This is a genomic window from Marinitoga sp. 1197, assembly GCF_001021165.1.
Lineage (GTDB): Bacteria > Thermotogota > Thermotogae > Petrotogales > Petrotogaceae > Marinitoga.
Genome location: NZ_AZAY01000011.1, coordinates 1 through 100,504 on the forward strand (window position 1 = coordinate 1; position 100,504 = coordinate 100,504).

General features: G+C 27.8%; 95 protein-coding genes, 1 tRNA gene and 1 pseudogene. 65 read left to right on the forward strand and 32 right to left on the reverse strand.

The features are described 5' to 3' along the window. Window positions 1-62: 62 nt before the first annotated feature. The 4 genes from X275_RS03160 to alr are packed head-to-tail and all read right to left on the reverse strand — an operon-like array spanning window position 63 to window position 5,337. The gene (locus X275_RS03160) at window positions 63-959 is read right to left on the reverse strand and encodes a D-alanine--D-alanine ligase family protein (protein WP_047267499.1); all 897 of its coding nucleotides are present in this window, start codon (window positions 957-959) and stop codon (window positions 63-65) included. Next, on the reverse strand, window positions 949-3,192 hold the full coding sequence (gene topA, locus X275_RS03165) for a type I DNA topoisomerase (RefSeq protein WP_047267500.1): 2,244 nt from the start codon (window positions 3,190-3,192) through the stop codon (window positions 949-951). Before topA ends, X275_RS03160 begins: the two co-directional genes overlap by 11 nt. After that, window positions 3,192-4,229, reverse strand: coding sequence for a 3'-5' exoribonuclease YhaM family protein (locus X275_RS03170; protein WP_052913579.1), 1,038 nt, complete (start codon window positions 4,227-4,229; stop codon window positions 3,192-3,194). The genes topA and X275_RS03170 overlap by 1 nt, the downstream gene beginning before the upstream one ends. Window position 4,230: 1 nt before the next feature. After that, window positions 4,231-5,337 (reverse strand): alanine racemase, encoded by a 1,107-nt coding sequence (alr, locus tag X275_RS03175; protein ID WP_047267501.1) that lies wholly within the window; start codon window positions 5,335-5,337, stop codon window positions 4,231-4,233. Window positions 5,338-5,556: 219 nt separating this feature from the next. Here alr and X275_RS03180 point away from each other — a divergent pair, with 219 nt between their 5' ends. The 16 genes from X275_RS03180 (at window position 5,557) to fliD (ending at window position 26,282) form a co-directional block, all read left to right on the forward strand. Then, a complete protein-coding gene (locus X275_RS03180) occupies window positions 5,557-6,195 on the forward strand; it encodes a lactate utilization protein (RefSeq protein WP_156168656.1) in 639 nt (212 codons plus the stop codon). After that, entirely contained in the window at window positions 6,192-6,683 is a 492-nt protein-coding gene (locus tag X275_RS03185; RefSeq protein ID WP_047267502.1) for a hypothetical protein, read from the forward strand. Before X275_RS03180 ends, X275_RS03185 begins: the two co-directional genes overlap by 4 nt. Then, the gene (locus tag X275_RS03190; protein WP_047267503.1) at window positions 6,680-7,183 is read left to right on the forward strand and encodes a permease; all 504 of its coding nucleotides are present in this window, start codon (window positions 6,680-6,682) and stop codon (window positions 7,181-7,183) included. The genes X275_RS03185 and X275_RS03190 overlap by 4 nt, the downstream gene beginning before the upstream one ends. A gap of 106 nt (window positions 7,184-7,289) precedes the next feature. Continuing rightward, window positions 7,290-7,715 (forward strand): MarR family winged helix-turn-helix transcriptional regulator, encoded by a 426-nt coding sequence (locus X275_RS03195; RefSeq protein ID WP_084825091.1) that lies wholly within the window; start codon window positions 7,290-7,292, stop codon window positions 7,713-7,715. A 1-nt stretch (window position 7,716) separates the two neighbouring features. Further along, entirely contained in the window at window positions 7,717-9,903 is a 2,187-nt protein-coding gene (locus X275_RS03200) for an ABC transporter ATP-binding protein (protein ID WP_047267505.1), read from the forward strand. Further along, window positions 9,900-11,744, forward strand: a complete 1,845-nt coding sequence (locus X275_RS03205; RefSeq protein WP_047267506.1) for an ABC transporter ATP-binding protein — start codon at window positions 9,900-9,902, stop codon at window positions 11,742-11,744. Before X275_RS03200 ends, X275_RS03205 begins: the two co-directional genes overlap by 4 nt. A gap of 122 nt (window positions 11,745-11,866) precedes the next feature. Continuing rightward, window positions 11,867-12,754 (forward strand): 16S rRNA (cytosine(1402)-N(4))-methyltransferase RsmH, encoded by an 888-nt coding sequence (gene rsmH / locus X275_RS03210; protein ID WP_047267507.1) that lies wholly within the window; start codon window positions 11,867-11,869, stop codon window positions 12,752-12,754. A gap of 14 nt (window positions 12,755-12,768) precedes the next feature. Further along, window positions 12,769-13,044, forward strand: coding sequence for a hypothetical protein (locus X275_RS03215; protein ID WP_047267508.1), 276 nt, complete (start codon window positions 12,769-12,771; stop codon window positions 13,042-13,044). A gap of 4 nt (window positions 13,045-13,048) precedes the next feature. Next, window positions 13,049-14,749: a penicillin-binding transpeptidase domain-containing protein gene (locus tag X275_RS03220; protein WP_052913581.1), complete on the forward strand. Its 1,701-nt coding sequence runs from the start codon at window positions 13,049-13,051 to the stop codon at window positions 14,747-14,749. Then, window positions 14,724-15,686, forward strand: a complete 963-nt coding sequence (locus X275_RS03225; protein WP_047267509.1) for a DNA polymerase III subunit delta — start codon at window positions 14,724-14,726, stop codon at window positions 15,684-15,686. Before X275_RS03220 ends, X275_RS03225 begins: the two co-directional genes overlap by 26 nt. 4 nt (window positions 15,687-15,690) lie before the next feature. Continuing rightward, complete coding sequence (locus X275_RS03230) at window positions 15,691-16,782, forward strand: HD domain-containing protein (protein WP_047267510.1); 1,092 nt, start codon at window positions 15,691-15,693, stop codon at window positions 16,780-16,782. Between the two features lie 57 nt (window positions 16,783-16,839). Next, on the forward strand, window positions 16,840-19,008 hold the full coding sequence (locus X275_RS03235; protein WP_047267511.1) for a sodium-translocating pyrophosphatase: 2,169 nt from the start codon (window positions 16,840-16,842) through the stop codon (window positions 19,006-19,008). A 107-nt stretch (window positions 19,009-19,115) separates the two neighbouring features. Further along, entirely contained in the window at window positions 19,116-23,105 is a 3,990-nt protein-coding gene (locus X275_RS03240; protein ID WP_047267512.1) for a diguanylate cyclase, read from the forward strand. A 3-nt stretch (window positions 23,106-23,108) separates the two neighbouring features. Further along, complete coding sequence (locus X275_RS03245; protein ID WP_047267513.1) at window positions 23,109-23,948, forward strand: PHP domain-containing protein; 840 nt, start codon at window positions 23,109-23,111, stop codon at window positions 23,946-23,948. Between the two features lie 75 nt (window positions 23,949-24,023). Then, window positions 24,024-24,401: a flagellar protein FlaG gene (locus tag X275_RS11005; protein WP_052913582.1), complete on the forward strand. Its 378-nt coding sequence runs from the start codon at window positions 24,024-24,026 to the stop codon at window positions 24,399-24,401. Window positions 24,402-24,416: 15 nt separating this feature from the next. Next, window positions 24,417-26,282: a flagellar filament capping protein FliD gene (gene fliD / locus X275_RS03255; protein ID WP_047267514.1), complete on the forward strand. Its 1,866-nt coding sequence runs from the start codon at window positions 24,417-24,419 to the stop codon at window positions 26,280-26,282. 29 nt (window positions 26,283-26,311) lie between these two features. Here fliD and ribF read toward each other — a convergent pair whose 3' ends face one another. Both ribF and X275_RS03265 read right to left on the reverse strand, forming a co-directional pair. Beyond that, window positions 26,312-27,202, reverse strand: a complete 891-nt coding sequence (gene ribF / locus X275_RS03260; protein WP_047267515.1) for a riboflavin biosynthesis protein RibF — start codon at window positions 27,200-27,202, stop codon at window positions 26,312-26,314. A 29-nt stretch (window positions 27,203-27,231) separates the two neighbouring features. Further along, window positions 27,232-28,254, reverse strand: coding sequence for a 6-phosphofructokinase (locus X275_RS03265; protein ID WP_047267516.1), 1,023 nt, complete (start codon window positions 28,252-28,254; stop codon window positions 27,232-27,234). A 155-nt stretch (window positions 28,255-28,409) separates the two neighbouring features. Between X275_RS03265 and X275_RS03270 the strand changes: the two genes are divergently transcribed. From X275_RS03270 to X275_RS03370, 21 genes are all read left to right on the forward strand, one after another. Next, entirely contained in the window at window positions 28,410-28,880 is a 471-nt protein-coding gene (locus X275_RS03270; RefSeq protein WP_047267517.1) for a chemotaxis protein CheX, read from the forward strand. Next, the gene (locus tag X275_RS03275; RefSeq protein ID WP_047267518.1) at window positions 28,877-29,170 is read left to right on the forward strand and encodes an AtpZ/AtpI family protein; all 294 of its coding nucleotides are present in this window, start codon (window positions 28,877-28,879) and stop codon (window positions 29,168-29,170) included. Before X275_RS03270 ends, X275_RS03275 begins: the two co-directional genes overlap by 4 nt. Then, entirely contained in the window at window positions 29,103-29,441 is a 339-nt protein-coding gene (locus X275_RS03280; protein ID WP_047267519.1) for a hypothetical protein, read from the forward strand. The genes X275_RS03275 and X275_RS03280 overlap by 68 nt, the downstream gene beginning before the upstream one ends. A gap of 15 nt (window positions 29,442-29,456) precedes the next feature. Then, window positions 29,457-30,281 carry a F0F1 ATP synthase subunit A gene (atpB, locus tag X275_RS03285; RefSeq protein ID WP_047267520.1) on the forward strand — a complete coding sequence of 275 codons (825 nt, stop codon included), beginning with the start codon at window positions 29,457-29,459 and terminating at the stop codon, window positions 30,279-30,281. A 49-nt stretch (window positions 30,282-30,330) separates the two neighbouring features. Then, the gene (locus X275_RS03290) at window positions 30,331-30,627 is read left to right on the forward strand and encodes a F0F1 ATP synthase subunit C (RefSeq protein ID WP_047267521.1); all 297 of its coding nucleotides are present in this window, start codon (window positions 30,331-30,333) and stop codon (window positions 30,625-30,627) included. 38 nt (window positions 30,628-30,665) lie between these two features. Continuing rightward, a complete protein-coding gene (gene atpF, locus X275_RS03295; RefSeq protein ID WP_047267522.1) occupies window positions 30,666-31,157 on the forward strand; it encodes a F0F1 ATP synthase subunit B in 492 nt (163 codons plus the stop codon). Beyond that, entirely contained in the window at window positions 31,154-31,708 is a 555-nt protein-coding gene (atpH, locus tag X275_RS03300; RefSeq protein ID WP_047267523.1) for an ATP synthase F1 subunit delta, read from the forward strand. The genes atpF and atpH overlap by 4 nt, the downstream gene beginning before the upstream one ends. Window positions 31,709-31,714: 6 nt before the next feature. Further along, entirely contained in the window at window positions 31,715-33,232 is a 1,518-nt protein-coding gene (atpA, locus tag X275_RS03305) for a F0F1 ATP synthase subunit alpha (protein ID WP_047267524.1), read from the forward strand. Between the two features lie 14 nt (window positions 33,233-33,246). After that, on the forward strand, window positions 33,247-34,083 hold the full coding sequence (gene atpG / locus X275_RS03310) for an ATP synthase F1 subunit gamma (protein WP_047267525.1): 837 nt from the start codon (window positions 33,247-33,249) through the stop codon (window positions 34,081-34,083). 17 nt (window positions 34,084-34,100) lie between these two features. Beyond that, the gene (atpD, locus tag X275_RS03315; protein WP_047267526.1) at window positions 34,101-35,510 is read left to right on the forward strand and encodes a F0F1 ATP synthase subunit beta; all 1,410 of its coding nucleotides are present in this window, start codon (window positions 34,101-34,103) and stop codon (window positions 35,508-35,510) included. 14 nt (window positions 35,511-35,524) lie between these two features. Next, complete coding sequence (atpC, locus tag X275_RS03320; protein ID WP_047267527.1) at window positions 35,525-35,920, forward strand: ATP synthase F1 subunit epsilon; 396 nt, start codon at window positions 35,525-35,527, stop codon at window positions 35,918-35,920. Between the two features lie 147 nt (window positions 35,921-36,067). Next, a complete protein-coding gene (locus X275_RS03325; protein WP_047267528.1) occupies window positions 36,068-36,913 on the forward strand; it encodes a hypothetical protein in 846 nt (281 codons plus the stop codon). Beyond that, on the forward strand, window positions 36,903-38,030 hold the full coding sequence (gene hemW / locus X275_RS03330; protein ID WP_047267529.1) for a radical SAM family heme chaperone HemW: 1,128 nt from the start codon (window positions 36,903-36,905) through the stop codon (window positions 38,028-38,030). Before X275_RS03325 ends, hemW begins: the two co-directional genes overlap by 11 nt. Beyond that, window positions 38,027-38,533, forward strand: coding sequence for a deoxycytidylate deaminase (locus X275_RS03335; RefSeq protein ID WP_047267572.1), 507 nt, complete (start codon window positions 38,027-38,029; stop codon window positions 38,531-38,533). The genes hemW and X275_RS03335 overlap by 4 nt, the downstream gene beginning before the upstream one ends. A 15-nt stretch (window positions 38,534-38,548) precedes the next feature. After that, entirely contained in the window at window positions 38,549-39,376 is an 828-nt protein-coding gene (locus tag X275_RS03340; RefSeq protein WP_047267530.1) for a 2-oxoacid:ferredoxin oxidoreductase subunit beta, read from the forward strand. Further along, entirely contained in the window at window positions 39,373-39,966 is a 594-nt protein-coding gene (locus X275_RS03345; RefSeq protein ID WP_047265440.1) for a 2-oxoacid:acceptor oxidoreductase family protein, read from the forward strand. The genes X275_RS03340 and X275_RS03345 overlap by 4 nt, the downstream gene beginning before the upstream one ends. After that, entirely contained in the window at window positions 39,966-40,409 is a 444-nt protein-coding gene (locus X275_RS03350; protein WP_047265441.1) for a diacylglycerol kinase family protein, read from the forward strand. Before X275_RS03345 ends, X275_RS03350 begins: the two co-directional genes overlap by 1 nt. Beyond that, window positions 40,399-41,448, forward strand: a complete 1,050-nt coding sequence (locus X275_RS03355; RefSeq protein WP_047267531.1) for a protein-glutamate methylesterase/protein-glutamine glutaminase — start codon at window positions 40,399-40,401, stop codon at window positions 41,446-41,448. Before X275_RS03350 ends, X275_RS03355 begins: the two co-directional genes overlap by 11 nt. Further along, window positions 41,448-42,272 (forward strand): M23 family metallopeptidase, encoded by an 825-nt coding sequence (locus X275_RS03360; protein WP_047267532.1) that lies wholly within the window; start codon window positions 41,448-41,450, stop codon window positions 42,270-42,272. Before X275_RS03355 ends, X275_RS03360 begins: the two co-directional genes overlap by 1 nt. Window positions 42,273-42,274: 2 nt before the next feature. Continuing rightward, entirely contained in the window at window positions 42,275-43,633 is a 1,359-nt protein-coding gene (locus X275_RS11010; RefSeq protein ID WP_052913584.1) for an N-acetylmuramoyl-L-alanine amidase family protein, read from the forward strand. A gap of 75 nt (window positions 43,634-43,708) precedes the next feature. Continuing rightward, window positions 43,709-43,783, forward strand: a tRNA-Asn gene (locus X275_RS03370). Window positions 43,784-44,316: 533 nt separating this feature from the next. Here the strand turns inward: X275_RS03370 and X275_RS03375 are convergent. The 4 genes from X275_RS03375 to X275_RS03390 are packed head-to-tail and all read right to left on the reverse strand — an operon-like array spanning window position 44,317 to window position 46,546. Continuing rightward, the gene (locus X275_RS03375) at window positions 44,317-44,643 is read right to left on the reverse strand and encodes a heavy metal-binding domain-containing protein (protein WP_047266291.1); all 327 of its coding nucleotides are present in this window, start codon (window positions 44,641-44,643) and stop codon (window positions 44,317-44,319) included. A gap of 13 nt (window positions 44,644-44,656) precedes the next feature. Continuing rightward, window positions 44,657-45,412, reverse strand: coding sequence for an ABC transporter permease subunit (locus X275_RS03380; RefSeq protein WP_047267533.1), 756 nt, complete (start codon window positions 45,410-45,412; stop codon window positions 44,657-44,659). After that, complete coding sequence (locus tag X275_RS03385) at window positions 45,412-46,182, reverse strand: ABC transporter ATP-binding protein (protein WP_047267534.1); 771 nt, start codon at window positions 46,180-46,182, stop codon at window positions 45,412-45,414. Before X275_RS03385 ends, X275_RS03380 begins: the two co-directional genes overlap by 1 nt. 1 nt (window position 46,183) lies before the next feature. Next, a complete protein-coding gene (locus X275_RS03390) occupies window positions 46,184-46,546 on the reverse strand; it encodes a GntR family transcriptional regulator (RefSeq protein ID WP_047267535.1) in 363 nt (120 codons plus the stop codon). Between the two features lie 208 nt (window positions 46,547-46,754). Here X275_RS03390 and X275_RS03395 point away from each other — a divergent pair, with 208 nt between their 5' ends. The 15 genes from X275_RS03395 to X275_RS03465 all read left to right on the forward strand — a co-directional run bounded on the left by X275_RS03395 (window position 46,755) and on the right by X275_RS03465 (window position 58,550). Then, a complete protein-coding gene (locus X275_RS03395; protein WP_047267536.1) occupies window positions 46,755-49,244 on the forward strand; it encodes a heavy metal translocating P-type ATPase in 2,490 nt (829 codons plus the stop codon). A 16-nt stretch (window positions 49,245-49,260) separates the two neighbouring features. After that, window positions 49,261-49,578 (forward strand): heavy-metal-associated domain-containing protein, encoded by a 318-nt coding sequence (locus X275_RS11330; protein ID WP_084825094.1) that lies wholly within the window; start codon window positions 49,261-49,263, stop codon window positions 49,576-49,578. A 67-nt stretch (window positions 49,579-49,645) separates the two neighbouring features. After that, window positions 49,646-49,921, forward strand: coding sequence for a metal-sensing transcriptional repressor (locus X275_RS03405; RefSeq protein WP_047267537.1), 276 nt, complete (start codon window positions 49,646-49,648; stop codon window positions 49,919-49,921). 20 nt (window positions 49,922-49,941) lie between these two features. Further along, complete coding sequence (locus tag X275_RS03410; RefSeq protein ID WP_047266284.1) at window positions 49,942-50,250, forward strand: ArsR/SmtB family transcription factor; 309 nt, start codon at window positions 49,942-49,944, stop codon at window positions 50,248-50,250. After that, the gene (locus tag X275_RS03415) at window positions 50,247-50,495 is read left to right on the forward strand and encodes a hypothetical protein (RefSeq protein ID WP_197072587.1); all 249 of its coding nucleotides are present in this window, start codon (window positions 50,247-50,249) and stop codon (window positions 50,493-50,495) included. Before X275_RS03410 ends, X275_RS03415 begins: the two co-directional genes overlap by 4 nt. 87 nt (window positions 50,496-50,582) lie before the next feature. Further along, entirely contained in the window at window positions 50,583-50,966 is a 384-nt protein-coding gene (locus X275_RS03420; protein ID WP_047266282.1) for a DUF302 domain-containing protein, read from the forward strand. Between the two features lie 14 nt (window positions 50,967-50,980). Beyond that, entirely contained in the window at window positions 50,981-51,262 is a 282-nt protein-coding gene (locus X275_RS03425; RefSeq protein WP_156166170.1) for an SHOCT domain-containing protein, read from the forward strand. An 11-nt stretch (window positions 51,263-51,273) separates the two neighbouring features. Then, window positions 51,274-51,471 (forward strand): SHOCT domain-containing protein, encoded by a 198-nt coding sequence (locus tag X275_RS03430; protein ID WP_052913248.1) that lies wholly within the window; start codon window positions 51,274-51,276, stop codon window positions 51,469-51,471. A gap of 30 nt (window positions 51,472-51,501) precedes the next feature. After that, window positions 51,502-51,936: a SoxR reducing system RseC family protein gene (locus X275_RS03435; protein WP_047266281.1), complete on the forward strand. Its 435-nt coding sequence runs from the start codon at window positions 51,502-51,504 to the stop codon at window positions 51,934-51,936. 11 nt (window positions 51,937-51,947) lie between these two features. Further along, window positions 51,948-52,184, forward strand: a complete 237-nt coding sequence (locus X275_RS11670; protein WP_047266280.1) for an SHOCT domain-containing protein — start codon at window positions 51,948-51,950, stop codon at window positions 52,182-52,184. A gap of 29 nt (window positions 52,185-52,213) precedes the next feature. Then, window positions 52,214-52,789, forward strand: coding sequence for a hypothetical protein (locus X275_RS03445; RefSeq protein WP_047266279.1), 576 nt, complete (start codon window positions 52,214-52,216; stop codon window positions 52,787-52,789). 16 nt (window positions 52,790-52,805) lie between these two features. Continuing rightward, window positions 52,806-53,057 carry an SHOCT domain-containing protein gene (locus tag X275_RS03450; RefSeq protein ID WP_047266278.1) on the forward strand — a complete coding sequence of 84 codons (252 nt, stop codon included), beginning with the start codon at window positions 52,806-52,808 and terminating at the stop codon, window positions 53,055-53,057. A gap of 12 nt (window positions 53,058-53,069) precedes the next feature. Continuing rightward, window positions 53,070-53,705 carry a hypothetical protein gene (locus X275_RS03455; protein ID WP_047267538.1) on the forward strand — a complete coding sequence of 212 codons (636 nt, stop codon included), beginning with the start codon at window positions 53,070-53,072 and terminating at the stop codon, window positions 53,703-53,705. A gap of 196 nt (window positions 53,706-53,901) precedes the next feature. Further along, window positions 53,902-56,406, forward strand: coding sequence for an efflux RND transporter permease subunit (locus X275_RS03460; protein ID WP_047267539.1), 2,505 nt, complete (start codon window positions 53,902-53,904; stop codon window positions 56,404-56,406). Window positions 56,407-56,510: 104 nt separating this feature from the next. After that, window positions 56,511-58,550 carry a heavy metal translocating P-type ATPase gene (locus X275_RS03465; protein ID WP_231588283.1) on the forward strand — a complete coding sequence of 680 codons (2,040 nt, stop codon included), beginning with the start codon at window positions 56,511-56,513 and terminating at the stop codon, window positions 58,548-58,550. Between the two features lie 88 nt (window positions 58,551-58,638). Here the strand turns inward: X275_RS03465 and X275_RS03470 are convergent, their stop codons facing one another. Then, entirely contained in the window at window positions 58,639-60,729 is a 2,091-nt protein-coding gene (locus X275_RS03470; RefSeq protein ID WP_047267541.1) for a heavy metal translocating P-type ATPase, read from the reverse strand. A 71-nt stretch (window positions 60,730-60,800) separates the two neighbouring features. Continuing rightward, entirely contained in the window at window positions 60,801-61,163 is a 363-nt protein-coding gene (locus tag X275_RS03475; RefSeq protein ID WP_047267577.1) for an ArsR/SmtB family transcription factor, read from the reverse strand. A 193-nt stretch (window positions 61,164-61,356) separates the two neighbouring features. Here X275_RS03475 and X275_RS11675 point away from each other — a divergent pair, with 193 nt between their 5' ends. Beyond that, window positions 61,357-63,120 (forward strand): HD-GYP domain-containing protein, encoded by a 1,764-nt coding sequence (locus tag X275_RS11675; RefSeq protein WP_197072588.1) that lies wholly within the window; start codon window positions 61,357-61,359, stop codon window positions 63,118-63,120. A gap of 340 nt (window positions 63,121-63,460) precedes the next feature. Here X275_RS11675 and gatB read toward each other — a convergent pair whose 3' ends face one another. The 5 genes from gatB to X275_RS03505 are packed head-to-tail and all read right to left on the reverse strand — an operon-like array spanning window position 63,461 to window position 69,466. Further along, window positions 63,461-64,894 (reverse strand): Asp-tRNA(Asn)/Glu-tRNA(Gln) amidotransferase subunit GatB, encoded by a 1,434-nt coding sequence (gatB, locus tag X275_RS03485; protein WP_047267542.1) that lies wholly within the window; start codon window positions 64,892-64,894, stop codon window positions 63,461-63,463. Next, window positions 64,895-66,238 (reverse strand): Asp-tRNA(Asn)/Glu-tRNA(Gln) amidotransferase subunit GatA, encoded by a 1,344-nt coding sequence (gene gatA, locus X275_RS03490; RefSeq protein WP_047267543.1) that lies wholly within the window; start codon window positions 66,236-66,238, stop codon window positions 64,895-64,897. A 14-nt stretch (window positions 66,239-66,252) separates the two neighbouring features. Beyond that, entirely contained in the window at window positions 66,253-67,764 is a 1,512-nt protein-coding gene (locus X275_RS03495) for an HD domain-containing protein (protein WP_047267544.1), read from the reverse strand. A 3-nt stretch (window positions 67,765-67,767) separates the two neighbouring features. Beyond that, window positions 67,768-68,478: a rhomboid family intramembrane serine protease gene (locus X275_RS03500; protein WP_052913586.1), complete on the reverse strand. Its 711-nt coding sequence runs from the start codon at window positions 68,476-68,478 to the stop codon at window positions 67,768-67,770. 43 nt (window positions 68,479-68,521) lie between these two features. Beyond that, entirely contained in the window at window positions 68,522-69,466 is a 945-nt protein-coding gene (locus X275_RS03505; RefSeq protein ID WP_047267545.1) for an ROK family protein, read from the reverse strand. A gap of 88 nt (window positions 69,467-69,554) precedes the next feature. Between X275_RS03505 and ispD the strand changes: the two genes are divergently transcribed. From ispD to tmk, 7 genes are read left to right on the forward strand one after another with little or no spacing between them, the layout of a single operon-like run. Beyond that, window positions 69,555-70,250, forward strand: a complete 696-nt coding sequence (gene ispD / locus X275_RS03510; RefSeq protein WP_047267546.1) for a 2-C-methyl-D-erythritol 4-phosphate cytidylyltransferase — start codon at window positions 69,555-69,557, stop codon at window positions 70,248-70,250. After that, window positions 70,243-71,094: a deoxyribonuclease IV gene (locus tag X275_RS03515; protein ID WP_047267547.1), complete on the forward strand. Its 852-nt coding sequence runs from the start codon at window positions 70,243-70,245 to the stop codon at window positions 71,092-71,094. Before ispD ends, X275_RS03515 begins: the two co-directional genes overlap by 8 nt. Window positions 71,095-71,106: 12 nt before the next feature. Continuing rightward, window positions 71,107-72,090 (forward strand): FtsH protease activity modulator HflK, encoded by a 984-nt coding sequence (gene hflK / locus X275_RS03520; RefSeq protein ID WP_084825095.1) that lies wholly within the window; start codon window positions 71,107-71,109, stop codon window positions 72,088-72,090. Continuing rightward, complete coding sequence (hflC, locus tag X275_RS03525) at window positions 72,087-72,947, forward strand: protease modulator HflC (protein ID WP_047267548.1); 861 nt, start codon at window positions 72,087-72,089, stop codon at window positions 72,945-72,947. The genes hflK and hflC overlap by 4 nt, the downstream gene beginning before the upstream one ends. Then, window positions 72,948-74,720 (forward strand): hypothetical protein, encoded by a 1,773-nt coding sequence (locus X275_RS03530; RefSeq protein ID WP_047267549.1) that lies wholly within the window; start codon window positions 72,948-72,950, stop codon window positions 74,718-74,720. It abuts the gene before it with no gap. Then, window positions 74,717-75,397, forward strand: coding sequence for a tRNA1(Val) (adenine(37)-N6)-methyltransferase (locus X275_RS03535; RefSeq protein ID WP_047267550.1), 681 nt, complete (start codon window positions 74,717-74,719; stop codon window positions 75,395-75,397). The genes X275_RS03530 and X275_RS03535 overlap by 4 nt, the downstream gene beginning before the upstream one ends. Before the next feature lie 11 nt (window positions 75,398-75,408). Then, window positions 75,409-76,005, forward strand: a complete 597-nt coding sequence (gene tmk / locus X275_RS03540; RefSeq protein WP_047267551.1) for a dTMP kinase — start codon at window positions 75,409-75,411, stop codon at window positions 76,003-76,005. 51 nt (window positions 76,006-76,056) lie between these two features. On the opposite strand, the gene X275_RS03545 is transcribed toward tmk, so the two are convergent. Then, complete coding sequence (locus tag X275_RS03545) at window positions 76,057-79,815, reverse strand: glucodextranase DOMON-like domain-containing protein (protein WP_052913588.1); 3,759 nt, start codon at window positions 79,813-79,815, stop codon at window positions 76,057-76,059. A gap of 216 nt (window positions 79,816-80,031) precedes the next feature. Between X275_RS03545 and panC the strand changes: the two genes are divergently transcribed. The 3 genes from panC to X275_RS03560 are packed head-to-tail and all read left to right on the forward strand — an operon-like array spanning window position 80,032 to window position 83,213. Beyond that, entirely contained in the window at window positions 80,032-80,874 is an 843-nt protein-coding gene (gene panC, locus X275_RS03550) for a pantoate--beta-alanine ligase (RefSeq protein ID WP_047267552.1), read from the forward strand. Between the two features lie 10 nt (window positions 80,875-80,884). Then, window positions 80,885-82,765, forward strand: a complete 1,881-nt coding sequence (locus X275_RS03555) for a methyl-accepting chemotaxis protein (RefSeq protein ID WP_047267553.1) — start codon at window positions 80,885-80,887, stop codon at window positions 82,763-82,765. After that, window positions 82,746-83,213: a chemotaxis protein CheW gene (locus X275_RS03560; RefSeq protein ID WP_047267554.1), complete on the forward strand. Its 468-nt coding sequence runs from the start codon at window positions 82,746-82,748 to the stop codon at window positions 83,211-83,213. Before X275_RS03555 ends, X275_RS03560 begins: the two co-directional genes overlap by 20 nt. Window positions 83,214-83,244: 31 nt before the next feature. On the opposite strand, the gene X275_RS03565 is transcribed toward X275_RS03560, so the two are convergent. Together X275_RS03565 and X275_RS03570 are read right to left on the reverse strand one after the other, a co-directional pair. Beyond that, complete coding sequence (locus tag X275_RS03565; protein ID WP_047267555.1) at window positions 83,245-84,438, reverse strand: flagellin N-terminal helical domain-containing protein; 1,194 nt, start codon at window positions 84,436-84,438, stop codon at window positions 83,245-83,247. Window positions 84,439-84,460: 22 nt separating this feature from the next. Continuing rightward, window positions 84,461-86,575 carry a hypothetical protein gene (locus tag X275_RS03570; RefSeq protein ID WP_047267556.1) on the reverse strand — a complete coding sequence of 705 codons (2,115 nt, stop codon included), beginning with the start codon at window positions 86,573-86,575 and terminating at the stop codon, window positions 84,461-84,463. A 244-nt stretch (window positions 86,576-86,819) separates the two neighbouring features. Between X275_RS03570 and X275_RS11015 the strand changes: the two genes are divergently transcribed. Then, the gene (locus X275_RS11015; RefSeq protein ID WP_052913591.1) at window positions 86,820-88,907 is read left to right on the forward strand and encodes a HAMP domain-containing methyl-accepting chemotaxis protein; all 2,088 of its coding nucleotides are present in this window, start codon (window positions 86,820-86,822) and stop codon (window positions 88,905-88,907) included. 52 nt (window positions 88,908-88,959) lie between these two features. Here the strand turns inward: X275_RS11015 and X275_RS03580 are convergent, their stop codons facing one another. The 10 genes from X275_RS03580 to X275_RS11020 all read right to left on the reverse strand — a co-directional run bounded on the left by X275_RS03580 (window position 88,960) and on the right by X275_RS11020 (window position 98,809). Continuing rightward, on the reverse strand, window positions 88,960-89,928 hold the full coding sequence (locus X275_RS03580; RefSeq protein ID WP_047267557.1) for an asparagine synthetase A: 969 nt from the start codon (window positions 89,926-89,928) through the stop codon (window positions 88,960-88,962). Window positions 89,929-90,195: 267 nt separating this feature from the next. Then, complete coding sequence (mutL, locus tag X275_RS03585; protein ID WP_156168662.1) at window positions 90,196-92,097, reverse strand: DNA mismatch repair endonuclease MutL; 1,902 nt, start codon at window positions 92,095-92,097, stop codon at window positions 90,196-90,198. Continuing rightward, window positions 92,087-92,809, reverse strand: coding sequence for a 23S rRNA (guanosine(2251)-2'-O)-methyltransferase RlmB (rlmB, locus tag X275_RS03590; protein ID WP_047267559.1), 723 nt, complete (start codon window positions 92,807-92,809; stop codon window positions 92,087-92,089). The genes mutL and rlmB overlap by 11 nt, the downstream gene beginning before the upstream one ends. After that, window positions 92,809-93,231 (reverse strand): Mini-ribonuclease 3, encoded by a 423-nt coding sequence (locus tag X275_RS03595; RefSeq protein ID WP_047267560.1) that lies wholly within the window; start codon window positions 93,229-93,231, stop codon window positions 92,809-92,811. The genes rlmB and X275_RS03595 overlap by 1 nt, the downstream gene beginning before the upstream one ends. A 16-nt stretch (window positions 93,232-93,247) precedes the next feature. Then, the gene (locus X275_RS03600) at window positions 93,248-93,895 is read right to left on the reverse strand and encodes a response regulator (protein ID WP_047267561.1); all 648 of its coding nucleotides are present in this window, start codon (window positions 93,893-93,895) and stop codon (window positions 93,248-93,250) included. After that, window positions 93,880-95,427 carry an ATP-binding protein gene (locus tag X275_RS03605; RefSeq protein ID WP_047267562.1) on the reverse strand — a complete coding sequence of 516 codons (1,548 nt, stop codon included), beginning with the start codon at window positions 95,425-95,427 and terminating at the stop codon, window positions 93,880-93,882. Before X275_RS03605 ends, X275_RS03600 begins: the two co-directional genes overlap by 16 nt. 28 nt (window positions 95,428-95,455) lie before the next feature. Further along, window positions 95,456-95,836: a DUF1987 domain-containing protein gene (locus tag X275_RS03610; RefSeq protein ID WP_047267563.1), complete on the reverse strand. Its 381-nt coding sequence runs from the start codon at window positions 95,834-95,836 to the stop codon at window positions 95,456-95,458. Window positions 95,837-95,851: 15 nt separating this feature from the next. Beyond that, a complete protein-coding gene (locus X275_RS03615; RefSeq protein WP_047267564.1) occupies window positions 95,852-96,397 on the reverse strand; it encodes a SiaB family protein kinase in 546 nt (181 codons plus the stop codon). Continuing rightward, window positions 96,375-97,007: a GGDEF domain-containing protein gene (locus X275_RS03620; protein ID WP_052913594.1), complete on the reverse strand. Its 633-nt coding sequence runs from the start codon at window positions 97,005-97,007 to the stop codon at window positions 96,375-96,377. The genes X275_RS03615 and X275_RS03620 overlap by 23 nt, the downstream gene beginning before the upstream one ends. Window positions 97,008-97,114: 107 nt before the next feature. After that, window positions 97,115-98,809 carry a cache domain-containing protein gene (locus X275_RS11020; RefSeq protein WP_052913596.1) on the reverse strand — a complete coding sequence of 565 codons (1,695 nt, stop codon included), beginning with the start codon at window positions 98,807-98,809 and terminating at the stop codon, window positions 97,115-97,117. 112 nt (window positions 98,810-98,921) lie between these two features. Between X275_RS11020 and X275_RS03630 the strand changes: the two genes are divergently transcribed. Then, window positions 98,922-99,854, forward strand: coding sequence for an enolase C-terminal domain-like protein (locus X275_RS03630; RefSeq protein ID WP_047267565.1), 933 nt, complete (start codon window positions 98,922-98,924; stop codon window positions 99,852-99,854). A gap of 100 nt (window positions 99,855-99,954) precedes the next feature. Here X275_RS03630 and X275_RS03635 read toward each other — a convergent pair whose 3' ends face one another. After that, window positions 99,955-100,143, reverse strand: a complete 189-nt coding sequence (locus X275_RS03635) for a hypothetical protein (RefSeq protein ID WP_047267566.1) — start codon at window positions 100,141-100,143, stop codon at window positions 99,955-99,957. 176 nt (window positions 100,144-100,319) lie between these two features. Beyond that, window positions 100,320-100,504, reverse strand: a pseudogene (locus tag X275_RS11680) (AAA family ATPase); the annotation flags it as partial.

The window sequence follows — 100,504 nt, forward strand, 5'->3', positions numbered from 1 at the left end:
AAATACCTCTCTGCTTGATTTAGCAAAGAGGTTTGTCTTCAATCTGAAACAATCTGAGATATCTATCTCAGATTGTTTTTTATTAATATGTCTATTAAACTTTCAAAAGATAAACCATAGGCATATGCTGATTGAGGTAAATCACTTAATTTTGTAAGTCCAGGTATAGTATTTACTTCAAGAATATAATAATTTTCACCTTTCACTATTGCATCAATCCTTGCAAAATCCTTTAATTTCATTAATCTAAATATTTTTTGAAAATCTTTTTTTATTTTTTTTTCCAATTCAAATGGTATCTTTGCAGGAATTTCAAATTCGGTCATACCTTCTGTATATTTAGCCTCATAATCGTAAAATTCCTTTTTTGGCTTTATTTCAAGTATTGGTAATACTATAACTTCTTTATTTTTTTCTATTATACTAACAGATATTTCTTTTCCTTTTATAAATTCCTGAATCAACATTTCTTTATATTCCTGTAATTCATGTTCAAGAAATTTTTTATATTCTTTATAATTGTGACAAACATGTATGCCCAAACTGGATCCACTTCTTCTTGGTTTTATAATCAAAGGAAAATCAAAATGCGGTTTAATAAATTTCTTTGTTGATATATAAGCCGGAACAGAAAAATCCTTCTCAATAAATCGCATAAAAGATAATTTATCAAATGTATTTTCAGAAACTTTTGAATTAGAACCTATAAATTTAACCTTTAATTCCTCTAATATCTTTTGCAATGTTCCATCTTCACCTTCATAACCATGAACCACATTAAATACAAGATCTATGTATTTATATTCTTTTAAAAATTTATCAAAATCATATTTTAAATCATATTTTGATACTATATATCCCAGATTTTTTAATGCTTTTTCAACATTTTTAGCGCTTACTATTGAAATCTCTCTTTCATTTGAATTACCGCCATATATTAATCCTATATTATAATTCATTCAACTCACTCTCTTTAAAAAATTTCTTTTCATCGGGACAATATAACATTTCCTCTTTGTTTTTTTTCTTATAAAACAAAGGACCATTACATGAAGGACATCTATAATCCGAAGGTTCGTCCCAGAACATTTCACCACATTCAGAACATTTGAAATATATTTTCCCCTTTTTACTCTTTAATTTATGAACTTTACTGCCACATTTTGGACATTTACCTCTGGCGGGCAATGGAGCTGTATATTTACAATCCGGATAATTTGAGCAGGCTATAAATTTACCAAAACGTCCACTTTTTATTATCAGGTCTCCACCACATTCTGGACATTTATCACCCGTTTTTTCTTCTTTTCCTTTTTCAGGTAGAATATTATCCTCGGATAAATATACATTATTATCAATAGTTACGCCCAATATCCCTTTAGAAAGACCTTTATTTTCACCACATTCTGGACATTTTAAAAATAAACCATATCTTCCAAATTGAAGTTCCATTTCCACATTACACTTAGAACATTTTATATTAGATTTATAATAAAAATCTAAAGATTTTTCTTTCATTTTCTGTTCTGTTGTATTTAAAAATTTTTCGAAATCCTTATAAAATTCACTTAAAATACTTTTCCAGTTTGTTTCTCCAATTTCAATTTTATCCAATTTCTCTTCCATATGAGCTGTAAATTTAGCATCAACAATTTCAGGAAAATTTTTTTCAAGTAAATCTGAAACAATAAAACCAACAAGCGTGGGTATTAAATTACTTTTTTCTTTTATTACATATTTCCTATTTAACAATGTTGTTATTATGGTAGCATAAGTTGAAGGTCTTCCTATTCCTTTTGATTCCATTTCTTTCACTAAAGATGCCTCTGTATACCTTGATGGGGGTTTTGTTTCATCTTTTTCTGTTTTCAATTCTATATTTTTTAATTCTCCGCTTTTAGGTAATTCGTATTCTTTTTCACCTGTAGAAGAAGACCAGAATTTTTCAAATCCATCGAATTTTCTTTTCCTTCCTACAACTTCAAAAGTATATTTTTTCGATGCATCCATAATGGTATATATCTTTTCTGTATATATAGATTGAGACGATTGTGAAGCTATAAATCTATTCCATATTAGTGTATATAATTTTAAATTATCACCTGAAATTAGCTTTTTCGCTTTTGCAGGGTCTATATAAACATCTGTTGGTCTTATTGCTTCATGGGCATCCTGGATTTTTTTCTTTGATTTTTTCACCTTAAAATGCCCCGTATATTCTTTACCATAATTCTCGTTTAAATAATTAAAAGCTTTTTTTTGTGCTTCTTCTGATATTCTTGTTGAATCTGTACGCATGTATGTAATAAATGCAAGTGGGCCATCGCTCGTTTCTATACCTTCATATAATTTCTGTGCTATTTGCATAGTTTTTTTCGAAGACCATCCAAATTTTGATATAGCACTTTGCTGTAACGTACTGGTTATAAATGGCTGCGGAGGATTTCTTTTTGCTTCTTTTTCTTCAACCTTTTCTATATAAAATTTTGTTTCTTTTAGATCTTTTAATATTTCATTTTTTTTCTTCTCATTAATACTTTCTTTTTTATATTTTTTTCCATTTATCTTCACTAAAGGGATATCCTGATCCATATATTTCAAAAAAATTTTATAAAACTCTTTTGGTTTAAATTTAAATATTGCCCTTTCCCTGTCAACCAGAATTTTTAACGCAGCGGACTGAACCCTTCCGGCACTTGTGTTATAATTTTTCAAAATTCTCCATAATATAGGACTTATTTTATACCCGACTATTCTGTCAAGTATCCTTCGGGCCAATTGTGCTCCAACCTTTTTGTCATCTATTTTTTTTGGTGATTTTATAGCTTCCAATATGGTATCTTTTGTAATCTCAGAAAAAACTATTCTATTTTCTTCATCTTCATCTAATCCCAATAAATAACTTAAATGCCAGGCTATAGCTTCACCTTCTCTATCCATATCCGGTGCAAGGTACACTTTTTTCCCTTTTGTAACTTTTTTCAACTCTGCTACAACCTTTTCCTTACCTGGCATCAATTCAAATTCTGGTTCGAAATCTTTTTCTATATCAACTCCAAATTTCTTTTGTGGAAGATCTCTTATATGTCCTTTTGAAGCTACAACTTTATAATCGGATCCAAGATATTTTTCTATGGTTTTTGCTTTCGCAGGAGATTCAACTATAACAACATTTTTTTTCTTTTTTGTCATTATTTTTCCCCCATATTCGTAATTTTAATTTTTCTTCCCAGGTTTTTATGATATTCAGTCCAATGTTCATTATTAGACTCCTCAATATGACTTCTAACCTGCTCAATTTTTGAACTTAAATTATCTGCAAAATGCAAAATAAATGCTTCCAGTGTTTTTGGAACAATTGGACTACCCCATTCCAATTCTCCATGATGAGAGGCTATCATATGAAGAATTTCATCAAGCATTTTCTTTGGAAATTTATTTATTTTTTTTGCATATTCAGAAACCATATTAATCCCTATCGCTATATGTCCAATTAATTCACCTTCATCTGTTTTTTCAATTCCTGTTGGGGTAATCTTATATTCTCTTGTTTTTCCTATATCATGCAATAGTGCTCCTGCTATAAGTATGTCTTTATTTACAATATTTTTGTAATTTTCTGCTATTGAATTACAGAGTTTTGCAACATCTATAGTATGTTCTAATAATCCATGCTTGTATGCATGATGAACATTAATTGCTGCAGGAGCGTATGAAAAATCCTTTTCAAAATTCTTATCTTTAATAAAGATATAAGATAATAATTCTTTTATATGAATATTTTTTATATTATTTATAAAATTAATCAATTCATCCTTTAAATGTTGCACATTTTGAGTAGAAGTTTTTATGAATTTCTCCGAATTTATTTCAGAATCTTTTAAAATATATATACTATAATTTTTCTCCAGATTTAGCTGAAGCCTATTTTCAAAAACTACTATTTTACCTTTTATTCTTATAATATTACCTATATTTATTTTTTCTGAATTTTCTCTTGCATTAAACCAATCAATAGCTCTTAGTCTCCCAGTTTTATCAGTTATTGTAAAAAGCAAAAATTCTTTTCCATCTTTAGTTGTTTGTAGTCTTTTGCTTAAAACTTTACCCTCTATTTCATAAGTTTCACTTGGTTTTAAATCAGATATATATATATCCTTTATTAAATCATCAGATAATTGGCCTTTTTCTCTTAATAAATCTCCAAGATTCATACCACCATTTTTCATATTATTCCTCCTCTATATAAACGCGTGGAACCCTTTTAGTTATTTTTGACGTTATATCATAATTTATTGTTCCAGCTAATCTTGCCAGATCTTCTGCATATAGGAAACTTTTTTCTTGCTCTCCTATTAATACAACCTCTTCACCCAATTTTACTTTTTCAATTTGTGTAGTTTCAACTACAAACTGATCCATACAAACTCTTCCTATTATATTACATTTTTTCCCTTGAATCAATACATAACCTTTATTCGATAATTGTCTAAAATATCCATCGGCATACCCAACAGGTATAGTCGCTATAGGAATATTCTGTTTTGAAAAATATGTTCTGCCATAACTTACACTTTCATTCTTCTTTAAAATCCCCACTCTTGCAACAACACTTTTCCATTGCAAAACAGGCTTTAATTTTTTTTCTTTTTTTATATCTGATGGTTGAAGACCATATGTTGCTATTCCAGGCCTTACATAATCCAGTGTGTATTCTGGGAAAAATAATGCCCCTGCTGAATTACAAATATGCTTTATAGGGATATCGATATTTGAATTTTCAATATGACTAACAATATTTACAAATTTATCATATTGTACTTTAACAAAATCATCCAGATTATCTGCTGTTGCAAAGTGGGAATATGCTCCATGAATATTTATATTATATTCCTTTATTAATGTGATTATATTTTCTATCTCTTCTTCGCTTATCCCCATTCTATTCATTCCTGTATTTATATTTATATGAAACTTTATATTTTTTATTTCTTTTCCAAAATAATCAATAAGTTCTTTTAATTGCTTCAAAGAACCTATTGTATAAATATACCCTTCTATATTTTCTTTTATATATTCAGGTGAAACGTAATTAAAAACAAGTGTTTCTATATCTATACCGCTTTTTTTTATTTCAATTCCTTCTCCTAAAAAAGCTACCGCAATCAATTTAATTCCCATATCATAAACAACTTTTGATAATTTCACAGCGCCATGTCCATAAGCATCAGCCTTTAAAACAGGAATAACGGATGTTTTTGCTTTTTCTTTAATCAGTTCTATATTATGAATATACTTTTTAATATTTATTTCCACAAAAGTTTTTCTATCAAACATACTTGCACCTCCGGTGTTACACGTTTACAGCAATTATTCACGCTGCCGCGAGCTTTTGATTTATATTTTTTAATTATCCCACAATTTATATAAAGCTATATAATAATAATGTATAAATATTAAAAAAAAGTTACAAGGAAAATGCCTACACATTTAATATCTAACAAATGTTATAATTACCCTGGAATATATTTAATTTTATTTTTAAGGAGGTTGACTATGAGAAAAGATTTATATAACTGGAAATATCAAAAAGTAGGTGAAAAGGTTATAGAGAATCTAAAACGCAAAAAACACGATGCTTATCTCGTTGAAAAAAAAGAGGATGTAGTTCCATTATTAAATACAATCATGAAAGAAAACTCTAAAGTTGCTGTTGGTGGAAGTTTAACTTTAAACGAGTGTAACGTTCTTGAATTTCTAAGAAGTGGAAGATTCAATTTTCTGGACAGATATAATGCGTCAAAAGATGAATTAGAAAATATCTATTTTGAAATGTTTAAAGCTGATTACTTTTTATGCAGCGCTAATGCGATTACAGAAGATGGAAAAATTGTACAATTAGATGGAAATGGCACAAGAGTGGCTCCAATGATTTTTGGTCCAAAATATGTAATAATTATAGCAGGAATGAATAAAATAGTTCCAGATTTAGACAGTGCCAACAAGAGAATAGAATACATTTCTCCGATGAATTCAAAAAGATTGAACTTCGATACCCCATGTACATATACCGGAAAATGTGATGATTGTCTTTCACCAGAAAGAATATGTATTCATAAAGTTATAGTTGAAAGTGGAGTAAGACATCCCGGGAGATTTAAAATTATTCTGGTTAAAGAGGATTTAGGATTATGAGTAATCTGATTTTTGGATTTATAATGCTTTTGCTTACTATAATTTTATATATACAATTAAAATTTAAAAAAGGAAATAAAGAGTTTAAAAAAGCATTAAAAAAAGGAAATAAAAATCTTATCCAAAATTCAATTAGAATTTTTTCTATATTTTTAATAATAGGAATTTTGCAGAATTTTCTTTCTACAGAAAAGGTAGGAGATTTTCTTTTAAATTTTTCTGGAATCAAGGGAATAATAACAGGTTTATTTACTGGATCCTTAATGATGGGACCACCTGCTTCAGGATATCCAATAGCTCAATATCTCTTTGCAAATAATGCCAGTGTTTCTCTTGTATCCTCTTTTTTGTTATCTTGGGTAATGCTGGGAATTATATTTATAACATATGAACTTCAAAATTTTGGAAAAAAATTTACTATAATACGTAATATATTAGCTATAGTATCAATAATAATTATTTCTTATTTAATGGAGATGATACTATGAAAAACCTTATAAAAAATTATAAAATAGAAATAGTTATATTTCTTATAGCTATAATTTTAATAGTGTTTAACCCTAATAAGGCAATATCAGGTTTTAAATATGCAATAAAAACGTTTTTTAATTTGTTTCCAATAATAGTAAGTGTAGCCTATTTGACAGGATATATATCAGAAATTATACCGAAAAATGTTATCATTAAAATTATTGGTAAAGAAAGCGGAGTAAAAGGAAAGATTTTAGGAGGTATATTTGGTACATTAATGGTAGGACCATCCTATGCTTTTTATCCTTTTTTTGCTGAATTAATAAATAATGGTGCAAATGTTGGAGTAATAGCTGTAACAATTGCTGCATGGTCTATCAAGATTCAATGGCTACCATTTGCGCTTTCTATACTAAATATAAAATTTATTTTACTTTTAAATATTTTTATAGTAATTTATGCTTTTATTAGTGGTTATATAATGGAATGTTTTTTAGATAGAAATCAATTTGATTAAATATAAACCATAATGCTTTGGTAAATAAAATTTAATACAACAAAATTATAATTATTTCGTATGCGAATATTTCGCATACGAAATAATTATTTATGAGGTGATTCAATTGAATAAAAGTTTTGAGATTATTGTTTTAATAAAAGAGATAAAAGAAAATTTCAAAAAGTTTATGTCTGAACATTTTAACAATATGCAATTTACGCATTCTCAATGGATGTTATTGGGAGTTTTAATGAAGAATGGAAACATGAAAATTAGCGATTTAAGTAAAAAAATGGGATTATCTAATAGTACAGTTTCAGGAATTATAGATAGATTGGAAAATCAGGGATTTGTGAAAAGGGCAAGAGATGAAAAAGATAGAAGGAAAGTTTTTGTTGAGATAACGGAAAAATTTAAAGAAATTGCTGAAAAAAGCCATATCAATGTTGAAAAGCAAATGGAAGAAATGTTGAAAAATGTTCCAGAAGATGATTTAGATAAAGTTATTGAAGGATTAAAAATATTAAATAATATTTTGGAGGAGAGATAAGATGCTAAAGATAATGAAGTATTTAAAGCCATATAGTTTATATTTAATATTAGCGATAGCATTATTATATATTCAAGCGATGACTAATCTTGCATTGCCGGATTATATGTCAGATATAGTAAATGTTGGTATTCAACAAAGCGGTATAGAAGATACCTTACCAAAAGCGCTTTCTAATACAACTATGAAAAGATTATTTATGTTTATGGATAAAGCAGAAAAAGAACTTGTTTTAAAATATTATGCATACATAAAAAAAGGAAGTAATGAATATATATCACAATATCCATTATTAGAAAAAGAGGATATTTATGTAAAGAAAAATTTTTCTAATGATTCAAATCTGGAAAAAATATTTGCTAAATCATTTATTGCAGTAAATGCAATAGAAAGAGGAGAAACAGAAGGTTTAAAAATAAATAAAAATTCAAAATTGGATATATTTAAATTATTGATATTTTTGCCTTTAAATAAAAGAATTGATTTTGCAAATAACATATATGAAAAAATAAATATATTAGGGGATGAGATGGTAAAACAATTCCTTATTCAGTCAGTGAAAACAGAATATGAGAAATTAGGAATAGATTTATATAATTCTCAAAAGAAATATATATTAAAAACAGGGGTATGGATGCTATTAGTGACATTAATTGGTGTCATAAGTGCTATAATTGTTGGATTGCTAGGTTCCAAAACAGCAGCAGGTTTAGCGAAGGATTTAAGAAAGAAAATTTTTTCAAAGGTGGAGAATTTTTCTGGAGAAGAAATGGATAAATTTTCAACAGCTTCATTAATTACAAGAACCACAAATGATATCACTCAAATACAAAATTTAATGGTTATTTTAATTAGAATAGTGTTTTATGCACCAATACTTGCAGTTGGTGGTTTGATTAGAGCACTTGATAAAAGTCCATCTATGTCATGGATAATAGGGGTTGCAGTAATATCTTTATTGGTGTTTATAGGGACAATATTTGCATTTGCATTGCCTAAATTTAAATTAATACAAAAATTAGTTGATAAGCTTAACCTTGTTTCAAGAGAAAGTTTAACAGGAATGATGGTTATAAGAGCATTTAATACCCAAGAGAGAGAAAAAAAGAGATTCGATGAAGTAAATAAAGAGTTGACAAAAACAAATTTATTTGTAAACAGATTGATGGCTTTTTTGATGCCTGCAATGTTATTTGTTATGAATGGAACAATGTTATTGATTGTATGGGTAGGAGCACATAAGATAGATAATTTCAACTTACAGGTTGGAGATATGATGGCATTTATACAATATGCAATGCAAATAATATTTTCATTTTTAATGATGGCAATGATATTCATTTTATTTCCAAGAGCTTCGGTTTCTGCATCGCGTGTTGCGGAGGTTTTAGAAGTAGAACCGACAATAGTGGATCCTGAAAAACCTAAAAATATTAAAAAAACAAATGGTAAAATAGAATTTAAAAATGTATATTTTAAATATCCAGGCGGAGAAGATTATGCATTAAAAAATATAACCTTTACGGCAATGCCAGGTCAAACAACAGCTATTATTGGCTCTACCGGTTCAGGGAAATCAACACTTATTAATTTAATTCCAAGATTTTATGATGTTGATAAGGGACAGGTTTTAATAGATGATATAGATGTAAGAGAATTAACTCAAAATGAGTTAAGAAAATATATAGGGTATGTTCCTCAAAAATCTGTTTTGTTTAGTGGAACTATTGAATCAAACATAAAATATGGAAATGAAAATTTAACAGATGAAGAAATGGAAAAAGTTGCAGATGTATCAGAGTCTCTAGAGTTTATTAATAAGCTACCAAAGCGATTTAAAGAAGAAGTTTCTCAAGAAGGTAAGAATTTTTCTGGTGGTCAAAAACAGAGATTATCTATAGCAAGAGCACTTGCAAAAAAGCCTAAAATTTTAATTTTTGATGATAGTTTTTCTGCGCTTGATTTTAAGACAGATTTATCTGTTAGAAAAAAGATGAAAGAATATACTAAAAATAGCACTATAATAATAGTTGCTCAAAGAATATCTACAATTATGAATGCTGAACAAATTATTGTATTAGATGAAGGTGAAATAGTTGGTAAAGGAACACATGAGGAATTAATGAAAACATGTTCAACATATAGAGAAATAGCTTATTCTCAGTTATCAGAGGAGGAGTTAGCATGAGCAAAGAGCAAAGAGAAAATAGAGGACCAGGTGGAGGTCCAATGATGCGTGGACCTGTTGAAAAGGCAAAGGATTTTAAAGGTACAATGAAAAGATTAATAGCATATTTGAATCAATATAAATGGACATTGTTAATATCAATACTCTTTGCTATGGCCAGTGCAATTTTTTCTATAGTAGGACCTAAAATTCTTGGAAAGGTTACCACGAAAATATTTGAAGGTGTTATGGGAAAAATAATGGGTAAGGCAGGAATAGATTTTTCATATATAGCAAATACAATGATAATACTTCTTGGCATATATGTATTAAGTGCTTTGTTTGGATATATTCAGGGATGGCTTATGTCAGGAATTTCTATGAAAGTAACATATAATTTAAGAAAAGAGATTATGGAAAAAATCCACAAAATGCCTTTGAAATATTTTGATGGTACAAATCATGGTGAAATATTGTCGAAAATTACAAATGATGTAGATACAATAACACAAACATTAAATCAAAGTTTATCTCAAATTATTACTTCAATCACAATGATTATTGGTGTTGTAATAATGATGATAACTATTAGTTGGCAAATGACTTTAATAGCATTAATAGTTTTGCCTATATCTGCTGGGTTAATGATGTTTATTATAAAACATTCTCAAAAATATTTTAAAAAAAGACAAGAATATCTTGGGCATGTTAATGGGCACGTAGAAGAAATGTATGGTGGGCATGTTATTGTAAAAGCTTTTAATGGTGAAGAGAAAAGTATAAAAAAGTTTAATATTATGAATGATGAGTTATATAAGTCCGAATGGAAGTCTCAATTTTTATCAAGTATGATGATGCCTATAATGAATTTTGTAGGAAATCTTGGATATGTAATAGTTGCAGTAATGGGAGGTTGGTTTGTAGTAAAAAGGATAATAGAGGTTGGAGACATACAAGCTTTTATACAATATATGAGGTCATTTACACAGCCAATAGCTCAAGTTGCAAATATTTCTAATATATTCCAGCAAACAGCAGCTTCAGCAGAACGTGTTTTTGAATTTTTGGATAAAGAAGAAGAAATAGAAGATAAAAAAACAACGATAGATTTAAAGAAAATAAAAGGAAAGGTAGAGTTTAGAAATGTGAAATTTGGATACAATCCGAAAAAAATAGTAATAAAGAACTTTTCGGAAATTATTCATCCTGGACAGACTGTGGCAATAGTAGGTCCAACAGGTGCTGGAAAAACAACTTTAGTAAAATTATTAATGCGATTTTATGATGTAAATGATGGAGCAATTTTAATAGATGATTATGATATTCGAGAATTTTCAAGATATGATTTAAGATCATTATTTGGAATGGTGTTACAGGATACATGGTTATTTAATGGAACTATAATGGAAAATATTAGATATGGAAAATTAGATGCAACGGATGAGGAAGTTATAGAAGCTGCAAAAATGGCACATGTAGATAGTTTTGTTCACGCTTTACCTGGGGGATATAATATGGTTATTAATGAAGAAATAAATAATATTTCTCAAGGAGAAAAGCAGTTAATTACTATTGCTAGAGCCTTTTTAGCCAATCCTAAAATTTTAATTTTAGATGAAGCTACAAGTTCTGTTGATACAAGAACAGAATTAAAGGTGCAACAGGCTATGGAGAGGTTAATGAAAAACAGAACAAGTTTTGTTATTGCACACAGATTATCAACAATAAAAAAAGCAGATTTAATTATTGTAATGAATGAAGGAGATGTTATAGAACAAGGAACGCATGAAGAATTACTAAAGAAAAATGGATTTTATGCTAATATGTATAATTCACAATTCGAAATTGTAGGGAATTTTTAAATGAAAAATAAGCTGTTTTACTTTTTAAACACGGTAATTTTATAATTAGTCAATATATTTAAACTTTTGTTTTTTTTGAACATATATGATATAATTTTTTTAAAAAAGATATGGGGTGTATTATGAGAAAATATGATGATTATCATAAAAGTGTAATGGTAGAAGAAGTGTTAAAGTTTTTAATAACAAAGGACGATGGTATATATGTAGATTGTACAGCCGGCGAAGGCGGTCATATTAAAGCTATCTATGAAAAAACAAATGGGAAGGCAAAAATAATAGCAGTGGATGTGGATTATGAAGTTCTTGAAATAGCTGAAGACAGAATAAAAGAAATAACAAATAAAATAGAGTTTTTCAAAGCTTCTTATAAAGACATAGATATTGTTTTACATGGGCTCGGTATAAAGAAAGTAGATGGTTTTTTAATGGATTTAGGTGTTTCAACATTTCAATTAAAAGGGGAAAAGCGCGGATTCACATTTATGAAGGATGAGCCACTCGATATGAGAATGGATCCTGATTCAGATTTTACCGCATGGACAGTTATAAATGAATATCCCGAAGAAGATCTATCAAAAATTATTTTTGAATATGGCGAGGAGTTTAAATTTGCAAGAAGAATAGCAAGATATATAGTTAACTCAAGACCAATTAACACTACTTTCGAACTTGTTGAGGTTATAAAAAAAGCGTTGCCTCCAAAGGAAAGATACCGCCGAAAAAGGCATTTTGCAACTAAAACTTTTCAGGCCATCAGAATAGAAGTTAATAGAGAATTCGATAATATTAGAACTGCTCTTGAAAAATTCCCTGATTTTTTAAATACTGGAGGAAGAATTTGTATCATTTCTTTCCATTCATTGGAAGATAAAATAGTTAAAAATTTTTTTAGAAATAATGAAAAACTTAAACTTTTGACTAAAAAACCTATTTTGCCAACAAACGAAGAAATAGAGTCTAACCCCAGAGCAAGGAGTGCTCGCATTAGGGTGGCCGAACGGATTTGAAAGGGGGCTAAACTATGGAAAAACGCCTAAAGTTTTTTCCAGCAATTAAACAACGAACAGCAGCACAGATAAAAAGTATTTCTGTTTCATTTGTTGTTATTTCATTTTTAGCAATATTAATGGTAGGATTCATTGTCGCTACATTAAATTTCGGTAACAGAATACAAACTTTAAAAAATAATGTATCCAGTTTGAATTCAAGAATTTCGGATTATCATACGAAGATTCAAACTGTAACCACCGAATTAGAATTTTATAAGCAAACGCTTATCATAATGGAGGAAGAATGATTTTGTGCTACGTAACCGTTTAACTTTACTCATTATAGTATTTCTATATATCTTTTTAATTTCCTATGTTTTATTTTTAAAACCTTATAGTTTGAATGAAAATTATAAAATAAATGAAAGTAACAAAAAATTAGCGACCTTATTAGATAAAGAAGGTCGTATTATTGCTGTTGACAAAACTATTTATGAGGTATGGTTGGACTTAAAAACTATAAGAAAAAGAAATAAATTAGAAAAATTAAAACCTCAACTGAAACGTTTTTTAAATGAAAATGACTTTAACAAATCATTTATATTACTTGGAAAATTTGAAGATATATTAGAACTAAAAACCTATATCCCAGGCAACATTTTAAAATATTCAAGAATATATAAAACATATGAAAGAAATTATAATTCTTCATATGATTTGAGAAAAAATATTGGTGAAATAGGGAAAACTGAATATGGCATAGAACCGTATCTATATAAAAAAGGGTTTTTAAGCACACAAAGTATTCAATTATCTTTGGATCTAAAAATGCAAAAAATTGCTTATGAAGAACTTTCAAAAATGATTTCAGAGCAAAATGCCGAAGGTGGAACTGTAATAATAATGGAAACAAGAACAGGAAAAATCAGAGCAGTGGTTTCACATTATCCATGGAATATGGCGTTTATGGGATATATAGAACCAGGTTCCACAATGAAACCTATAATATATTCCATAGCTCTTGAAGAAGGATTGATCTCTCCGTATCAAAAATTCACATTATCTCCATCCATTTCACCTGTAGATGGTATTAATTTTACAATAAGCGAAGTTGAAGGTCATTCTTTTAATAATATTGATGCAAAGGATGCAATTGCTTATTCATCTAATGTTGCGGCTGTAAAAGTAATGAAAAAAATAATGGAAAATTTTTCCAATGAATGGTTATATAACAAACTTGATCAAATGGGCTTTGGAAAAAAAACTGGTATAGAATTCAGCAAAGAAATTAATGGGGTTTTTACCAAACCTGATAATTGGTATAAAATTACACCTTATCAAATTGCAATTGGTCAGGGGATTGGAGTTACACCCATACAATTAGTCTCAATATTTAACATTTTTGCAAATAACGGGAAATATGTAAAACCCACATTTTTAGAAAAAAATAAATCAAAAAGTTTTCAGGTTTTTTCTCCTGAAATTGCAAATTTAATGAAAGATTGGTTAAGATATACTATGCTTAAAGGTACTGCCAGAAAAGCTTATAAACCCGGTGTTTTAATTGCTGGTAAAACAGGAACTGCGCAAAAAGCTATATCTGGAAAAGGTTATTCAGATAGATATTATTCACTATTTGTAGGATTCTTTCCTGCATCAAAACCCAAATATACTATTGTTTCTATTATCGATGATCCTAAAAAGGAATATTACGGTGGTGAAGTTGCTGCCCCTGTAGCAACAAATATTTTTTATAGATTAGAAGATTTTAAATATTCAAACAAATTCCAAATAGTTGAAAATTATCTTCCAAATCTTAAAAACATGACTCTAACAGAAGCTTTGTTTATTTTAAAAACTCTCGGTATCAATGAAAAAAAAGTGATATTATATGGAAATGGCAATTATGTTGTAAGGCAAATTCCTGATATTTCTTATAATATAAAAGATATTGATTTTGTAATATTATACTTAGGAGATGAAAAAAATGAAAAAAATACTGATATTCGGTGATTCTAAGATAAAAAAAGATATAGCATTAAAAAATTTCTATAATATTGAAATTTCAAATATAAGCATTACTCCAGATTCACCTTCTCCTATCGATGAAATAAAAAATAATGTTTTATCTAATTCTTTGTTTGGAGATAAAAAAAATGTTATTATAAAAGATTTTAATAAGTTTAATAAAAAAAATCAAAAAGAAATTTTAGATATTATAAACAACATATATTCTGAAAGTATAGAAAATCTTATTATATTAAATAATACAAAAATAAAAGCAGACTTTGAGGAATTTATAGAATGTTCATTACCAAAACCCTGGGAAGATGAAAAATGGATAAAATATATAAAAGATATTGTCAGTTTTTTTGGAAAAAAAATTGAGGAAAATGCTATTTCATACATTTTAGAAACCTATGGTAATGATGACAATTATTTATTTGAAGAATTAAAGAAAACTGCCATATATTCTGATGAAGTTATAACATTAAATGACATAAAAGAAATCGGCACTACACATATAAATATTAATTTTGAAGAATTTTCATATCTTCTTTCATCAAAAAGAAAAGAAGAAGTATTAAAAATGGCTAAAGATTTTTTATCTTCTCCAGATTTTAATATTATTTCTTTATTAGGTTATTTGTTTAAATACTTTTTTGACCTATATCGTGTTATAATTAATGTAGAACCAAAGAAAAAATTTAACTGGCCAGAAGTACAAAAAATTGCTCAATTAACAAATGTTTCAAAAATGCGCGTGAAAAAATTTTTGGGTGTAAAATTCAAAAATGAAAAGATATTTTATGCCAATCATACTCTTTTTTATAAGAAAAAAGATATTATGGATATTATTATAAAACTTGAAGAATATGATCGCATGGCTAAAATTGGCGAAAAAGGAAATTTGATATTATTAGATTTAATATATTATATTTGTGGGTGATAATATGAGTCTGGGGAAAAGTATATATGAATTAACAAATTTATTTACTATTTATCGCTGGAATAATAGACCTGCGTTGTTGAGATTTACAGAAGCAGATAATGTTTTTCACAGTTTAATTCTGGACTTAATATCCATTGAATATTTAAATAAAAAGGGTTATAATCTGCCTATTTCTTCTAATATTAAAGCAAAAATATTCAAAGAACTACCAAAAATTATTCTGTCTGATGTTTCATTAGATACCAAAAAAAGGATATTAGAAAAAGATGAAAAAATGTGGAAAATGGTTCTGAAAAAAAGTTATGATGAATTGAAAGAAAACAAAATTGTTCAATTTTTCGAATCTGATTATGACATAAAATTCAAAAAATATGCTCAATTCATTGATTTAATGGTTTCATTAAAAGAAATGGAAATTAACAGTAGAATATTCCCAGAATATTTTGAAGGTCCAAAGCAGGAAACTGAAAAGAATTTGAGGAAATTGAGATTAAATTTGGAACATATAAACGAATTGGAAAGTATATTAAATTATGTATTAAAAACCTCAACACGATTAACTACCATGTATAGATGGAATAAAAACCACAGAAATGTAAAAAGTTCTGTTTCATCTCATACTTTCATGGTGGTATCTACCGCAATTATATTTTATTATTTGGATAATAGGAATAATGATAAATTATTAGATGAAATAATTATTGCAAGTATTTTGCACGATTTTCCAGAAGCATTTACTGGTGATGTTATAACTCCAACTAAAAAGAAAGTTAAAGGGCTTGAAAATATTATATCAACAATAGAAGAAGAGATGATAGAAGAATGGCTAAAAAGGGATGAAGATACAATATTAATATTTGAACGATTTAAAAAGTACATGATAAATCCTTTTGATAATGAATATGGCCGATATGTTAGAGCTTCTGATCTTTTTAATGCCATGCTTGAATGTGCCATTGAAATAAAATCCGGAAATTCGCAAATATTATTTCGGGAGGCCTTTTTTAATATGAAAAAGGAATTAAAACAATTTAATTTTGATTTTATATATGAATTGATTGATGAAATTGAAAAGTTGACTTTTTTTAACTAAATCCCCTATAAAATTTTTTAATATAAATATGCATTTCATCAAAAAAGGGGGGGTATTATGTTATATTACATAATCATCGTACCGTTAATTGCTTTAGGCTTTGCTATGTTTAATTATTATTCCGTTTTAAAACTGGATGAAGGTACAGATAAAATGAAAGAGGTCGCCTTGGCTATCAGAGAAGGCGCAAAAACATTTGTAAATCATGAATATAAAACTATTGGTATATATGTAGTGTTTATCTCCATTCTTCTTATGATTGTAACAGACATAAATGTTGGCATTGCTTTTATTCTTGGTGCATTAATGAGCGGAAGTGCTGGATATATTGGTATGAAAATGGCTACATATGCCAATGTAAGAGTTTCAAACACTGCACGAACTACTAAAAATATAGGAAAAACATTGAAAGTTGCTTTTCAGGGCGGTAGCGTAATGGGATTGTCTGTTGCTGGATTTGCATTATTGGGGTTAATATTGGTTTATATAATATTTGGTATCTGGCGTGGACAATTAAATAAGGAAAATATAGTTGTAATAAGAAATTGGTTAGGAATAAGTTATATCCCATTCGCTATGACTGTTTCAGGATATGCTCTTGGCTGTTCCATCATTGCAATGTTTGATAGAGTCGGTGGTGGGATTTATACCAAAGCTGCTGACATGGGAGCTGATTTAGTAGGAAAAACAGAATTAAATTTACCAGAAGATGATCCAAGAAATCCCGCAACAATAGCTGATAATGTGGGAGATAACGTGGGAGATATTGCAGGATTAGGAGCTGATTTACTGGAAAGCTATATTGGAGCAATTATCTCTTCTGTTGTTTTAGTATTGTACGCTAGTTTTTTAATATCAAAAGATATTAAAGAAATTTCATATATTACAACGTATAAATTATCAACTTATCCTGTTTTTTTCACAATATTAGGATTGATTGGGGCGATGATAGGAATATTATATGTAATATTTAAAAAGTGTTCTGATAATCCGCATAAGGAACTTAATATTTCGCTATTTTCCTCTGCGGCAATTACTATAATTTTAACCTTTTTTTTAAGCGTCTATTATTTAAAAGATTTACCTCAAGACGAATTAAAATTAATGAATTTCAGATTTGGTGTTTATTCTCCATGGTTATCTGCAATAGTTGGCATTTTTTCCGGTATTATAATAGGTTTATTAGCTGAGTATTATACGAGTGATAAATATAAGCCTACAAAAGAATTAGCAAAATTTGCCAAAGGCGGACCTGCTATTGTAATATCAAAAGGTATGGCGTTGGGAATGAAAAGTGTTTTATATCCTGTTTTTATGTTAATGTTTGGAATCTTAATTGCAGATTATTTTTCCGGTTTATACGGTGTAGCTATGGCAGCAATGGGAATGCTTTCGTTTGTTGCTGCAACGGTTTCTGTTGATTCGTATGGACCGGTTGCAGATAATGCTGGTGGTATAAGTGAAATGGCAAAATTGGATCCTGAAGTAAGAAAAATTACTGACATGCTCGATTCTGTTGGAAATACAACTGCTGCAATTGGAAAAGGATTTGCTATTGGATCAGCTGCATTTGCGGCTTTATCATTATTTGCATCCTTTGTTTATTCCCAAATAAATCCTTCCATGCAGGTAGATTTAAAAAGTTTTTTAAATATAAATCTTTTAAGTCCAAAGACAATAGCAGGCGCATTGTTTGGAGCTGCTTTACCGTATTTTTTCAGCGCATATTTAATTGATGCTGTGGTAAATGCCGCAGAAAAAATGGTTGAAGAGATCCGCAGACAATTTAAGGAAATTCCAGGATTAATGGAGGGAAAAAGCAAACCAGATTATAATAGATGTATTAAAATAAGTAGTGATGGCGCATTAAAAGAAATGAAAGTTCCATCCTTAATTGCAGTTTTAACTCCTTTAATATCAGGATTCATATTTGGAACAGATTTTGTAGGTGGATTATTGGCAGGAACCACTTTTAGCGGTGTTATGCTGGCAATTTACACAGCAAATTCTGGAGGAGCATGGGATAATGCAAAAAAATATATTGAAAATGGAAATTTAGAAGGTGAAGGGAAAGGTACGGATGCTCATAATGCCTCAGTTGTAGGAGATACTGTTGGCGATCCTTTAAAAGATACTGTAGGTCCTTCCCTTGATATTTTGATAAAAATCATGGCCGTTACTTCATTAATCACAGTTTCCATATTTAAAATATATCATTTATTCTAAATGTTAAATAATTACAAAGTAATTATTTAACAGTTTTTGATTTTGGTTAAAATAAATTCTTTGCATATAGCCCACTGCAAGTGTGCTATCTATTGGGAGCGATTATAGTGGAAAGTTTTAATGGTTTCTTGAGAGAAACATTGTTTGGAAAAGATTATTTAAAAATAATAAATAACAGAATTTTCCGTGTAAGAATCACGGAGAGGTTTCTGTTTAATTATGATTCATATTTAAATATATCAAAAGCTTTAGAATCTTTAAATGAATTCGGTTTGATTTTGCCGGAAAAAATTGTGTATAATGATGAAAAATACTATATTTATACAGAATATTGGAATGAAGTTCCTATTACTGAAATAAAAATAAATGAAGAAATTTATTATAATATTTTATACAGAGTTTATGATATCGTCGATAGACTGACACATTCAATGAACTTTATCATTCCATATATTTACATTGACGATATTTATATTGATGAAACAGATAATATTACTTTAATACCTTCTGTTTTTATCCCTAAAAAAAATACCAAGATTATCCTCAATGAAAAAAACGATGAAAATGGTGTTATAAATGTGTTAAAAATTTTAGCTAAAAAATTGTATAATTTAATGAATGTTAAGAATACAAAAATTGAAAATTTTATAAATACTATAGAAAAAGAATCCTTTGAATGTGTTCATGATTTATATACATTATTATTAAATTTCTTTAAACATAAAAAACAATTTGAAAGAATAAAAATACCTCATTTTATAGATAGAGAACTTGAGAGAAGAAAAATTTTGAGAGCTCTGGGAAAAAAACATATATTTATTTACGGAAATCAACGGATTGGAAAAACTCGTTTAATCAAGTTTATGAACTTCAAGTTTAAAGAGTTAAATTACACCATTATTAATGCCCGAAATATAAAAGATATATTTCCCGGATTAAAAATTCCGGAAAACCTAAATATTTTTTACTTTTTAAATCTTATAGAAAATCTAAGACAAAAAGAAAACAATTTTAAATTGATAATAATAGTGGATGATTACCAGGATATTGATATTAAATTTAAAAATTTCATCGAAGAATTAATAATTAAAAGTTTTGATTTTCCATTTTCTTTTATATTATTATCACATATTCCCCCAAAAGTAAAATTCGAAAATACTGAATATATTGAATTAAAACCTTTTGATAGAAAAAAAACTAAAATATTATTAAAAATAATTCTGTCAACGGATTTTTTAAATAAATATCCGGAAATAATTGATATTATATATAACCTTTCAAAAGGATATCCAGGGAATATTTTTCAGATAGTTAAAGATTTATATACTCTTAAAATAATTGAATTTAAAAATGGTGAATATATTTTTTATCCTGAAAAAATTAAAAATAAAAAAATAATAGATTTAGCAACAGAAAAAATTTCCAAAATACCAAAAAATATAAAAAATGATTTAAAACTTTTATCCACTTTAGGATTTAGATTCAATCAAAAAGATATTGAATATCTGGAAAATTTTTTCCACATGTCTTTTGATAAATCAATATTATATGCTCTTGAAAAAGATATATTATTAAAAGAAAATGATGAATATAGATTTTTTAATTTAATATATCAAAATTTATTTCACGAAAGTTTAAATCAGAATGAAAAAGTAAAAATACATGTATATCTGTCTCAAAAAAATGAATCTCTCAAAAAAAAGATATTTCATCTAAAAAATGCAAATAAAGTAAAAAGTGCTATTGCTTTGATCATAAAAGAAATGAAAAAATCTTTATTTAAATGGCAAAATTTAAATTTTATAGATTATGGATTTAATGAAATAAAAGATATGACAGAAAACATTCCATTTTCTGCAATTGCTATATATCTTTCTAAAAAATATTTTTTTAATGAATATAGCGAAGACATGAAACAATATATTGAAAAGATCAGCAAAAGTAAAGTTTATAATTACATTGCTTATTTATTTTTAAAATTCTCTGATGAAAAAAAATTAAGCGAACTTCTTCTTCAGTGGATAAATGACAAAAAAACATCCGATTATAAAAAAGTATTATACATATATTATTATCTCAGTATAAACTCTTCAAGTTTAAATAACGAAAAATTCTTTGAATATTATATCAAATTTGAAAAAATCTATTATAGATACAAACATTTATCTAAATTCAAAACTATTAAAGGTATGATTTTAAATATGCTTGGAATAAAGACTGAAACTGATTTACCTGAATTATCTTTAAAATATTATAATGAAGCTTTGACAATATCTTTAGAAACAAATTATAAGAGATTAACACAAATAGTATATGTAAATATTGCTATATTGTATGAAGGTCTAAATTCTAATTTATCAGAATATTATAATAAAAAGGTTTTGGAAATATCTAAAGAAATAGGGGATTATCATACATACAATAGAATTCTTATTAATATTGCAAATAATAAATTGTATAAAGGAGATATAAAAGATTTTTTCGAATTGATAAACCGCGCAGAAAATTATTCAAAAATAAATAAAGATCATAACAGTTATATTTTAGCTAATGATATAAAAAATTATTATTTTTTATATGCAAAAGATTATTCAAACTTAAATAGTAATATAAGAAAAATAGAGAACTATGTAAAAAATAAATCATTTGTATCTACGAGTTTAAAACATATAAAAGATAATATTTTTATTTTAAAAGCCTTTTTTGATAAAAATAAAACATTGTTAAGCAATAAAAAATATAAAGACTTAATTTCTAAAAATGAATTTTTTCAGAATTTATACAACCTTATGTTTGAAAAAAATGAAAAGCTCGTTTATAATTCATGGTTATTTTTCAAAAATAATCCTTTAATATATTTAAAAGAAGAAATGGTTAGTTTAACTGCTGAAAAATTAGCCCGTTATTCATTTAACAGTGAATTTGAAAAATGGGTATTAGATTTAATCGCAGAATTCAAGGATAAAAAACTATCTTTAGCCATGTTATATGAAGGGTTAGGACTATTTTACAACGTAAAAAATGAAAAATTTAAATCATTAAAATATTTAAGAAAAGCTCAAAAAATTTATGATAATTTATTGATGAAAAATAAATTTGAAGAAATTAACTATTACTTAATCAATCAATTTAAAATCCCAACATTTACTTATGAAGAAATCTATTCTTTAAACTCTAAAATAGAAAGCTATCATTACAATAATTTAATTTCAAAGATTCATTCATATGAAAAAATAAACAATTTGATTATAGATTTATTAAAATCTGACTCTCCAAAATATCTGGTCGATAAAATAGGCGAATATTTAAGAGACGAATATCCTATAAACGAAATATTAATACGTATATTAACCAAAAATTATGAAGTGGAATATAATTTTAATTTTAAAGATGAAAACGAATTAAAAGAAGATCAATTTAACACAAAACCTTTAAAATTATCATATATTTCAGATTATAAAGATTACAAATATCATATTTATCTATCAAATACAAATATTGAACTTTCTCAAAAAGAAGCTGCTGATATACTGGATAATATAATCATCATTGAAGATGTTCTATATTCAATTCTAGATAAGATTACTCATTACGAACACAGCATCGTTGATCCTTTAACTTCTGCATATACAAGAAGATATATGGAAAATAAATTAAAAGAATTATATGGACTATATGAGAGATATAAATTTGATTTTTCAGTTATTTTAATTGATATAGATGATTTCAAAAAAATCAATGACAAATATGGACATCAAAAAGGTGATGAGATATTAACCGAATTGGTAAATTCCTTAAAGAAAAATTTAAGAGAATTTGATATGGTTTGCCGATACGGTGGAGAAGAATTTTTAATTATTTTACCAAATACCAATATTAACGATGCTGAATTGATTGCAAAAAGACTTATAAAAGATATAAATATTGATTTATTAGAAAAAACCAAACTAAACATCACATGTAGTATAGGGGTTTCATCAATTTCCACTACTATTAAAGAACCAAAATTAAAAAATATAATAAAAAATGCTGATGAGGCTTTATATAAAGCAAAAAATAGCGGTAAAAATAGAGTAGAGGTTATGAGAGGAGATTAATTTATGCTAATAGATTTACATTGTCATAGCACATTTTCAGATGGTACATTATCTCCAAAACAACTTATAAAAAAAGCAAGTAATATTGGAATAAAAATATTTTCCATTACAGATCATGATACTATTGAAGGCCAAAAAGAAGCTATTTATTTTGCAAAAAAAACTAATTTAAGATACATACCTGGCGTTGAAATAAATGCTGAATTCCCAACATTAATGGATATACTCGGATATAATATAGATATAAATGACGATTATTTAAACTCATTACTTAAAACAATTTATAACAAACGAATCGAAAGAAACAGATTAATGATTGAATTATTAAAAAAAGAAGGTTTTAAAATTGATATCGAAGATCTTGAGGGTATATCGCTATATACAATTGGGAGACCTCATATTGCTAGAATTCTTTTAAAAAAGGGATATGGAACCTCTGTAAGTCAAATTATAGAAACATATTTAACCAGGGGAAAGAAATGCTATATTGAAAGATTTAAGTTTTCACCAAAAAGAACCATTAAAGCTATTAAAAAAGCTGGTGGTTTTGCCGTTCTTGCTCATCCAAAAAAATTAAGATTATCAAACATTCAATTAGAATCTCTAATCATTGAATTAAAAGATTATGGACTCGATGGAATTGAATGTTTCCATTACTCAAGTGATCCTCATTATACAAACTTTTTAATTGAATTAGCCAGAAAAAATGGTTTGTTAGTTACGGCAGGAAGTGATTTTCATGGCTCAAATAAACCCTTTGTTTCATTAGGGCTTTATATTGAAAATTTTGTTATACAGGATACTATTAATTATTTTGTTACGAATTATTATAAAAAAAGCTAAACTTTTCTTTCATTATATCCGATAATATAATTAGGAAATTTATAGTCAGGAAAGGATTCCTATGGGGGTGTAATTATGGGAGAAATGAATAGAATAAACAGTGATTTTTCTAGTTTTATAGATTCGCTTACAAAAGATATTGAATTTTCGAAAAAGAATAATAACCAAGGTGAAAGAAAAAATACTCCAAATGTTCAAAAAAACGTTCGTGATTTATCCAATATAAATATAAAAAAACTTTCAAAAACTATTGAAGAAAAACTGAACAAATTAAAGGAAATATTTAAAGGTGAAGTAAAATTTGAGGTAAATGATGACGTAAATATGATTATAGTTAAGATTGTAGATAAAGATTCAAAAAAAGTAATAAGACAAATTCCTCCGGAAACAGCCGTGAAAATGGCAGAAATGCTTGATAAATTAGAAGGAATTTTCTTAGATGAACGCGCGTAACGGAGGTGATTAATAATGAGCGAGAATAGTTATTTGGGTTCTTTCCAATTTGGTGGGATAGCAAGTGGTCTGGACACCTCATCTATAATAGATCAATTAATGTCAGTTGAGAGAAAACCACTGGAAAGATTACAGAATGATTTTGAAAAATTACAACTACAACAAAAAGCATGGAAAGAGGTTGATTCCAAACTTAGTGATTTTTGGGACTTTCTTACTACATTTAAATTAAAAAGTAATCTTATTCCAAAAAGTGTTCAGGTAAGTGATGAAAATGTTTTATCAGCCACTGCATCAACATCAGCAAGCAATACAAATTTTAAAGTTAAAATTAATTCTTTGTCTTCATCTACATCATTTACGCCTACAAATACATTAGGAAACATACCTGACTTAACAACCCAATACTACCAATTAAACGGAAGAACAACTCCAGTTGCTGGTTCATTTACATTAAAGGCTCTTGATTCCTCTGGAAACATAATGGAAAATGTCACAATAAACTTTTCTGGCACAGATACTATAGGAGACATAATAAATCAAATAGACGCAAATTCAACATATTTTACCGCTTCACTTAACAATGGAAAATTAAAAATTGAAGAAAAAGCCGGCCAGGAAGGGACTGTTTCAAGCATATTGTTAGGTGATTCATCTGATACAAGTAATTTTACAGAAGTTTTTAATCTCGAAGGTTCTGATTTTGTACCCGGAGGAGCAACAGCAGGATATATAGAAAGCACCGTTCATGCTGGTGCAATAAATACCTCAAAAATATTATCCGACATAAGTTCAGATGTGTCTTCTGGAATCATAAGAATTAATGGAACAGAAATAACAGTAAGCTCCACAGATACATTAGGCGATTTAATTGCAAGGATAAACGCATCAAATGCTGATGTTATAGCATGGTATGATGAAAATGAAGATAAATTGATGATACGAAATAAAGAAGGTGGTCCTCAGTCAATAACAATTGAAGATGGTGATTCAACAGGTGCAAATAAGACAAATGTATTAGACGATTTATCCTGGATTGATACCAGTGGAAATTATATGGGTACTATTATTCCTGGTACCGCTGCAAATGTTGAAATAGACCTGGATGGTGATGGCACTGCTGATTTAACCAAAACCACATGGGGAAATACCGTAGAATATAATAATGTCACATTGAATTTGAAATCAATTTCCTCAAATTGGATAGATGTTCAGGTTACTCAAGATGTCGATGCTACTTATGATAAAATTAAAGAATTTGTAGACAAATATAATGAAGTTATAGGTTATATTTATGAAAAACTAAATGAAGAGGCTGTAAAGCCAGAGAAAGGTGAAACATTGTCTGAAGATGATAAATTAAAAGGTGTTCTGAAAGGCGATGACAATTTACAGAATATATTTGATTCATTAAGAAATATGGCTTACGGGGTTATTTCATGGTCTTCTGATGTAAATGCTCAATATAGCTCATTATACGAAATTGGAATAAATTCAGGAGACGCGGGTGGAACATATGAAAACACCATGAAAGGGATACTCCAAATTAATGAAGATAAACTTAAATCAGCTATTCAAAATAATTCTGAAGAAGTGTGGAAATTATTTGCATATGAAGATGATAATAATAAAGGCATCGCTATTAAATTCAAAGATTACATATGGAATACTACAAAATTTGGAGGTACAATAGATCAAATATCTGGTACTACCGGGACAATAGGACTTGAAATGAGAGATATTGCAAAAAGAATGACTTCATTAATCGATCAGCTTCAAAGAAAAGAAGCTTATTACTGGCAAAAATTCTCCGCAATGGAACAATCTGTATCCCAAATGCAATCGCAAGGTGCATGGATTACAAGTGCATTTATGAAATAAATAATTAATAAATTAAGGTGGGCAATTGCCTACCTTAATTTATTAATTATTCTTCTTGCATTATCTTCATCTTTTATCATCTGATTTATAAGCTCCTGTCTGCTATTAAATTTTCTTTCCTCTCTAAGAAATTTTAATACCTCAACTTCTATAATTTTATTATATAAATCACCAAAATAATCCAGAAAATATATTTCTACTTTAGGCCTTTTTATGTTTTCATTAAATGTTGGTCTTAATCCAACACTCATAAGTCCATAAAATTTACGTTCTGTATTTTTTACTCCACCTTTTACCAAATATACACCATACTTTGGATATATAACCTCTTCCTTATAACGTATATCTATATTGGCTGTAGGAAATCCTAAACTAAATCCAATATGTCTGTCTTCATATACAGGCCCTTCAACACTCCAATTTCTTCCCAATAAATTATTAGTTTCTTCAATCTTCCCATTAATCAATGTTCGTCGAATAAACGTTGAACTTATCCTTGTTTCTGAGGTTTTAATATCCTTTAAAACTTCTACCAAAAAATTCTTTTTATGTTGTTCAGATAACAAATAAGAAACATTTCCCTTTTTATCTTTTCCAAATGTAAAATCTTCACCACAAACAATAGCCTTCATTCCATTATGTAGCAAAAAATCCAGATATTCACTATGCGTGATATGAATAACATCTAAAAGATCAAAAACTTCTGTTTCAAACCCCATCTTCTCAAGCAACTCCTGACGCTTATATGAAGGCAAGATTACACCGTTAAATTCTCCAAAATACCTAATTGCCGGATATTTCATAATATAAGCTTTTGGTACTAAATTATTCCTTTGTGCAATTTCCAACGTTTTTTTTATAATAACCTGATGACCTTTGTGAACGCCATCAAATGTACCTATAGCTACTGCATAATTCATTATTAAAACTCACCTCTATATAATTTTTATTAATCAAAAAATAATTGTGCCAATTTATAATATTCAAAAGGTACTAATTTTTTTGTCGCTACCCCATATTCAAGTGGGATAGATACTATTTGATTTCCTTTTAAAGCAACCATCCTTCCAAAGTCTCTATTTTTTATAAGATTCATAGCTTCAACTCCATATCTTGTCCCTAAAATTCTATCAAAAGCCGTAGGTGTCCCTCCTCTTAAAAGATGACCTAATACCACAGATCTCGTTTCATAACCTGTTCTTTGTTCAACTATTTCTGCCAAATAATGGGCTATTCCCCCTAGTCTAATATGCCCAAATGCATCAATTGTAGATTTGTCTGCAACAACCTGCTCTAATTCTGTTGGCTTAAATCCTTCTGCTACAGCTATTATCATATATTTTTTTTCTTTCATTCTTTTGTTCACATAGTTTACAATTTCGTTTATTGTCATTGGAAATTCCGGAATTAATATAAGATGTGCTCCAGCCGCCATTCCAGCTTCAATAGTTATCCATCCTGCTTCTCTACCCATTAATTCGACAATCATAACTCTCTGATGTGATTTTGCAGTAGAATGCAATCTATCAATAGCATCAGCCCCGACATTAACAGCAGTATGAAAACCAAATGTATAATCTGTATTTGAAACATCATTATCTATTGTTTTTGGAACTCCCACCACAGGATATCCCAAACTTGACAACTTTGCAGCTACTGATAAAGTATCATCTCCGCCAATAGCTATTAAAGCATCTAAGTGCATTTCTTTAAAATTTTTTTCAAGCAATTCTCTGCTTTCTTCTTCTTTAAAAGGATTTACTCTTGCTGTTCCTAAAATCGTTCCTCCTAATATATGAATTCCTTCAACATCATCATTATCCAATTTAATCATTTCTCCTGTTAACATACCTTTCCATCCATTTAATATACCATACGTTTCAAAACCTTCACCAGCTGCATGAACAATTCCTCTTATAACAGCGTTCAATCCAGGGCAATCCCCACCACCAGTTAATATACCAACTCTCATTTTTCTCCCTCCCTAAAATAAATGATAAAATCATTTAATAAAATAGATATATTTATTATACCAGAAATTTTCCAATTGAGAAAATTATTATAATGTTGTAATTTAGTTAAATTTATAGTATAATTATCTATGAAATAATTAAAGGAGGACTTAGTATGAATGCTAAAGTAATAAACTCGATTCTTGAAGCCTTTTCAAGAACATTTAAAATGGCTACAAATAATATGGATATAGTAATTCAAAAACCTGTCGTCGACAAAGGAGATAATAGATCATATGAAGTTGTTGTTACTATAGGATTCATTGGAGATTTAGACGGCAACATTCACATGGGATTATCAACAGAATCAGCTAAAGTTATTGTTTCTCAGATGATGATGGGAATGCCCGTTGAAAAATTAGATGAAATGAGTTTAAGTGCTCTTGGTGAATTGGGAAATATGATTTCAGGTGCAATTGCAGTAAATTTAGAAAAATTGGGATATAAAATAAATATTACTCCACCTTCAATTATGCATGGAAACAATATTATATTTATAAAAGATGGTATATCTTTAAAATTTCCTATGAATATTGATAATAAATTCTCAGAAGAATTTTTTGTAGTATTAAAAAGTTCAATATGAATGATCATAAGATAGATGTTAAGATTTTTGCAAATCTTAACCTAATTCTTTTTTTTGCTCTAACTGTGTTAGCAAATATATTTATTGGATATTTAATAGGTTATGGCTTATCTTCCTTAACAAATAATAATGTATGGAAGATAGTGTTTTTGTTTTTAGGTATAATCTCTGGACTATATAATGGTATAATGGAATTAATAAAGGAGGCTAAAAAACAGGATAATGAGCGAAGAATTAAAAAAGAAAACAAAAGAGATAATAATAAAAATAATAATTCTTTCAATAATTGAATTTTTAAGTTTGTTATATTTTTATAAAATTACTACATTATTTGTTTTTCTAGGTAGTATCGGAGCGATTGCGGGAATTTTAATGATAACCGAGGAAATTAAAATATTATTAACAAAACCCAAACGTAAAATTTTAAAAGGATATATGATTAGATACGCTTTTTTTGGTATAATCTTATTTGTTGCTGCACTTTTTTCAGGAGAAGGATTATTTTTAACTTTTTTGGGGTTAATGAATATGAAGTTTGCGGCGCTCATTTCACCAAAATAACAGGGAGGAATATATATGACACAAAAGCAGAAAAAGATATTATTAACTCTTTTTTTGATTTATGCAGGATTAGGATTGATTAATTTTATATTTTTTCCTTCAGCAAATTTAGAGGGAGTTGGATTAAGATGGGTATATTCTTTTGGAGGTATACCAACTTTTTGGAATACTATTAATCCAATGACAGTTATTATGTCAGGAGCTATTATTTTAATACTAATAATTTTTGCTGCAGGAGTAAAATTTGAATTAATACCTGATAAGAAACAAGCTTTAGTCGAATCTCTGCTTGGTTATTTTTGGGAATTAGTTGAAGATGCTGTTCCAAATCAAAAATATAGAAAGCCAATATATGTAATTGCAACTACATTATTTTTATACATTTTAATAGCTAACCTTTTGTCAGGTATGCCGGGGATAAATGTTTCTCCAGTTAATGATGGGCTAAAAGTAGCATTATTCACAGACACATGGTATACACCAACTTCTGATTTAAATACAAATGCAACTTTTGCTGTGATGGTTCTTATTATTAGTCATATTTTTGCCGCATCAGCAAAAGGGATAGGTAATTGGTTAAAAATGTTTATTGAGCCAACCCCATTATTGTTGCCCTTAAATTTAATTGGTGAATTGGCAAAACCTGTATCTCATTCGTTGAGGTTATTTGGTAATATTTTTGGCGGTGGAATTTTGGTATTAATTATTAGTTATATGCTTAAATATTTTGTTCTTCCAATATTTTTATGGGGGTTTTTTGGTATTTTTGTTGGTTTGATACAGGCATTCGTTTTTTCTTTGCTAGCAATAGCGTATATGGGTTCTTTACTTGAAGAATAAGTGTAAAATTATAACATACTTAATAAATTTTGTAAGGAGGTAGAATAGAATGGCTGTTGAACAGGTAGCACAGGAAATAGTAAAATCTGGAAGTGAAGCTGCATTAGGTACAGGGTTATATTATTTAGGAAAATTTGTTGGTGCAGGTTTAGCTATGGGTATTGGTGCTATAGGTCCTGGTGTTGGTGAAGGTACTGTAGGTGCTCATGCTATGGACGCTATGGCAAGACAACCAGAAATGGCAGGTACATTAACTACACGTATGTTATTAGCTATGGCTGTTACTGAATCTACAGGTTTATATTCTCTTGTTATTGCATTATTGATGTTAATAGTATTACCATAATTTCGGGGTAAAAATCCCCATAAAAGGGGGTGTAAAGAGTGTTGGATTTTAATTTTACATCAATAATTAATTTAGTAGGATTTTCAGTATTAGCATATTTTTTGTGGGTTATGCTATATAAACCCTTTTTTGAGATGGCAGAAAAAAGGAGACAAATTGTTGAAAGTGAATTAAACCAATCAGAAAAATTACGTAAAGAGGCTGAAGAGAAACTAAATCAGGCTAATTTAGAATTGGAAGAAGTAAGAAACAAAAAAGAGAGTATAATAAAAGAGGCTGAAGATTTAGCCAAAAATATAATTTCTAATGCAAAAGAAGACGCTTTAATCGAAAAAAATAGAATAATTTCTACTGCTGAAAAAGAAGCTAAGGAAATAAAAGAAGAAGCTTATAAAGATATACAAAATAAAGTGGTATCATTATCAATAGCTATAGCTTCAATGATTTTAAAGAAAAACATCGATGAAAAAGCAAATGAAGAAATAGTAAAAAGAGCATTTGAAGCTTTAAGTAAGGGTGAAAAATTATGAAATTTTCCATTTCACTCGCAACTCGATATGTTGAGGCATTTATAGAGTATCTTTCAAAAGAAAGCAAACTGAATAAACTCGATGAATACGTTAAAGCATTAAAAAATGTTGTAGATAAAATTAATAACGACTCTCTTTTCTATGATTTAATTGGAAATCCTTTACTACCAAAGGATTATATCGTTATGCAAATAGTAAAGGTTGCAGATATTGATGATAAGAATTTTAATAGATATATCAAAGTTCTCGTATATAAAAATAGGCAATTAATGATACCCATGGTATATACATTATTAGAACAAAAAAATAATGAATTAAAGAAATTTGCAAAAGTTGATATAACTATACCTTATAATATCAACAAAGATATGATAAACGAATTAAAAAATATTATACATCAAAAAACAGGAAGAAAGGTTATTTTAAATACAAAATTAGATGAAGATTTAATTGGTGGTATTCAACTACAGTTAGAAGATAAAATATTTGATTATTCAATAAAAGGTATTCTGGAAAAAATCGGACGCGAATACGCTTCCAAGCGGGGGTGATTTATTTTGAGAATAAATCCTGATGAACTTGAAAAAGTCATAGAGGAACGCATTAAAGCTTATGAATCAGGTGAAATAAAAGAAGTTGGATGGATAATGCAGGTTGGTGACGGTATTGCCAGGACATATGGTTTAAAGGATGTTATGGCAAGTGAATTGGTTGAAATTCACACCGATACCGGGGAAATAGTAAGTGGAATGGCATTAAATCTTGAAGAAGATAATGTTGGTATAATTATTTTAGGTGATTATAAACTTATCAAAGAAGGAAATAAAGTAGTTAGAACAGGCAAAATTGCTCAGGTCCCTGCAGGCGAAGAACTATTGGGAAGAGTTGTTAACCCATTAGGCGAGCCTTTAGATGGAAAAGGGCCAATAAACACTAAACATACTAGACCTATAGAATATAAAGCTCCTGGTGTTGTTTTAAGAAAACCTGTTGATACACCTTTACAAACCGGTCTAAAGGCTATTGATACAATGATCCCAATTGGCCGAGGACAAAGGGAATTAATAATCGGAGACAGACAAACGGGTAAAACAGCAATTGCTATAGACACAATAATTAACCAAAAGGGTAAAGGAGTCAATTGTATATATGTTGCGATAGGGCAAAAAGCCTCTTCTATTGCAAGAACTGTAGCTAAATTAGAAGAATATGGTGCTATGGAATATACAATAATTGTTGCTGCTAGCGCAAGCGATCCAGCATCATTGTTATACTTAGCACCTTACGCTGGCGCAGCAATGGGTGAATATTTCATGTTCAACGGAAAAGATGCGCTGGTTGTATATGATGATCTTTCAAAACACGCTGCAGCTTATAGGGAATTATCGCTATTATTAAGAAGACCACCAGGGCGTGAAGCATATCCTGGGGATGTATTTTATTTACACTCAAGATTGTTAGAGAGGGCTGCCAGATTAAATGAAAGTTATGGTGGTGGCTCATTAACTGCACTACCTATAATTGAAACGCAGGCAAATGATGTTTCAGCCTATATTCCAACAAATGTTATTTCTATAACAGATGGTCAGATTTATTTAGAACCATCATTATTTTACGCCGGACAAAGACCTGCTGTTAATGTAGGTTTGTCTGTTTCAAGGGTTGGTGGTGCTGCTCAAATAAAAGCTATGAAACAGGTCGCAGGTAGTTTAAGGTTAGACTTAGCTCAATACAGAGAATTGGAAGCTTTTGCACAATTTGCAACAGAGTTGGATGAATCAACAAGAAAACAATTAATCAGAGGAGAAAAACTATCTGAATTATTAAAACAAGGACAATATGTTCCTATGGAAGTTGAAGAACAGGTTGCTATTGTGTTTGCTGGTGTTAATGGATATCTTGATGATATTCCAACTTTAAGCATAAATAAATTTGAAAAAGAATTCTTACAATATTTAAAATCAAATAAACCTTCAATATTAGAATCTATAAAAACCAAAAAAGTCATAGATGAAGAACTGGATAAAGAGCTTAGAAAAGCTATAGATGATTTTAAATCAGCTTTTCAGGCTTAGGGTGGTGACAACTCATGAGTCGAGGAAAACTTAGGGTATTAAAACAACGTAGAGCTTCAACACAATCCACAATGAAAATAACCAAAGCAATGGAAATGGTTGCTGCTGCGAAAGCTAATAAAGTTGTCAAAGAAATTTCTTCATTGAAAGATTATGCTCATTATTCTGAAAAAATAATGAAAAAAATTGCTCCAGTAGAAGATAGCATATACACTTCAAAAAAAGAAGGAACTTTGATTGTGGTTATTACACCAGATATGGGATTATGTGGGGCTTTTCCAATGGAACTTACAAAAGCTGCAAATGATTTAGCTAATAAAACAGATGATTTTATAGGTTTTTATAATATTGGATCAAAAGGTGAAATAGAACTAAAACAAACTGGAAATTTATTGCTTTCAAGAACTAAATTGTATGATGTACCAAAGCAGGAAGATGCTGAATATATACTGGACGATATTATCGATATTATAGAAGATAAAAATATAGGTAAAGTAAAGGTCGTTTATGGTGCATTTAAAAACGCATTAATTCAAAAACCGGAAGTTGTTGAATTATTACCTGTAAATTTTGAAGGTTCAATGGATCCAAGATTCGAATATGAACCTGATTCAAAAGAATTATTTGAAGAAGCTGCTTATTTATACTTATTGTCTAAAATGTATTTAATTATATATGAAAACAAAATAAGTGAATTATATGCTAGAAAAAATGCAATGCGTAATGCTACTGATAATGCAAAAAATTTAATTGAAAAGCTCACCCTTGCATACAACAAAGCAAGGCAGGCTTCTATAACCCAGGAATTAATAGAAATAGTAAATGGCGCTCAGGCATTGCAGGAAGAATAATATTGGGGGTGTAATAAGTGGAAAAAAATGTTGGAAAATTAGTAAGTATAATAGGCCCCGTTGTGGATGTTAAATTTGAAACAGGCAAATTGCCGGAAGTCTATAATGCTCTTGAAGTAATTAATCCATATACAGATAAAAAATTGGTGTTGGAAGTTGAGCAGTTAATCGGTGATAATACAGTAAGATGTGTTGCTCTTGATTCAACCGACGGATTAAAAAGAGGACTTGATGTTGTAGATACCGGAGCTCCTATTAAAGTCCCTGTTGGTGATGTAACTCTTGGAAGAATGTTTAACCTTTTGGGTGATCCCATTGACGAAAGAGGCGATGTTGAAGCTAAAGAGTACTGGTCAATACATAGAGAGCCTCCAACAATTAAGGATCAATCTACAGATATTGAAATACTGGAAACAGGTATAAAAGTTATAGATTTATTAGCTCCATTCCCAAAAGGAGGTAAAATAGGATTCTTTGGCGGCGCTGGTGTTGGTAAAACCGTTCTTGTTATGGAGCTTATAAGAAATATTGCAATTGAGCATAAAGGGCTATCATTATTTGCCGGTGTTGGTGAAAGGACAAGAGAAGGAAATGACCTATGGTTGGAAATGCAGGAATCAGGTGTTTTACCAAATACAGCTCTTGTATTTGGACAGATGAATGAACCGCCAGGAGCAAGATTTAGAATAGCTTTAACAGCATTAACAATGGCAGAATATTTCAGAGATGTTCAGAAAAAAGACGTATTATTATTTATAGATAATATATTCAGATTTGTTCAGGCTGGTTCAGAAGTTTCAGCTCTTTTAGGGCGTATGCCATCTGCTGTTGGATATCAGCCAACATTAGCAACAGATGTTGGTCAATTACAGGAAAGAATAACTTCAACAAAAGATGGTTCTATTACATCAGTTCAAGCAGTTTATGTTCCAGCTGATGATATTACAGACCCAGCTCCGGCAACAACATTTTCACACCTTGAAGCAACTATTGTTCTTTCAAGGCAAATCGCTGAACTCGGGTTATATCCAGCTGTTGATCCATTAGATTCAACATCAAAAGTACTGGATCCTTCTGTTCTAGGGGAAGAACATTACAAAGTTGCCAGGGGAGTTCAACAGGTATTACAGAGATATAAAGACTTACAGGATATAATTGCAATTCTTGGTATAGAAGAATTATCAGAAGAGGATAAATTAACAGTTCAAAGAGCAAGAAAGATTCAGAGATTCCTTACACAACCATTCTTTGTTGCGGAAAAATTCTCCGGAATTAGCGGTCAATACGTAAAAGTCGAAAATACAGTAAAAGGATTCAAAGAAATATTAGAAGGAAAATATGACCATATTCCTGAACAGGCATTTTATATGGTTGGTACAATAGAACAGGCAATAGAAAAGGCAAAGAAAATGGGAATAAAAGTCTAAGGAGGGGGTAAAAAATGTTTGATCTAAAAATAGTAACCCCCAAAGGAATAAAAGCTGAAATAAAAGCTAAATATGCCGAATTCACAACAGTTGAGGGTGGAATGGGAGTTTTAACAAATCGACTTCCTATAGTTGCAAAACTTAAAGTTTCACCTTTAAAAATAAAAACAGAAGATGATAAAGAAGAATTATTTGCAATTCATAGTGGAATAATCGAAATGGATGGAAAAGAAATGATAATACTTACAACTGCTGCGGAAAAGCCTGAAGAAATTGACGTAGAAACTACCATGAAAGCTATTGAATCTGCAAAAGCTAAATTATCTCAAATAGAAAATACCGCTGAAAAGGCTAAAGTTCAGGCAGAAATTGAAAAAAATATGGTAAGAATATCGATAGTAAAAAAATAAGGCGCTTTGCGCCTTATTTTTTTACAGTCTATTAATATTATAAATGAATTGGAATAAACATATAATTAAATAATCCATAATCATTTTCTGTTTTTTTAAAATTAATATGTTATAATTAAATAAAATACTTTCATTGGAGGTGTAGTTATGCTTAAAAAACTATTTACTGCATTATTATTACTATTATCTTTAAGTATTTTTTCAATTAACAATTATTTTTTCAATTTAAATACAATCAATATAAATAATACGAATGTATATATTTCTAAAAATTTATGGAATATATCAGAAAAATCTAAAATTGGTTTGTGGATATCCATGAATAATTTTAATGTATTCCCAAAATTAGGAATCAATTATAATGACAAAATAACATTTTACAAAACTCAACAGATTTTTTTTAAGAAAGTGAAACTAAAAACTGGTGAAAGAGTTTTTAACCTAGATGTTGGATATAATTTAAACAATAACTCCTTTATTTTATCGACAACAATAAAAAAATATAAAAATGATTTGATTTCTAAAAATTTTTCATATACATATACTTCTGTATTTAAAAGTGGGAGTGAAAAAAGAGGTATAGCTTTAAATAAGATATTAATACCTACAATAATAAAAAGTTCCGTCTTTTCAACGGATTATAATGAGTATTATATATCAAATTATTCATTTCAATTACAGAGATATTTTACATTACCCTTTATAATAGGTATATCTGAATTAGGATACTCTTTTTCAATTCCTATTGGTATTTTTGAAAATAGATATTTATCAGGATATTATTCATATGGTATTTTATATAAAGATGAAATTTCACCTTTTTTTAATTTTCAAACACCTATAAAAATAAATAAAAGTGATTATTATTTTGGCATGCAATTAAAAATGAAAGAAAAATCGAATTTTATTGTATTTTTTTCAAGACTGGATATGAATAACACATTTAGTTTAATATTTACAAAAGACGGAGGGAGTTTTTTCTTTGAATTCTGAAATCGGGATATACATACATATACCCTTTTGTAAAAGTAAATGTCTATATTGCGATTACCCTTCGACGACAAATATTAATATACAGCAAAAATACTTTAATTATTTAATGAAAGATATAGAATTGGATAAATATGATGGAAAAATAAAAACAGTTTTTTTAGGTGGCGGAACCCCATCTTATGTTGATATTAAATATATAGAAAATATTTTTAAAAAATTAAATATTACCGATGCTTTCGAAATAACGATAGAATCAAATCCTGAAACATTAACAGAAAAAAAATTATATAATTACAAAATGCTTGGAATAAACAGATTAAGTATGGGTATCCAAACATTTGATAATAATATTTTAAGAGCTATGAATAGACAATATAACAATGAAATAATAGAAAAAAAATATAGTCTAGCCAGAAAATATTTTTTTAATATCAATTTTGATTTTATTCTTGGATTACCTGGTGATAATATGAATATTTTAGAAAAAAATTTAGAATTAATAGAAAAACTACAACCTCAACATGTTTCTTATTACATATTTGATGATGATCATCCTACGCCATTAAAAAGTTTATTGGATAAAGGTAAAATGAAATTACCAGAATATGAATTTATTGAAGATGGTTTTGACTTAATAATAGAAGAATTAGACAGAATGGGATATAAAAGATATGAAATATCCAATTGGTCAAAAAAAGGATTCGAATGTAATCATAATTTAATATATTGGAATAATGAAAATTACTATGGTTATGGAATTTCAGCCGGAGGACATGTAAATAATATAAGATATACAAAAACATCAGAATTAAAAAAGTATTTTAAATATCTTAATGAAAATAAGATACCATATGAATATTATAATGAAAACACCTTATTAGAAGAATTAACGGAAGAATTATTCATGGGTTTAAGATTAATAGATGGAATTAAAGTAAAAAAATTAAAAACAAAATATGGAAAATTATATGAAAAATTTTTCAAAAATTTTGTTCATGTAGGGTCAGACTTAATTAAAGTGGATAATAGAATTAGATTGTCAAAAAAAGGCCAGGATTTATCTAAAATGGTATTTGAAAAAATTCTTGAAGTGAGGGAAAATATAGAATGGATATGAAAGATAAAGTGGAGAAATATATAGCGGATTTAGTTAATAGAAATTTTGAGAAAGAATCTAATCCTAAAGAATGGGATGAATATTTTATGAAAATTGCTTTTCTTGTTAGCGAAAGGTCTTCGTGTACGCATAGAAAAGTAGGTGCAGTAATAGTAAAAAACAAAAGAATACTGGCAACCGGATATAATCAACCACCATCAGGATTCCCTCATTGTGATAAAATAAACTGTATAAGAGATGATCTAAAAATAAAAAGTGGAGAATATCAGGAAATCTGTTACGGACTTCATGCAGAACAAAATGCATTAATGCAAGCTGCAAAATTTGGGATTTCTACTGATGGAGCTTACATATATGTGACACATCAACCATGTTCTATTTGTGCAAGGTTAATAATTAATGCTGGGATAAAGAAAGTGATATATGGAGGTAATTATCCTGATGCATTAACAAAGTTATTTTTTAAACAAACAGGTGTAGAATTTAAAATGATGAAAAAATAATCTTGGAGGTGTATTATGCCTAATCAAAAGTATTTCCAGTATTTAAGAAAGGATAGACTACCAAATGTATGGTGCCCTGGTTGTGGAAATGGAATTGTTATGAAATCTTTCATTGAAGCAGCTGGAAATCTAAATTTAGACAAAAATAAAGTTGCAGTAGTTTCTGGAATAGGATGTTCCTCAAGGGTTACAGGATACCTTGATTTTAATACATTACATACTTTGCATGGAAGAGCTATACCTTTTGCAACAGGAGTTAAATTAGCCAGACCTGATTTAGAAGTTGTTGTTATGGGTGGAGATGGAGATATGCTGGCTATTGGTGGAAACCATTTTATCCATGCCTGCAGAAGAAATATGGATTTAACAGTAATACTTTTTAATAATACTATCTATGGAATGACTGGCGGACAGTATTCACCTACCACACCTCATGATTCTATGGCTTCCACGGCCCCATATGGTAATATTGAAAGCACATTTGATCCTGTTCAAATGGCAGTATCTTCAGGTGCAACATATGTAGCAAGAAGCACAGTATATCATTATACCCAAAGTGTAAAATATATAGAAAATGCAATAAAACATAAAGGTATGTCTGTTGTAGAAATAGTTTCAAATTGTCATACATATTATGGAAGATATAACGGAATGAGTAAACCTTCTCAATTTATGGACTATTTTAAGAAAAATACTATAATGTTAAATAAAGCAAAAAAAATGAGCAGTGAAGAGCTTGAAGGTAAAATTATTATAGGTGAATTTTATAATAACGAAGACAAAAAAACCTATCTTGATTTATATGAAGAATTATCTGAAAAATTAGGTGGTGTTGTGAAGTGAATATAAAAGAACCAAGAAGTATCAGAATTAGTGGAATGGGCGGTCAGGGAAATATACTCATGGGTCTTATTTTAGCAGAATCTCTTGTTAATGAAGGTTATTGGGTAGTTCAATCTCAGCATTATGGAGCTCAGGTTAGAGGTGGCTTATCTTTTTGTGACGTGTTATACTCAGATGAAGTTATTGATTATCCAAAAGCAGAAACATTTGATATATTATACATTATGAATGATATAGCATTTCCACATTTAACTATGATAAAAAACAATGGTATAATTTTTTATGATAGTTCATATATAAAATCACTCCCTCAAACTGTATCAAGAATTACAAAAAAAATAGTTGCTATTCCTGCATCAAAATTGGCATACGAAGAACTTGGAAATACAAATGTTGCAAATATGATAGGACTTGGAGCAATTGCTAAAAATTGTGAAATTGTTAAATTAGAAACATTAATTAAAATTATGAAAAAACGTGTAAATCCAAAATTTTACGAATTAGACGAAAAGGCTCTAAAAATTGGTTATGAATATAGCAACAAAAAATATGAAATAAAAATAAATGATAAAAATGGAAGAGGATTTTAATGAGAAAATTTTCAAAAAGTATTTCTTTTGCAATTAAAGGCTTATTTGAAGTTTTTAAAACTCAAAGAAATTTTAAAATTCAAACTTTTTTCGCTTTAATAGCCTTTACATTATCTTTTATACTCAACCTAAATGAAAGTCAGATTTTATGGATATCATTGGCTATATTTTTTGTTTTAATTTTAGAAACAATAAACACATTAATAGAAAAAATGATGGATTTGATACATCCTCATTACAATCCTATCGTAGGACTAATAAAGGATTTAGGTGCTGCTGCGGTACTAATCGCAGCATCTTTTTCTATTGTAATTGCAGTTGTCATATTCGGTGGTAAAATTTTCAATTGGCCTCCAAAATATGGTATAATAATAGGTATAGCATTTATTGTATTTATAATAACTGGGAGTTTGTTTAAAGGGAGGGAAAAAAATGACCGATAATGTAATAAAAATTCTAATTGTAGATGATTCTGGATTTATGAGAATGGTATTAAAAGACATAATTGAAAAACAAAAAGACATGAAAGTTGTTGGAATAGCAAAAACCGGACTCGAAGGAGTAGAAAAAGCGATAACGCTGAAACCAGATGTAATAACAATGGATGTTGAAATGCCTGAATTAAATGGACTTGAAGCGGTAAAATTAATAATGAAAAAAAATCCAACCCCTATTATTATGGTTAGCAGTTTAACCTCAAAAGATTCTGAAATAACAATAGAAGCTCTGGGAAATGGTGCAGTAGATTTTATACAAAAGCCAGCTGGAAGCGTTTCATGGACATTTAGAGCAGTTGCGGATGATCTATTGATAAAAATAAGAAATGCTGCAAAGATAGACCCAACAAAATTAACGAAAAGATCTACATTCAAAGCAAAAAGACCTAGAATAACCTCCCTTCTAAGAGGACAAAAAATTGTATTAATTGCATCATCAACAGGTGGGCCAAGATCATTGGATACTATAATTCCAAATCTCCCAAAAGGTATAAATGTGCCTGTGGTGGTTGTGCAACATATGCCTGCTGGATTTACAAAATCTCTTGCAAGTAGACTAGATAAAGTTTCAGAGTTAAAAGTAAAAGAGGCTGAAGATAATGAAGAATTAAAACCTGATACGGTATATATTGCACCTGGAAGCTATCATTTGGGATTGAAATCAAAAGGCTCTAAAGTATATACATATCTGGATTCATCGGATAAAATAAACAATGTAAGACCTGCTGCTGATTTTACTTTTGATAAAGCTGCCGAAATATATAAATCAAATATAGTAGCAGCAGTCTTAACAGGTATGGGAAAAGATGGAGCAAAAGGTGCATTTAAAATAAAGCATTATGGAGGGAAAATAATTGCAGAATCTCCAAAAACGTGTGTTGTATACGGTATGCCCAAAGCAGTTGTAGAAGAAAATTATGCTGATTTTGTTTTACCAAATTATGAAATAGCAGAGAAAATAGTTGAGTTATTAGGAGGAAAATGATGAAAAATCGGTTTATTTTAATCTTATTGATTTTATTACCCCTTGTATTATTTTCAGTAAAAACATTTATTTATACAATAAAAAGTGGTGATTCTCTGGAAAAAATAGCAAATAAATTTAATATTCCTTTATCTCTTATTATTGATTATAATCCGGATTATGCATATAAGAAATATATATATCCTGGCGAAAACTTATTAATACCAGAAAAAGCTATAATGATATATCGTGTTAAATCAGGAGACAATTTAAGTTATATAGCAAAAATATTCTTTTCTGATGCAAGTTTAATAGCTGAATATAACAATATAAAAGATCCAGATCTTCTTTATATAGGCCAAAAATTAGAAATTCCATATGAATACATTGGTTTAAGCTTTAATAAGCAGGTTGATGTATCTTGGCCTGTATGGGGAGAAATTACATCGTTGTATGGCTGGCGAATACATCCGATATATAACGAAAAAAGATTTCATTCTGGTGTAGATATAGCTTTAAGCGAAGGTGCGCCAATATTATCTGCAGTTAGTGGAAAGGTTGTTGAAGTAAAAAAAGATAATGGATATGGAATATACGTAAAAATAAAAGCAGAAAAACATTATTATATATTTGCACATATGTCAAAAGCACTTGCTACAGTGGGTGAAATCGTTAAAAAAGGTGAATTAATCGGAAGAGTAGGCTCAACAGGAATATCCACTGGACCTCATGTCCATTTTGAAGTTAGAACATTAGCGGATAAATCCGTAGATCCATTGGGTTTATTACCAGGATTTAAATATGCTCATGTATCAATAGAGAAACATTATATGGGTGGTAATTAGACATGAGAAAATTATTAATATCAATATTTTTACTTATTACATTATCTTTTTTTTCAAAAGAATTATATCTTCAATGGAAAAAAGTGGATAATAATAATTATATTGAGAAAAACAATAATATTTTTCTCAATATTTCTTATTTAGAAAAGCTTGGATATATAATAATGGGAACATCAGAAAATATGTTTATATTAAAATTAGATGATACGTGGTCTGCTGTTGTTTTTCCAAAAGCCGAAGTTGCTATTATAAATTCTTCTGAAAGTATTTCACTTAATTCTGAAGATTTTATGTATATTAATAAAAAATATTTTGTAAAATTGAACATTCTTGCCAAAATAGCTAATCTTGAATATTTTAAGAATTCCAAAGGATATTACTTAAATTATAAACTTGCAAAATTGAAAAGTATAGACGGTTTTTTAATGAAGGATAGATTAAGGATTATAATGGAATTTTCAGCTAAACCAGAAAAATTTGAGATATATCCATTAACAGCTGTTCCTGGTTATTTAATAAAAGTTTTTGGAGTTGAAATTCCTGAAGTTTCCTTTTCAAAAGAATTCAATAATAAATTTTTAAGCCGAATTAAAGCTATGCAGCATTCGCAAAAAGAAATATGGGTGACTATAATACTTGGAGCAGAAGCAAAAAAATACACAAAACTGGAAGAAAATGGTCGAATTATGTTGGATATAGAAATGACTGAAGATTTTACCAAACCTGTAGTTGTCATAGATCCAGGACATGGAGCATTTGATCCGGGAGCACTAGGATATCTTGGAACAAGAGAAAAAGATATGGCATTAAAAGTTGCATTAAAAACAAAAGAAATACTTAAAAACAAAAATATAAGAGTATATCTTACTCGTGATACTGATAAATTTATAGAATTATATAATAGAGCAAAAATTGCAAATGACTTACATGCAGATCTTTTTATAAGTATTCACTTGAATTCATATCTTGAAAATAGAAGTGTTAGGGGATCGGAAGTTTATTATTTTTCTTTTTCCGATGACAAATATGCAAGAAAAATTGCAAGAAAAGAAAATCTTGATATGAATGATAATAAAGATATAATACAATCAAGAGTTATAGAAAAGAAAAACTCTATACCTGAAAGCAAAAAAATGGCGGAGATTTTAAAGAAATATATAGAAAAAAATAAAATACCATTTAGATCTACAAATGCCGCTGAATTTGCTGTTTTAGCATATACAAAATGTCCAGCTGTGTTATTTGAATTAGAATTTTTATCAAATCCAATTGTAGAAGTTAACTTTATTTCAGGGAAATATGTGGATTTATTTGCAAAAATAATAGCCGAATCAATTATGGAATATTTTAATGTGAAGTAAATTTTAACAAATTAGTTGCGAAAAATTTTCTTGATTTATATCATATCTTATGTTATAATATACCTCGGAAGTTGTTCCGGCGTAGCTCAATGGTAGAGCGGGTGGCTGTTAACCACTAGGCTGGGGGTTCGAATCCCTCCGCCGGAGCCATAAACAAAATCCCCTTAGGGGTTAACAAAAACGTCCAGTATAATAACTGGACGTTTTTTTATATAATTTCAAAATCACAACATGAATAACTAATAAAAGCTATATATTTTCTGGATATTTTAATAAACTATAATAAAGTTTACTTTTTTATTGTGTAAATGGTAAAATAAAAAAGAACAAAAAGAGGAAAATAAAAAATGGGCTATGGTTGTGATAACCATAGCCCAAATAATTACTTTATCATCAATAATAATTGATGTGAGCAAGGTTATCACAAATAGGCACACTTATCCCACTAACAAGATTTAATGAAACTAATCTTCTAATAAACATGTGATAACCTCCTCTCGAATTTTAATGATTTTATACAATTTTTATAATAACACATAATCAAAAAATAGAAAATAACAATTAACGAAGATTAAAGATAATTATAAACAAATATCTATGATTACGAACAAAATTCTATCGTTATTCAAATAATATTACTATTTTAAAACAATAAAGTTTAAATATTAAATAAATCAAAAAAATTAATCTTCTATTTTCTTTAATTTTACAGCAGTTCCATAAGCCAACATTTCTGCAGCGCCTTGCATAACAGCAGAGCTTGAAAATCTCATACCAATAATAGCGTCAGCACCAAGTTTTTCTGCTTCATCGATCATTCTTTCATATGCAATATTCCTTGCTTCTGTGAGCATTTCTGTATAACCTTTCAATTCACCACCAGCCAATGTTTTAAATGCAGCAGCAATATCTCTTCCTAAATGTTTTGAATGAACAGTATTACCTATAACTATACCTAAAACTTCTTTGAACTCATATCCGGGAACATAACCAACAGTTGTTACTATCATAAAAACACCTCCCTCAGATTTCTTTGTTTTTAAAAGTGTAATATGCTAAAGAAGCGATAATTTCTCCTAAAACAAAAAGGTATATACTATAAGTCCAATCAATTTTTCCGTATTTTAAAATATTATTACCAAGAATATAGATATAAGTATTTAGAAAGTTTAAAGGTTTTATGAATCCCAATGCTGTTGTAATAGCTAATAAACCTATAGATGAAAGAATGGGTTTAACCTGATCATTAAAGATTATAGAAAAAAATACAGTTACTTCGTACCAAAATAATACACCGAACAAACCATGAATCATATATTTATATGCTATAATTGAATTAAAATTTTTGTTAAATAAATTAGAATATACAATGGGCAATACATTTCCAAAAATAACAAGTAAAAATAATAAAATCAAACCACTATATACTTTTGATAAAAATATATAGTCTCTTGACTTTCTTACCATCAAATATTCCATTGTTCCATTTTCAAATTCTCGTGAAAATAATGGAAATGCTGCTATAATAGCAAAAATCGGTAACATTTGTCCAAAGTTTTTTCCAAACCATTGAGTATAAATATAATAATTCCAATCATTTAAATTTTCAATCATATTTGCTATACCAAATTTTTCTGCATATGTTTTTATAACTGTTATATTCTCTTCAATCATATTTACATATATTTTTTGAAATGGAGCTATAGAAAAAAATAAGATTATTGTTATTATAAATAAGATTAAAAAACGTACTCTCATTTCATAAAACTCTTTTTTCATTACCATTCCCCCTTTACAATAGCTTCGAAGATATCGTCTATAGTTATATGTTCTCCTTTGTTGTTTTTAATAATCCATACATTTTCTTTTTCTAAACTTTTCCATAAATACCCTTTTGTTTTTTCTTCTTTAGGAAGTGATATGGCAGTATATTTATTTTTTATATTATCAAGATAGTCAATTTCTAATATTTTTCCTTTAGACATAATAGCAATTCTATCTGCAATTTTTTCGACTTCAGAAAGGATGTGACTGGTATATAATACACTTTTTCCATTATATGTAAATTCTCTGATTAAATCTAAAACTTTATTTCTCATTAAAGGATCAAGTCCCCATGTTGGTTCATCTAAAATATATAAATCAGCATTTTGTGAAAAAGTTATTATAATATATATTTGTGTAAGCATTCCATGAGATAAATTTGAAATCTTAATTTTTTTATCTATATTAAAATCACTTAATAATTCATATGCTTTTTTTATGGAAAAATCTTTCGTCAAAAAATTATTAATCTCAATCATTTTTTCAACTGTTAAACTTTTATATAATTGTTTTTTTTCTGGCAAATAAGCAATTTTTCCATTAATTTGGATTTGACCTTTATTCTGTTTTCTTAGACCTAATATACATTTTAAAGTTGTAGTTTTTCCAGCACCATTTGGACCTAATAATCCAAATATTTCTCCACGATTTATTTCAAAAGAAATATTGTTTACTGCAATTAAATTTCCATATTTTTTTGTTAAACCTTCAATCTTTAAAATCATGTTATTCACCTCCAAATAAATCTTCTATAATTTCAAATAGATCTTCTTTTTTTATATTTGCACTTTTGCATGAAACAACTGCTTTTTTAAATTCTTCAATTTTATTATTAATAAAATCTTTTTCATTTATTCCTATAACAATATAACCAGAACCGCGTATAGATTTAATAACATTTTCATTTTCTAATTCTCTATAAGCTCTTGCAACGGTATTTAAATTTACACCTAATTCTTTTGCTAATACTCTAATTGAAGGAATAAACATCTCTTTTTTTAATTCGTTATTTAGAATTTTCTCTTTTATTTTATTTTTTATTTGTTTATATACAGGAGTATGCGAATGAAAATCTATAGAAAACCACATTTATATCACCTCTGTAATATTATACTATTACAGTATGAAAATGTCAACAACTATAATAAAAAATAATATTATTAATCTTATTTTTATTTTTAATTAATACAAAAAACATAATAATGTATTGATTTGTAATATTTAAGGGATATACTATAGTTATAACCCACCCCCCAACCATAGGGGTAAAGAAAAAAAAGGAAAAGGAGGAGTTCATATGATAGATAACGAAGTTTTAGAAAAAAATAATAAAGCTGTTGAAAAAGAACTTAATGTAATAGGCATGACGTGTACTTCATGTGCTCGAACAATCGAAAAGAAATTAGGAAAATTAGAGGGTATTGAAAAAGTTAGTGTTAATTTTGCTACGGAAAAACTAACTTTGAAATTTGATCCTGAAAAAATTAACGAAGAAGTAATTAAAGAAGTAGTAAAAGATGTAGGTTATGATGTTGAATCTCCAGTAGATTATAAGACTGTTACAATTCCAATTGAAGGTATGACATGTTCATCTTGTGCAAATGCGATAACAAAAGAAATTAATAAAATTGAAGGAATTGTTTCTGTAAATGTTAATTTTGCTACAGAAAAAGCTATAGTTTCTTATAATCCAACTATTACGAGATTATCAAAAATAAAAAAAGCAATAGAAAATGCAGGATACAAACCACTTGAAGTTGATTCAAAAGATAGTGTGGATTTTGAAAAAGAAAGGCGTCAAAAAGAAATCAAAACATTATGGAGAAAATTTGTAGTTTCAGCTATTTTTTCAATACCGTTATTATATATTTCAATGGGGCACTTGTTAGGTGCAAACTTACCAGAATTTGTAAATCCAGAAGTAAATCCATTTAATTTTGCGCTTATTCAATTATTATTGGTTATCCCAATTGCAATTGCTGGTTATAAATTTTATACAATAGGATTTAGAAATTTATATAAGTTAAGTCCAAATATGGATTCATTAATAGCAATAGGTACTTCAGCAGCAATAATTTATGGATTATTTGGAACTATTCAAATTTATTTTGGTAATACCCAATATGCAAATGATTTGTATTTTGAAACGGCAGGAGTTATTATAACTTTAATTCTTTTAGGTAAATATCTCGAGAGTGTTACAAAAGGAAAAACATCAGAAGCTATAAAAAAACTAATGGGATTACAACCAAAAACAGCATTAATACAACAAGATGGAAAAGAATTGGAAATTCCTGTAGATGAAGTGGAAGTTGGAGATATTGTTATTGTAAAACCTGGAGAAAAGATACCTGTTGATGGTGTTATTATTGAAGGACATACATCAGTTGATGAATCAATGCTAACAGGTGAAAGTATTCCAGTTGAAAAAAATATAGGAGATAAAGTTATAGGTGGATCTATAAATAAAAATGGTAATATAAAATTTAAAGTCACAAAAGTTGGTAAAGATACAGCTTTAGCTCAAATAATTAAATTGGTTGAAGAGGCTCAGGGTTCAAAAGCACCAATAGCAAAATTAGCGGATGTTATTTCAGGTTATTTTGTACCAATAGTTATAGCAATAGCAATATTAGCAGCTATAGCATGGTATTTGGCAGGTGCAGGTGGAATATTTGCTTTAACAATATTTATAGCAGTTTTAGTTATTGCATGTCCATGTGCTTTGGGTTTGGCAACTCCAACAGCAATAATGGTTGGTACTGGTAAAGGCGCTGAATATGGAGTTTTAATAAAAGGTGGAGAACCATTAGAAACAACGCATAAAATAAAAACAATTGTTTTTGATAAAACAGGTACAATAACTGAAGGGAAGCCTAAGGTTACAGATATTTACACAAAAGGAAATTATTCAAAAGATGAATTATTAAGTATAGCAGCTTCAGCAGAAAAAGGATCAGAACATCCGTTAGGAGAGGCTATAGTAAAAGCAGCAGAAGAAAAGAATTTAAAATTAAAGAAAATTAATAAATTTATGGCAATTCCAGGACATGGTATTGAAGTAGAAATTGATAAAATGAATATTTATTTAGGTAATTTAAAACTTATGAAAGATAAAAATATTGAAATTTCATTAAATGAAGAAGCAAATAAGTTGGCACACGAAGGAAAAACTCCAATGTTTATAGCAATAAATGGAATTCTTGAAGGAATAATAGCTGTTGCGGATACAGTTAAACCATCAAGTGCAAGTGCGATAGAGAAATTACATAAAATGGGAATTAAAGTTGCAATGATTACAGGAGATAATAAAAAAACAGCAGAAGCAATAGCAAGACAAGTAGGTATAGATATTGTATTAGCAGAAGTTCTTCCGCAAGATAAAGCTAATGAAGTTAAAAAACTTCAGCAAAACGGAGATATTGTTGCTATGGTTGGAGATGGAATAAATGATGCACCAGCGTTAGCTCAAGCAGATGTTGGTATAGCGATAGGTTCAGGTACAGATGTTGCAATGGAATCAGCAGATATAATTCTTATGAAAAGTGACCTTGAAGATGTAGTTACAGCAATCCAATTAAGTAAAGCTACAATTAGAAATATAAAAGAGAATCTTTTCTGGGCTTTTGGTTACAATACCGCAGGTATTCCTATAGCAGCAGGGTTATTGCATGTATTTGGAGGTCCGTTGCTAAGTCCTATGATTGCTGCAGCTGCTATGTCATTTAGTTCTGTTTCTGTTTTATTAAATGCTTTAAGGTTAAAAACCTTTAAACCTAAAAATTAAAAAAGGAGGAGAAATTATGAAAAAAGTAATTATTATTGAAGGTATGACTTGTGATCATTGTGTTATGCATGTAAAAAAAGAATTAGAAAAGATTTCAGGACTAAAAATTTTAAAAGTTGAAATTGGAAAAGCAATTATAGAAGGAGAAAATTTAGATGATAATTTGATTAAGGAAGCTGTAGATGAAGCGGGTTATGAAGTAAAAGAAATTAAAGAAAATGATGATGAAGAACATCATATGGAACATAAACATCATCAACACGAAAAGCATCATCATGGACATCATATGGAACATAAAGATCATAAAAAACACAAAGGCGGTTGTTGCCACTAAAAATTATAGAAAGACTGGTCTTTTAGGCCGGGCTTTCATAAAAATATAATAATGAAAGAGTGATATTATGCATAAGAATAAAAAGGGATTAAATATTTTGAAAACAGCAAAAGGACAAGTGGAAGCAGTAATTAAAATGGTTGAAGATGAAAGATATTGTATAGATATTTCAAGACAAATTTTAGCTTCAATAGCTTTATTAAAAAAAGCAAATGCACAAATATTGAACTCTCATCTTGAAAGTTGCGTCAAAAATGCTGCATATTCAAATAATTCTGAGGAAGTAAATGTAAAAATTATCGAACTGGAAGAAATTATGAATTATATAAATAAAACAATATAGAATTTTTGGAGTGATGTGATTTGGATAAATATATATTAATTTCTAATATTTTTAAAGCATTATCAAATCCTGTAAGATTGAAAATAATAGACATTATACATAAAAAAAGATGTAATGTATCTAAAATAATAGAGGAATTAAATCTTTCTCAATCTAATATTTCGCAGCATTTAAAAGTTTTAGAAGATGCCGGATTAATAAAAAAAACAAAGAAAGATAATTATGTTTTATGTGAAATTAAATATGAAAGTATTTTAGAAACAATAGATAATGTGGATTATATTATAGAAAGAGAAATAGAATTCTCAAGAGAACTTATGAAAAAATGAAAGGAAAGGATAGTATGTTACTAGAAATAAATGAAAATATGAGCTTAAAAGAAATTATGGATATGGATAATAAATTATTTGATGCATTAAAAAATTTTGGGTTTGATATTTGTTGTGCAAAAATGAGCAGCTTAAAAGACAGCTGCAAAGATAAAGGATTAAATGTAAAAGTTGTAGTGAATAAATTAAATGAAGTAGTTGAAGAAATTAATTATATAGAAAAATTAATAGCAGAAAATGAATAATTTCTAAGGTTTTTTTAAGGTTGATGTGTTATACTACAAGTGTCCCACCCATACAGGGGTGGAAAAAACAAAAAAGGAGGAGTAAATATGAAATATGGAATTTTAAAAGAAACAGAATATGAATTTGAAGAAGCCATTATCAAACTTAATGCTGAACTACAAAAGGAAGGTTTTGGGATTTTAATGAGAATTGATCTTGATGAAAAATTTAAGGCAAAGTTAGGTATTGATTTTAAAAAGTATACTATTTTGGGAGCATGTAACCCTAAAAATGCACACAAAGCTATATTAGCAGAAGAAAATGTGGGTCTTTTTTTACCCTGTAACGTTATTGTTTATGAAAAAGGTGAAAAAACAGTAGTCGCAGCAATAAAACCTACAATTGCAATGAGTTCAACGGAGAATGATGCGGTATATGAAATTGCAAAAGAAATAGAAGAATCATTGAAAAGAGCTATTAATAGCTTATAAAAAGAGGTGAAATTATGATGCATGGTTGGGGTTGGTCTGGTTTCAGACCTTACGGATATGGATATGGAATAATAGGTTCATTTATAAGTTTTATATTTTTAATACTTCTGCTTGTTGTTGCATATTTTATCCTAAAAAAAATTTTTACAAATAATAATTTTACTTTTAAAAATAATATTATAAGAAGAGAAGACGAAGATATATTAAAAATTTTAAATGAAAAATTAGTTAAAGGTGAAATTTCTGAGGAAGAGTATATTAGAAAAAAAGAATTAATATTAAAAAATTTAAAGTGAGGTGAGAAATTATGATGTTTTTTGGATTCCTTTTAATTATATTAATAATATGGTATATAATGAAAAACCCAGATGCAGTAAAAAATTTAACAGAAACACAGAGTAAAAATAGTGCAAAGGAAGATGCTTTAAGAATATTAAATGAAAAATTTGTAAATGGAGAAATAACAGAAGAAGAATATTTAAGAAAAAAGAAACTTATTGAATAAAGTTTTTTGGGAATATCTGAGGTGATTTCTATGAAAGAATTGATGAAAGTTGTAGATATTGGTGATGAATATATTTATGTTCAAGCTTTAGAAGCCGCAAATTGCAGTTCTTGTGTTATAAAAGGTTCATGTAATTTAACAGGTGATCCTAACAGAAAAATTAGAGCTATTAACAAATCAAATTTGAACTTAAATAGAAATGATTTTGTCTACATAAAAAAAGAAGATTCTCTTGAATCACAAGCTGCATTCGTTATGTATGGTATTCCATTACTGATAATGATAGTATTAACAATTGTACTATTTGTTATGGGATTGAATGAAATTATCTCTTTTTTTAGTGGCTTAAGTGGTATGGTTATATCGTATTATTTTATACATATATATGATAAAAATATTGCAAAAACAAAATATATTCCAGAAATTATCGAAAAATTACAAATATATAATAATTTTCAGCTTTAGGAGGTGAAATTATGTCATGCGGAGGTTTTGGGAGAGGTTTTTTTCATAATTCACATCACAATCGAGGATATCATGAACATCATGAACATCATAAAGAACGCCCAATAAACGAATCTAGACAACCAATGTTAGAAGAAACATATAAAGGAAGTAGTAGGGCTTTAGATATTTTGGATGAAAAATTTGTAAATGGGGAAATAACAGAAGAAGAATATTTAAGAAAGAAAAAGATTTTACTTAATAGATAAGATGCTGTTAAATAATGTGAGGTGTTTTTATGAAAAAAATAATATTAATGTTTACCATTTTGAGTGTTGTAATAGTATCGTTTAGTAATATAATAGATTTTTCTATTGAAACCATCAATAAAACATATTTAAATGATGAAACAAAAAGTTATTTTGATATATATGGTAGAATAAATATTTTTTCTTTATATACAAATATTCCTTTAGCTATAGATAACTATTATAAAAAAGATTTTAGTGAAATTTTAATATATCCAAATAAAAATATTAATTTAGATGATATAAAAGTTGGAATTGATATAGTTAATACAGGATTTAAAACAAATAATTTATTTATTTTCCCCATGATGCATATGATGTTTTATAAAAGAATAATTAAAGAAAATAATAAGGAAAATACAATATATATTCCGTTTAGAATAGCAATAGAAAATAAAATAAAAGATATCACAGATTATGAAAAAATAGATGTTGTATTAAGTAGCGGGATAGCTTTTGATAATAAATATATTATAGAAGTTGGAATAAAAGATAATGTCGGAAATATTATAAATAATACTTTTAAATTTGATTGGATAATAGGATTGAGATATAACATATTTTAATTAGGAGGTGAAAATTATGCCTTGTTGGGGTTGGAGTGGCTTTTATGGATATGGTGGCATTATAGGATCATTAATAGGTTTTGGTTTTATGATTCTATTGATAATAATAGTGTATTTTTTATTTAAAAATTTAGTTAAGCCTAACAATTCGAAAAAATCAAATGTAAAAACAAACAATGAAGATTTATTGAGAATTTTGAATGAAAAATTTGTAAATGGAGAAATAACAGAAGAAGAGTATATGAGAAAAAAGAAACTTATCGAATAGGGAGGTGAAACAATGAAAAATAAATTTTTAATGGGAATTGTTTTAATTTTGAGCTTATCATTAATGTTTGCTCATGGTGAAAATTTAGGAACAGTAAATGAAAATAATGAATCAATAATTTCAGTAAATTTGGATTTGAAAGTTGTTGAATTAAACGAACAAATGCCGGTGGCATTAGCTGAAGATAATAAAGGAACCTATTACGTATTAAGATTAGACAATATGTATATGTTTTATAATGATTTGCCAATAGTTGAAGGAAAAGAAATTAAAGTTAAAGCAGTAGTTTTATACAGTTTTTCAAAAATTGAAGAATTAATTGTAACATCAGTAGAAATTGACAATAAAATATATATAATACCGGAGAATTTTGCTTATGGAATGATGGGTGGATATGGTTATCCGGGTATGATGAATATGATGATGAGTGGATATGGACAAATTCCTAATGGATATAATATGATGGGTGGATATGGTTATCCAGGTATGATGAATATGATGATGGGCGAATATGGATATTCAGATATGATGAATGAAAATGAATATGAAAATATGATGAATTACCCAAATAATTATTATCAATATAACGAACAATCAAAAGATGAAGATAATAATAATGATAAAAAAATGGATATGGAAAATAAATAAAATTTTAAAGCACATCCCTTAACGGTTCTGTTAAGGGTGTGCTTTTTTAGCATTATGACGTGGTGTCAAAAAATCAACCTCGTTCAGACAATTCATGCTAAAAATGAAAATTTAAGAGAACCTTGCGATTTTTCATATTATTAATATGAAATTATTTTTTGTATGATGTGTGAAAAACTTAAAAGGAGAGTCAAATATGATAAATAAAAAAATATTTAGATTTATTATAAAATACAGAGTCTGGATAATATTAATATCTATTTTTATAACGATTTTTTTCACATTTTTTGCATCAAAAACAATTATAGATATGGGAACATATACATTATTACCTAAAGATGATCCGGAAATTGTTAAATTTAATAATACCTCAAAAAATTTTGGTGGATTTGATAATATGATTATTTTCATAAAAGGTAATAATAATACATTAATGGAAAATGCAGCAGAAGAAATTGCAAAAACACTGAAAAAATTAAATAAATATGTAAAATACATTGATTATAAGTATCCAGTAGATTTTATAGAAGAGAATATTTTATTATATTTAAATGATGATATGTTTGAAAAAGCAGTTTATTTAATAGAAAATAATATAGATTTATTAAAATTATCTCAAGAAGAAAATAATATTTCTAAAATGTTATTATATTTGAGTACAAAAAAAAATATAACAGAAAAAGAAATAACTATTATAAATGAATTAATAGAAAAAATTAAAGATCCATCTTTTAAAATGTTTAATATGAAATATTATTATAATAGTTCAAAAACAACATTACTTATATTTTTAAGACCAACAAATGCTAATCATGATATGTTGTTTTTTGAAAAAATGGTATCTGAGGTAAGAAAAAATATAGATCCAGTTTTAAAAAAATATTCTGATTTAAATATTGGAATTACAGGTATGCCTGTAATTATGGCAGAACAACAAAAAAATTTAAACGAGAAAATTACGATAATATCAATTTTTGTATTGTTATTTTTGATAATTTTATTTATATTCTCTTTTAAACGTATTTCATCTGCTGTTTATATTGTAGTTCCTATTATAGTTGCTATTATATGGACATTAGGTATAAATTATTTAGTAATAGGGAGATTAAATATTGTTACAAGTATTTTTGCCATATTATTATTAGGACTTGGTGTGGATTTTTCATTACATTTTTTGACAAAATTTTATTATGAAATAAATTTAGGAAAAAATGTAATTGATAGTTTAGAAGAAGTATTTAAACACACATTATCAGGTATTTTTGCTGGAGCAATTACAACGGCAGCTTCATTTTATATTTTGATGTTTTCAAAGTTTAAAGGATTATATGAATTAGGTTTTATAGCAGGAACTGGTATTTTAATGTCTCTTTTATCGATTACATTTCTTTTGCCTTCAATTATCTCTTATTCAAATCCTAAACAATCAATTATATTAAAAGAAGAAATTTTAAGTAAACATTTTGAAAAAATCCTTTTAAAGAACAAATATATTATTATAGTAATAATTTTTTCAATAATATTTATTCCTTTTTTATTTAAAAGTAATATTGAATTTAATTATAACGCTTTTGATTTGCTTCCTGACTTGCCTTCTGTAAGATTAGAAAATTTATTAAAAAAAGATTTTAATACATCTTTTGAATATAATATTTTAATAGCAAAAAATATAAAAGAAAGTAGAGAACAATATAATAAATTGAAAAAAACTAATATATATTCTGAAATTGATTCTTTGACATTATTAATACCAGAAAATCAATCTAAAAAGATTTTAATATTAAAAGAGTTAAATAAAAAGTATTTATCTGAAAAAAAACCAAAAATAGCAAATGTTTCACTTAAATTAATAACAATGTTAGCTTTAAATCAAATAAAAAATGATAAAATTTTTGGAAAAATAAAATCTTTAGAATTTAAAACAATTTTGGAAGATTTAAATAAATTAAACAAAAAAGAGCAACAAGAAATTCAATTAAAAATAAAAAAATACTTTTCTTTTATAATAAAAAGCATAGAAAATGCATCAAAATATGGAGAGATTTCAATAGAAAGACTTCCGAACTATATAAAAGATAAATATCTTGATAAAAATAATAATATTGCAACCTTTGTATTTATAAAAGAAGGTTTTTGGGATGAACAAAATATGAAAAAAGTAGCAAATGTACTTAGAAAAATTAATGAAAATTCTACTGGTACTACATTTGTATGGATAAAATTAATTGATTACATTAGAGATGATTTATATAGAAGTTCTTTTCTTGTTTTTATTTTAATATTTTTTATTGTTTTATTCTATTTTAGAAAATTAAAAATAACGTTATTAACTTTGACTCCAGTAGTACTTGGAACATTATGGCTTATAAATTTTATGTTGTTATTTAATATAAAATTTAATATTGCAAATATAGTTGTAATTCCATTAATATTAGGAATAGGAATAGATGATGGTATACATATGATTCATAGTTATATTGCAAATAGAAGTATAAATAAAATGCTAAAACAATCTGGTAAGGCTGTTATAATTACATCAATAACAAGTATGGTAGGTTTTGGTTCATTATATTTTGTTAAAGATCCTTTAGTATCTCAAATGGGATTTTTATTATTTTTTGGTATATTATTTTGCCTAATTATTTCTTTGACTGTTTTACCGATTTTTATTCAATTATTTAAAAAATCTATTTTTAAATAACTAAATTTATTTGAAAAAATTGGATAAAAATAGTATAATTAAAATAGTGGAAAATATAACTTTTTCTTTCGAAAAAACATCTATTACTAAAGGAGGGGATGGAAATGGATGAAAGAAAACACGAACATCATGAACACTCCGGTCATGACACTATGAAACATGAACATCATGAGCACTCCGGTCATGATCATCACAGTCATCATGAACATATGGTTGCTGATTTTAGAAAACGTTTTTGGATTTCTTTGATTCTAACAATACCAGTTTTAGCATTATCACCATTAGTTCAAAAACTATTTGGACTTTCTGATACTTTGCGTTTTTCAGGGGATTTATATGTTCTTTTTGGAATATCAACAATAATATATTTTTATGGTGGCTATCCATTTTTAAAAGGTTTTTTTGAAGAATTAAAAGCAAAAAGGCCAGGAATGATGACTTTAATAGCTGTAGCTATAAGTACTGCATATATTTATAGTAGTACAGTTGTATTTGGACTAGAAGGAGAAATATTTTTTTGGGAACTTGCAACATTAATAGATATTATGTTACTTGGACATTGGATTGAAATGAAATCGGTAATGGGTGCATCAAGAGCGCTAGAGGAACTTGCAAAATTGATGCCTTCCGATGCTCATAAACTTATGCCAGATGGTTCTTTAATAGATATACCACTTGAAGAATTAAAAACCGGAGATATTGTTGTTGTAAAACCAGGAGAAAAAGTGCCAGCAGATGGTATTATAATTGAAGGAGAAAGTTCTTTAAATGAATCTATGCTTACAGGTGAAAGTAAACCTGTAACTAAAAAGAAAAATGATCTTGTTATTGGTGGTTCTATTAATGGAGAAGGTTCTTTAAAAGTTAAGGTTAAGAATACAGGGAAAGACTCATATCTTTCTCAAGTTATAGAACTGGTAAAAGAAGCTCAAGAAAGTAAGTCGAAAACACAGGATTTAGCTAATCGTGCAGCTGTATGGCTAACAGGTATAGCATTATCTGGAGGAGCTTTAACTTTCTTTATATGGACATGGGTAGTTGGAAAGAGTTTTGTTTTTGCTCTTGAAAGAACAGTTACAGTTATGGTTATTACATGTCCTCATGCACTTGGTCTTGCTGTTCCGCTTGTTGTTGCAGTATCAACAGCAATTTCTGCGAAAAACGGATTACTTATTAGAGATCGTGTAGCCTTTGAAAGAGCACGAAATATTCAAGCAATTGTTTTTGATAAAACAGGAACACTAACAATGGGGAAATTTGGTGTAACTGATATTATTAAACTTTCAAATGATATGACAGAAGAAGATATTTTAAATTATGCAGCTTCGATCGAATTACATTCTGAACATCCAATTGCTAAAGCTATAGCTAATGCAGCGAAAAATCGTATGAAAGTAGATAATTTTAAAGCAATACCTGGAAAAGGTGCTGAAGGAAAGGTTGAAGGAAAACATGTTATGGTTGTTAGTCCAGGGTATTTAAGAGAAAATAATATAAAAGTTGAAAATAAGAAAATTGATGAATTACATTCAGCTGGAAAAACAGTTGTATATGTATTAATCAATTCAGAATTAAAAGGAGCAATTGCACTTGCTGATATAATAAGACCAGAATCCAAAGAAGCGATTGCAAAATTAAAAGAAATGGGAATAAAATGTATGATGCTTACAGGAGATAACAAACAAGTTGCAAAATGGGTTGCTGATGAGTTAGGACTTGATGAATATTTTGCCGAAGTTTTACCTCATGAGAAATCTCAAAAGATAAAGGAAATTCAAGCAAGAAATTTAGTTGTAGCAATGACGGGAGATGGTGTAAATGATGCACCAGCTTTAGTACAAGCTGATGTTGGAATTGCTATAGGAGCTGGAACAGATGTAGCTGTAGAATCAGCTGATATTGTTCTTGTTAGAAGTGATCCTAGAGATGTTGTTGCAATTATTGGCTTAGCAAAAAATACTTACAAAAAGATGATCGAAAATTTATTATGGGCAACAGGATATAATGCCGTTGCTATTCCATTAGCTGCAGGAGTTTTATATAATTGGGGTATTCTTTTAAGTCCAGCACTTGGAGCAGTATTTATGTCATTAAGTACAGTTATTGTTGCAATAAACGCAAAACTTTTAAAATTAGAAAAATAAATTTAAAAATATTTATTATAATTATTTTGAAAACATACAGTCAAAGAATTAATAAAAAAAATATAGCTGGACACTCCAGCTATATTTTTTATCTTTTTTTTAATATTCTCAATGAGTTAAATATGGCAATTAATGTAACCCCAACATCAGCGAATACTGCACCCCACATGTCTGTTAATCCCAATGCTCCAAGAATTAAAAAGAATACCTTTACACCCAATACTATTATTATGTTTTCCCATGTTATTCTTAAAGTTTTTCTTGAAATTTCTATTGAATCTATGAGCTTTGATATATCATCATCCATGATTACAACATCTGCTGCTTCAATTGCTGCATCAGATCCAAGACCACCCATTGCAATTCCAACATCTGCTCTCGTTAAAACAGGTGCATCATTAATTCCGTCGCCAACAAATGCGGTTGAAATACCCTTTTTATATTTTTCAAAGAATTTGACTTTGTCTCCTGGCAATAGTTCAGCATAATATTCATCAATTCCAGTTTCTTTTGCAACTTCTTTTGCAACCCTTTCACTATCCCCAGTAAGCATTACAGTTTTCTTAACGCCTAATTTTTTCAGTTTTTTAATTGTTTCAGGAACTCCTTGTTTTATCCTATCAGAAATGCCAATATATCCAGCAAATACATCATCAACAGCAACAAATACTATAGTTCCATTAAAATTAATATCAGGGACTTTTATGTTAAATTTATCCATTAATTTTTTATTACCAACAAGAACTCTTTTTCCTTTAATTTTTGCATTAATACCATAACCAGAAATTTCCTCATAATTTTCGATTAAATCTTTATTAAAATCTTTTCCATATTTTTTCTTTATTGATTCGGCAATTGGATGATTTGAATGTTCTTCTGCATAAGCAGCAATTTCAAGCATTTCATCTTCGTTTATACCGTTAAATGTTTTTATTTCAACTACTTCAAAAACACCTTCAGTGAGTGTGCCGGTTTTATCGAAAATAATAGTATTTAAATTTTTCAATACCTCAAGATAATTACCGCCCTTAACTAAAACACCATGTTTTGATAAGCCTCCGACACCAGCAAAGTATCCAAGAGGTATTGAAACAACAAGTCCACAAGGGCATGAAATTACGAGAAATATTAGAGCTCTATAAATCCATTCATTAAATGGTGCTCCTGTTAACAGTGGAGGTAATGTTGCTAAAGCAATGGCTAAAAATACAACTACTGGTGTATAATATTTTGCAAATTTGGTAATAAGTTTTTCAGTTTTCGCCTTTTTTGCAGCAGCATTTTCAACCATATCCAATATTTTCGATATAGTAGATTCATCATATTCTTTTTCAACTTTTATTGTAATTAATCCATTAAGATTAATAAATCCACTCATAACTTCATCATTTTCTTTAATGCTTCTTGGAACGGATTCTCCTGTTAATGCAGAAGTATCTGCCATGGAATTTCCTTTAACTATGACGCCATCTAAAGGAATTCTTTCACCAGGTTTTACTATAATTAAATCGCCTTTTTTTACATCTTGAGGAGAAACACGAACCTCTTGACCATTTTTTAACAAGTTCGCATAATCTGGTCGTATGTCAAGAAGGGCTTTAATAGATCTTTTTGAATTATCAACAGCTAAATCTTGTAATAACTCACCAATTTCAAAAAATACCATTACACCAACTGCTTCAGGATATTCACCAATTGCAATTGCTCCGAGAGTTGCAACACTCATTAAAAAATTTTCATCAAAAACATTACCTCTCATTATATTTTTAAAAGAACGAATTAAAACTTTTCCACCTGAAATCAAATAAGCGGCAATATACAGAGCAACTTTTAAATAAAATGGTTCTTTTATTATTAGTGCAGTTATAAAAATTCCAAGAGCAGAAAATAATCTTATAGTTTCTAATTTTCTATTAAATTCTCCATTATGACTGTGGTTATGACTATGATCATGTTGATTGTTTTCTTTTTTGATAACTTCAACTTCTGGTTCGATTTTTTTTACTAATTTTTTTATTTCTTCAATCTTATTTTCATCTTTAACTTCTACAGTTAAAGTTTTGGTAATAAAATTTACAGTAACGCCGTCAACATCTTTTATTTTTTTTACATTTTCCTCAATTTTTGCTGCACAACTGGCGCAATCCAACCCTTCTAAAATAAGTTCTTTTTTTTCCATAAAAACGCTCCTCTCTTTTATCTTTTATGAATATATGAATAAATATTCATATTTTAAAAACAAAGAAAAAATTATTCTTCATTAACATGCGAATAACCAACATCGAGAATTAATTTCACATGTTCATCATTTAAAGAATAATATACAACTTTGCCTTCTTTTCTATATTTTACAAGATTTGCTTGTCGCAAAACACGAAGTTGATGTGAAATAGCAGATTGAGATTTTTCAAGCACTGTAGATAAATCGCATACACACATTTCACCAGCTTGAAGTAATGCATATAAAATTTTAATCCTTGTTCTATCGCCAACTATTTTGAAAAAATCTGCTAATTTGTTTAAATTATCATCATCTGGAGTATTTTTTCTAACCTTTTTTATAATATCGTTATGAATTTCAATAGTTTGACAGATCTCTATTTTGTCTTTCATATTATCACCCTTTATATATGAATATATGTTCATATATAGTATAACATTTTTTATATTCAAAGTCAACTCTAATCATAATATTCACAAAAAATTAATATATTATGATATAATATTATTTGTAAGGTATATTTTAAGCAAATTTTAAGTGTAATTAAGTATAATAATTTTATCATGAATTAGAAAGGGTGATAGAATGAAAAAGAAATTAACAACTTTATATAAATTAATTTCTAAAAATATTATGGGAATTGTGATTAGTGGTGTTTTATTTGTTATATTAATTTTAACTGTTATTAGTTTTTATAATATAAAAGTATTGCATGAAGAATTTGAAGAAAATACTATAGAACTTGTACGGATGACTTTTGACTCTATATATAATTCTTTGTATGATTTTGATGCTAAATATTATAAATCGCTTGATAGATTTATTGAGAAAATAAAAGAGTCTGGAGATACCGATGATTTTGAGAAAAAACTAATAGATTATATGAACACTATGCATTATAATACAAATACAAAAATAGAAAAAATAAATATTGATAGTGTGGATGATAAACTTAAAGAAAAAATATCCACATTAGAAAATTACAATTATATGGTCGAATTTATACTTAAAACAGATAGATTATCAAAAAATATATATATAAGGATAAATAATGATTTTTATTTATTACATCATTCATTGGCTTTTGATAAAATAAAAAAGACTATGGATAATATTATAGAGCTCGAAAAGAAATATAAATTTATAAAAGAAATAAATATCTATAATATGTATTTTGAGGAATTATCCGGAAATATGGGGAGTATAAATGAAACAGATAAAAAATATTTATCTGAGGTATTTAATACAGAAAAGGAAGTATTAATAGAAAAAGGGAATAAAGTAAATTTATATTACTTATGGGAATATGAAGATGAAAATACGATGTTTAGACCTGTTGGAATTGTATTAAAATTTGATCTGGGGATACTAAGAAATATAATGTTGTATAACATATATATTTTTTTAGTAGGTCTTTTAATAATGCTATATTTTATCTCCAAAAAAGCACATAAAGTATCAAAACAGATATCAAAACCATTTGAAATAATGCTTGATAATATGAAAAAATTTCAGAAAACACGTTACCTTGAATTTGATAAAATTATGGAAAAGTGTGAAATTAAAGAAATTAATGAGTTGATGACTGAATACCAAAAAATGGCTGAAGATATTATGACATCATTTGAAGAAATTAATGCTATGAATGAAGAATTAGAATCTTCTTACAAAGAAATTGAAAAGATTAACAATGAATTAGAAGATGCATATCTTAATTTTAGTACCCAATTATCTATCATCGCAGAAGGTTATGATGAAACAACAGGTAATCATGTAAATAGGGTTGGAGAATTATCCGCTTTTATTGCAGAAAAACTTGGATTAAACAATGATTATGTGGAGAAAATAAGATATTATGCTCCTTTACATGATATAGGAAAAATAATGATACCAAAAGAAATATTATTGAAAAAAGGTCCTTTAACAGAAGAAGAATGGAAAGTTATGGAAAAACATACAATATATGGTGGCGTTTTAATTGGAGATTCTCCAAAATTCAAAATAGCAAAAAACATTGCAATATATCATCATGAAAAATATAACGGTGAAGGTTATCCATATGGACTAAAAGGTGATGAAATTCCAATATGTGCAGCAATAGTTTCTGTTGTTGATGTTTATGATGCTCTACGTTCAGAAAGACCATATAAACGTGCATTTTCTCATGAAGAAGCTATAAATATAATATTAAATGGAGATAATAGAACTAACCCTCAGTACTTTAACCCTGAAGTTTTAAATATACTGAAAAAATACGAAAAAGATGTTAAAGAACTCTGGAATATTATTGATAAAAAATCTTCTAAACTATTAGAACTTTTAAAAAATATTGAAAAACAGAAAAAATAGGACATAATCAATAACTATTTACGATGTCCAAAAAGTAAAGTTGCTCAAACCTTGATTGTTAATCCTCAAAAATAGCTCATTCTCGCCGGTCGTATCAGACTCACATCCATGTTCGGCTTCACTCAATTTTGCATCCGTGCAAAATTGACCGGCTTCATTCGCTATTTTTTCGGACAATCTGCGAGTTTTCGCTCGCTTTACTAATTGGACACCATAAATAACTATTCTTAAAATAGAAAAAGGAAAATTTAAATCTTGTATACCAATATTGCGAAATTGAATTAGTAGAATGTCATAATAAATAATTCCCCGTTACGGGGAATTATTTATTATTTAAAAACTACTCATCTAATAATCTTTTTGCAATTTGATTTGCTTTTTGAGGATTTGCCTTTCCCTTTGTTTCTTTCATAATTTGACCAACAAAAAATCCTAAAAGTTTTGTTTTTCCATTTTTATATTGCTGATATTGTTTAGGATTATTTTCTATTACTCTTTTTACTATTTCTTCAATTATATTATCATCATCAATTTGTTCTAATCCCTTTTCATTCACAATTTCTGAAGGCATTTTTCCAGTTTTAAACATTTCTATAAATATTTCTTTTGCTATTTTAGTTGATATTTTTCCGCTATCCAATAATTTTTCAAGTTCTTCGTAATGTTCAGCTTTTATTCTTACATCCTTTAATTCAATATTATTTTTATTCATTTCTCTCATTAAATCTGTAATTATTAAATTACTTACAAATTGTGGATTTTTAACATTTTTTACAGCATTTTCAAAGTATTCAGCCAATTCTCTATCTCCAGCAAGAATATCCGCATCATACTTTTTTATTTTGTATTGCTTTACAAATCTTTCGGATTTTTCATCTATCATTTCTGGCATCATATTTTTAATTTCATCTATTTTTTCTTTTGTGATTATAATAGGTGGAATATCGGGTTCTGGAAAATATCTATAATCCGCTTCTTCTTCTTTTGAACGCATGGAAAATGTTGATCTTGTTGAAAAATTCCAGCCTCTTGTCTCCTGAGGTATTCTTTCACCTTTTTCCATTAATTCTATAATTCTTTTTCTTTCATATTCAAGTGCTTTTTCAACAAATTTAAAAGAGTTTATATTTTTTATTTCAACTCTATTACTCTGTATATTTTTCTCTGTATCAGTTATTGATATATTTGCATCACATCTTAAAGCACCTTTTTCCATATCTCCAGAAGAAATTTCAGCATATCTCAGTATATTTCTCAATTTTTCCATGAATTTTCGCGCCTCTTCTGGAGATTCAATATCAGGTTCTGTAACTATTTCTATTAAAGGTATACCGCTTCTATTATAATCAATATAGCTATAAGATGCATTTTCCAGATTATCTCCTTCATGAAACATTTTCCCAGAATCTTCTTCAAGATGCATACGTCTAATACGTATTTTTTTCCCATCTATTTCTATATACCCATTATTTGCAAGTGGATAAAAGTATTGTGTGATTTGATATCCTTTTGGAAGATCTGGATAAAAATAATTTTTTCTATCAAATCGTGAAAATTTATTTATTTTTGCATTTAATGCTAAAGCGGCTTTTATTCCAAGATTTAAAGCTTCTTCATTAAATATCGGCAATGCGCCAGGTTGCCCGGTACAAACAGGACAGATGTTGGTATTAGGCGAGCTTTCAAAGGCATTAGCAGAACACGAGCAAAATGCTTTTGTTTTAGTTAATAATTGAGTATGTATTTCAAGTCCTATTGTTGTTTTGTATTTCATTTAAAGCACCTCCGGTAAATCAAGTGTACCAAAAATATTTTCAAGCTGTTTTGCCACTCTTAGTAATTTAGCATCTTCAAGAGGTTTTGATATAAGATGAATTCCAAAGGGTAAATTGTCTATTTTTCCTGAAGGAATGCTAATAGCTGGTGCTCCAATCATATTCGCAGGAATTGTAAATAAATCCATTAAATAATATTGCAAAGGTGATTTTAATTCTCCAAATTTTGGAGGTAGTATTGGTGATGTAGGAGTTAATACAGCATCATAGTTTTCAAATATCTTTTCAAAGTCATTATTCAATAAATTTCTTATTTTAGCTGCTTTTGCATAATAGGCATCATAATATGCTGAACTTAATGTAAAAGCTCCCATGAATATTCTTCTTTTTACTTCCATTCCAAACCCATTATCCCTTGTTTTCATATATGTGGTTTTAATGGTTTTTTCTTCCTTTCTTAATCCAAATCTTATTCCATCATACCTTGAAAGGTTAGAACTTGCTTCTGATGGAGCAATAATGTAATATATAGAAACAGTATACTTTAAATGAGGAATAGATACTTCTTCCACTATTATTCCAGCATTTTTTAAAGATTTTATATTATCTTTAAACATATCTAATACTTTTTTATCTATTCCTTCTAATTCAAATATTTCTTTTGGTATTGCAAGTTTTAATCCTTCAATTTCTTTATTCAGATTAGAGGTTAAATCCCATTTTATATCCAATGTAGTTGAATCATTTTCATCTCTGCCGCTCATAATTTCCGCTACAATAGCAGCATTTTCTACATTTCTTGACAATACACCTATCTGATCCAGCGATGATGCAAATGCTGATAATCCATATCTTGAAATAGCTCCATATGTGGGTTTAAATCCAACTATACCACAAAATGAAGCTGGTTGTCTGACAGAACCACCTGTATCAGATCCTAAAGAAAAAGGAACTATTTTTGCTGCTACTGCCGCAGCTGAACCACCGCTGGATCCTCCGGGAATTCTTTTTAAATCCCATGGATTTTTTACTGCACCAAATGCTGATGTTTCATTTGATCCTCCCATTGCAAATTCGTCTAAATTTGTCTTTCCTATAACTGTAAATCCAGCATTTAACAATCTTTCAACAGCTGTTGCTGTATAAGTTGAATTATAGTTTTCAAGTATCTTTGATGCACAGGTGTTTTTTGTTCCTTTTACCTGTATATTATCTTTTACCAAAAATGGTGTAGAATAATATTTTCCGTTTTTGTTCCCGTCTATTCTAGTGAATTCTATAATAGCATTTATTTTATTATTTATCTTTTTCGCTTTTTCTAAATCAAAGTTAAAGTTTTTCATAAAACGCCTCCTTATTACCATCTTGTTGTTATATTAATTCCACCTACTTTAGGAATCAAATCCAACCTTTTTAGAATTTCGCGTTTATCTTCTGTTAAATATATTCTGGATATCTGAATTAAATTGCTCTCCATGAATTTATAAGCAGGATATCTTTCAAATACTTCATCAAAACCTAAAATATCTCCATTGTAATCAAGAATTGAAACATCTGTTGATAAAAATTCTTTCGGGTGCATTAATGCAAGTTTATATGGGGTGTCTATTACAAATAAATTTTCAAAATTATCCATAATATAGGAAAGTTCTAATTTATCTTCTTTATCTATATTGGAATTAATTGCAGCTTCTATATTATTTTTTAATTGTTTTAAAACATTTTCTGCTACACTTACACTAATTACTGAAGGATCTAAACCAGTAGTTGAAAATGGTATCTCTATTAATAATTTCCACAGATCTCTTGATTTTAACCTCTTTACAAGATTATATGCTTTTGCGATTTTATCAGCTTTCTGCATCAATTCGGGATTAATTAAATTGTTTTTGCCTTTTTCATATACCTGTTCATATATAATTTCTATTTCATTAATTATTCTTTGATCAGTTAATGATGTAAATTTATCTAAATCTTTAACCCTTGATTTTAAGTCTAAAATATCATCTGCAAGACGTAATATTTCCTGAATCATTTGATCAGCTGCTCTGGATGTTTTATGAAAATAAACATTTTTATACATCATGAATCTTGCAAACAAAACAGTATATATATTATCTATAATCTTTATATTATAACATAATTTCTCTTTGTTTTTTTCTTTTTTTATAAATGCATTTCGTATTATTCTATCAAGATCACCTGTTCCAAAATCTCTTGTACCAGCGTAGTATGAGTCTCTTAAAACGAAATCCAATCTATCTGCTCCAAGAGGCCCCTGAACTATGTTGAATTCCGGGCTTCCGCCAGTATTTTCGGCTTCAAATAATTCATTTATCATGTTCATAATATGTTTCAAAGCTTCTTTTATATCAGCTTCTTCATCTTTTATTTCCTTTTTTACTGTTAATGACAAATCTTTTAAGAAATCATTTTTTGTTCTTGCATCATTTAATTTTTTATATACATTGTATGTTTGATCAATTAATTTTGTATTGAGTATTTTTTTTCTATATTCATCATGTCCATCTTTTAGTCCCATTCGTTTATAAATCACATCATCAAATTGGTGACTGTATGGCCCGTGTCCCAGATCATGTAATAATCCTGCTAATCTTAGTATTCGTGTTTTTTGATGATTATTTTCAAAAAGTTTTTTTGCGTATAATCCTGCTATATGCATAACGCCCAAAGAATGTGAAAACCTTGTATGTGTAGCGCTTGGATATACATATTCCGCACCAGCCAATTGACTTAAATATCTTAGTCTTTGTACCAGCGGGGTATCCGCTATAACTATTTCCAGAGGATATATAAAGATTTCAGAATAAATAGGATCTCTGGAAACTTTAAAATATAATTTTTCCATAATTTAACCCCCTATTAGAAATTGAATATCAAAAATTAATAACCATATGAATGAAATTAATATTAATATTAAACTGATGTAAGCGGATATTTTCCACTTTTTATATGATGTATATGTATCTGAAACAGATGTGAGCCAGCCAAACGTAAATCCAGTAATTAGTCCTCCAATATGTGCAAAATTATTTATTCCAGATGAGGTAAATCCTAAAAAAAGGTTTATTATAATTACAGGTAATAACGCTGTTCCTGTCATTGGCTTCATCATAGGTGGGGTATCTTCTCTAAAACCTGCCCCAAATAGCAATCCAATTAAACCAAATATTGCACCACTTGCTCCAACAGAAAATGCGTCTGGCATAAATATTTGCGTTAACAACGAGCCGCCAATTCCAGATGCAAGGTATATGGTTATAAATTTATAAGGTCCATATACTCTTTCAACAATATTTCCAAGATAATATAATGCATACATATTAAAGGCTATATGCAGAAATCCTCCATGAACGAACATAGATGTAATAAATCTAAAATATTGATGTGATATGGTAATTAATTTACCATATTGTGCTCCAGCAAAAATTAAGGTATATACATTTGAAAATGCACGAAATCCACCACCAAATACGAACATCATAACAAAGACCAGAATATTTATAGTAAAAATTTTTTGTGTTATGTTATCAAAATTAAAGATTTTTTTAATAAACTCCATTTCTCCACCTCGTTTTAATTATACTTTTGTGACAATTTAATTATTATCTTGAATGGTACATTGCTGCTGCAGACGCTCCTAAAATACCTGCGTCTTCTACAAGAGTAGACAGCATCACTTTAAAGGTATTTTTGAAAGATGGCATTAAATATAAATTAATTTTTTCTCTTATAGGATTAAGTAAGTCTCTTCCTGCTTTGCTCATTCCTCCTCCAATTACAACCATTTCCGGATTGAATATGTGAGCATAATTTGTAATAGCTTTTGCAAGAGCATCAGTAATTTTATCAACAACCATTCTGGCTACAGGATCATTTTCTTTTAAAGCCATAAAAACATGTTTTGATTCTATTTTTTCAATATCGCCAGCCAATTCTACGATTTTATTATTTGGTATTTTTATAGAAAATTCTTTTGCCCACCTTGCAGTATTTTTAGCTGATGCAATCGCCTCAATACAACCTCTTGAACCGCAACCACATAATGGCCCATCTGGATCGATTATAACATGTCCTAATTCAGCCCCAATTCCATCTTTTCCTGTAATCAAAAATCCATGCGAAATAACGCCTCCTCCTATGCCAGTGCCTAAAGTTAATGCGACAAAATGTTTTAATCCCTGTGCAGAACCAAAATACCACTCGCCGAGTGTAAATGCATTTGCGTCATTTTCAACAAATGCTGGTATTTTAAATGTATCAGATATTACTTTTGTTAGGTTGAAATTATGAAATGGTAAATTAGGAGAATATCTGACAATTCCCGCATCTCTGTCGATAGAACCCGGAGACCCTATTCCTATTCCTTCTATTTTATTTATGTTATCTCCTGCAACAATTTCTATACTCTTTAATATATTTTCTACAACTTTTTCAATACCTTTATTTGTTTCAGTTGGAATAGAAACTTTATTTATGATACCTTTAGCTTTTGAAACAAGTCCTGTTTTTATTTCAGTTCCTCCTAAATCAATCCCTATTAAATACATATTTTCTCTCCTTTCTTAATCTATTAATTATAATTTTAACATAAATTTATAGTATAATAAAATAAAATATACAAATTGAGGTGATTTTATGAATATTGGTATTATTGTTGCCGCTGGGAAAGGTAAAAGGACAAAACTTTCTTATCCTAAACAATTTTACCAGATTTTAGATAAAAGTTTGTTAAGAATTACATTAGAAAAATATGAATATTCTAATTTAATCAATAAAATTGTTGTTGTTGCTAATGAGAAATATATGGAAGAGACAAAAAAGGAATGTTATAATATTAACAAATTGTGTGGTATAATAGAGGGGGGGGAGTCGAGACAGAGTTCTGTATACAATGCTTTAAATTTTCTATATAATAATTTTGGATTTAAGGTTTCTATAGTTTCAATTCACGACGCTGCAAGACCTTTTATTTCTATAAATAAAATTGATGAGAGTATAAAGGTAGCAAAAAAGTATGGGTCTGCTGTATTAGCATTATCTGAAAAAAATTCTTTATCTCATGTTGTTGATAATGTAATTGATAAAATATTGGATAGAAATGAGGTATATTTACATCAAACTCCTCAATGTTTCGATTTTCAAAAGTTATATAAAGCATATACAAATTTCGAGAATGAACTTAAAAGTTTTACTGATGATGCCAGTATTTTTCATAAAGCAGGAAATTTTGTGAGAGTAATACCAGGAGAAGAATATAATATAAAAATAACAACGGAATTCGATTTAAAATTTGCAAAATGGTTAATAAAGGAAGGTAAAATAAATGTTTAAAATTGGGGCGCATATGAGTACATCTAAGGGATTTCACAATGTTCCACAGGCAACAAAAAAAATAGATGGTAATACTTTTCAAATATTTTCCCACAGTCCCAGGACATGGAAAGTTAAATATCCTAAAGATGAAGATATACAGGAATTTAAAAAACAAATGAAAAAGTTTAATATATCTTTTGATGATGTGTTAGTTCATTCTGGTTATTTAATTAATCTTGCAACGCCAAATGATGAAAATTGGCAAAAGTCCATAAATTTAATAAAAGAAGAATTGAAAATTACCATATCTCTTGGAATAAAACATTTCAATGTTCATCCGGGTTCGCATCTTGGAAAAGGGGAAGAATTTGGCTTTGATAGAGTTGCAAAAGCTCTGGATATAATATTAGAAGATTTGAATAATACAGATGTGATAATATTACTTGAAAATGTAGCTAAAAAAGGTGGAAATATTGGCTGGAATATAAAACAGCTTGGTGAAATAATAAAAAGGTGTAGTTTCCCACATAAAATAGGAATAACCTATGATACTTGTCACGGCTTTGATTCAAATTATGATATTAGAGATAGAGCGGGTGTGGAAAACTTATTAAATGAAATTGAAAATTATATAGGGTTTGAAAAATTAAAAATGATACACTTAAATGATTCAAAGTTTCCGTTGGGTGCAGGCAAAGATAGACATGAATTTATTGGTAAAGGTGAAATTGGAATAAACGGTTTTAAGACTTTTTTTTCTTTTAATGAAATAATTAAAATACCCATGCACTTAGAAACACCAGGTGATGATAAAATGCATGCAAAAGATATAAAAGTGATAAAAAAGATTTTAAACATATAGGAGGGATGGAGTATGACAGATAATTTCGAAATCTTCGATGTTGAAGAAGAAAAACCTCGAAGAAAAAAGAATTTTTTTAAAAGGATTTTTTGGCTGGTTGTAATATTATTGATTTTGGGTTATTTTAGCACTAGCATTTACCAGGTTGGACCATCAGAAATGGGATTGGTGTTGACTTTTGGAAAATATACCTCGTCAACAGGACCAGGAATACACTGGAGATTGCCATATCCCTTTCAATCGCATAGAATTGTTGATATTAAAACATTAAAGAAAATTGAAATAGGATTCAGAACAGTTAATTACAGAGGAAGAGTTGAATATCAGCCCGTTACTGAAGAATCGCTGATGATTACAGGGGATGAAAACATTGTAAGTCTTGAAGCTGTAGTTCAATATAGAATTGCTGATCCAGTAAAGTTTGCATTTAGAATTTTAAACGGCTTTGATATGGTGAAATTTGCCACAGAAAGCGTATTGAGAGAAATGGTAGCGATTAATCCAATTGATAATGTTTTAACTTCTGAAAGAGACAGAATTGCGATGGAAACAGCAGCAAAAGTGCAAAAAATACTGGATGAATATGGTGCAGGTATTAAGGTTGAAAATGTTTATTTGCAAGAAGTAGCTCCACCCGATGAAGTTGTAAAGGCTTTTGATGATGTAAATAGTGCGAAGCAGGATAAGGAGAAATTTATAAATGAAGCGAATAGATATGCAAATGATGTAATACCAAAAGCACAGGGTCAGGCACAGAAAATATTAAGAGATGCAGAAGCTTATTCATATGAAAGAGTAGCAATAGCAACTGGTGAGGCAAAGAGATTTAAAGCAATGTTAAAAGAATATAAAGCAGCTAAAGACATTACAGAAAAAAGAATTATTCTGGAAGCCATTCAAGATTTGATTCAAAATTCAAAAGAAAAAGTTATTGTGGATAGTTCGGATACTCTTAAATTACTTAACTTACCTGAGATAGGTGGTGGTACAAAATGAAAAAAACAACAAAATCAATCGTTTTGAGTTTAATAACAATTGTTATAATATTATTTATTTATACATCATTATTTATTGTTAATCAGGAACAACAAGCAGTAGTACTCAGATTTGGTGAAATTAAAAAAGTTGTTACAGAACCTGGTATAAGTTTTAAAACACCATTTATAGATAATGTGGTAAAATTTGAAAAAAGGCTTATGTTATATGATATAGACCCCGAAAGAATCATTACAGCTGATAAAAAAACAGTTATAGTCGATACGTACACTATATGGAGAATAAACGATCCCAAAACGTTTATAGAAAGCATGAGATCGGTACAGTTGGCCTTAACAAGAATAGATGATGTTGTTTATTCAAATGTAAGGGATTTAGTAGCTAAATATACATTAAATGAAGTATTATCCAAAAAAAGGGAAGAAATGTTGACAGAAATCACAAAAAGAAGCAGTGAGAATTTAAAACAGTTTGGAATTGAGATTGTTGATGTTAGAGTTAAAAGAACGGATTTGCCTCCAGATATATCCAAATCTGTATATAATAGAATGATGGCTGAAAGGTATTCAATTGCAGCTCAAATAAGAGCTGAAGGACAAAGGGAATCAGAAATTATCAAAGCAGAAGCAGATAAAAAAGTCAAAATAATATTATCAGAAGCACAAAAAAATGCTGAGATAATACGTGGTACAGCTGATGCAAGCGTTATAGCAATTTATGCAGATGCATACAACGCGAGTCCAGAATTTTTTGAATTAAAACGAATAGCAGATATATATAAGGATTCTTTTAAAGATAATATTTTATTATTATCTCCTGATTCACCAATACTAAAATATTTGTATGAGGGGAAATAAATGAAAAATAGCATTTTAATTGTTGTGTTGTTATTATTGCTTTTATTAAGTTCATGTTTTTATCCACAAAAAAGAGTAGAGATAAAAATTGAAGGTGACATTGTGTCACCTTTTTTTCCCGTTAAAATAACTGCAAATATAGATAATTACAAATTAAAATTTTTTGATAATCAAGGAAATGAAATAACTTTTAATAAGAAAGGAAATTTATATTATTTTACCGATTTAAAAAATGGAAAAAATATGGTGACAATAAAATTATTTGTAGATAATAAGGAAATTTATAAAAAATATATAATTTTATATTTTGATAATATTCCTCCAGATATTGTTTTTTTTAATTATTATATTAAAAGTGGAAATTTAAATATAACAGCATCTTCACCAGCTACAGATTTAAAAGAATTTATATTGGAAGGGAACAATAAAAAATATACATTTAATATAAGTTTAAAAATACCATTAGAAAAAAATAGTGGAGTACTTAAATATAAGTTATATGCAGTAGACAAATATAATAATAAGTCAAAAGATAAAATAATTAAAATAAATACAGATATTGATGAAAAACCAAAAATTTTAAATAACAATCTAAAAATATCATTATTTGGAAAAACAAATATAAAGGTTTCAGATGATTGGACACCAGACGAAGATTTGAAAATAATTCTAAAAACAGAAAAAAACATATATTCGTTAATTAATATAGATGAGGTTTTATTGGATAATTCAAAAGAGGCAACATTAATAGTTATTGATAATGGTGGAAATTATAGTAAAAAAAGGATGAATGTTGAATTAGAAAAAAACATTCTACCTATTGCAACAGGTAATCCAAAGTTAATAGATTTTTCTGTTGATACATTTGGTTGGAATTATGAAACGAATGTTGATTCATATATTGTTGAAGTTCCATATAAGTACGGATGGAAACAGGCATTAGATACAAAAGCAGCATATGCCAGATTAACCAATGCTAATATAGCAATGATAAGAAAAAAAAGTAAATACGGAACATTGAGTTTTCCATCTCAACCAACGATAAGATTTTCTGGAACTTTTGTTCATCTCGTAAGAAATATCCTTGATTCTTCTGAAGAGAATTTATATTTACCACAAATAAATTCCGAGTTTTTAATAGGAGGAGAAACTACACTTGGAGAAAAAAGTGTGGTTATGGTTGAATCTGGAAGTGTCCTGAAATTTGTGTCAAATTCAAAATTAATAATAAAAGGTTTATTTTTTATTATGCCAGGAGCTGGAAAATCTCTTATTAGCGGAAATGGAGAAATTATTGTTGATGGAGGAATTTTTATAGCTTCAAAAACAATTTTTGATAATGTTAAAATAATAGGAAATAAAGCTAAATTAATCTATTTAGAAGATTCCGAATTTTTAGATGGTACAGATTTGTTATCTGTAAATGATTTCAGAATTTGTTTATATAACACATTGGGATATAAAAGTAATTTGAAATTTCACAATACAGAAGAAGTGTATATAAAAGACAGCACATTTAACATATTAACATTTGAAAATGTTAATATGTTTCAATCTGATTTATCTTATTTTAATACCTTAAATATAAATGAATTAACAAAAATTCTTTTAAATAAAACAAATATCTCTAATCTAAGACAGAGCAGATTCTCATGGTCAAAGGTCATGAATTCAAACATTGAAAAAATGGAAATTTCGGATTATTCAAGGAGTATATTATTCCAAACAAATATAGCTACACTTACTACAAATACAGGTGTGGTGATTAAATGAAAATAGAGATTGAAACCCTTTTTAAAGAATTAAGTCTTAAATCTCCAAATAAATTTCATTCACCAACACATGGAACAACATTTCTTTTAGAAATAGCAAAATTGTTGAAAACAGAAAAAGTGATATTAGAATTTGGATCAGGAATAGGGAGTATTTCGATTGCATTGGCTAAAATCTATAATAATATAAAAGTAACAGGTTTTGAGATTCAAAAAGAACCATATATTTATTCTGTGGATAATTTAAAGAAAAATTTTTTGGAAAGTAGAGTAAATTTCATAAATGACGATATATACAATATTACAAAATATGTAAAAAGAGAGTCTGTGGATTGTATTATTACAAATCCACCCCATTACTCAGAAAAATCATTAAAAAGCCCATATAATGATAGAAAAACAGCAAGAACTTTTAATGAAAAAAATCTTGAAAAGTTTTTTTATGCAGCATATTATGCTTTGAAAAATAAAAAAAGAATGATTTTTGTATATCATCCCACATATTTTGTAACCTTTTTAAATATGGCTCAAAAATACAGATTTTCATTACAGGAAATATATATTGCATATGGAAATAAAAATAAAACTGCGCAATTAATAGGTGGGGTATTAAGAAAAAATGGGGGAGAAAATTTAAAAATAAATCCACCAGTATTTTTAAAAAATAGCAATGAATAAAGGAGGAAACTATGTTAATAACTTTTGAAGGTATAGAAAGTTCTGGAAAATCTACTTTATCTAAAAAGTTAGCAGAATATTTTAAATTGAAAAAATATAATGTTATATGGAATAGAGAACCAGGTGGAACTGAGCTTGGCGAAAAGATCAGAGAGTTGTTATTGGGAGATTATAATATATGTCATATAAGTGAGGCATTGTTATTTGCAGCAAGTAGAGCACAATTGGTAGAGGAATTAATAAAACCAAATATGGAAAAAATTATTATTTTAGATAGATTCGTGGACTCATCTATAGTATATCAGGGATATGCCCGAGAATTAGGTTGGAAAGAAGTTTTCGAAATAAATAAACATGCATTAGATGGTATTATCCCGGATTTAACAATTGTTGTTGATATATCTGTTGAGACATCTTTTAAAAGAATGAAAAATAAGAAAAAAGATAGAATCGAAAAGGAAAATAAAGCTTTTTTTGAAAAGGTTAGAAATGGATTTTTAAGGTTAAAAAATTGGTTTCCCGAAAGAGATATTGAAATAATTAATGGCGAATTGGATTTGAATAAAGAATTTGATATATTATTGAAAATAATAAAAAAATACATATAAACAAAGAAACAACCCGCAATATTCGGGTTGTTTCTTTTTATAAAAAGCTTTTTAAAAATCAATTTCTACTGGTATTAATGTTGCATATTCTGAGTCAGTATAACTGGATAATATACTATATTGCTCATATCCTTCTGGAACAATTATATCAAGAACATAAGGTCCAAAATCTCCTGCATTTTCTGGATATCCTCCAATTGTCCATTGAGTATTTTCTGGAGTTACAGCTCTATAATGATCTGCTCCATAACCATCCTGAGAACCAACCATAAAATATGCATAAATTCTATTATCTTTTATTTCAAGGAATTTTTTCATTACAATTACAGTTATAATTTTTTCTCCAGTATCAGCTTCCACCTGAACACCTTCTGGAATTTCCTGACCATCAACTGTAGCAAGCAATTGACCATATGATGGCCATCCAGCAACCTTTATAAAATAATCCCATGGATGTTTTTTATCAAATTGGACTCTTGCGCCATCTTTATATGTTTTTGTTAATCCTCCATTTTTCGTATCAAGGTATATATTAATTAGTTGATGTGAAAAACCTTTTGGAGCTCCCCATGGATTTGTCATTTCTCCAAATTTAAATTTGAATACAATTGAATCATCGTTATCGAATACTTTAACCCATTCAATATCCCATAAACCTTTATAAGGTTCAAATGCACCATCTTTTGGATAAGTATAACCACCAGGTCCATCTTCGTCTCCAATAGGGTCTTCAAAGGTTTTTATGAGTTTTCCACCAATTTCTTTTGGTATCATTATGTGAACAGGTCCTGAATTTGGAGCAAAATCAACGTCTTTAGAGTTATTTTTTTCTGTATGAGCCATAACAACTGCAAGATTGATTTCATCGCCGCTTTTTATTCCAATTAAATCAAATGGTATTTTAAATTCTACTATATTTCCATTAACTGCTATTAAATCAGGAACCCTTCCACCTATCATCCAACGCTCTGTTCCGCTTGCATTATAATAATATAAATCGTGAGATTTTGGATATTTTTGCAAATTAAAACTAAATCTTTTTGCGAGTGCAAAACCCAGATCAGTTATCTTTTCTCCAGATTTTGAATAGGCAGTTTTAGTATTTAATTTTTTTGCATTTGGAGCATCGGTATAAATTTCTAATTTATAAGGTTTTCCAGCTAACTCATCAGAAGATTTTTTTAATTCAATAGCTACATATATGTTTGCATTATCCCTTCCTACATAAAAGCCTGAAATCAAATCTCCTTCTTTGTACATTACGCCAGAATCATCATCAGAATAATACGCACTTTTCATCATTTCTTTTTCATCAATAATTCCATCTAAAGTAATTTCTACTTTTCCAATATTTCCTTTTGAAGCAGTAGATGGTTTCTTATTTGCTATGAATAAATATCCAGGAATTTTATCTTCAGGAACTTTAGATATTCTATATAATTGAACTAATAATTTTTTAAAGTGCATGTCAAACAAAACTTCATTATTTCCAGCATCCTGGTCACTCCCATACCACCAGAACCAATCACTACCTTCTGCTGAATATAATATGTCAAGAGCTTTTTTTAATTCTTCTTCTGTTAATTTATTCTTATTTCCCATTAAAACTTTTCTGGCTTGAGCTAATCTTTCCCAAGCTTCATTTTCTTCTTTTTCCCCATACCATGTATCCAGACTTCCGCCAACCCATGAACCTTTTGGTAATTGAGTTAATTTATCTTTAATATCATAACTTTCTATATATTCACCTGGAGTTACCAATTCTATATACGGATCATTTGATAAAGCTTGATAAAATAATTTTCTAAAATCATTTCCATTATTAGGATAATGTTCCCAGGCATTTTCTCCATCAAGAGCAATTGTAACAACCATATCTCCCACATCATTCATCTTTTGAATTTTATGCAAGGCACTCAAAAAGTCTTTAATTGCATTTTCTTTTGACATATTTGAATATTTAAATCCAATTCTATCAGATAAGTCGGTATCTCTAAAAAATACTATAACACTTTTCCCATCCACTGTTACTTTATATGGCTTATATAATTGACGTGGATCACCAGTGTTGATTCCAGCTTTTTGCAAAATCTGTTTATCTGTAATTATCCATTTTACAGTATTATCAGCAAACATAGGAACAAGAGGTGTGCTTACAGCCTGCTCTGAAGGCCACATACCCTCTGGTTTTTTGCCAAATATTTTTGTGAAATATTCTAAACCTCTTTTGATTTGTGCTTTTGCATCTTCAGGCCATCCCATATCAACCAATAAAGGGAGTATTGGATGATAATAAGGTGTTGTTGTTAATTCGATTTTTCCTTCATCCCACAATTTTTTATATTTATCCACTATTTCAGACATAATTTCATATTGTTTTGATATTACATATTCTAAATCTTCTTTTGTATAATTTTTATCTTTTTCAGCTAACTCCCTTAACTTAGCATCACTATTTATATATTCAATGTTTATCCAATATAGATTCCATACCACTTTTAAATCCAACCAATCTTGGGAAGTAAATTCTGCATTTTTATCTCTTTTTTCTCTTAATTCTTTATATCTTGGGTGAGAATCAATAAATTGTGGATTTATATCAAAAAAATGCCACTTTACAAATTCTTTTTCTTTATCTGTTAAATTATCTTTTAAAGAAAGTTCCAAATATTTATCTTTAGCTCCATTATTGACGTAATCCATTAATTGCATTAATAACACTGGTGTAATATTGAATGTTACACTTCCAGAAGTCAAATATTTGTCAACCAAATCTGCCATATATGGATAATCATTTATAACATGTGCTCTAACCCATGGCATTTCAGCATTTAAACTTCCTGGAATTTTATATGATGGTTGATGATGATGCCATACAATAGCAACTTTTAATGGTTCTTTATTCTCATCACCTTTTGGAATTGAAGATAAAAAGTTTTCAATTACTTCATCAGAAATGTTTTTTACTTCAGGTGTTTCTGATGAATTTGAAGTTTCTTGTGGTAGAATATCTCTCCATGAAGCAACCTTATCTATTTGCAATTGTTCAGTATCTGTTACTATTAATACTCTATTTGAAATTTCTTCGCCATTTTCATCTTTTTCAACAGTATCCCAATTGCCTCTTGTATATTTGTATTCCAATCTTTTTCCCACTTCAGTATCCAGTGTATAAACAGCTTTATTCCCTTTTCTTTCCATTTCAAGCTGCCCTGGATCCCAATTGTTGAAATTACCTACAATATATATTGGATCTGAATTAGGTGTGTTCGATGGAAGTGTGACTTCAAATGTGACAACAGCTTCTTCACCAGGTTGTGCTTTTGTTTTAATTTCAGCAGGTATATCTGCCCAACTTGCAACAACATCTTTTATAGTTTTAGTCTCATCAGCAATAACTTTTCTATTTTCAATTTCTTCACCGTTTTCGTCTTTTTCAACAGTTCCCCAATTACCCCGTGTATATTTATATTCAATTTCTGTATCCTTTTCAACATTTAAAACAACTGTTCCAATATTTCCATTTCTTTTTAAAAGATAATTCTCATCACCAGGATTCCAATCATTAAAAGAACCAACGATATATATATTTTCATCTTTTGGAGTATTCTCTGGTAAAGTTACTTCAAAGGTTAATTCAATAAGAGATTCGCTAGTTTTTTCTGCGTTCTCCACATCAGTAGCATTAATTTCAGATTTTATTTCACCTGGTGAAACTTTTTGTTCTGTTTGAGCACTACAACTAATTAAAAATATCGATAAAACTATAAATACAACTACAAAAAAAATCTTAGAGAACTTTTTACTCATAGTAAATGTAACCCCCTTTTAAAATAATATAATTTTTGTGTTTATATATTTATAACAATAACCATTTGAAATTATACACTAATATGATATAAAATTTCAAGTTTTTTATAAATATCATATATAAAAAGCTAAATGAGATTTTTATTTTTGAAAAAATTTCATTATGTGGTAAAATTCTTTTAGTTAGATTTTCTTAAAATGAATGGAGGGAAATTTATGGAAATAATCAATAATATAAATAAAATGAAGAATATTAGAAATGAGTTAATAAAAAAAGGTAAAACTATAGGTTTTGTTCCAACCATGGGATATTTGCATAAGGGTCATTTGTCATTGGTTGAACAAGCAAGAAAAGATAATGATATTGTTATAGTAAGTATTTTTGTAAATCCTACACAATTTGGTCCAAATGAAGATTTTGATAGATATCCGAGAGATATGGAAAGAGATATGGAAATGCTAAAACCATTTAATGTGGATTACATTTTTCATCCATCTGTGGAAGAAATGTATCCAGAAAATTATTCAACTTATGTTGAGGAAATAAAATTGACAAAAGTTCTTTGTGGAAAATCAAGACCTGGACATTTTAAGGGTGTAACAACTATTGTTTCTAAATTGTTTAATATTGTAAGACCTACCAGAGCATATTTTGGTCAGAAGGATGCTCAGCAATTTAGAGTTTTAAGAAAGATGGTTAATGATTTAAATATGGATGTCCAGATGATTGAAATGCCTATTATTAGGGAACATGATGGATTAGCAATGAGTTCAAGAAATATCTATTTAAGCAAAGAAGAGAGAATACAGGCACTTGCGTTGAATAAATCATTAAAAAAAGCAAAAGAATTATATGAAAACGGTGAAAAAAGTGCCAAAAAAATTAAAACTGAAATGCAAAAAATTTTTAATGAATACCCCTTAGTAAAGGTTGATTATATTGAGATTGTTGATGAATATACTCTTGAAAATGTTGAAAATATTTCTGATAAAGTTCTCATTGCAGTAGCTGCTTTTGTTGGAAAAGCAAGATTAATTGATAATATTATTTTAGGATAGGAGGATATAAATGTTTAGAATATCTATGAAGGGGTTGTTGAATTTAGTATCTATTTCTATTTTAGGGATTTTAATAATTGTTATAATTTATTTTTTTCAATTTGATCTGGGAGAAAATATTTCTAACCCTATTACAGAAAGTATAATGAATAATTTAGAAAGCAAAGGAGATTATATTTCTCTATATTTCGAAAATGAAGTAGGAAAATTAAAATTAATGCCAAAACAAATTTCTTATAATTCAACTAAAACATCCAATATACTACAATATTTAAAAAGCAAATTAAAAGAATTTCCGGAATTCGAGGAATTTTTCATAGCAAATTCTGATGGAGAAAGTATTTCAAGTTCAAATATATTTACAAATATTTCTCGATATAGATATTTTCAAGAAATATATACCAATAATAAAAAATGGGCAATTAGTGATATTTTCACTTCCAAAATATCTGGAAATACTGCTATAATAATTGCAGTTGAACACTATGAAAATGGTAAAAAATACATTTTTGGCGGTTCGCTAAACTTAAAAGAATTATTTTTAAATACAAATGCTTTTAAATTTAAGAAAAAAGGTGAAATATTTTTTGTAGATAATCTGGGAAGTTATTTTAGCGTTAACAATGATGGAAGTATTAATTCCAGTACATTTGCCAAGAATTTTCGAGATAATATAATAAGAGATTTAAAAAATTTAGATGGATTCATAAAAATAAATAAAAATAAAAAAGATTATTTGCTTTTTGTAAGTAAAATCGATTATATAAACTGGAAAATAGGATTTTATGTTGAAAAAAAACTTATATTCCCATCCTTTGCAAAATATTATTTAATTGGATTAGGGTTGTTCTTATTCATGAGCTTTTTGGAAATACTTTTTAATCATGTTATATTGAAAAAAAGATTTTATAAATCTATTGATATAATGAAAACAGAATTGAAAAAAATAAATGAAATGAACTTTGATTCTACAATAAATTTAAGAGAACCCATGTTTATTGATTTTTCGGATAACTTGCAGCTAACAATGGTAAATTTAAAAGAACAATTTAATAGTTTTTCCAGACAGATTAATAATCTGGAAAATAATATAAATAAAACAGGTACTTTAATTCATGAAGAAGTGTCAAGGATAAATGAAGAAAACGATACCATTGAAAAGCTTTCAAAAACTTTTGAAGCAATATCACAATCTGTATATGATTCACAAAAGGTTTCCGATAATTTTAAAAGCAAATTGAATTCTTATGATAAAGAACTCGAAAAATTGCGTCATAATCTATTAAAATCAAAGGCTAAAATCCCTTATTTCAATGAATTGATTTCTAAAATAACAGATATTTCTGAAAAAGTAAGCGAATTATCTTTTAGAGCAGAAATATTATCTTTAAATGCTGCTTTAGAAGCTTCAAAAGAGAAAAATTCATTAACATTTGCAGTAATTGCATCAGATATGAGAGATATGTCTTATGTACTAAAAGAATACAATTCAAAAACACATTCTCATATTTTTCATATCATTGAAGATTTAAATGAATATAAAAATACATTAGATGAATTATTTAAAACCATAGATTTAAATATTTCTGAAATTAGAACTGTTTCTACAGGCTATAATGATATAGAAAATTTTATTAAAGAATACTCTATATCATCTGCTCAGGTAAAAAATGCACTTAATTTATTAAAACTTATCACAAATAAAAATAAAAATATTATGGATAGTATAGTAAATAATTTTAAAGATATAGAAAAAAGTTATGATGAGTTAAAGAAAATGTTTATTTCAAGAAAAAACCCAAAAAACCTTGAAGATATATTTAAAAAATTAGAAGCCATAGAAAAAAAGGAAGAGTCAGGAAGTGAATCTAATGAAGAAGAATCCGTTTAAAGAATTAAAAAAAGTAATACTTTTGAAAGATAAAGTTGAATATTATGTTGTTTTTAAAGTAGATGAAATAACTTATGCATTAAAAACAAATAATATAAAAGAGTTTATTCCTGCTTCTGAAAAAAAGGATTTGCCAAATACTCCAGAATTTATTGTTGGAGTTATAACCCAAAATAATCAACCTATTACATTAATTGATTTAAATAGATTATTAAGCGAAAAATTTCAAGAATACAATAAAGATAACATTATAATAAATTTTGAATTTGAAAAGAAAAATTATGGTTTTTTTACGAATAAAATTATTGATGTAATACCCGTAGAACAAATGTCGTTAAATGATGTTGGAGATGAAATGCAGGAGTTTTATTTTGTTGAAAGCACTTTTTCTTTAGAAAATGATATTGTTTTGATAATCAATGTTGAGAAGATTTTAAAAAATAAATAAAAAAATAAAATTCCGGCTTTGGCCGGAATTTTTATCTAAGTAGCTGTGTAACTTGTTGAGGTAATTGATTAGCTTGAGATAGCATAGCAGTACCTGATTGTAATAAAATTTGTTGTTTTGTGTATTCGGCCATTTCTTTTGCCATATCTGCATCTCTAATACGACTTTCAGCTGCCGTTAAGTTTTCCTCAGCAACACCTAAGTTTTTGATTGTATGTTCTAACCTATTTTGCGAAGCACCTAATTTTGCCCTAAATGCTGATACTTTATAAATAGCTGCATCTAAAGCACTAATAGCAAATTCTGCATCACTCTGAGAATTTATTTTAACTCCTGTGGTAATTCCTAAATCATCCGCTTTCATACTTTCAAACCCTAAAGTAATTACCTGACCTTCATTTGCACCAATATGGAATTTTATTGGATCAACGTTTGAAGTTACTATACCATAAACTGCAACTGAACCACCATCTACCTTTGTACCAGAAGCTAATGTTTTTCCATAATCATTAATTTTTGCAATTTGATCTGAATCCCATGTAATTCCTACTGTCGCAGTTCCATTGCTTAGAGTTACTGTAACCCTAGAACCTGATACTGTTACACTTGTAATAGTAACCTGGGCTACACCATTTGAATCAATTCTTGAAATTTTTATATCTAATTGCGAAGTAGCGCCACCCCTAAATTGTCCAACTTCAATAATAAAGTTCCCACTTGCTGTAATTGCAGAAGAGTACGCACCTACTGCAAAATGAGCAGAACCTGGAGCAACAATTTTAGCTTCAGCTGTTCTTGTGCCTTTAATTGAACCATCCAACAAATTTTTTGTATTAAACTGTGTAGTTTTTGCAATTCTATTAATTTCATCTCTCAATTCTTGGAACTCGTTTTGTAATTGATCTCTATCTGCATCAGTATTTGTTTCTGTTGAAGATTGAACCGCTAATTCTCTCATACGTTTTAAAATAGAATGAACTTCGTCTAAAGCACCTTCTGCAGTTTGTATCATTGACACTGCATCTTGAGCATTTTTAATAGCTTTATCAAGACCTTTTATCTGGTTTCTCATTTTTTCTGAAATAGCCAATCCAGCAGCATCATCAGCAGCTCTATTAATTCTTAAACCAGAAGAAAGTTTTTCTAAAGTTTTGCCCATACTTCCTTTTACATTCGACAACGTTCTCCATGCATTCAATGCTTCCATGTTGTGGTAAATCCTCATAAACTACACCTCCATGTTTATGTTATTTAGTTTTAAAATTGATTGTATAATAAATATTCTCGAATTCATCAGCCCAGGTGTTTCCAAATTCGTCTACAATTTGAGAAGGATCAATTTTAATTTCCCAGGTTTGGGTTGAATCCAAAGTTATACCTTCGAGTATCCCGGAGTATCTAACAAATTTACTTTTTTGATTTGCGGATAATGGAATAGTAAAAGTTTTAGCTATTCCACTTTCTGATATCTTCACAGCAATACTTAAAGAATCTTTTTTTTCTATTTCTGATTTATCATCGAATTCAATCATAATTCTTGGATTACTAATGGAATTACTAATCTCTAAATCGTGAAAAAAATAGTCATTTTCTTTTGAATATACATCCGTTCCTTCTATCGATACCCTATATAATTCAGGTGGATTATTTTCTTTAACTAACACTTCAAAATTCTTTGTAACAAAATAATTACTATCAACATCTTTAGCTGAAACTTTAACATAATTATGCCCTTCTGGAAATTCATAAGAGGTATATTTAAATGTTCTCGTTTGAACTGGATTTGATCTAAACAATTCATTATTATTAATATAAATAGAATATACGTAAGTTGCAGGATATGAATATTCAGATTTTATATCAAAATTCACATCAAAATCATTTAATCTTGTCGATTCTGGATCAACGATAACTTTTTCGGGTAAATAATATAAAGTAGTGCTTGCATCTGAGTTTTTCTGTATTAAAGAAAAATTTAAGTTAAAATTATTAATAGCTTTAGAAACTTTAAAGGTCTTATAAAGTTTTTTTGAAAAGCTCGTATCGGATTTTGTTATTGTTAATTCAAGTTCATAATTTCCTTCATCTAAATACATCTTTTCTGTTTCTAAAATAGTACTATTAGTTGTTATATCCAGTTTTTTATAATCATTACCATCTTTTTTCAATAAAAATTTATAATTTAAATCATTTGAAAAATCATAATTTTTATTAACCAATACTTTGAAAAAAATAGGATCCTTGTCAGTTAATAACGATTTATCATCTATCTTTATTTCATTATTAAGATAATCTTTTTTATATATATTGAGAGTAGCAGAAAATTCTTCTATCTTTTCCACATTAAATGTATAATTATTTTCAGTTGAATCTTTTGAAATTAAATTTTTAGCGGTTATATTTAAATTATTAATACCATCATTCAAATATATCGGACCATATTCGAAATGTTTTTTTTCGGTAGTAATCTGGGTTATTTCCTTATTGCCATTGGATATATTAAAAAGATAGGATGCTGGTAAATCATAATTTTCTTTTATATCCATTACAACATATATTGGATCAATAGTTGACAAAGTTGAATTATTTGTTATAATTGACCCGTCAAAATCATTTTTATGAATTTTTGTTATTAAATTAAAAGAAGTATTTATATTTTTAGGATTTAGTTCTACCGTTGTTCTTCCAAACCCATTATTTTTTGTGTCATATACTTCAACAGAGATAATGTGATTTTTCTTTTTTAAAAATATTGGTGTTGATTCAAAAGTTTTATTTTTTAAAGCACCATTTTCAATTAAAGAATTGTCCAGGAATATTTTGTATGAAAAATCACTGTTATATATAATTTTCGGATCAATGGATACGATTACGGAATAATTTCTATATGGATAATATTCGTTATCCTCAATAAAACTCCCATCCTCTACATTTTTGAATTTTAAAGAAGGTTCTAAATCTTTTTTGTAATCATAAACATTAATATATAATTTATTTTTACTTGTATATTCTTCTCCACCAATGTTAAAAATACCAATTATTTCATATTTTCCTGGCTCTGTTAATTTATATGTACCAGATAAAGTGTTTTGATCCAAAGGATTTAAATTAATGGTTTTGATATTCTCTGTGTTTTCAGTATTTATTATTTTTAAATAAGCCTGTCCAATATTTGCAAGAGGCGAATCAATTCTTAATATGATTTCACCTGTTGCGTCATTTATATCCTTATTTATCACAGTCTTTGTTTGTGCTGAAAAGGAGATTTCTACAGTTATTTTAAATTTTGATTCAGCAGGTTTTAAACAGGATGAAAATATGAATAATAATATAATTATCATTATATATAGAACTTTCTTCATAGAATCCCTCCATGGAATAATCTTTCAATTTATCATTCTTTAAAGAAAGAAATTTTCCTAAATAAATATCAAAGATAGAATATTAAAAATATACAGTAAAATAAAATTATAAAATTTTAAATAAAATTTTGACATAGATTGTCATTATTTATATGTATTTGTCAATATATGTTTATGATTGGTTTTTGATTTTTTAGTATATTATTGATATAATACAGTACACAACATTGGAGGTGATGATTATATGAGCTTAAAGGCTAAAATAATTTCTGGATTTTCGGTAATAGTGGCAATTGCAATAATAATAGGAATTTTAGGGTTGCTATCTACAAATAATATAAAAAATTATGTTTTAGATATTGCAAATAAAAACTTACCTAAAGTTCAAAAAATATTGTCAATACATCAGCTTCAAACATCTATAGAAAAGTCTGAAATGACTTTATTAGGTTTGACTGATGCAAAATTAAGAGAAGAAGAATACAAAAGAATGCAGGAAATATGGGATTCAATTAATCAATTAATTAAAGAATATGAAAGTTTTAATCTGTCTGGAGAAGAATCAAAATACTGGAAAGACTATAAAAACAAATTAAGTATATGGAAAAAAGAACATACAAAATTTATGAACTTATCAAAACAATTAGATGAAACAAAAATATTGGATCCAAAATCTTTAAAACTTGATATAAAAACATATGAAAGCGAATTGTATAGACTGGCCTGGATAATTGAAAAAGCAATCCTTGAAAAAGAGCCTTTTAACGAAGAGTTGAATCCAAGAAATAGTGCTTTTGGTAAATGGTTAGATTCTTATAAAACAGAAAATGATTATTTAATTGACATGTTAAGTGATATGAAAAAATATAATGAAGGATTTTTAAAAACGGCCAAAACTATAAATAATGTTATAAAAAAGAAGAATGAAAAACAGATAGCATTAATGCAGAGAGTATATAATAATTCTCTTATACCGTATTTAAAAAATATATTCGAAACTTTTGAAACAATAAATCAAATAGCAGATGAAGCTTTACACTTAAAAGAACAAATGGCAAATCAAAGTTTAAATATTAATCTTCCTTTATTTGAGGAAACGTCAAATGTGTTGAAAAAAATTGTTGATTATAATAAAACAGAAGCGTTTCATAAAGGTGAAGAAACAGTTTCAAAGGTAAAACAGGCGTTAATAGTGGTTATTTCTTCGATAGGTATAGGGGTTTTAATATCTATTATATTTGGTTGGTTAATTATAAAGAACATAATAATCTCAATAAAAACATTAATGAAAAAAATTCAGGCTTTTGGTCAAGGTGATTTAACAGTAGACTTTAAAATAAAAGGGAAAGATGAAATTGTTCATATGGCCGGGGCCTTAGATAAAATGGCGCGTGATTTACGAAATTCAATGAAACAAATATACAACGCATCTGATAAGCTATCGTTATCTTCTGATACATTAGCCTCAATATCTGAAGAACAAAATGCAATTTCAGAAGATTTAGCTTCACAATCAAAAATTATAGAATCAAATACAGAAGATGCATCGGCATCTGTTGAAGAGGTTTCTTCTGGTGTTGAAGAAATTGCAAGTTCTGCTCAAATGATATCTACAAATGCAGAAGAATTATCCTATAAAGCAAATGAAACATCAGAAGCTGCAGTAAATGGTGAGAAATCAGTAAAGAGAATAGCCAATATAGTTGAAAATGCAGTAACAGAATCACAAAATACTCAGGAAAAAGTAAATGAATTAGCCGAAAAAGTGCAAAATATTGGTAATATAGTAGAAACTATAAATCAAATCACAGAGCAAACAAATCTGTTAGCTCTAAACGCAGCAATAGAAGCGGCAAGAGCCGGTGAAGCTGGAAAAGGATTTGCTGTTGTTGCTGATGAAATTAGAAAACTTGCAGAACAGAGTAAAGCATCTACGGAAGAAATAGCAAAGATATTGATTTCAGTAAAAGATGGAGCATTAAGCGCTAATGAAGCAACAAACAAAGTAGTAAAAGTTATTAAAAACATTGATGACGAATCAGAAAATATAGTTTCGCAGTTTAAAATAATTCATGATAGAGTTGAAGAAATGGTTATGAAAGTACATGAGTTATCTTCTGCTGCAGAAGAACAAAGCGCATCTACAGAAGAAATGGCTGCTGCTATGGACAGAATATCAAAAGTGATATCTGAAATATCTGATCAAGTTAAATATATGGTAAATGCAATAGAACAACAAAACGAAAGTTCCAAACAGGTTAATGAAAATGCAGAAGAAGGAAATAAATTATCCCAATCTTTGATGAATTTAATAAACAAATTCAAGATATAACATAAAATGAATAATAATTTCAATATAATAAAAGGGGCTAATGCCCCTTTTATTATATTGAGTGTTTTCCAGGCGTTTTAGCAAATAAACGAGTTTTTTCTACATGGTCTAATGCAAGAATCCATCGTGTGAATCTTTCTATTCCAATACCGCATCCAGCAGAATGTTTTAATATACCAGCTTTTGCTACTTTTAAATAATCTTCAAATTGTTCTGGTGGTGTATTTTTCAATTTCATTCTTTTTAATATCTGTTCATATTCATGTTCCCTTTCTCCACCCGAAATAGCTTCTTCAAAACCTTCTGGATAAATTAAATCAAAATCAAGTAACACATCAGGTCTTTCAGGGTCCTGTTTATCATAAAATTCTCTTTCTAATAGAGGAATGTCAATCATCCAAAATGGCTCATCAGCATTTAAAGAAGCGATTTTTTCATAATCATCTTCTCCATATTTCTCTTTTAATTCTTTAACAGTATAACGTTTAAAAGGTTTAGAAGGTGTTTTTAATGATGGATGATATTTTCTAATTATTTCCGGAAATTTTTTTCTTATATTTTTGATTGTATAAATAATAGCATCTTCCATTACATCAAAAACCTCTTCTCTGCTTGCTTCTAATATTTCCATATCAATTTGAACAAAATCAAATAAATGTCTTCCAGAATCCATCTTATCTTCGGTTTCAAGTCTTACATTTGGTGAAACTATATAAACTTTCTTATGAACTAAAACAGCGACCTGTTTGTGTAGTATCATAGATTTAGTAACTGAATATTTTTGTCCATAATATTCAAATTCAGCTTCAAAATGCGGATGGTTTAGTGGATCTGTTATTGGAGAAACAGTAACAGGTAGCAACTCCACAAATCCTTTTTCATCCAGTACATGTCTGATACTTTTCAAAATTTCATGTTGAATTAATGTAGCATCTTTAAATACATCGTTTTCTAAATATTCTTTTACCAATTCAACAGTATCTACTTTTCTTTCCTTACTTTCAATAGTTTTTTTAGTCATAATATCCTCTCCCTTCAAAAAAATTAATTTATAAGAATCTCTCCCTCTCCCTATATGTTAATTATTTTATATTTAAATAAAAAACCGGCGCTGGTATGAAAACATCCAGCGCCGGTGATTGTATATAAAACGAACTACCTCGCGTTACACCAACGCTGGTTGATATTATTATTATTGGAATTATTTAATTTTATTGATAATATTATAATCATATGTTACACCACCTATAAGATTTTTTTCATATTATACTATATTTTTTTGCTATTGTCAACTACGTTCAAAAAATTCATCCAATTTCTTAAAAGAAAGTTCCATTGAAATTGGTCTTCCATGAGGACAAGTTAAAATATTATATTCTATAATTTTTGAAACTAATTTTTCAAGCCCTACAGGGTCATCACCGGTTTTTACCGCTGCTCTGCATGCCATTGTGGCTATTGCATGGTCAAATACCTTGTCTAAAGATTCTATACCTTCAAGTCGTAACTCATCAAGTATTTCAATTATCGTTGCTTGAGGATCATTTATTCTTAAATTGGATGGAAATCCCATAATAAAGTATTCATCGCCATTTTTTGTTATTTCAAATCCCAATTTTCTTAATTTTTCAATATGTTCTTCCAAAATATCTTTTCTAACTGCATCAAGATTTAGTTCGATTGGTAACATTATCATCTGTGTTGTTATATTTCCATTTTCAAAAAATTCCTTTTTTAAATCTTCATATAACACCCTTTCATGCGCAGCATGAAAATCTACAAAATGTATTGAATCCTTTAACTCCAGGATTATATATCTACTGGCAACAACGCCTATTATTTTATAGTAGTCTATGTTCGGTGTTTTTTCTTTTTTTGATTCAATCGGTTTTATATTATTTATGATATTACTATTAATAAGATTTTTTAGTGTATTTTTTTCTTTGAAATTATTAACCTTTTTTTCATTTTGAATATGCAATTTTATTCTATTATCTTTTTTCTTTTTAATTAAAAATGTATTATATTTTTCTTCTTTTTCTGATATTGTTGGAATTTGATTATCTGAATTTTCTTTAATAAAAGAATTATTGTTATTTATTTTTCTATCCAAATCTCGTTCTAAACTTATATAATCGGTAGTATTTTGCTTAATTTTACTTTTTTCAATATCAATAGACATTTTAAATCTTGTTTCTTTAATAAGTGTCTCACGTATAATTTTTTTAAATCTATTATAAATAATTCTTGACTCAGAAATTTTTACCTCAAGTTTTTGAGGATGAACGTTAACATCCACCTCTTTTGGATCAATTTCAAAAAATATAATTCCATATGGATGACGTCTTGATTCAAGCATTTCACCATAACCAGATTCAAAAACCGCAAATAAATCACCCGATCTTATATATCTGTTATTTATAAAAAATATCTGTGCAGTTCTATTATTTCTTGTTACTCTTGGATGTGATATATAACCTTTAATTTTAAACCATTTTTCTTCAATATTTATTTCAAAGAAATCTTCTTTGCTTGTTTCTGGAAATATGGTATTTATTTTCTCAATTAAAGAGATATCTTTTGATACAGAATATACTACTCTATTATCTTTTATATAATCAACACTAACTTTAGATGCCAGTATGAATTTTTCAATAATTTCAGTAACCATCCTACTTTCAACGGCAGAAGATTTTAAAAATTTTCTTCTTGCGGGTAAATTGAAAAATAAATCTCTCACTTCTATTGTTGTACCATCAGAAGCTGCTATTTTTTTAGAGTTGATAGGTTCACCACTCACAAATTCAACACTTGTAGCTATATCATCATTTTTTCTTTTAGAGGTTATTTTCATTCTTGACACCCTTGATATTGCTGCAAGGGCTTCGCCTCTAAATCCGTATGTATGAATGTTATATAAATCTTCAACATCAGTTATTTTACTTGTTGTATGTGGTTGAACAGCCAGTAACATTTCCTCTTCAGACATGCCTATACCATTGTCTGTAATTCTAATATATGTTTTTCCACCATCTTTTATTTCAACAGTAATTTTATCAGCATGGGCATCAATGGCGTTTTCAAATAGTTCTTTTACAACAGCAAAAGTTCCGGTAACTACTTCACCAGCAGCGATTTTCATTATTACCGATTCTGATAATTTAACAATAGCCATTAAATCATCTACCACCTTTTTGTTTGAAAATTTCAAATAATAATATTCCAGCACTTACGGCAACATTTAAAGATTCGACATTATTTGCCATTGGAATAGAAATTAAAGCGTCACATTTTGATTTAATCTTTTCTCTAATACCACTTCCTTCATTTCCCATTACAATAGCAACATTTCCAGTTAAATTTGTTTCATAGTATATATTATGACTCATGTCAGCACCATATACCCAAAACCCATGTTTTTTAATAGTCTCAATAAATCTTGAAATATTAGTTACTTTTAAAATAGGAATTCTAAAAGCCAACCCTACTGAAACTTTAATAACAGTTGAGGTTACTTCAACGGAGTTATCCTTAGGAATAACTATTAAATCAGCATCAGCAGCGAGAGAAGATCTAATAATGGCGCCGAAATTATGAGGATCCTGAATTTGATCCAAGATTACAATTGTAGCATTTTCTCTTAAATTATTCAGAATAGTTTCATCAACATATTTAAATTCTTTTCCAATATCTATTACAACACCTTGATGTTTTGAAACATTAACCATTTTTTGTAGAACATTATCAGGTGCAAAAGAGAATGAATATTTATGTTTTTTGGTCAACTCAATTAATTCTTTAAATGTTTTATCTGTTTTTTTACTATTGGTAAAATAAATATTTTTTACAGGATAATGTGCATTTATAATTTCTTTTAATACATTTCTGCCATATACATACATTATTTTCTCTCCCCTAATTCATTTTTAGCACTTTCTAAAATTTCATTTAATCTTGTATAATCTTTTTTTAAAAACAGATATCCAACAACAGTTTCAAATGCAGTTGCTTTTCTATATTCTAAATCATTTCCACGCTTTTTAGCGCCTTTTGAATTAAGTCCTCTTTTATATATATTTTTTTCTTCTTCGTTGAAAGAATTTAAAATATTATCAACTATTTTAGCTTGTGCTTTTGCACTAACATAATTTTTACTTTCATTATGTAACTTACCTGCTTTTTTTCTACCAGTATCTATAATATAATTTATAAAATATAAATTAATTACAGCATCGCCAATATATGCAAAGGTATCTATAGGCACCTCTCTTAAATCTTTAATCTTACTTTCGAATAACTTACCTAAATTATTAAATTCACTCATTTTGTGCTCCCTTCAACTATTTTTCAATTTCTACAATTCCACCATGATTTCTAATTTTTATTATAATATCATTTAATGATTTCTCTATTTTTCCTACACTTTCATTTTCATCAAAATAGCTAAATACAATTTTTAAAGGTTTAATTATTAATAATCCATCTACAACTTTATTAATTTTTTCTATGGTTTTGCCATTTAATGGTTTTTTTATATAAATTGTTAGAGTACTATTAAAATTTTTTACATCTAAAATATTTTCCTCTTCTCTTTTATATAATCTCCTAATTTTAGAAATTTTACTTTGAGATATTTGAATTTTCTCGAATGCTTTCTTTAATTTTTCTTTATCTACTGGTTTAATTATAAAATAGTCAGCCCCATAGTTTAATGCTTTGAATATTTCTGGTTTTTTATTAGAAACGCTTATAACAATTATTTTTAAATTAGGGAATTGTTCTTTTAAAAGTTTTATAGCGTTTATTCCATCGGTATTTTTTAAGTATAAATCCAGGGTTATAATATCTGGTTTTAATTTTCGGCATTTGTTAACAATACCGAATATATCCTCAAATTCTCCAACAATTTCATGTCCTAATTCTTTTAAATACTTTTTTAAAACATTTCTAATATTTATATTATCTTCAATAATCAATATTTTTGACATAGATACCTCCTGGGAATTGTGATGCTAAAAGTTGTGCCTTTATTTAGTTCAGAATAAACGGAAATTTTACCATTTAAATTTTTAACTTCATTCTTTACGGAATATAATCCAATTCCTTTACCAGCGTATATATTTGATTCATATTTTGATGTATAGCCATATTCGAATATTTTATCTATATTTTCAATTCCTTTTCCATCATCTGATATTATAATATGAATAATATTTTCTTTTTCATATATTTTACATTTAATATTACCACCTGGTGTTTTATTTAAAATAAGTCTTTCTTCTGGCCTTTCTATGCCATGTATGACAATATTTCTAAATATATGGATTAATGACTTTATAAAATCATAATAATCATCAATATCTATAAACAAGTTAGAATCAATTTCAAACGAATCAATCTTTTTCCCAAATTTCTCTGCTAATTCAAAGGTATACTTTTTGTATACATCTAACACATCTTTTATATTTTTGAAATAAAGTTTTTTTATTTCTGCCAATATTAGTTGAGAATATTCTTCTGGTAAAATATTTTCAATATATTTTTCCAAATTCATTATTTTATTTTTATCTATCCAGATCATTTCGTTTTTTAAAAAATCTTTTCCTAAAACACTATTGATAAAATTCAATTCTTCATTTAGAAAAGTTTTTAGCTTTCTGTCTTTTATAAAGGTTATTACTTTATTTTTATCTTCTATGTTTGATTTTTTTAATAAGTCTAATTCGTTTTCAAGTTTATCTAATTTTTTTCCGGTTTTTATAAAATGCCATTGCAGAAACAATCCTTTATAGGTATGTATATTTTTATAAAAATTCATAATAAAATCTTGAATTGAATATAGAAATATATCATTATATACCTGTTTTGTAACATATCTAATATAATCCTCTATATTCTTTTTTATAATATCTCTATTCATTACAACATTTAATAACATTTTCGTATTATTTTTTTCATTTTCTATTTTTTCTTCTAATTCTTTTTTTTCTGTAATATCCTGTATTATACACATCACTCTTTTTACAGAGTCTAAATAAATAATCTTATATTTTACTTTTAATATTTTATTATTTATCTTAACTTCACTTGGCAATAATTCTAAATATACATCATCCTTTTCATCATTTTCAAAAATATGAGATAATATTTTCTTTTCAATTTCATAATCTGTATTATATAATAATTCTAAAATATTTCTTTTTGAAATATCTTCTGTTTCAAAAATATTTAAACATTCCTTGCTATATTCATTATGAATCAAAAAATCTTTTCCAAACATTAAAAATCCTTCATCAGAGTTGTCTAATAATAATCTTAATCTTTTTTTCATTTCTATTAAAATCATATGATTAATATCGCTTATCTTAGAAATTTTTTTTGTTTGACTCAATAAGTGCTCATAATCTTTGATCAAACATTCATATTTATCAATTAAATTTTCCACAGAAAAACTATTATTTTTTAAAAAATTTTTATGATTTTCCAATTTCTTATATTCATTTGAAAAAATATTGTCCATTAAAACACCTCTTTGGAGAATAATCTCACTATTTTTTTATTAGTGTAAATGGTATGGTTAAATCTTCCATGAAATTTTCCGCTATTTCATAAGAAAATTCATTATCTTCATCATAATACCAATTAATTTTCACATTTTTATTCTTGTTATAAGCTTCTTCTAAAATATCTAATATAAACATAATTGATTTTGTGCTACTGGTATTTAAATAACTAATATCAAAATTAAAAATAACTTCTGTTTCAGCATCTAAATTATTTATATAATTTTCTAACCATTCAAATATAGGATTATAAAAATCAAAGGAATTTTCTGGATATGATTCACCTTTAATAGATAAGACGTTTTTTTCAGGATCAAATATTATTTCTGGTGTGGATTTAGTTGGTTTAATAATTAATTTTTCCATTTTAATACCTCCTATTTAGACCGTTATTATTAGAATAAAATAATAATAATTATTATCGAGTTTAATAAAATCATATTCAAATTTATTTGAAGCCCTTTTAGCCATTTCAAGAAATCCCAAGCCAGCACCGCCGGTTTCGCTTTTAAATTTTTCTCTTAATCGTTTTTTATATAATAATTTAATTTCATCTTTACTTAAAGAATTTATCTCATCTATACGCTCTTTAAGATTTTGTATATCCTCTTTTTTTACAATATTTCCAGAACTGATAAAATAGTTTTGTTCATTTTTTCCAATTAATATTATCGATTCTAAAAATACATGATTGATTTCTTTTTTAGATAAAATTCGTTCATAGTTTTTAATATTTTGACTTTGTTCAATAAATACAGAAAAAATATTGTTAGAAGATGTGTTATGATTTTTATCTTTTTTTATATATTCTCTCAATGCTCTTCCAATTTCTTCTATTATACCTTGAGAAAATGGTCCTATAAAACTCATAATAATGTTATTTTTTCGAATTTTATCTTTAATCTCAAGAATGTTTTTCGGATTCAAAAAACTCCCCCCTTTGATAGAAAAATATTTTATTTCTTCCAGAATTTTTTGAATTATATAATGCAGTATCAGCTATATTTATTATTTCGTCGATGTTCTCACCGCTATAAACAGTTAATCCAATACTTGCGGTTATATTTTTTAAATTTTCATCTAATAAAATTATTTTTTTTAGTTTATGAGCTACTTTTATAGCAGATTTTAAGTTGGTATTAGGTAAGATTATTAAAAATTCGTCTCCTCCCCATCTGAAAACAAAGTCGATTTTTCTCAAATTTTTTCTTAATATATTTGAAAATTCCATTAAAATTTTATCACCTATATTATGGCCAAAAGTATCATTAATTTCTTTAAAGTTATCTAAATCCATCATAATTAAAGAAAATTTTCTTCCTTCTCTTTTATATAAATCAATTTGATAGTTAATAATTTCATCAAATTTTAATCTGTTATACAATCCAGTTAATTTATCCTTCTCAGATAAATTTTTTAAATAAATATTTTTTCTTTCCAACTTTTTCTTTAACTCAAAAAGATAGTTATCTTGAATATCTGCAATACTAATTAATTTATAATATTCATCAAGAATCTTTTTATATTCTTCTAACAAAAATTTATAAGCCTTTTTTAAAGAATCATAAGAAGGTGTCTCCTCTAAAATTTTTTCAGCCTTTCTTATAATTTCAAATTCTTTTTTAAAATAAATAATCTCACCACCTATAATTTGAAACCTATAACAGTAATATCATCTCTTTGGTCTTCATTTTTCATATAATTTTTCAGAAATTTATTAATTTCTTCTTTCTGTTTATCCATCGGCTCTTTATAAATGCTATTTAATAAATTAATAAAAGTTTTCCTGCCTAACCTTTTTCCCTCAGGATTATTTTGATCTTCATATCCATCAGAAGTTATATAAAAATTCGTGTTACTTTCAATTTCAATAATATGTTCACTAAAGATGTAATCGATTTTAGATCTTTTATATCCAATACCCTTATTATCTCCTTTTATTCTTATGATTTTATTATCTTCTGTATAATACAAAGATATACCAGCTCCACTATATATTAATTTATTATTCGAAATATAACAAAGGCCTATTTCCAATCCATCATCATATCTATAATCATCATTATAAGAGTTAATAGTATTTTTAAATAAAATATTTAATTTTTGAAGTATATCTGAAGGACTAACTAAATTTGTATCGTCTATAATTCTGTTTAATATAGAATTTGCAGTCATTGTCATCAAAGCTCCAGGCACCCCATGGCCGGTACAATCAACTACTGCAATATAGAATGAACCATCACTTCTTTCTTTATACCAATAAAAATCACCACCCACAATATTTGAAGGTTTCCATAGTACAAAAAAATCTTTAAATTTGTTTTTTAGAATTTTTTCAGATGGCAATATGGAATTTTGTATATTTTTAGCGTATAAGATACTGTCCATAATTCTTTTGTTTTTTTGTTCTAATTCTTTTGTTCTTTCTTTAACCAACTTTTTTAACCTGAAATTAGATATTAATATACTTTGTAATATAACAAAAGATAGAAGTAATGAAATTGATATAATTGAATAAGAAATTACACCTTTATATATAGGTGACATAACTTCAGCTTTCTCTACCATAGTAACAATATACCATCCAGAGGAATTTAATTTAGTATAAGCTATGTAATAGCTCTTATTATTAATATTATCTTTTATAATCCCCTTTGATCCAACGAAATGAATATATTCAAATTTTTTGTTTATATTTTCTATATTTTTATGGAGAATTATAGTTCCTTTTCTATTAATAACAAATGTTTGTCCTGTTTTATAGCTTAATTCGGAATTTATTAAATTTACAAAATCGCTAATAGAGCAATCTATTGATAAGACACCAACTACTTCGTTTTTCTCATTAACTAAAGCTTTTCCTGTAGAGATTAACCATTTTTTTGTTTTATATTCTTTATAAGGAGTTCCAATATATACGCTCTTAGGGTTTTTAATACCTTCAATATACCATGGTCTAATTGTTGGATCATATTCTTTAGGTACCTCCCAATCATTAATAACCATTTTTTTGTTTTTATAACCAGTATAAATGTAAGCGATATTTTTATTTGAATTCTTGTAATTTTTCAATATTTCTAAAACTTTTTCTTCACTTTTTTTAGAAAATCCGGCATTGATAAAATCTTTATCTTTTGCAAATGTTTCTGCAAAATGAATTAATTCTGTAAAATAATCATCAATGAATGTAGCAACAACAGAATTCTCACTTCTAATATAGTCTTGCGCTTTGCTTAAATTTATATTATAATAGTTAATAGAAAAAAACAATCCAATCCCTATAATCAATAACATAGATATAAATAATAATGGGAAAACGATTTTATATCTGTTTATCATAATATTAACCCCCATATCTCATATATTTATTTTAATATTATATATTTATTATATCAGAAAAAAGTATAAATACTTAAATATTTTTTTAATTACTATAAACGGAGGAGAAATTATGAATAGAAAAAGAGATGTATATTATTGGCAGGAAAGAAGTATATTAAAATATTTAAAGAAAGAATGGGTAGAACATGCGGTTTTCAAAATAAATTCAAACGGAATTGAAGGAATAGGAGCTGGAACTCCAAATGCAGATTTTGGTGAAACATACAAAACAACAATGGCTATAATCGAAAAAATAAGAAAATTAACTGAAGAATGGGTGGATTTAAACAATTATGCAGACTTTGAAAAAATAATGAATAATGTAGTTAAATTTGATATGTCATCAAAAACAGCTGTTGAAATTGCTATTGCTGATTATATTTTAAATTCTAAAAATTTAGATTTATCAAAAATACTTTTTTCAAAAAAAGATTTAAACGAAAAGATGAAAAAATTATATGTTTATAATGATATGGGATATGCTGTTTATGATGAATTAATAGATGCATTAATAATTAAAATTGAATTCATTGAAAAAATATCTTTAGAAGAATTAGAGATATTAAAAGCAAATATTGATAAATACAAAATATGGATAGATTTTAAAGGTATGTTTAACCACTACGAAGTAAAAAAAATACTTGATATATTTAAAGACCTTGACGTAGTATCAATAGAACAACCATTACCTGTTGGGAGTGAATTTGCAGTAAAAGACCTTTTGACGAAATATCCTGTTTTTTGGGATGAATCCTTTAAAACACTTCAAGATATAATAAGATTAAAAGATATTTCTACAGGATTGGTATTTGAAATCACAAAATTTGGGGGATTATTAAAAACTTCTGAATATTTAAAAGTTGCTGAAAGTTTGGGGTTGGAAACAATGATTTCATCAAGAATAGAACATCCAATAACATTAGATTGGGCGAATAAAATTAAAAAATCTTTTAATTATATAGACCTTGATTTTAAGCATTATATAGAAAAAACGTCTAAGTAAATATACTTTTATATAAAAATAACATATATTTTATAAAAACAGATTTCGAAAGTCCATCAAAGGTAAAATGATAAAAATGCCGGAAATTTCGGCATTTTTATTAATATTGATGCATGTTAATAAATTCTTGGTTAAATTCTTCAATTTTTTGAGCTTTCCTTTGTTGAAATTTTTCCCAGGTTTCTGAACCTATAATAACATATCTTCCTTTAATAACATATCTTCCTTGATTAACATGTCCATACCCATTAACATTTCTTTCATAAATAGCATCCATTCTAATGCCCATAAAACCAACTTCTGTGAAAAGTTTGCTTTAATTGATTTTATAATAAAGAAACATAAGTCTTTTCAGCTTTGCCGAAAAAGACAACTTAAATTCAGGTTCATAATTAGTTCGTTTTCTCATTAAAAAACACCCCTTTCTTATTTTTTGTCCAAATTTTGTAAGGGGTGAGTATGTTTTTATTTTACTTCCTCAATATACTTAGCTTCTTTACCAACAAAGATAATTATATACTTTTTCATCGTTTCATTTTTTGTGTTTAATTCATATGATTTCTTGTATTTTTCTATTTGTTCTTTTGCCTGTTTTATTTTTCTTTTTAATTTTTCTTCTGTGTATTCTTTTTGTTTTATGTATTTTACTT

Coding starts and splice junctions, on each gene's coding strand:
- tmk (WP_047267551.1), top strand. CDS start 75,409: ATGTTAATAACTTTTGAAGGTATAGAAAGTTCTGGAAAATCTACTTTA.
- atpH (WP_047267523.1), top strand. CDS start 31,154: ATGAAATTTTCCATTTCACTCGCAACTCGATATGTTGAGGCATTTATA.
- X275_RS03170 (WP_052913579.1), bottom strand. CDS start 4,229: ATGAAAAATGGTGGTATGAATCTTGGAGATTTATTAAGAGAAAAAGGC.
- X275_RS03475 (WP_047267577.1), bottom strand. CDS start 61,163: ATGAAAGACAAAATAGAGATCTGTCAAACTATTGAAATTCATAACGAT.
- X275_RS03375 (WP_047266291.1), bottom strand. CDS start 44,643: ATGATAGTAACAACTGTTGGTTATGTTCCCGGATATGAGTTCAAAGAA.
- X275_RS03570 (WP_047267556.1), bottom strand. CDS start 86,575: ATGAAGAAAGTTCTATATATAATGATAATTATATTATTATTCATATTT.
- X275_RS03435 (WP_047266281.1), top strand. CDS start 51,502: ATGAAAGAATTGATGAAAGTTGTAGATATTGGTGATGAATATATTTAT.
- X275_RS03180 (WP_156168656.1), top strand. CDS start 5,557: ATGAGAAAAGATTTATATAACTGGAAATATCAAAAAGTAGGTGAAAAG.
- X275_RS11330 (WP_084825094.1), top strand. CDS start 49,261: ATGAAAAAAGTAATTATTATTGAAGGTATGACTTGTGATCATTGTGTT.
- topA (WP_047267500.1), bottom strand. CDS start 3,192: ATGACAAAAAAGAAAAAAAATGTTGTTATAGTTGAATCTCCTGCGAAA.
- X275_RS03425 (WP_156166170.1), top strand. CDS start 50,981: ATGATGCATGGTTGGGGTTGGTCTGGTTTCAGACCTTACGGATATGGA.
- X275_RS03505 (WP_047267545.1), bottom strand. CDS start 69,466: ATGTATTTAATAGGGATTGATTTAGGAGGAACTGAAATAAAAACAGGA.
- X275_RS03290 (WP_047267521.1), top strand. CDS start 30,331: ATGGCTGTTGAACAGGTAGCACAGGAAATAGTAAAATCTGGAAGTGAA.
- X275_RS03500 (WP_052913586.1), bottom strand. CDS start 68,478: ATGGAGTTTATTAAAAAAATCTTTAATTTTGATAACATAACACAAAAA.
- X275_RS03495 (WP_047267544.1), bottom strand. CDS start 67,764: ATGGAAAAATTATATTTTAAAGTTTCCAGAGATCCTATTTATTCTGAA.
- X275_RS03190 (WP_047267503.1), top strand. CDS start 6,680: ATGAAAAACCTTATAAAAAATTATAAAATAGAAATAGTTATATTTCTT.
- X275_RS03600 (WP_047267561.1), bottom strand. CDS start 93,895: ATGTCAAAAATATTGATTATTGAAGATAATATAAATATTAGAAATGTT.
- X275_RS03605 (WP_047267562.1), bottom strand. CDS start 95,427: ATGGACAATATTTTTTCAAATGAATATAAGAAATTGGAAAATCATAAA.
- X275_RS11005 (WP_052913582.1), top strand. CDS start 24,024: ATGGGAGAAATGAATAGAATAAACAGTGATTTTTCTAGTTTTATAGAT.
- X275_RS03530 (WP_047267549.1), top strand. CDS start 72,948: ATGAAAAATAGCATTTTAATTGTTGTGTTGTTATTATTGCTTTTATTA.
- ribF (WP_047267515.1), bottom strand. CDS start 27,202: ATGAATTATGCAGTAGCTATAGGTACATTTGATGGCGTTCACAAAGGT.
- X275_RS03610 (WP_047267563.1), bottom strand. CDS start 95,836: ATGGAAAAATTAATTATTAAACCAACTAAATCCACACCAGAAATAATA.
- X275_RS11670 (WP_047266280.1), top strand. CDS start 51,948: ATGTCATGCGGAGGTTTTGGGAGAGGTTTTTTTCATAATTCACATCAC.
- X275_RS11015 (WP_052913591.1), top strand. CDS start 86,820: ATGAGCTTAAAGGCTAAAATAATTTCTGGATTTTCGGTAATAGTGGCA.
- X275_RS03595 (WP_047267560.1), bottom strand. CDS start 93,231: ATGAGTGAATTTAATAATTTAGGTAAGTTATTCGAAAGTAAGATTAAA.
- X275_RS03205 (WP_047267506.1), top strand. CDS start 9,900: ATGAGCAAAGAGCAAAGAGAAAATAGAGGACCAGGTGGAGGTCCAATG.
- X275_RS03560 (WP_047267554.1), top strand. CDS start 82,746: ATGAAGAAGAATCCGTTTAAAGAATTAAAAAAAGTAATACTTTTGAAA.
- X275_RS03355 (WP_047267531.1), top strand. CDS start 40,399: ATGACCGATAATGTAATAAAAATTCTAATTGTAGATGATTCTGGATTT.
- X275_RS03635 (WP_047267566.1), bottom strand. CDS start 100,143: ATGGGCATTAGAATGGATGCTATTTATGAAAGAAATGTTAATGGGTAT.
- X275_RS03445 (WP_047266279.1), top strand. CDS start 52,214: ATGAAAAAAATAATATTAATGTTTACCATTTTGAGTGTTGTAATAGTA.
- X275_RS03270 (WP_047267517.1), top strand. CDS start 28,410: ATGAATGCTAAAGTAATAAACTCGATTCTTGAAGCCTTTTCAAGAACA.
- X275_RS11010 (WP_052913584.1), top strand. CDS start 42,275: ATGAGAAAATTATTAATATCAATATTTTTACTTATTACATTATCTTTT.
- gatA (WP_047267543.1), bottom strand. CDS start 66,238: ATGAAAAACTTTAACTTTGATTTAGAAAAAGCGAAAAAGATAAATAAT.
- X275_RS11020 (WP_052913596.1), bottom strand. CDS start 98,809: ATGATAAACAGATATAAAATCGTTTTCCCATTATTATTTATATCTATG.
- hflK (WP_084825095.1), top strand. CDS start 71,107: ATGACAGATAATTTCGAAATCTTCGATGTTGAAGAAGAAAAACCTCGA.
- X275_RS03430 (WP_052913248.1), top strand. CDS start 51,274: ATGATGTTTTTTGGATTCCTTTTAATTATATTAATAATATGGTATATA.
- X275_RS03420 (WP_047266282.1), top strand. CDS start 50,583: ATGAAATATGGAATTTTAAAAGAAACAGAATATGAATTTGAAGAAGCC.
- X275_RS03535 (WP_047267550.1), top strand. CDS start 74,717: ATGAAAATAGAGATTGAAACCCTTTTTAAAGAATTAAGTCTTAAATCT.
- hflC (WP_047267548.1), top strand. CDS start 72,087: ATGAAAAAAACAACAAAATCAATCGTTTTGAGTTTAATAACAATTGTT.
- X275_RS03280 (WP_047267519.1), top strand. CDS start 29,103: ATGAGCGAAGAATTAAAAAAGAAAACAAAAGAGATAATAATAAAAATA.
- X275_RS03360 (WP_047267532.1), top strand. CDS start 41,448: ATGAAAAATCGGTTTATTTTAATCTTATTGATTTTATTACCCCTTGTA.
- X275_RS03555 (WP_047267553.1), top strand. CDS start 80,885: ATGTTTAGAATATCTATGAAGGGGTTGTTGAATTTAGTATCTATTTCT.
- X275_RS03350 (WP_047265441.1), top strand. CDS start 39,966: ATGAGAAAATTTTCAAAAAGTATTTCTTTTGCAATTAAAGGCTTATTT.
- atpG (WP_047267525.1), top strand. CDS start 33,247: ATGAGTCGAGGAAAACTTAGGGTATTAAAACAACGTAGAGCTTCAACA.
- X275_RS03565 (WP_047267555.1), bottom strand. CDS start 84,438: ATGAGGATTTACCACAACATGGAAGCATTGAATGCATGGAGAACGTTG.
- X275_RS03450 (WP_047266278.1), top strand. CDS start 52,806: ATGCCTTGTTGGGGTTGGAGTGGCTTTTATGGATATGGTGGCATTATA.
- panC (WP_047267552.1), top strand. CDS start 80,032: ATGGAAATAATCAATAATATAAATAAAATGAAGAATATTAGAAATGAG.
- X275_RS03405 (WP_047267537.1), top strand. CDS start 49,646: ATGCATAAGAATAAAAAGGGATTAAATATTTTGAAAACAGCAAAAGGA.
- X275_RS03465 (WP_231588283.1), top strand. CDS start 56,511: ATGGATGAAAGAAAACACGAACATCATGAACACTCCGGTCATGACACT.
- X275_RS03390 (WP_047267535.1), bottom strand. CDS start 46,546: ATGTGGTTTTCTATAGATTTTCATTCGCATACTCCTGTATATAAACAA.
- X275_RS03275 (WP_047267518.1), top strand. CDS start 28,877: ATGAATGATCATAAGATAGATGTTAAGATTTTTGCAAATCTTAACCTA.
- rlmB (WP_047267559.1), bottom strand. CDS start 92,809: ATGTATGTATATGGCAGAAATGTATTAAAAGAAATTATAAATGCACAT.
- X275_RS03415 (WP_197072587.1), top strand. CDS start 50,247: ATGAAAGGAAAGGATAGTATGTTACTAGAAATAAATGAAAATATGAGC.
- X275_RS03630 (WP_047267565.1), top strand. CDS start 98,922: ATGAATAGAAAAAGAGATGTATATTATTGGCAGGAAAGAAGTATATTA.
- fliD (WP_047267514.1), top strand. CDS start 24,417: ATGAGCGAGAATAGTTATTTGGGTTCTTTCCAATTTGGTGGGATAGCA.
- ispD (WP_047267546.1), top strand. CDS start 69,555: ATGAATATTGGTATTATTGTTGCCGCTGGGAAAGGTAAAAGGACAAAA.
- atpB (WP_047267520.1), top strand. CDS start 29,457: ATGACACAAAAGCAGAAAAAGATATTATTAACTCTTTTTTTGATTTAT.
- X275_RS03515 (WP_047267547.1), top strand. CDS start 70,243: ATGTTTAAAATTGGGGCGCATATGAGTACATCTAAGGGATTTCACAAT.
- X275_RS03160 (WP_047267499.1), bottom strand. CDS start 959: ATGAATTATAATATAGGATTAATATATGGCGGTAATTCAAATGAAAGA.
- X275_RS03460 (WP_047267539.1), top strand. CDS start 53,902: ATGATAAATAAAAAAATATTTAGATTTATTATAAAATACAGAGTCTGG.
- gatB (WP_047267542.1), bottom strand. CDS start 64,894: ATGAAATACAAAACAACAATAGGACTTGAAATACATACTCAATTATTA.
- X275_RS11675 (WP_197072588.1), top strand. CDS start 61,357: ATGAAAAAGAAATTAACAACTTTATATAAATTAATTTCTAAAAATATT.
- X275_RS03470 (WP_047267541.1), bottom strand. CDS start 60,729: ATGGAAAAAAAAGAACTTATTTTAGAAGGGTTGGATTGCGCCAGTTGT.
- X275_RS03380 (WP_047267533.1), bottom strand. CDS start 45,412: ATGAAAAAAGAGTTTTATGAAATGAGAGTACGTTTTTTAATCTTATTT.
- alr (WP_047267501.1), bottom strand. CDS start 5,337: ATGTTTGATAGAAAAACTTTTGTGGAAATAAATATTAAAAAGTATATT.
- X275_RS03395 (WP_047267536.1), top strand. CDS start 46,755: ATGATAGATAACGAAGTTTTAGAAAAAAATAATAAAGCTGTTGAAAAA.
- X275_RS03185 (WP_047267502.1), top strand. CDS start 6,192: ATGAGTAATCTGATTTTTGGATTTATAATGCTTTTGCTTACTATAATT.
- X275_RS03215 (WP_047267508.1), top strand. CDS start 12,769: ATGGAAAAACGCCTAAAGTTTTTTCCAGCAATTAAACAACGAACAGCA.
- X275_RS03200 (WP_047267505.1), top strand. CDS start 7,717: ATGCTAAAGATAATGAAGTATTTAAAGCCATATAGTTTATATTTAATA.
- X275_RS03265 (WP_047267516.1), bottom strand. CDS start 28,254: ATGAGAGTTGGTATATTAACTGGTGGTGGGGATTGCCCTGGATTGAAC.
- X275_RS03225 (WP_047267509.1), top strand. CDS start 14,724: ATGAAAAAAATACTGATATTCGGTGATTCTAAGATAAAAAAAGATATA.
- X275_RS03235 (WP_047267511.1), top strand. CDS start 16,840: ATGTTATATTACATAATCATCGTACCGTTAATTGCTTTAGGCTTTGCT.
- X275_RS03385 (WP_047267534.1), bottom strand. CDS start 46,182: ATGATTTTAAAGATTGAAGGTTTAACAAAAAAATATGGAAATTTAATT.
- X275_RS03335 (WP_047267572.1), top strand. CDS start 38,027: ATGAAAGATAAAGTGGAGAAATATATAGCGGATTTAGTTAATAGAAAT.
- atpC (WP_047267527.1), top strand. CDS start 35,525: ATGTTTGATCTAAAAATAGTAACCCCCAAAGGAATAAAAGCTGAAATA.
- X275_RS03245 (WP_047267513.1), top strand. CDS start 23,109: ATGCTAATAGATTTACATTGTCATAGCACATTTTCAGATGGTACATTA.
- X275_RS03340 (WP_047267530.1), top strand. CDS start 38,549: ATGCCTAATCAAAAGTATTTCCAGTATTTAAGAAAGGATAGACTACCA.
- X275_RS03325 (WP_047267528.1), top strand. CDS start 36,068: ATGCTTAAAAAACTATTTACTGCATTATTATTACTATTATCTTTAAGT.
- rsmH (WP_047267507.1), top strand. CDS start 11,867: ATGAGAAAATATGATGATTATCATAAAAGTGTAATGGTAGAAGAAGTG.
- X275_RS03230 (WP_047267510.1), top strand. CDS start 15,691: ATGAGTCTGGGGAAAAGTATATATGAATTAACAAATTTATTTACTATT.
- X275_RS03455 (WP_047267538.1), top strand. CDS start 53,070: ATGAAAAATAAATTTTTAATGGGAATTGTTTTAATTTTGAGCTTATCA.
- X275_RS03580 (WP_047267557.1), bottom strand. CDS start 89,928: ATGACTAAAAAAACTATTGAAAGTAAGGAAAGAAAAGTAGATACTGTT.
- X275_RS03545 (WP_052913588.1), bottom strand. CDS start 79,815: ATGAGTAAAAAGTTCTCTAAGATTTTTTTTGTAGTTGTATTTATAGTT.